The sequence below is a fragment of the Rhizobium sp. B21/90 genome (assembly GCF_019355815.1).
GTDB classification, from domain to species: Bacteria; Pseudomonadota; Alphaproteobacteria; order Rhizobiales; family Rhizobiaceae; genus Rhizobium; species Rhizobium rhododendri.
Map to the genome: position 1 here is coordinate 288,358 of NZ_CP072163.1, position 115,343 is coordinate 403,700.

General features: G+C 58.2%; 106 protein-coding genes and 4 pseudogenes (2 of these 110 only partly in view). 71 read left to right on the forward strand and 39 right to left on the reverse strand.

What is annotated here, in order from left to right; genetic code table 11:
- The 5 genes from J5278_RS19520 to J5278_RS19540 all read right to left on the reverse strand — a co-directional run.
- Positions 1–2,053, reverse strand: the 5' portion of a protein-coding gene (locus J5278_RS19520; RefSeq protein ID WP_209185900.1) for a TonB-dependent siderophore receptor. Its footprint begins 413 nt before the window's first position; 2,053 of the gene's 2,466 nt are visible here — the first part of the coding sequence; it begins with the start codon at positions 2,051–2,053; its stop codon lies off the left edge, out of view.
- A 92-nt stretch (positions 2,054–2,145) separates the two neighbouring features.
- Entirely contained in the window at positions 2,146–3,099 is a 954-nt protein-coding gene (locus tag J5278_RS19525) for a FecR family protein (RefSeq protein WP_209185899.1), read from the reverse strand.
- A 40-nt stretch (positions 3,100–3,139) separates the two neighbouring features.
- Positions 3,140–3,667 carry an RNA polymerase sigma factor gene (locus J5278_RS19530; protein WP_247749300.1) on the reverse strand — a complete coding sequence of 176 codons (528 nt, stop codon included), beginning with the start codon at positions 3,665–3,667 and terminating at the stop codon, positions 3,140–3,142.
- A gap of 385 nt (positions 3,668–4,052) precedes the next feature.
- Positions 4,053–5,531: a DUF1254 domain-containing protein gene (locus tag J5278_RS19535; protein ID WP_209185898.1), complete on the reverse strand. Its 1,479-nt coding sequence runs from the start codon at positions 5,529–5,531 to the stop codon at positions 4,053–4,055.
- Positions 5,528–6,877: a DUF1254 domain-containing protein gene (locus J5278_RS19540; RefSeq protein WP_209185897.1), complete on the reverse strand. Its 1,350-nt coding sequence runs from the start codon at positions 6,875–6,877 to the stop codon at positions 5,528–5,530. The genes J5278_RS19535 and J5278_RS19540 overlap by 4 nt, the downstream gene beginning before the upstream one ends.
- A 264-nt stretch (positions 6,878–7,141) precedes the next feature.
- Between J5278_RS19540 and J5278_RS19545 the strand changes: the two genes are divergently transcribed.
- From J5278_RS19545 to J5278_RS19600, 12 genes are all read left to right on the forward strand, one after another.
- Positions 7,142–8,350: an alpha/beta hydrolase gene (locus J5278_RS19545; protein WP_209185896.1), complete on the forward strand. Its 1,209-nt coding sequence runs from the start codon at positions 7,142–7,144 to the stop codon at positions 8,348–8,350.
- Between the two features lie 11 nt (positions 8,351–8,361).
- Positions 8,362–8,901 carry a hypothetical protein gene (locus tag J5278_RS19550; RefSeq protein WP_209185895.1) on the forward strand — a complete coding sequence of 180 codons (540 nt, stop codon included), beginning with the start codon at positions 8,362–8,364 and terminating at the stop codon, positions 8,899–8,901.
- Positions 8,902–9,072: 171 nt separating this feature from the next.
- A complete protein-coding gene (locus J5278_RS19555) occupies positions 9,073–10,710 on the forward strand; it encodes an arylsulfatase (protein ID WP_209185894.1) in 1,638 nt (545 codons plus the stop codon).
- Between the two features lie 64 nt (positions 10,711–10,774).
- Positions 10,775–11,752, forward strand: coding sequence for a MoxR family ATPase (locus tag J5278_RS19560; RefSeq protein ID WP_209185893.1), 978 nt, complete (start codon positions 10,775–10,777; stop codon positions 11,750–11,752).
- A gap of 10 nt (positions 11,753–11,762) precedes the next feature.
- Positions 11,763–12,710, forward strand: coding sequence for a DUF58 domain-containing protein (locus J5278_RS19565; protein WP_209185892.1), 948 nt, complete (start codon positions 11,763–11,765; stop codon positions 12,708–12,710).
- Entirely contained in the window at positions 12,710–13,234 is a 525-nt protein-coding gene (locus tag J5278_RS19570; protein ID WP_209185891.1) for a DUF4381 domain-containing protein, read from the forward strand. The genes J5278_RS19565 and J5278_RS19570 overlap by 1 nt, the downstream gene beginning before the upstream one ends.
- Positions 13,221–14,210, forward strand: a complete 990-nt coding sequence (locus J5278_RS19575) for a VWA domain-containing protein (RefSeq protein ID WP_209185890.1) — start codon at positions 13,221–13,223, stop codon at positions 14,208–14,210. Before J5278_RS19570 ends, J5278_RS19575 begins: the two co-directional genes overlap by 14 nt.
- Positions 14,207–15,760 carry a VWA domain-containing protein gene (locus tag J5278_RS19580; RefSeq protein ID WP_209185889.1) on the forward strand — a complete coding sequence of 518 codons (1,554 nt, stop codon included), beginning with the start codon at positions 14,207–14,209 and terminating at the stop codon, positions 15,758–15,760. The genes J5278_RS19575 and J5278_RS19580 overlap by 4 nt, the downstream gene beginning before the upstream one ends.
- A complete protein-coding gene (locus J5278_RS19585; RefSeq protein WP_209187825.1) occupies positions 15,757–17,049 on the forward strand; it encodes a BatD family protein in 1,293 nt (430 codons plus the stop codon). Before J5278_RS19580 ends, J5278_RS19585 begins: the two co-directional genes overlap by 4 nt.
- A 143-nt stretch (positions 17,050–17,192) precedes the next feature.
- A complete protein-coding gene (locus J5278_RS19590) occupies positions 17,193–18,158 on the forward strand; it encodes a formylglycine-generating enzyme family protein (protein WP_209185887.1) in 966 nt (321 codons plus the stop codon).
- Between the two features lie 11 nt (positions 18,159–18,169).
- On the forward strand, positions 18,170–19,192 hold the full coding sequence (locus tag J5278_RS19595) for an HAD family phosphatase (protein ID WP_209185886.1): 1,023 nt from the start codon (positions 18,170–18,172) through the stop codon (positions 19,190–19,192).
- A 5-nt stretch (positions 19,193–19,197) separates the two neighbouring features.
- A complete protein-coding gene (locus tag J5278_RS19600; RefSeq protein WP_209185885.1) occupies positions 19,198–20,316 on the forward strand; it encodes a transporter substrate-binding domain-containing protein in 1,119 nt (372 codons plus the stop codon).
- A 16-nt stretch (positions 20,317–20,332) separates the two neighbouring features.
- Here J5278_RS19600 and J5278_RS19605 read toward each other — a convergent pair whose 3' ends face one another.
- Both J5278_RS19605 and J5278_RS19610 read right to left on the reverse strand, forming a co-directional pair.
- The gene (locus J5278_RS19605) at positions 20,333–21,328 is read right to left on the reverse strand and encodes a transporter (protein ID WP_209185884.1); all 996 of its coding nucleotides are present in this window, start codon (positions 21,326–21,328) and stop codon (positions 20,333–20,335) included.
- Between the two features lie 116 nt (positions 21,329–21,444).
- Positions 21,445–23,190: a hypothetical protein gene (locus J5278_RS19610; protein WP_209185883.1), complete on the reverse strand. Its 1,746-nt coding sequence runs from the start codon at positions 23,188–23,190 to the stop codon at positions 21,445–21,447.
- 620 nt (positions 23,191–23,810) lie between these two features.
- Between J5278_RS19610 and J5278_RS19615 the strand changes: the two genes are divergently transcribed.
- From J5278_RS19615 to J5278_RS19660, 11 genes and pseudogenes are all read left to right on the forward strand, one after another.
- On the forward strand, positions 23,811–24,614 hold the full coding sequence (locus J5278_RS19615; RefSeq protein WP_209185882.1) for a hypothetical protein: 804 nt from the start codon (positions 23,811–23,813) through the stop codon (positions 24,612–24,614).
- On the forward strand, positions 24,611–25,540 hold the full coding sequence (locus J5278_RS31495) for a hypothetical protein (RefSeq protein WP_307877479.1): 930 nt from the start codon (positions 24,611–24,613) through the stop codon (positions 25,538–25,540). Before J5278_RS19615 ends, J5278_RS31495 begins: the two co-directional genes overlap by 4 nt.
- A complete protein-coding gene (locus J5278_RS31500) occupies positions 25,425–26,576 on the forward strand; it encodes a mechanosensitive ion channel family protein (protein WP_307877485.1) in 1,152 nt (383 codons plus the stop codon). The genes J5278_RS31495 and J5278_RS31500 overlap by 116 nt, the downstream gene beginning before the upstream one ends.
- Positions 26,576–27,712, forward strand: a complete 1,137-nt coding sequence (locus J5278_RS19625) for a hypothetical protein (RefSeq protein ID WP_247749299.1) — start codon at positions 26,576–26,578, stop codon at positions 27,710–27,712. The genes J5278_RS31500 and J5278_RS19625 overlap by 1 nt, the downstream gene beginning before the upstream one ends.
- A 12-nt stretch (positions 27,713–27,724) precedes the next feature.
- Positions 27,725–27,928 (forward strand): hypothetical protein, encoded by a 204-nt coding sequence (locus J5278_RS19630; protein ID WP_209185881.1) that lies wholly within the window; start codon positions 27,725–27,727, stop codon positions 27,926–27,928.
- A 116-nt stretch (positions 27,929–28,044) separates the two neighbouring features.
- Positions 28,045–28,467: pseudogene (locus tag J5278_RS19635) on the forward strand (hypothetical protein).
- A gap of 16 nt (positions 28,468–28,483) precedes the next feature.
- Positions 28,484–29,068 (forward strand): OmpA family protein, encoded by a 585-nt coding sequence (locus J5278_RS19640; RefSeq protein WP_247749298.1) that lies wholly within the window; start codon positions 28,484–28,486, stop codon positions 29,066–29,068.
- A gap of 174 nt (positions 29,069–29,242) precedes the next feature.
- Positions 29,243–30,010 carry a DUF2092 domain-containing protein gene (locus tag J5278_RS19645; RefSeq protein ID WP_209185879.1) on the forward strand — a complete coding sequence of 256 codons (768 nt, stop codon included), beginning with the start codon at positions 29,243–29,245 and terminating at the stop codon, positions 30,008–30,010.
- Positions 30,007–30,609, forward strand: coding sequence for a hypothetical protein (locus J5278_RS19650; RefSeq protein WP_209185908.1), 603 nt, complete (start codon positions 30,007–30,009; stop codon positions 30,607–30,609). The genes J5278_RS19645 and J5278_RS19650 overlap by 4 nt, the downstream gene beginning before the upstream one ends.
- A 268-nt stretch (positions 30,610–30,877) precedes the next feature.
- Positions 30,878–31,156: a type II toxin-antitoxin system ParD family antitoxin gene (locus J5278_RS19655; protein ID WP_209185878.1), complete on the forward strand. Its 279-nt coding sequence runs from the start codon at positions 30,878–30,880 to the stop codon at positions 31,154–31,156.
- 2 nt (positions 31,157–31,158) lie between these two features.
- Complete coding sequence (locus tag J5278_RS19660) at positions 31,159–31,452, forward strand: type II toxin-antitoxin system RelE/ParE family toxin (RefSeq protein ID WP_209185877.1); 294 nt, start codon at positions 31,159–31,161, stop codon at positions 31,450–31,452.
- A gap of 481 nt (positions 31,453–31,933) precedes the next feature.
- Here J5278_RS19660 and J5278_RS19665 read toward each other — a convergent pair whose 3' ends face one another.
- Both J5278_RS19665 and J5278_RS19670 read right to left on the reverse strand, forming a co-directional pair.
- The gene (locus tag J5278_RS19665) at positions 31,934–32,815 is read right to left on the reverse strand and encodes an NAD(P)-dependent oxidoreductase (RefSeq protein ID WP_209185876.1); all 882 of its coding nucleotides are present in this window, start codon (positions 32,813–32,815) and stop codon (positions 31,934–31,936) included.
- Positions 32,816–33,748: a LysR substrate-binding domain-containing protein gene (locus J5278_RS19670; RefSeq protein WP_209185875.1), complete on the reverse strand. Its 933-nt coding sequence runs from the start codon at positions 33,746–33,748 to the stop codon at positions 32,816–32,818. It lies immediately after the preceding gene.
- 115 nt (positions 33,749–33,863) lie between these two features.
- Here J5278_RS19670 and J5278_RS19675 point away from each other — a divergent pair, with 115 nt between their 5' ends.
- The 22 genes from J5278_RS19675 (at position 33,864) to J5278_RS19780 (ending at position 52,314) form a co-directional block, all read left to right on the forward strand.
- A complete protein-coding gene (locus J5278_RS19675) occupies positions 33,864–34,910 on the forward strand; it encodes a Gfo/Idh/MocA family protein (RefSeq protein ID WP_209185874.1) in 1,047 nt (348 codons plus the stop codon).
- Complete coding sequence (locus J5278_RS19680) at positions 34,895–35,968, forward strand: inositol-3-phosphate synthase (RefSeq protein ID WP_209185873.1); 1,074 nt, start codon at positions 34,895–34,897, stop codon at positions 35,966–35,968. Before J5278_RS19675 ends, J5278_RS19680 begins: the two co-directional genes overlap by 16 nt.
- A 2-nt stretch (positions 35,969–35,970) precedes the next feature.
- Positions 35,971–36,579: a DJ-1/PfpI family protein gene (locus J5278_RS19685; protein WP_209185872.1), complete on the forward strand. Its 609-nt coding sequence runs from the start codon at positions 35,971–35,973 to the stop codon at positions 36,577–36,579.
- An 8-nt stretch (positions 36,580–36,587) separates the two neighbouring features.
- Positions 36,588–37,082: an SDR family oxidoreductase gene (locus J5278_RS19690; RefSeq protein ID WP_209185871.1), complete on the forward strand. Its 495-nt coding sequence runs from the start codon at positions 36,588–36,590 to the stop codon at positions 37,080–37,082.
- Positions 37,083–37,131: 49 nt separating this feature from the next.
- Positions 37,132–38,211 (forward strand): IS630 family transposase, encoded by a 1,080-nt coding sequence (locus J5278_RS19695; protein WP_111223089.1) that lies wholly within the window; start codon positions 37,132–37,134, stop codon positions 38,209–38,211.
- 278 nt (positions 38,212–38,489) lie between these two features.
- Positions 38,490–38,894: a RidA family protein gene (locus J5278_RS19700; RefSeq protein WP_209186989.1), complete on the forward strand. Its 405-nt coding sequence runs from the start codon at positions 38,490–38,492 to the stop codon at positions 38,892–38,894.
- Entirely contained in the window at positions 38,891–39,850 is a 960-nt protein-coding gene (locus tag J5278_RS19705) for a carbohydrate kinase family protein (RefSeq protein ID WP_209186988.1), read from the forward strand. The genes J5278_RS19700 and J5278_RS19705 overlap by 4 nt, the downstream gene beginning before the upstream one ends.
- Positions 39,847–40,395, forward strand: a complete 549-nt coding sequence (locus J5278_RS19710; RefSeq protein WP_209186987.1) for a hypothetical protein — start codon at positions 39,847–39,849, stop codon at positions 40,393–40,395. Before J5278_RS19705 ends, J5278_RS19710 begins: the two co-directional genes overlap by 4 nt.
- A gap of 22 nt (positions 40,396–40,417) precedes the next feature.
- Positions 40,418–41,299: a hypothetical protein gene (locus tag J5278_RS19715; RefSeq protein WP_257623482.1), complete on the forward strand. Its 882-nt coding sequence runs from the start codon at positions 40,418–40,420 to the stop codon at positions 41,297–41,299.
- A 19-nt stretch (positions 41,300–41,318) separates the two neighbouring features.
- Positions 41,319–41,870 (forward strand): MTAP family purine nucleoside phosphorylase, encoded by a 552-nt coding sequence (locus J5278_RS19720; protein WP_219258893.1) that lies wholly within the window; start codon positions 41,319–41,321, stop codon positions 41,868–41,870.
- Between the two features lie 85 nt (positions 41,871–41,955).
- On the forward strand, positions 41,956–42,408 hold the full coding sequence (locus J5278_RS19725) for a transposase (protein ID WP_142832485.1): 453 nt from the start codon (positions 41,956–41,958) through the stop codon (positions 42,406–42,408).
- Complete coding sequence (gene tnpB / locus J5278_RS19730; protein ID WP_209207799.1) at positions 42,405–42,758, forward strand: IS66 family insertion sequence element accessory protein TnpB; 354 nt, start codon at positions 42,405–42,407, stop codon at positions 42,756–42,758. Before J5278_RS19725 ends, tnpB (J5278_RS19730) begins: the two co-directional genes overlap by 4 nt.
- A gap of 61 nt (positions 42,759–42,819) precedes the next feature.
- Positions 42,820–44,490, forward strand: a complete 1,671-nt coding sequence (locus J5278_RS19735) for an IS66 family transposase (RefSeq protein WP_219258326.1) — start codon at positions 42,820–42,822, stop codon at positions 44,488–44,490.
- 102 nt (positions 44,491–44,592) lie between these two features.
- Positions 44,593–44,850, forward strand: a complete 258-nt coding sequence (locus J5278_RS19740; protein WP_374109203.1) for a hypothetical protein — start codon at positions 44,593–44,595, stop codon at positions 44,848–44,850.
- Entirely contained in the window at positions 44,847–46,052 is a 1,206-nt protein-coding gene (locus tag J5278_RS19745) for an adenosylhomocysteinase (RefSeq protein ID WP_209186984.1), read from the forward strand. Before J5278_RS19740 ends, J5278_RS19745 begins: the two co-directional genes overlap by 4 nt.
- A gap of 22 nt (positions 46,053–46,074) precedes the next feature.
- Entirely contained in the window at positions 46,075–47,268 is a 1,194-nt protein-coding gene (locus J5278_RS19750) for an adenosylhomocysteinase (RefSeq protein ID WP_209186983.1), read from the forward strand.
- Positions 47,269–47,279: 11 nt separating this feature from the next.
- Positions 47,280–47,657, forward strand: coding sequence for a histidine phosphatase family protein (locus tag J5278_RS31640; RefSeq protein ID WP_209186982.1), 378 nt, complete (start codon positions 47,280–47,282; stop codon positions 47,655–47,657).
- Positions 47,658–47,730: 73 nt separating this feature from the next.
- Positions 47,731–48,114: a transposase gene (locus J5278_RS19760; protein ID WP_209187039.1), complete on the forward strand. Its 384-nt coding sequence runs from the start codon at positions 47,731–47,733 to the stop codon at positions 48,112–48,114.
- Positions 48,111–48,455, forward strand: a complete 345-nt coding sequence (gene tnpB, locus J5278_RS19765; RefSeq protein ID WP_209187038.1) for an IS66 family insertion sequence element accessory protein TnpB — start codon at positions 48,111–48,113, stop codon at positions 48,453–48,455. The genes J5278_RS19760 and tnpB (J5278_RS19765) overlap by 4 nt, the downstream gene beginning before the upstream one ends.
- 73 nt (positions 48,456–48,528) lie before the next feature.
- Positions 48,529–50,127 carry an IS66 family transposase gene (locus J5278_RS19770; protein WP_209187040.1) on the forward strand — a complete coding sequence of 533 codons (1,599 nt, stop codon included), beginning with the start codon at positions 48,529–48,531 and terminating at the stop codon, positions 50,125–50,127.
- Positions 50,128–50,463: 336 nt separating this feature from the next.
- The gene (locus J5278_RS19775; protein ID WP_209187045.1) at positions 50,464–51,648 is read left to right on the forward strand and encodes a hypothetical protein; all 1,185 of its coding nucleotides are present in this window, start codon (positions 50,464–50,466) and stop codon (positions 51,646–51,648) included.
- A gap of 300 nt (positions 51,649–51,948) precedes the next feature.
- The gene (locus tag J5278_RS19780) at positions 51,949–52,314 is read left to right on the forward strand and encodes a winged helix-turn-helix domain-containing protein (RefSeq protein ID WP_209188303.1); all 366 of its coding nucleotides are present in this window, start codon (positions 51,949–51,951) and stop codon (positions 52,312–52,314) included.
- A gap of 209 nt (positions 52,315–52,523) precedes the next feature.
- Here the strand turns inward: J5278_RS19780 and J5278_RS19785 are convergent, their stop codons facing one another.
- Positions 52,524–53,561 (reverse strand): IS110 family transposase, encoded by a 1,038-nt coding sequence (locus tag J5278_RS19785; protein WP_209188302.1) that lies wholly within the window; start codon positions 53,559–53,561, stop codon positions 52,524–52,526.
- Between the two features lie 69 nt (positions 53,562–53,630).
- On the opposite strand from J5278_RS19785, the pseudogene J5278_RS19790 reads away from it, so the two are divergent.
- Positions 53,631–54,200, forward strand: a pseudogene (locus J5278_RS19790) (IS630 family transposase); the annotation flags it as partial.
- A gap of 15 nt (positions 54,201–54,215) precedes the next feature.
- Entirely contained in the window at positions 54,216–54,656 is a 441-nt protein-coding gene (locus J5278_RS31040) for a hypothetical protein (RefSeq protein ID WP_247749503.1), read from the forward strand.
- A gap of 769 nt (positions 54,657–55,425) precedes the next feature.
- Here J5278_RS31040 and J5278_RS19800 read toward each other — a convergent pair.
- The 4 genes and pseudogenes from J5278_RS19800 to J5278_RS19815 all read right to left on the reverse strand — a co-directional run bounded on the left by J5278_RS19800 (position 55,426) and on the right by J5278_RS19815 (position 59,982).
- Positions 55,426–56,042: pseudogene (locus J5278_RS19800) on the reverse strand (hypothetical protein).
- A 403-nt stretch (positions 56,043–56,445) separates the two neighbouring features.
- Positions 56,446–58,266, reverse strand: coding sequence for a PAS domain-containing protein (locus J5278_RS19805; RefSeq protein ID WP_209186942.1), 1,821 nt, complete (start codon positions 58,264–58,266; stop codon positions 56,446–56,448).
- A 185-nt stretch (positions 58,267–58,451) separates the two neighbouring features.
- The gene (locus tag J5278_RS19810) at positions 58,452–58,859 is read right to left on the reverse strand and encodes a response regulator (protein WP_209188300.1); all 408 of its coding nucleotides are present in this window, start codon (positions 58,857–58,859) and stop codon (positions 58,452–58,454) included.
- Between the two features lie 13 nt (positions 58,860–58,872).
- On the reverse strand, positions 58,873–59,982 hold the full coding sequence (locus tag J5278_RS19815) for a histidine kinase dimerization/phosphoacceptor domain -containing protein (protein WP_209186941.1): 1,110 nt from the start codon (positions 59,980–59,982) through the stop codon (positions 58,873–58,875).
- A gap of 739 nt (positions 59,983–60,721) precedes the next feature.
- On the opposite strand from J5278_RS19815, the gene J5278_RS19820 reads away from it, so the two are divergent.
- Positions 60,722–60,895 (forward strand): diguanylate cyclase domain-containing protein, encoded by a 174-nt coding sequence (locus tag J5278_RS19820; RefSeq protein ID WP_247749502.1) that lies wholly within the window; start codon positions 60,722–60,724, stop codon positions 60,893–60,895.
- Positions 60,896–60,996: 101 nt separating this feature from the next.
- Here the strand turns inward: J5278_RS19820 and J5278_RS19825 are convergent, their stop codons facing one another.
- Positions 60,997–62,985 (reverse strand): AI-2E family transporter, encoded by a 1,989-nt coding sequence (locus tag J5278_RS19825; protein WP_209186939.1) that lies wholly within the window; start codon positions 62,983–62,985, stop codon positions 60,997–60,999.
- Positions 62,986–63,051: 66 nt separating this feature from the next.
- On the opposite strand from J5278_RS19825, the gene J5278_RS19830 reads away from it, so the two are divergent.
- From J5278_RS19830 to J5278_RS19840, 3 genes are all read left to right on the forward strand, one after another.
- Positions 63,052–63,276: a hypothetical protein gene (locus J5278_RS19830; protein ID WP_209186938.1), complete on the forward strand. Its 225-nt coding sequence runs from the start codon at positions 63,052–63,054 to the stop codon at positions 63,274–63,276.
- Positions 63,252–64,382, forward strand: a complete 1,131-nt coding sequence (locus J5278_RS19835) for a putative zinc-binding metallopeptidase (protein ID WP_209186937.1) — start codon at positions 63,252–63,254, stop codon at positions 64,380–64,382. Before J5278_RS19830 ends, J5278_RS19835 begins: the two co-directional genes overlap by 25 nt.
- An 87-nt stretch (positions 64,383–64,469) precedes the next feature.
- Positions 64,470–65,416, forward strand: a protein-coding gene (locus J5278_RS19840; RefSeq protein WP_209186540.1) for an IS630 family transposase whose coding sequence is annotated in 2 segments (ribosomal slippage) — positions 64,470–64,809 and positions 64,809–65,416 — 948 coding nt in all. Because the reading frame shifts where the segments join, the coding sequence is not laid out codon by codon here.
- A gap of 132 nt (positions 65,417–65,548) precedes the next feature.
- Here J5278_RS19840 and J5278_RS19845 read toward each other — a convergent pair.
- From J5278_RS19845 to J5278_RS19865, 5 genes are all read right to left on the reverse strand, one after another.
- Positions 65,549–67,786: a PAS domain S-box protein gene (locus tag J5278_RS19845; RefSeq protein WP_247749320.1), complete on the reverse strand. Its 2,238-nt coding sequence runs from the start codon at positions 67,784–67,786 to the stop codon at positions 65,549–65,551.
- Between the two features lie 345 nt (positions 67,787–68,131).
- A complete protein-coding gene (locus J5278_RS19850; RefSeq protein WP_209186072.1) occupies positions 68,132–68,341 on the reverse strand; it encodes a hypothetical protein in 210 nt (69 codons plus the stop codon).
- Between the two features lie 111 nt (positions 68,342–68,452).
- Positions 68,453–68,779 carry a hypothetical protein gene (locus J5278_RS19855; RefSeq protein ID WP_209186071.1) on the reverse strand — a complete coding sequence of 109 codons (327 nt, stop codon included), beginning with the start codon at positions 68,777–68,779 and terminating at the stop codon, positions 68,453–68,455.
- Between the two features lie 309 nt (positions 68,780–69,088).
- The gene (locus J5278_RS19860; protein WP_209186070.1) at positions 69,089–71,005 is read right to left on the reverse strand and encodes a methyl-accepting chemotaxis protein; all 1,917 of its coding nucleotides are present in this window, start codon (positions 71,003–71,005) and stop codon (positions 69,089–69,091) included.
- Positions 71,006–71,445: 440 nt separating this feature from the next.
- Entirely contained in the window at positions 71,446–72,720 is a 1,275-nt protein-coding gene (locus J5278_RS19865) for a DUF2254 domain-containing protein (RefSeq protein ID WP_209187857.1), read from the reverse strand.
- A gap of 36 nt (positions 72,721–72,756) precedes the next feature.
- On the opposite strand from J5278_RS19865, the gene J5278_RS19870 reads away from it, so the two are divergent.
- A complete protein-coding gene (locus J5278_RS19870; RefSeq protein WP_209186068.1) occupies positions 72,757–73,005 on the forward strand; it encodes a hypothetical protein in 249 nt (82 codons plus the stop codon).
- A 510-nt stretch (positions 73,006–73,515) separates the two neighbouring features.
- Here the strand turns inward: J5278_RS19870 and J5278_RS19875 are convergent.
- The 11 genes from J5278_RS19875 to J5278_RS19925 all read right to left on the reverse strand — a co-directional run bounded on the left by J5278_RS19875 (position 73,516) and on the right by J5278_RS19925 (position 83,381).
- A complete protein-coding gene (locus J5278_RS19875; protein WP_209186067.1) occupies positions 73,516–74,277 on the reverse strand; it encodes a 5-formyltetrahydrofolate cyclo-ligase in 762 nt (253 codons plus the stop codon).
- Positions 74,274–75,137 carry a creatininase family protein gene (locus J5278_RS19880; RefSeq protein ID WP_209186066.1) on the reverse strand — a complete coding sequence of 288 codons (864 nt, stop codon included), beginning with the start codon at positions 75,135–75,137 and terminating at the stop codon, positions 74,274–74,276. The genes J5278_RS19875 and J5278_RS19880 overlap by 4 nt, the downstream gene beginning before the upstream one ends.
- A complete protein-coding gene (locus tag J5278_RS19885) occupies positions 75,130–76,155 on the reverse strand; it encodes an ADP-ribosylglycohydrolase family protein (RefSeq protein WP_209186065.1) in 1,026 nt (341 codons plus the stop codon). The genes J5278_RS19880 and J5278_RS19885 overlap by 8 nt, the downstream gene beginning before the upstream one ends.
- Entirely contained in the window at positions 76,152–77,078 is a 927-nt protein-coding gene (locus J5278_RS19890; RefSeq protein WP_209186064.1) for a carbohydrate kinase family protein, read from the reverse strand. The genes J5278_RS19885 and J5278_RS19890 overlap by 4 nt, the downstream gene beginning before the upstream one ends.
- Positions 77,078–78,184 carry an ABC transporter ATP-binding protein gene (locus J5278_RS19895; RefSeq protein ID WP_209186063.1) on the reverse strand — a complete coding sequence of 369 codons (1,107 nt, stop codon included), beginning with the start codon at positions 78,182–78,184 and terminating at the stop codon, positions 77,078–77,080. The genes J5278_RS19890 and J5278_RS19895 overlap by 1 nt, the downstream gene beginning before the upstream one ends.
- Positions 78,181–79,014: a nucleoside phosphorylase gene (locus J5278_RS19900; protein ID WP_209186062.1), complete on the reverse strand. Its 834-nt coding sequence runs from the start codon at positions 79,012–79,014 to the stop codon at positions 78,181–78,183. Before J5278_RS19900 ends, J5278_RS19895 begins: the two co-directional genes overlap by 4 nt.
- A 2-nt stretch (positions 79,015–79,016) precedes the next feature.
- The gene (locus J5278_RS19905) at positions 79,017–79,811 is read right to left on the reverse strand and encodes an ABC transporter permease (protein WP_209187854.1); all 795 of its coding nucleotides are present in this window, start codon (positions 79,809–79,811) and stop codon (positions 79,017–79,019) included.
- Positions 79,808–80,668, reverse strand: coding sequence for an ABC transporter permease (locus J5278_RS19910; protein WP_209186060.1), 861 nt, complete (start codon positions 80,666–80,668; stop codon positions 79,808–79,810). The genes J5278_RS19905 and J5278_RS19910 overlap by 4 nt, the downstream gene beginning before the upstream one ends.
- Before the next feature lie 61 nt (positions 80,669–80,729).
- Positions 80,730–81,767 (reverse strand): extracellular solute-binding protein, encoded by a 1,038-nt coding sequence (locus tag J5278_RS19915; RefSeq protein WP_209229525.1) that lies wholly within the window; start codon positions 81,765–81,767, stop codon positions 80,730–80,732.
- Positions 81,768–81,807: 40 nt separating this feature from the next.
- Complete coding sequence (locus tag J5278_RS19920) at positions 81,808–82,263, reverse strand: hypothetical protein (RefSeq protein WP_209186058.1); 456 nt, start codon at positions 82,261–82,263, stop codon at positions 81,808–81,810.
- A 125-nt stretch (positions 82,264–82,388) separates the two neighbouring features.
- Positions 82,389–83,381 (reverse strand): LysR family transcriptional regulator, encoded by a 993-nt coding sequence (locus tag J5278_RS19925; protein ID WP_219258895.1) that lies wholly within the window; start codon positions 83,379–83,381, stop codon positions 82,389–82,391.
- A gap of 205 nt (positions 83,382–83,586) precedes the next feature.
- On the opposite strand from J5278_RS19925, the gene J5278_RS19930 reads away from it, so the two are divergent.
- The 9 genes and pseudogenes from J5278_RS19930 to J5278_RS19965 all read left to right on the forward strand — a co-directional run bounded on the left by J5278_RS19930 (position 83,587) and on the right by J5278_RS19965 (position 96,299).
- Positions 83,587–85,110: an amidohydrolase family protein gene (locus J5278_RS19930; RefSeq protein ID WP_209186056.1), complete on the forward strand. Its 1,524-nt coding sequence runs from the start codon at positions 83,587–83,589 to the stop codon at positions 85,108–85,110.
- A gap of 115 nt (positions 85,111–85,225) precedes the next feature.
- Positions 85,226–85,663: pseudogene (locus tag J5278_RS19935) on the forward strand (DNA polymerase IV); the annotation flags it as partial.
- Positions 85,664–86,085: 422 nt separating this feature from the next.
- Positions 86,086–86,205, forward strand: coding sequence for an AraC family transcriptional regulator (locus J5278_RS19940; protein ID WP_247749322.1), 120 nt, complete (start codon positions 86,086–86,088; stop codon positions 86,203–86,205).
- A gap of 284 nt (positions 86,206–86,489) precedes the next feature.
- On the forward strand, positions 86,490–86,885 hold the full coding sequence (locus J5278_RS31645) for a hypothetical protein (protein ID WP_374109215.1): 396 nt from the start codon (positions 86,490–86,492) through the stop codon (positions 86,883–86,885).
- A 420-nt stretch (positions 86,886–87,305) separates the two neighbouring features.
- The gene (locus J5278_RS19945; protein ID WP_247749318.1) at positions 87,306–89,942 is read left to right on the forward strand and encodes a PAS domain-containing protein; all 2,637 of its coding nucleotides are present in this window, start codon (positions 87,306–87,308) and stop codon (positions 89,940–89,942) included.
- Positions 89,943–90,235: 293 nt separating this feature from the next.
- On the forward strand, positions 90,236–91,624 hold the full coding sequence (locus tag J5278_RS31050; RefSeq protein WP_247749851.1) for a hypothetical protein: 1,389 nt from the start codon (positions 90,236–90,238) through the stop codon (positions 91,622–91,624).
- A 24-nt stretch (positions 91,625–91,648) separates the two neighbouring features.
- Positions 91,649–94,384: a UvrD-helicase domain-containing protein gene (locus J5278_RS19955; RefSeq protein ID WP_209186053.1), complete on the forward strand. Its 2,736-nt coding sequence runs from the start codon at positions 91,649–91,651 to the stop codon at positions 94,382–94,384.
- A gap of 156 nt (positions 94,385–94,540) precedes the next feature.
- Positions 94,541–95,386, forward strand: coding sequence for a type IV toxin-antitoxin system AbiEi family antitoxin domain-containing protein (locus J5278_RS19960; RefSeq protein WP_209186052.1), 846 nt, complete (start codon positions 94,541–94,543; stop codon positions 95,384–95,386).
- Positions 95,376–96,299, forward strand: a complete 924-nt coding sequence (locus J5278_RS19965) for a nucleotidyl transferase AbiEii/AbiGii toxin family protein (RefSeq protein ID WP_209186051.1) — start codon at positions 95,376–95,378, stop codon at positions 96,297–96,299. The genes J5278_RS19960 and J5278_RS19965 overlap by 11 nt, the downstream gene beginning before the upstream one ends.
- Before the next feature lie 211 nt (positions 96,300–96,510).
- On the opposite strand, the gene lhgO is transcribed toward J5278_RS19965, so the two are convergent.
- The 3 genes from lhgO to J5278_RS19980 form a co-directional block, all read right to left on the reverse strand.
- The gene (lhgO, locus tag J5278_RS19970) at positions 96,511–97,716 is read right to left on the reverse strand and encodes an L-2-hydroxyglutarate oxidase (RefSeq protein WP_209186050.1); all 1,206 of its coding nucleotides are present in this window, start codon (positions 97,714–97,716) and stop codon (positions 96,511–96,513) included.
- Between the two features lie 245 nt (positions 97,717–97,961).
- Positions 97,962–98,801 (reverse strand): SDR family NAD(P)-dependent oxidoreductase, encoded by an 840-nt coding sequence (locus J5278_RS19975; protein WP_142831145.1) that lies wholly within the window; start codon positions 98,799–98,801, stop codon positions 97,962–97,964.
- Positions 98,802–98,824: 23 nt separating this feature from the next.
- Positions 98,825–99,679, reverse strand: a complete 855-nt coding sequence (locus J5278_RS19980; RefSeq protein WP_209186077.1) for an NAD(P)-dependent oxidoreductase — start codon at positions 99,677–99,679, stop codon at positions 98,825–98,827.
- A gap of 217 nt (positions 99,680–99,896) precedes the next feature.
- Here J5278_RS19980 and J5278_RS19985 point away from each other — a divergent pair, with 217 nt between their 5' ends.
- From J5278_RS19985 to J5278_RS20020, 8 genes are all read left to right on the forward strand, one after another.
- Positions 99,897–100,904: a BMP family protein gene (locus J5278_RS19985; RefSeq protein ID WP_142831234.1), complete on the forward strand. Its 1,008-nt coding sequence runs from the start codon at positions 99,897–99,899 to the stop codon at positions 100,902–100,904.
- Between the two features lie 128 nt (positions 100,905–101,032).
- Positions 101,033–102,562: an ABC transporter ATP-binding protein gene (locus J5278_RS19990; protein WP_209186049.1), complete on the forward strand. Its 1,530-nt coding sequence runs from the start codon at positions 101,033–101,035 to the stop codon at positions 102,560–102,562.
- 50 nt (positions 102,563–102,612) lie between these two features.
- A complete protein-coding gene (locus tag J5278_RS19995) occupies positions 102,613–103,659 on the forward strand; it encodes an ABC transporter permease (protein WP_209186076.1) in 1,047 nt (348 codons plus the stop codon).
- Positions 103,647–104,594, forward strand: a complete 948-nt coding sequence (locus J5278_RS20000) for an ABC transporter permease (protein WP_209186048.1) — start codon at positions 103,647–103,649, stop codon at positions 104,592–104,594. Before J5278_RS19995 ends, J5278_RS20000 begins: the two co-directional genes overlap by 13 nt.
- Positions 104,595–104,609: 15 nt before the next feature.
- Positions 104,610–105,614: a nucleoside hydrolase gene (locus J5278_RS20005; protein ID WP_142831140.1), complete on the forward strand. Its 1,005-nt coding sequence runs from the start codon at positions 104,610–104,612 to the stop codon at positions 105,612–105,614.
- Between the two features lie 7 nt (positions 105,615–105,621).
- Positions 105,622–106,554, forward strand: coding sequence for a nucleoside hydrolase (locus J5278_RS20010; RefSeq protein WP_374108299.1), 933 nt, complete (start codon positions 105,622–105,624; stop codon positions 106,552–106,554).
- Positions 106,555–106,581: 27 nt separating this feature from the next.
- The gene (locus tag J5278_RS20015) at positions 106,582–107,223 is read left to right on the forward strand and encodes a cysteine hydrolase family protein (protein ID WP_142831138.1); all 642 of its coding nucleotides are present in this window, start codon (positions 106,582–106,584) and stop codon (positions 107,221–107,223) included.
- Between the two features lie 3 nt (positions 107,224–107,226).
- The gene (locus J5278_RS20020; RefSeq protein ID WP_142831137.1) at positions 107,227–107,754 is read left to right on the forward strand and encodes a MarR family winged helix-turn-helix transcriptional regulator; all 528 of its coding nucleotides are present in this window, start codon (positions 107,227–107,229) and stop codon (positions 107,752–107,754) included.
- A gap of 76 nt (positions 107,755–107,830) precedes the next feature.
- Here the strand turns inward: J5278_RS20020 and J5278_RS20025 are convergent, their stop codons facing one another.
- Genes J5278_RS20025 through J5278_RS20040 form a run of 4 tightly spaced genes read right to left on the reverse strand, consistent with a single transcriptional unit; the run spans position 107,831 to position 112,852 of the window.
- The gene (locus tag J5278_RS20025; protein ID WP_142831136.1) at positions 107,831–108,415 is read right to left on the reverse strand and encodes an amino acid synthesis family protein; all 585 of its coding nucleotides are present in this window, start codon (positions 108,413–108,415) and stop codon (positions 107,831–107,833) included.
- Positions 108,412–108,996 (reverse strand): amino acid synthesis family protein, encoded by a 585-nt coding sequence (locus J5278_RS20030; RefSeq protein WP_142831135.1) that lies wholly within the window; start codon positions 108,994–108,996, stop codon positions 108,412–108,414. Before J5278_RS20030 ends, J5278_RS20025 begins: the two co-directional genes overlap by 4 nt.
- A gap of 26 nt (positions 108,997–109,022) precedes the next feature.
- Entirely contained in the window at positions 109,023–110,783 is a 1,761-nt protein-coding gene (locus J5278_RS20035; protein WP_142831134.1) for a hydantoinase B/oxoprolinase family protein, read from the reverse strand.
- Entirely contained in the window at positions 110,780–112,852 is a 2,073-nt protein-coding gene (locus J5278_RS20040; protein WP_209186047.1) for a hydantoinase/oxoprolinase family protein, read from the reverse strand. Before J5278_RS20040 ends, J5278_RS20035 begins: the two co-directional genes overlap by 4 nt.
- A gap of 459 nt (positions 112,853–113,311) precedes the next feature.
- Here J5278_RS20040 and J5278_RS20045 point away from each other — a divergent pair, with 459 nt between their 5' ends.
- The gene (locus tag J5278_RS20045) at positions 113,312–113,818 is read left to right on the forward strand and encodes a MarR family winged helix-turn-helix transcriptional regulator (protein WP_142831132.1); all 507 of its coding nucleotides are present in this window, start codon (positions 113,312–113,314) and stop codon (positions 113,816–113,818) included.
- Here J5278_RS20045 and J5278_RS20050 read toward each other — a convergent pair.
- Positions 113,774–114,097, reverse strand: coding sequence for a hypothetical protein (locus J5278_RS20050; protein ID WP_142831131.1), 324 nt, complete (start codon positions 114,095–114,097; stop codon positions 113,774–113,776). The genes J5278_RS20045 and J5278_RS20050 overlap by 45 nt on opposite strands.
- Here J5278_RS20050 and J5278_RS20055 point away from each other — a divergent pair.
- Positions 114,096–115,343, forward strand: the 5' portion of a protein-coding gene (locus J5278_RS20055) for an ABC transporter substrate-binding protein (protein ID WP_224129381.1). It continues 114 nt past the right edge of the window; the window shows 1,248 of its 1,362 coding nt (coding positions 1–1,248); its start codon is at positions 114,096–114,098; its stop codon lies off the right edge, out of view. The genes J5278_RS20050 and J5278_RS20055 overlap by 2 nt on opposite strands.

Consider the following 115,343-nt stretch of genomic DNA (forward strand, 5'->3'; position numbering starts at 1 on the left):
ATGCCAAAACGGATAAGGCATCGGTAAGCTCTGCCTTGCCCTCAAGCTCGACGCCCCGCATCCTGACCTGGCCGGTCTGAACGTTGAAACTGGTGTTTTCCGGGTCCGGCGAAAGAACGTTGTCCTGCGTCAGGTCGAAGGCCGAGAGGGTAACGAAACTGTTGCGGCCGACCGGCTGATATTTGACGCCGACTTCGAACTGTTCGCCTGTTGTCGGATCAAATGCCGTGCCGGCGCGGTCCGTGCCACTCGCAGGATTGAACGACGTCGAATATCCGGCATAGGGCGAAATGCCATTGTCGAAATTGTAGACGAGGCCGGCGCGCCAGGTGAAATGGCCGTCCCTCTGGTTGATACCGTTGTCGGCTACGCTGGTGCGGGTTCTGGTGTCGGTATTCGCCCAATCGTATCGGCCGCCAAGCGAGAACACGAAACGATCCCACTCGACCTGGTCCTGCGCATAAAGTCCAGTCTGACTGCGCTGCTGGTTGATCTTGGTGGCAATCGCCGGACGGGTAACGCTGGTAGCCCCGTAAACGGGATCAAATCCATTGAACAATTTAAAGATCGGCGACAGCGCGGATTCTTCGTACCGGCTGCTTTCATAGGAATAGTCGAGACCGAAAAGGGCCGTATGCGCCAGATCTCCGGTCGAGAAATGTCCCACGGCCTGGTTGTCGACGGTGACGGCTCGAGAGCTTTCCGGAAATGCCCATGCGTAACGGTAGAAGCCCGCAGGGTTGCAAGCCGAAGGGCAGTAGGGCTGGACGCGCTGGGTGTCCGTGCTGACATAGGAATAGCGAAGGTTCTGCCGGACGGTCCAGGTCTCGTCGAGTTCGTGTTCGAACTCGTAGCCCACCGAGGCCTGCTCGCTTTTGTAATGGTCGTATCCCGGCTCCCCGGGGAATGTGCTACGCGGCAGTTCCGGATATTTGCCGGTATAGAGCGTTCCATTGGCCGGAAGTGCCGGCGCGCCGCCACCGCCGGGGGAATCGATCCGCTGGTAGCTGCCGTAGATCGTGAGGGATGTACCCTCGTCCGGCTTGAAGGTGAAGGATGGCGCGATGTAGCCCTTCTTCTCCTTCACGAAGTCATACTGCGTGTCGGTCAGGCGGCCGACGCCGACGAGGCGGTAGAGAAGGCCGTCGTCGTCATTGATGTTGCCGTTCAGATCGAATGCAGTCTGGATGCGATTATCGGTGCCGAACTGTGTTTCCACCTCGTTCTTCGCAGTGGCGCTGGGGCGCTTCGAAACCATGTTGATCAGGCCGCCGGGCTCGCTCTGACCATAGAGAACCGAGGCGGGACCTTTCAGAACTTCGGCGCGCTCGAGGCTGTAGGGCTCGACACGTGGCTGGGCATACCCCCTGGCACCGAACGGCAGCCGCAGGCCATCGAGATAACGGCCGGGGCGAAAACCGCGAATTGTAAACCAGTCGTAACGGCTGTCGTCGCCGAACTGGCTAATGACGCCAGGCGTATACCGGAACGCCTGGGTCAGCGTGGCCGATCCCTGTGCCGTCATCTGGTCGCGTGTGACGACATTGATTGCCTGTGGCGTGTTTTTGAGCGCAGCGTCGGTTTTCGTTCCCGTTGCGCTTTGCGTGGCGACAAACCCCACCACCGGCCCTCGGCCTCGCTCCCCCTTGAGAACGATGGGTTGCAAGGAGGTGGCACCGTCCGCTGCCGTATCCGGAGAGACTGCCTTTGAATTGACAAGCAGTGCCGTCGTCGGCGTCGTGAAACGGTAGGTCAGGCCAGTCCCGGCCAGCAAGCGCGACAGCGCGGCTTCGGCGGGGAGATTGCCACTGATGCCGCTCGTGCGCAGATTGGCGGGCAGATTACCGTCGAACGCGACATCGATGCCCGTTACGGAGGAATAGCGGACCAGTGCGGCGGAAAGCGGCTGGCCGCTGATTGTGAAAGCGTAGCTCTTGCCGCTTTCGGCTACCGCATCTGTCGATATGGAAAGCGGTGCGAAGCCGCCGCAGGCTACCAACAGGACGCTGCAAAGCAGCCGAAGACGACTGCCGCCGATTTGATTTTCCGTCATTCGCATTGCCCCCTGCAAACGCAATTCAGCCCGGGCGTTTCCGGGCTTCTAAAAAGGGGACGCATCAGGTCGCAAAAAACCTCGGTCGTTTTTCAACTTTTTTCTTGCGGATAGATCAATGTCAGCCAGGGAGAGTAGCTGGCGATGCGGATGGGAAGGCCGTTTTCAAGGTTCTCGAGTATTCTACCGGCTCGGCGAACATCGACGATGATGCTGACCGGGCGGCGCGCCAAGGCCCTGTCCATGACGATCATCTTGCCGTGACGCCATCTGGAAAGTGCGGTCACCACATTTTCAAACGGTGTTGAAATGAAGACCAGCTTTCCATCGCGCCACGAAAGCTGTGAACCATCATCCATCCGCACCGGACTGGATATTCTGTTGCGGGCATACAGAACGGACTGTCCCTCCTTGACAAGCTGCTCCTGCGTTGGAGACGATACCCTGACGGAATGCTGGGCCACCGCAACGACAATGCCTTCTTCCCGCATTCCCACGGAAAACTGGGTCCCCAGCGCCACACTTCTTAGCAATCCGCAATCGACGACGAATGATCGCTGCATGTCCGGGGCGACCGTGAAGAACGCCTCCCCCTCCAGCAAATGCACCTGCCGTTGCCCTAACGTGAAGTTCAGCGATATGGCCGTTGCGGTAGACAGTTCCGCGACCGTGCCGTCGGGAAGCGTGATACGCGCAGTTTCTCCGACGCCCGTTCGATAGTCAGCTGCCACCGACCGCAGATAGGCTGTCGCACTCAGCCCAGCCGTGGCGAGCACCAGCAGTGCGCCGCCGGACTTGAGCAGGTTCCGGCGTTTGATCGAGGGCGGTGCCTGGACCTCGGGGAGAGCGGAAGCCCCTTGCCACAAACGCTCGAGTTCGGAATAGGCTTTGACATGCTCGGGGCTGCGCTCTAACCAAGCACGGAACGATGCGCGGTCGTTGGCCGTGGCGCTTTCATCGAGAAGACGCGCAAACCATTCGGCTGCGCACCGCGATACGTTCGCATCTTCGTCGCGACAGTTTTCTTTCCGGGAGATGTCCTGCATTCGCCGCCTAGCTCTGAGAAAAGAAAGCTGCGGGGAGCCTTCAGCCTTGTGCCTTCAGCTCCGCCCGCAACCGATCGAGCGCGACGACCATGTGACCGAAAACCGTCTTCGGTGAAATGCCGAGACGATCGCCGATCTCGACGTAGGTGAGGCCATCGATGCGTGAAAGCAAGAAAACTTGTCTGGCGCGAGGCGGCATGCGTCCGAGTGCCGCCTGCACGCGCCGCAGTTCCTGGCGGCTTATTGCGGTCGCTTCAACGGACTGCCCGGGATCGGATATGGCTTCCAGACCTTCTATGCCATCGACAAATGGCGCGAGTTTCTTGCGGCGCTGATGATCGAGGGCAAGATTGCGGCCTGTCGTGACGAAATAGCCGGCAAGGTCTGCAACCTCGCGCAACAGGTTCGGTTTTTCCCAGAAACGCAGGAATGTGTCCTGCAGAAGATCCGCCGTCGTGGCTGAACATTGCACTCGGCGGTAGATGACGTTTGCCAACCGCGAACGCACGTCTATGAAGGTACCGAGAATGTCTGGGTGATCCGCGCTGTCCATAATTGCTGCTATCATCGCATGGCAATCGGGCGCAAGAGAAAAGATGATTATCTTTATCACCTTTTAAAAAATACTGTGGCGCTTGCGTGTTGACACCCTTAAGCTTCTTCGGAATCAAACGGGCCAACTCCGCAGCCCGATCTAGCAGCTGCTCAAGCTGCTCACGTGCGGCCTGGACACGGCTCGCGAGTACCTAGTGCGCATCGTTCGCCTTGAGCGGAGTCGAACCTACGACCGCGCCGTTGTTTCGCGTCGATCCCGGCCATGGTGTACAGGAGGCATGATTACTTCCCTCACCTCACCGCCAGGAACTCGCTTAGAAGCCAACAATTTTGTAACCAAACTGGCCAAGACATCGCGCTGCTCGTCCAGCAGAGGCCTCGCCCTCTCCAGCTCTCCATCACTTGACCTCCTCGATATCGTTCATTTTCCAGGTCCTGTTGAAATAGGGCTCCAATGGGCCGTAGAAGCGGAAGTAGGCAAACCACGACTTGCCCGGGATTGTCGGTATCCAGTTCTTCTCGTGACCCGCCGGAGCCGTCGGCCCGAAATACAGATCGTAGGAACCGTCTGCGTTCTTGGCGATGTCCGCCCTTGAGGACTTGTCGGCGACCTGCTGCGGGTTGTCGACCAGCACGCGGGTCAGAGCATCGTAGACCGTGACGGACCAGAATAACTTGGCTGGGACATCGGGCGGCACATGCAGGGAGTAGTTCTTGCCGCCGTCCAGCCACTTCCCCGACGCATCGGTGTGCTCGCCGAGATAAGCCTGCCCGATGCCGGGGGTCCTAGTGACCATGCCTTTCGTCGTCGTCACGGCCTCGTAAAAGTACTTCGCCCGCTGGTCGATTTGGGTGTAGGAGGCGGCCTCCTGGAACGGATCGAAGAGGATGACGTAGTCCCATTGCGAATCCGGGCGGTAGCGTGCCCCTTCTTCGCGGGTATCGAAGGAGTTCGCCTGCGCCATCAGCTCGCCCATGACCGCGCCGTCCGTAAGGATTTTCTTCTGGCGATCGTCCGGTGCAAAGGGTTTGCCTTTCTCGATCCCGAGAGGACGCAGCATCCCCATCGTCACGCGGTCGCGTTCAAGCACGGGTTCGCGTTGAATGACATCATTTAGAAGCTGCCAGTACGCAAACCCCCGCGGCGGCACTTGGCTCCAGGCGCGGCCATCCGGTCGGATCAGCTTCGTCGGCTTCGGGTTCTTCCTGTCAGCGAAAGGGTAGAGCCGGACGCTCGCGATGAGAGCCTTAGCTTTCGCGGGGTCTGGATCGAGAACGCGGAAGGCAAAAAAGACGTTGTTGGTCGGCGAACAGATGACGATCGCACCCTTTAGCGCGGGGGCTGTCTGACCCGGTCCGACAATCAGGTATCTCGCGCCTTTCCCCTTGTCAGGCCCAGTCTCGCCCATGTCGGTGATCGGCCGTTGCCAGAAGTCGCCGACTCCACCCGCCGTCGCGCCCTTCGGGTAGTCGATGATCAACGGTCCGGTCTTCGACAGGTCCGGAAAGCCGCCGATGTAGGGCGTCGTGGCGTTCGCCGTGAGAATGCCAAGCTTGTCCTTGATCGTCTCGTAGATGACGAGGTCGGTGTCGCCCGCGCCGAGAGCATCCCTTGTCGATGCCTGCCATCCGGCAAAGCCGATTATTGGAAGAGCCCAGATGTAGGCCTGCGACGCCCGCTGGAAATCCATCTCGTCGAACAGGCGGCCCATCGTCGCCTTGTCCGCAGGAAGCCCGAGCGAAAGCGGCACGTCGCCGATCGGCGTTTTGACAGTGGTGCTGTTCTCCTGTGCAGCGGCCGGACCGATCAGTCCGAACAGGATGGCGGCGACAGCGGCGCTCGCGTTCAACTTTGTGCGCATCGATTTCCGGATCATTTCATCGCCTCCGGTGCGGGGAGTGTCCATTTGCCTTCGATGGCCTCCTTGGACGGCCCATAGATGCGGCCGACCAGGCTGTACTTGCCTTCCGGCGTCGGCAACCAGTTGGCTTCCTTGTCGGCACCCGGCGAGGCATGGGAAAGGTAGATCGTCAGCGACTTGTCCTTGCCGTAGACCAGACCTTTGGTCCGGTCGCCGATCGAGTAGCGCTTCAGATCGTTGGCGTAGAGAAAGCGGTCGGGAAGCGTGTAGAGCGTCAAGGACCAGAAGAATTTCGCAGGCGGCAACTCGCCGGGAAGGAACTGCAGGACCGATGGCTTGGAGCCATCGCCGACGAAACCGCCATACCAGGCCTCTTCGATGGAGTTTCCGAAGAGGCCTTTTTCGGCACCCATGGCGCGCGTCATGTAATTTCCGGCCATGAACTTGCGGCTGCCGAACAGCCCGTTCGAACTCAACGTCTTCGCGGCGGTCACTTTCATGTCCGCCTTCGCGTCCTCAATACCCTGATCGATAGCATTGAGGAGCGTGGGGTCGATCTTGCTGGCATCCCATGGCCTGCCGGGGCCGATACCGATTTCGGCAAACCTCGCCATCAGCTTCTTTTCCGCCGGGACAGTCGGTTGCGCGAACTGCAGCAGGAAGTTGATGTAGCCGATGAAATCATGGTCCGCGGCCTTGGCGGCATCGTAGGGCGGAAAATCTATGGCAGGCGCAGGACGAGGTGGCGGCACCTTCAGAAAGGCGCTGAGCGGCGTCAGCTTGTACTGAGCCTGTATCTTCTTGACGGCGTCGACGTCTTGCGGGCCATCGAGCGAGGTGCGACCGAGAATTCCGACAATATCGGTTTCCGAGCGGATGACCTTGGCGATCCCCCTGACCTTTGTTCCCTTCCAGCCGGGCCCAGCGATCAGGTAGTTCCCAGCCTTGTAACCCGTCGCGCGGACGCCGACGTAGCCGAAATTATATGTGAAGAGATCGATGAGCTGCATGACGTAATAGCGGTCTTTGGGAACCGCGGGCACGCTGAGGACGATCGGCTCCGCCCGCAGATCGAGCCAAGCCCACGAATACGGCGTGTCGTTGTTGGGTGTGACGATATCCCGATTTTCAGGCGTGAACGTCTGGGCGTAGTTCCGGAACACGTTGAAGCCGCCGACATATTCGGGAGCATCGGGCAAGGTCGCCTGCTTCGACCATGTCTGGTAGCTGGCGATCGGCGCATAGGAGTAGATATAGGCCTCCTTGGCGATGGAACGTGCTTCCTCCGGCGTCGCGGTCTGCGCCACCGCGCAAGAGGCCACCATGACCAATGCCGCGGCGATTCTAAGAGTTCGGTACATTTTGCCTCTCCGTTTACCCGAGCTGATGGCAAACGTTCGCAAAAAAGCAGCCGTTCGGTAAGTACGTTACGGTAACGAGCGACGTAACACGTAACATCGGCGGCATTTAACTTCGAAGGATACACAGTCGAGCAGCGTTCGAACGCACGTGGCAGGTCAGCAATGGCCCGCCTTCTCGAGCAAAGATTTCCGTAAATTTACAGTAACGTACTTACGGCTGCGGCTCTCTTCCCTATGGTGGGCAGGAACTTCGCGGGAGCACCCATGCCCAGGAAAATCTTCATCGTCATCCTGCTCCTGCTGACGGGGTGTGGCCATCCAGTCGGCGTCATGACCCCTATTGCCCTACGGGCTGTGGTGCCCGGCGCGTCGCAGGTCAGCATGCTCGTTGCAACCACTCGCCAGCCATCTGGAAATCCTGCGACTCTGTTCAATGGTGAGCGAAGTCCGAAACCATACATGACCGACGTCGCTGTCTCCATCCCGCCTAAGCGGGCCGCCGGAACAGTGCAATGGCCGCAGCGCCTTCCACCGAACCCCTCCACTGACTTCGCTGTCACGCGCGTCAACCGGATCGATACCGTGCCGGAAGGCCGCGCTTGGTTTCGCGCGCATATCGAGGGCGGCCATGCCCTCGTCTTCATTCACGGCTTCAACAACACCTACGAGGACTCGGTCTTCCGTCTGGCCCAGATCGTACATGACAGCGGTATGCAGGCGACGCCGATCCTGTTCACTTGGCCGTCCCGCGCATCGCTATTCGGCTATGAATACGACAAGGAAAGCACGAACTATTCGCGCACGGCGTTGGAGCAGTCGCTACGGGTTCTGGCCGCCGATCCGGAGGTGAAGGACATCACTATCCTCGCCCATTCGATGGGAACCTGGCTTGCGATGGAATCGCTGCGGCAGATGGGCATCCGTGACGGCCATGTGAACTCCAAAATCCACAACGTCATCCTCGCCTCGCCCGATATAGATATCCAGGTCTTCGCAAAGCAGTACGTGGAAATGGGATCGCCGAAGCCGAAGTTCACGATCTTCGTTTCACAGGATGACAGGGCGCTGGCGGCCTCCAGCCTGATCACCGGACGTGTTGCCCGCCTCGGTGGCATCAACCCGACCGTCGAACCCTATCGCACCAAGCTGGAGCAGGGTGGCATCACGGCCATCGACCTGACCAAGGTCAAGAGCAACGACAGCATGAACCACGGCAAGTTCGCAGAAAGCCCGGAGATCGTCCAGCTTATCGGCCAGCGTCTGATGACCGGCCAGCCCCTGACGGATTCCAACGTGTCGCTTGGCGAGGGCGTCGCCGCGGTCGTCGGCGGCACCGTCAGAACGGTCGGAACGGTGGCAGAGACGGCGGCCAGGGCTCCTATCATGATGTTGCAGAAACCATCCGTCCGGAAGGCCCAGGAGGTTGGCGACACCCTTCAGACAGACCCGCAGTCGCAACCCCTGACGCAATAGGAGACGAAGGTATGCCGCGCTTTGACTCGGCCGTCGCGAAACTGAAGACGGACATGCGCCAGTTCCTGATCCTGGCGATCTACCTGTACATCTGCCTGAGCGCGATCATCCTCTACAAGATGACGATCGTCGGTGGCTCCGGCTTCTGGCCGTTTGGCCTGCCCGCGCTCAAAGCGCTGCTGCTCGCCAAGTTCATCATGCTGGGTCACGCGATCAAGCTTGGAGAACGCTACAAGGAGCGTCGGTTGTTCTCGGTCATCGCGGTGAAGGTCATACTCTATTTCGGTTTGCTGGTTCTGCTGTCGGTTATCGAAGAGATGGTCACGGCCGGCATCCATGGCGAATCGGTCTTGTCCGCGTTGCCGGGTATCGCGAATGGTCGACTGCCGCAGGTGCTGGCGACAAGCTTCATCATGGTGCTCGTGCTCATCCCGTACCTCGCCTCCCGCGAGATCGACGCGGCGATGGACGGCGGACTGTGGCGCGCGCTGATGGAGCGGCGGACGGGAAGGAAGACGGCCGTAAAGCCGCGTATCGGCATCGTAAGCTAGGGCGAATTTACCCTAAGTTAAGGTCCGTGTTACCGTAACGTACTTACGCTCACCGCGTTCTTGAGAACAGTTGCGAGGTCGGCTTCCGACAGTCTTTTCCCCGGCGGCTCCATGGCCGCCCAGCACGGAGAGCGCAATGTTGTACGAACACGATCTCGGAGGGTGCTCGTCATGAGCGCGCCCCTGTCCCGAAAACTCCTCGGCGCGGCGGCGGCCATCGCGATGACGCTGACGTCGGCCTATCTGCTGCCAGCCACGTCCTACGCCCAGACCGCCCCGGCAGCAGTACCCGCCGCTGATACCGCAAGACCCAACATCCTTGTCATCTTCGGCGACGACATTGGCCAGACAAACATCAGCGCCTATTCGAATGGCCTGCTCGGGTACAAGACGCCCAACATCGACAGCATTGCCAAGGCGGGCATGATGTTCACCGACTACTACGCCGAGAATAGCTGCACGGCCGGCCGCTCGACGTTCATCACCGGGCAGACGTGCCTGCGCACGGGTCTCTGCAAGGTTGGCGCTCCCGGTGTCACGGTTGGACTACAGCCGGGTGATATGACCATCGCCCAGGCTCTGAAGCCGCTCGGCTACGCAACCGGACAGTTCGGCAAGAACCATCTTGGAGACCTCGACCAATATCTGCCTACCAATCACGGGTTCGACGAATTCTATGGCAATCTCTACCATCTGAACGCCGAGGAAGAGCCGGAAGCGCCCTACTGGCCGAAGGACGACAAGGAGTTCCTCAAGGCCTATAACCCGCGCGGCGTCATCAAGGCATCGGCCGACGGCAAGATCGAGGATACCGGTCCGCTGACGAAAAAGCGGATGGAGACGATCGACGACGAGACGACGTCCGCCGCCATCGATTTCATGGGACGTCAGGTCAAGCAGAACAAGCCGTTCTTCACCTGGATGAACACGACCCGCATGCACGTCTTCACCCACGTGCGCGATTCGATGAAGGGCCAGAGCGGCATGGCGGGCAACGAGTATGCCGACGGCATGATCGAGCACGACATGGACGTCGGCAAGCTCCTGAAGGCCCTCGACGACCTGGGCATCGCGAAGAACACCATCGTCGTCTACACCACCGACAACGGCCCGAACCAGTTCTCCTGGCCGGATGCGGCGACGACGCCTTTCCGCAGCGAGAAGGATACCAACTGGGAAGGTGCGTTCCGCGTACCTGCCATGATCCGCTGGCCGGACCATGTGAAACCAGGCGAAGTCGTCAACGGCATGGTTTCGGGCCTCGACTGGTTCCCCACCTTGCTTGCAGCGGCCGGCGATCCCGACGTGAAGAACCGGCTCCTCGACGGCTGGAAGCCCGATGGCAGCACCACGACCTTCAAGGATCACCTCGACGGTTACAACCAGCTCGACTATCTGACAGGCAAGTCGGACACGAGCGCCCGCCACGACTTCTACTACTTCGATGACGACGGCGGTCTGGTCGCCACGCGCTTCGACGACTGGAAGGTCGTCTTCAAGGAACAGCCGGCAGCAGGTGGCTTCGCTGTCTGGCAGACCCCGTTCATTACCTGGCGTCTTCCGAAGCTGTTCAATCTCCGGATGGACCCCTACGAGCGCGCCGACACGGTTTCCGACCAGTACAACGACTGGCTCGTCCGGAACGACTACCTTCTCGTCAAGGGACAGTTGCAGTCCGCGGCCTTCCTCGAGACCTTCGTCAAGTATCCGCCTAGCCAGCGGGTTGCCAGCTTCAACATCGAAGGCGTTCGGGCCCAGGTAGACAAGGCCATCGACCAGTCCTTTAAGGAACGCGGTATCGAGAAGTAGCCCTCGAAAGCACGACGCGCCGGCACACGTCGGCGCGTCCCATTCAATTTGGTCCGAGGATACCATGACGGCACGCGACGAGATCACGGCATTGGGCGAGCGCATCGGCCAGTCGATCATCGGCCAGGAGAGCATGGTCGAACGCCTGCTGCTGGGACTTCTCGCCAATGGCCATCTACTTGTCGAAGGGCTTCCCGGACTTGCCAAGACGCGCGCTATCAAGAGCCTGGCGAAGAACCTGGATTCCGAACTTTCCCGTGTTCAGTTCACCCCCGACCTTCTACCCGCCGACATCACCGGTTCGGAAATCTACTTCAGCGACGGCGGCAAGGGCGAGTTCAAGTTCCAGCCGGGGCCGATCTTCGCCAACCTGATCCTCGCCGACGAGATCAACCGCGCGCCCGCCAAGGTACAGTCGGCTCTTCTCGAAGCGATGGAGGAGCGACAGGTCACGGTCGGCGGCAAGAGCTACCCGCTGCCCGATCTCTTCATGGTCATGGCGACACAGAACCCGATCGAGCAGGAGGGCACCTATCCGCTGCCCGAGGCCCAGCTCGACCGCTTCCTGATGCACATCAACGTTGGCTATCCCGACGAGGCGTCCGAAGCGGCGATCATGCGGCTGGTTCGCGGCGAAGAGATCGCTGCACACGGCGACGGGAAGAAGGAAGCTCCGCAACGCCTCAACCCGCAGGCCGTGTTCGACGCCCGGAAAGAGATCGGCGCAGTCACCGTTTCCGATCCCGTCGAGAAATACATCGTCGCCCTCGCCTTCGCGACCCGCTACCCGGATCGATATGACAAGGATTTGGCGAAGCTGCTGCAGGTCGGCGTCAGCCCGCGCGGCGTCATCGGTCTCGACAAGGTCTCTCGCTCCTATGCGTGGCTAAGAGGCCGTGCCTATGTAACCCCGGACGATGTGATCGCCATCGTCCACGACGTCTTCCGGCATCGGCTGATCCTGTCCTACGAGGCGCATGCGTCGAACACGACGGCAGATCAGGTTATCGGCCGCATCGTCCAGCTCGTCGCGGTCAGTTGAGGAGCGGACGATGGCCGACGTCGGTTCCGAAGGGGTTTACGTTTCCACGGATCACCTCGTGGCACTCGAAGCGCATGCGCGCGATCTGACCTTCGTCCAGAAGGCCAGGAGCCATCAGCAACTCTCAGGCCGCATGCAGTCTTCGATGCGCGGTCGCGGCCTGACCTTCGAGGAGCTGCGGAACTATCTTCCCGGCGACGACATCCGCTCAATCGACTGGCGCGTCACCGCCCGCACCAATAAGCCCGTGGTCCGGGTCTACAGCGAAGAGAAAGAGCGGCCTGCCCTCATCGTCGTAGACCAGCGCATCAACATGTTTTTCGGCAGCCGACTGGCGATGAAATCGGTCACCGCTGCCGAAGCGGCCATGCTCTGCGCCTGGCGCATCCTCGGCTCTGGCGACCGGATCGGCGGCTTCGTCTTCAACGATGATATCATCGACGAAGTCAATCCGCATCGCAGCCGCAATGCCGTCATTGCCTTTGCCGATCGGATCGCAAGGCAGAACCGGATGCTGAGGGCGGATGCGCCGCAGGCTTCGTCAGCCAACCAGCTCGATGCGGTTCTGGCCGCCGTTTCGAATATCGCCCACCATGACCATCTCATCGTCATCATCTCCGATTTCGACGGCCATACGGCTGCGACGCGGGATCGCCTCCTCCGGCTTTCCGGCAGAAACGACGTGATCTGCATCCTGGTCTATGACCCCTTTCTGCTCGACCTGCCGCGGACAGGCAACATCGTGGTCAGCGGAGGCGCATCGCAGGCAGAGCTTCCGCTGAAGAGCGCCAGCGTTCGCTCGTCGATCAACACGTTCGCCCGTGACCGCGGGCGCGAACTACGAGACTGGCAGCAGCAGCTCGGACTGCCGATGCTGCCCGTCTCGGCGGCGGCGGAGGCCGCACCTCAGCTTCGTCGTCTGCTCGAACAGTCCGCCTGGCGGCAGAGGAGGCGTTGATGGAAGCTGAGGCCCCTCGCCTCGATCCGATGACCGAGGCCGCCCTGAAGTCTCTGAAGGACATCGCTGTCCCGGAACCGATCTCGTGGCTGCCGCAGACCTGGGGATGGGCCATGCTGGCCGGACTGCTGGGCCTGGCCCTGCTCTTCATTGGCCTTCGCCGGCTCCGGAGATACCGTGCCAATGCCTATCGCCGCGAGGCGCTGCTGCATCTCCTCGATGTCGAAGAGAGGATGAGCGATCCGGCACGGCGGCACGAAGGCATCCATGCACTCGCCGAACTGTTGAAGCGCGTGGCGCTCGCAGGCTGGTCACGAAAGGAAGTCGCTTCAATGTCGGGTTCGTCATGGGTGCGGTTTCTGGGCGACCATGATGACACGCCTTCGGAGCCCGCTCTCGCGACGCTCCTCGACGACTTCGAATATCGCGATGACGGAACCCTCGATACGATGCCCTCAAATGTCGAGAGCGATCTGACCACGGCGGCCCGCAGATGGATCGGGGGTCATCGTGTATCAACTTGATCTCCCGTGGCTGCTCGTCCTGTTGCCGCTTCCGATCTTCGTCTGGTGGGTTCTGCCGGCGCGGCGGGAAATATCGGCGTCGGTGCGCCTGCCGTTCTTCGATCAGGTGGCGAAAGCGGCAGGGATCGACCCGACGGCGGGTTGGGCGACCGCGCGTCGTTCATGGCTCCAGCTTTCCTGCGAGACGCTCGCTTGGTGTCTGATGGTTCTGGCGCTGGCCCGCCCGCAGTTCGTCGAGCCGCCCATCGAAAAGGTGGAACCGCAACGCGATCTGATGCTGGCCCTCGATCTGTCGCAGTCGATGGACACGAAGGACTTCGAGGCGCTCGATGGATCGATGGAAACGCGCGTGGAAGCCGTAAGGACGGTCGTCGCCGATTTCGTGAAGAGACGTCCCGGCGACCGTATCGGCCTGGTCGCGTTCGGCGACGCGCCTTATCCGCTTGTTCCCTTCACCATGGATCATGACACCGTCGAGGAGGTCATCGCCGAAAGCCTGCCGGGAATGGCCGGGCCGCGCACGTCGCTGGGCGATGCCATCGGTCTCGCCATCAAGATGTTCGAGAAGACGACCGTGCCTCAGAAAGTCCTGATCGTGCTCACCGACGGAAACGAGACCGCCAGCAAGATGCCGCCTGCGAAGGCGGCCGAGATCGCTAAGCGCAACGGCGTCGTCATCCATACCGTCGGCATCGGCGATCCGGCAGCCACAGGCGAAGACAAGCTCGACACCGCGACCCTGCAGAAGATCGCTTCCGACACTGGCGGCCGCTATTTCTTCGGCGGGGATCAGACGCAGCTTGCCGACATCTACGGCATCCTCGACGCCATCACCCCTGAGGACCAGAAGAACTTGTCCTGGCGTCCCCGCATAGACCTGTTCCACTGGCCGCTCGGCGCTTCCATCGGGGTGCTGGCCTCCTACTATCTTGTCACGGGAGCTGCGGGTCTCGCTCGTCGGAGGACGACGGCATGATCGGGGACTTCCACTTCATCCGGCCCTGGTGGCTGGCGTCGCTGATCCTCCCGGTCGCCATTGTCTGGCTGGCGTCGCGGTCGACGGATGTGAGGAGCCAGTGGAAGACGATGATCGCTCCTCATCTTCTTGACAGTCTCGTGGTGGAGGCCGGACGTGGATCACGCGTCCGGCCATCATGGCTGCTGGCGGTGGTTCTGGCGTTCGCGTCGCTCGGAGTGGCAGGCCCGACATTCCAGCGTGAAGCACCGCCCTTCGTCGAAGACACCGCACCACTCGTCATTGCGGTCGACCTTTCAGCGACAATGGATGCCATCGACATCACGCCCTCCCGCCTCGAGCGCGCCAAGTTGAAAATCAAGGACATCATCGCAGCACGCGGCGGCGCGCGGACCGCCATCATCGCCTACTCGGGTTCGCCGCACGTGGTGCTTCCCCTGACCGACGACAACTCGCTGATCGAAACCTACACCGACGCGCTGGCGACCCGCATTATGCCCGATGATGGCAAGGACACGGCCGAGGCGTTGGCGCTGGCCGAGCGGATGCTGGCGAGAGAGAAGACTAGCGGAACCGTGCTGTTCCTGACCGATGGCGTCGAGGCGAAAGCCTTCGATGCCTTCAAGGGCGAACGCGACAACGGCCTGGTCGTCCTGGGCATCGGCACGGCCGAAGGCGGACCGGTGAAGGCGGGCGGCAGCTTCCTCACCGAGTCGAGCGGAGCCAGGCTCTTTGCCAAGCTTGATATCGAGGCTCTGAAGAATCTTCACAGCGCGACGGGCACGGATGTCGCCACGTTGACCGACGACGATACCGATGTCCGATGGATCGCCCAACGTATCAGAACCAACTTCGCGCAGAAGCTGGCGACCGAGGGCGACCGCTGGCGGGATATGGGCTGGTGGCTGGTCGTGCCGCTTGTCCTGATGTTCGCCTTGTCGTTCCAGAAGGGATGGGTCGTCCGTGTCGCGATAGTGCTTCTTTCGCTTCCCATGCTCATGCCCGTTCATGCCGAAGCGGGAGAACTCGCCGACATGTGGCTGACACCCGACCAGCAGGGTCGGATTGCCTATCAGCGTGATGAGTATCAGGCTGCCTCGAGTCATTTCGCCGATCCCATGTGGAAGGGTGTGGCTTTGTATCGCGCCGGGAAGTTCGCCGAGGCCGTCGACGCGTTTGCCGCTGTCGACAGCGCCGAGAGCTGGTACGATCAGGGCAATGCCCTCATGCACCTGTCGAAGTTTGACGAGGCGGTCGCCGCCTTTAAAAAGGCGCTGGAGCAGAAGAAAGGATGGCCTGAAGCAATCAGCAATCTCGCCATCGCCCAACACCTGCTGAAAATCGAGAAGGACAAGGAGCAGGAGCAGCCGCAGGAACCCAGCGAAAAACCGGATCAGGTGCAATTCGACGACAAGGGCAAGAAGGGCAAGGAAGGCCAGATCGACATCGCCGAACAGACGTCGGAGATGTGGATGAAGAACATCCAGGTCAGCCCCGCCGATCTCATGGCCCGCAAGTTCGCCATCGAAGCGAGGAGCCAGAAGCAATGAAGTGGATGGTTCTCGCTCTACTTCTTCTGACTGCGGGTCGAAGTCTCGCCGCGGAGCCTTTTGCGCGCGTGGAGATCGAGGACAAGGGAAAGATCGTCGCGGGCCAGCAGGTCCGGCTCGACGTCACCATTTTCGCGCCTGATTTCTTCACTTCGCCGCCGCAGTTTCCGCTGTTCGACCTTCCGAACGCGGTCGTCACACTGCCTGACGAACGAGCCCAGAATATCGTCGAAACCGTAGATGGCATCCAGTATTCGGGAATTCGCAGGATTTACGCTGTCGTCCCGGAAGTCGCAGGCTCTTTCTCCTTGCCGGACGTCGTGATCGCGCTCGGATATTCTGTCGAGGGCAAGTCAGTCAAAGGTGAAGCGCGGCTTCCGCCGTTTGGGTTTACCGTGATGGCAGGCGAAGTCACCTCCGGGAACACGCTGACCTTTGCGGCACGAAACCTCGCACTGACGCAGAGTTTCGATCGGGACCCAGCCGCTTTGAAGGTCGGGGACGCGCTCGTGCGAACGATAATGGTTTTCGCCGAGGACACACAGGCGATGATGATCCCCTCCATCGATGTCGGCAACTCCACGGGGATGAAGCAGTACGCTGCGACGTCCAGGGTCGACGACAACGTATCGGTCGGCCGCAAGCCCGGAAGCAGGCGCATCCAGACCATCACCTATACGATGGAAGCCGTGGGAAGCTTCACCATTCCAGGTGTGTCCTACGCCTGGTACGACGTCGATCAGCACCGTCAGTCGACAGCCACCCTTCCATCGACGAAGGTCATCGCAGCAACGGCATCTTTACCAGCCGAGGGGATCGCGCCGGCCCTGCAGGTCGATGCGGACGGGCGGTTCGTCTGGCGAGATCGCACACTGGCAACCGTCGTCGTCATCCTGCTGACCCTGGCATTGGGGTGGGCGACATGGCATCTTCGAAATTGGCTCTCCATGCGATCCACAAGGTGGAGGCTCGCCTATCGAAATTCCGATCGGCAGGCGCTTCGTAGCTTGCAGGAGACCATCCGGAACGGAGAGCCAGGGGACATCGAAGCCGGGCTGCGGCAATGGTCCCGCCAGAAGGGCTTTCGGTCCTTGGCGGACTGGACGGCAGCAAATTCCCAACTGCAAAATCAGGTCGAGAACCTCCAGCGACTTATCTACAGCGACGGCGCAGATGGCGTCGTTATCGACCGCGAAGCTTTAGTGAAGTCGGTGTCGGCGTCAGTCCGGCCGACGGTATCCCCTCGTTCGGGTCGATCTTATCTGCCAGCCCTCAATCCTCGAGGATGAGCAGCGCAAGCGCCGGAAATTCCAAGGGACCGTGACCGAGGCAACGATGTTGTTACGTCCCATTTACCCCCCTGTTACCGTAACGTACTTACCCGTGCACGCTCGTTGAGCAAAACTCCGGCCATCGAAAACCGGAGGCGGCGATGGCATTGGCGTTCGACGACGAACAGGCGCAAGAGCGAGGCCAGAACGGTATGGTCTGGATACGCGGCCGCACCTTCACCATGGGCTCGGACAGTCATTATCCGGAAGAGGCTCCCGCCCACCCCGTCAAGGTCGACGGCTTCTGGATTGAAACCACGCCGGTCACGAACAGGGCGTTCTCGGCTTTCGTGAAGACGACGGGATACGTGACGCTCGCGGAAAAGGCACCCGATCCCAAGGACTATCCAGGTGCCCTGCCAGGCATGCTCCGCGCTGGATCGCTCGTTTTCACCCAGCCCAAGACGGTGAGCGGCTCCGACATCGGCCAATGGTGGACGTTCAAGTTCGGAGCCACATGGCGACGCCCGCTCGGTGGGCTCAGCGATCTCCGCGGCAAGCTCGACCACCCGGTTGTCCATGTCGCCCACTCCGACGCGTTGGCGTACGCCGACTGGGCGGGGTTGGCACTTCCAACAGAAGCCGAATGGGAGCTGGCGGCCCGAGGCGGTCTCGATGACACCGAATTCGCGTGGGGCGACGAACTGATGCCGGAAGGCGTCGCCATGGCCAACACATGGTCGGGGACGTTTCCGACGTCGTCCACCAAACCCAAGGGTCACGAGCGCACCTCTGCGGTCGGCTCGTTTCCGGCGAACGGCTACGGCATGCACGACATGATCGGCAATGTCTGGGAATGGACGTCGGACTTCTGGTCGACAAGGCACCCTGAGCCTGCAAAGCACTCGTGCTGCATTCCCAGCAATCCGCGCGGTGGCGCGATCGACGGCAGCTACGATCCGCGCCAGCCTGCCATCCGCATTCCCCGCCGCGTGCTCAAGGGCGGCTCGCACCTCTGCGCGCCGAATTACTGCCGCCGCTACCGTCCCGCCGCCCGGCATGCCGAACCCGAGGATACGTCGACGAGCCACGTCGGCTTCCGCTGCGTCAAGCGACCGCTCGTATAGGAGAAATACAGATGACGACCCGACCAAAAGTCCTCGATACTCTGCTCGCCTCGACGCTTGTCGCCCTCGGGCTACTTCTATTCGGCATCTTCGGGCCTTCAATCGCCAAGGCGCAGGAGGTGTTGCCGTCCTGGAACGATACCGCGGCAAAGACCAGGATCGTCGATTTCGTCAAGGCGACCACGACCCAAGGGGGTGAAGGATACGTCGCGCCGGAAGCAAGGATCGCCGTCTTCGACAATGACGGGACGCTATGGTCGGAGCAGCCGTTCTACTTCCAGCTAGGGTTCATGCTCGACCGGGTGAAGACCCTTGCGCCACAGCATCCCGAGTGGAAGGAAAAGGAGCCATTCAAGTCGATCCTTGCCGGAGACATGAAGGGCGTCGCCAAAAGCGGAGAGAAAGGCATCGTCGACCTTGGAATGGCGACCCATGCCGGGATGACGACCGACCAGTTTTCGAAGATCGTCACGGACTGGTTTGCCACCGCTAGGCATCCGAAGACCGGAAAGCCCTATGACGAGATGACGTTCCTGCCGATGCGCGAACTGCTGGACTATCTGCGCGCCAACGGCTTCAAGACCTACATCGTCTCAGGCGGCGGCGTCGAGTTCATGCGGCCGATCGCGGAAAAGGCTTACGGTATTCCACCGGAACAGGTGATTGGCAGCACGATCGTCACCGAATACGCCATCGTCGGCGACGTGCCGGTCCTGAAGCGGCTTCCGAAGATAGACTTTGTCGACGACGGCCCCGGCAAGCCTTCCGGCATCAACAAGTTCATCGGCCGCAAACCGATCTTCGTGGCAGGCAATTCCGACGGCGACTACGAGATGCTTCGTTGGGTCACTGCCGCCAAGGGGCCTGGCTTTGCCATGATCGTCCACCACACCGATGCCGACAGGGAATATGCCTACGACCGCCAATCCCCATTCGGCAAACTGGACAAGGCGTTGAACGAAGCGGAACGCCGCAACTGGCTGGTCGTCGACATGAAGGCTGATTGGAAGAAGGTTTACGCCTTCGAAAAGTGAACGATATGGGCCTGTCTCAGAACGTCCGCGGTCTTGCGGCGACAATTGCGATCCTTGTAGCGTTCCTTGTTTCGGTCCATGCGGCCACTGCGCAGCAGGTCACTGAGGCAAATGGATTTCCGAACCGCGAGTTGGCGGTGGGCACCAAGATCGCACCGCCATTTGCCATGAAAGCTTCGGACGGCTCCTGGAGCGGTATTTCGATCGATCTGTGGAAGGAAATCGCGGGCCGGCTGGGCTTGAAATATAATTTTGTCGAGGAGCCTACGATCCAGAGCCTGATCGCCACGACAGCACACGGAGACTATGATCTTTCGGTTGCAGCAATCACCATCACGGCCGAGCGGGAACGTGTCGTCGATTTCTCCCAGCCATTCTACGACACCGGACTTGGCATCGCCGTCTCCACGGGGAATGCTTCGGTCTGGCACGAGATCATTCGCACTATGACCTCGTTCGGGTTCCTACAGGCAGCCGGCGCTCTCATCGGGATTGCGCTCGCGGTCGGGGCTTTGATCTGGGTGTTCGAACACCGCCATAACGAAGACTTCGGCGGCGGCGGGGCAAAGGGCCTCGGTGCCAGCATCTGGTGGTCGGCCGAGGCGATGACGCAGGCCAGCACGGGGCATCGAGGTCCGAAAACATTGGGCGGACGTATTCTTGCTATCATCTGGATGGTCGTGTCGATCATCACCATCGCGGTATTTACCGCCAGCGTTACATCGGCTCTGACGACCCGGCAAATCCGCGGTCTGGTGCACGGCGTTGAGGATTTGCCCGCGGTTCGGGTGGGCACAATCGCAGGGTCGGCCACCGTCAGTGTTCTCGAGGGAGAGCGGATAAAACACCGCGATTTCGACAACCTGAACGGCGGCTTCAAGGCACTGGTCGCCGGATCGGTCGACGCCTTCGTCTATGACAAGCCGTTGCTTGCCTGGACTGCCGAGCAGCAGTTCTCCGGAAGCGTGCAGGTGCTCGATGGCGTCTTCGAGCCCCAAAACTACGGCATTGCCATGCCCGCCGGGAGTGCCCACCGCAAGTCCATCGACGTCGCTGTCCTCGAGACAGTTCACGACGACAAGTGGAAGCAGATACTTTTCAGGTATCTGGGCGAGAAGCGCTGAGGCGACGCCCTGGAGACTATTGGGCGGCCACGTTGATCGGTTTCGTGATCGCCAGAGGCATCGAGATCGTCAGAAAAACCGCATCCCCCTGTGCCCGGTTTTCGACGGAGAATTCGTGGAAATACTTGATGCGCGCCGAGATCGGGACTTCGCCCGCCTTGAAGTTCCAGCCGATCGTTGCGCCGATTGCTGTCGCCCTTCCCTTGAAGTCGCTCCGCGCACCGGAGCCGCTGTCGCCTGTGACCTGGTCGTAGTAGTAGCCAACGAGGCCTGCGTCGAACACCTTGTTGAAGTGCTGGACGGCCGCCCACTCGAAGTGGAACTCGTTCCCCGTGCGGTAGTCCGTTGTCGGATTTTCCGCGTTGAAGGTCATGCCGACCACGCCGGACAGATCAAGCCCGATCGCCGGGTCAAGCCAAGTCAGGCCGCCGGAGATATCCGCGCCCCAGTGGTGGAATGCGATGTTGGAGATTTCACCTTTCTGGTAGTCTCCGATAGGGACGTTGACGAGAAGGGTGGTCTGCCAATGGAAGTTTTCTGCCTCCCATCCTAGCAAACCGCCAAGAACCGGATCGCCGACAGTGAACACCGGATCGGTGACGTTCCCTGACGCAGTGCCGCCCCGAGGTCCCGCAAGTGTGACGTCTGCCGATGTCTCTTTCCACCCGACAGGCACGGTTGCCAGCAGTCCGAGATGGCCGCCCGCGATGTCTTCGGGCAGCACCCACAGGACAGTGGGAACATCGATGACCGCCTTACCTTCAACGCCTACGGCCAGCCGCCCGCCCGCTGGCAGTGCCTTGCCGCCGCCGAGGTCGCCCGAATAGAAATAGACGTCATTGGAAAAGAAGACGCCCGGCGGCGGCGTTATAGCACCGCCGGGGCCCTTTGAGCCAAGTAGGTAAAAACCCACCGCACCTTCAGCAGAAAACGCCACAGCCGGCGAGAAGATGACCATCGCCGCGAGCAGTGGTGTGGCCAGCTTGCTCGTGGATACCAAATGCTTTGTCATTACTTCCCCCAAAGACGCTTTTTAATGGCAGCAGCTTGGCAGAGCCGACGATCAAGACAAGTACGTTACGGTAAATCCGAGCGTAAATCATATGTCACAACCGATGCCCAAGGCCTCTAGTTGGAGGCTGTCGCCGCGAGGGCGGGTCGAATTTCGATCTTGCTCGCTTTCGTCAGTCCGCGCTCCAACGATGCGATCACGGGCGTCGGGTATCGCCTCCATTCCATCTTCTGGCGGAGTGAGGTTTGGTAATCCGGAAGCTCGGTCTTCAGGTATTCGAGGCTTGAGCTTGCCTGCGGGGATGCCATCTCGCCCAAGGATGCAGCCCTGATAGCGCGCACGACAATGTCGCTGCAATTGATCTGTTCGGAGACCAACGACGCGTTCGAATAGTCGCCGCGGGTGTAGGCGTCGAGGGCGAGCACGATACGGGCATCGCGGGGCACCGCGTCGACGTCCTTCCCGGCTTCTTCGGCGAGCGAGACCGCCGCATCGCGGAAGCCTGAGCTATATAGGACGCCCGCGAGCTTTGACAGGACATCCGGGTTATCACGGTTAAACGCCAGCGCCTGATTGCCGGCGGCAATCGCGGCATCCGTTCGACCCGCATAGAACTGCGCCATCATGATCGCGACCTGGGCACGGTCGGATGTCGGGTCGAGTGCGGCCGCCCGGTTGGCGAGCGTCAAAGCCCGGTCGAACGGCGTGGTCGCTGGATCGCCGCCCTCAGCGGCGACGATGATCCGAGAAAGAACCGCCAGAGCGTCAGCGTTACCGGGTTGTAGAGAAACTGTCCGCTCTACGCATGGAAGCGACCCCAGGATACCGTTGCGACCACCCTCATCCAGCTCATATTCGGCTTTCAGCACGCAGGTGTTGCCAACGACGTCCTTCGCGGTGCCAGCACGCGCTTCGAGAATGTTGATGACGCCGCGCGAGCTGGCGAACCTCTTCGCCAGAAGCGACACGAGTTCGTCGCGGACGACGGCCTCGCTACGCCCCCCAACCTCTACGCTATCGACACCCGACTTCAGGACGCCTTGTCCATGGTCTCCGACAACCTGCCACCACACCGTCCGGAGGTCGTCGTCAGAATAATATTTCATATCGATGTCGTAGGCATTGCCAGCCGACCGCAGCGCGGATTGTGTCGTCGATCCTGTGCTCATCCCCTTCTGCGACGAGATGGTAAGTGTGCGGAAACGCGACAGCGCGGTCACGAGATAGTCTCCGGTGACGTCCGCCTCCTTGGCATTGGCTTCATCCGGTGAAGAAATCGCAAGCGTGACGGATGGCCGCGCTGTCAGGGCAGGTGGCTGGCCATAACGCAAGGCTTCCGCGAATATTATCCCGACGAGGACAAGCGCCACCGCGCCGGCAACGTAGACTAATGGAAATCTGTTTCTTCTTGCGGGCGGCAGTCCAACTTCGTGCGAACCGGCGTCGGCGATCACGTCAACTTCAATGTCGGCCACTTCGATTGAAGGCCCAGTAGCCTGGTTGCTGCGGGAGAACTCCGCGAGGTATCGACCGATCGGAAGATGGATCGATATGTCTGACGCATCGCCGAATGCCTCGTAGTACTGATTGAGCACTGATCTTAGACGGCTCATCTCGATACGGACGATCGGGTCGGACGAGGCATCGAAATCAGCCCCGCGTCCGAGGACATCCAGTGCTACGGTGTAAGCCTTGACGGCTTCCCGGCATCCCTGGAAGTGCCTCTCGGCAAGGTAGTTGAGGATACTTTTTGCGCGCTCTGTGCCATGGAAACGTTGATCGGCCAGCAACCTTTCGAGTTCGGTGCGCCCTTCCGCCTCCGATACCTCGCTCGCCCCTTGCGGTTTCCCTTCCGTGTTCATCGCCGCCCCCGCTACGCAATGTCAAAGCTAAGTGAACCAGACAAACTTATCGCGCAGATGACAAATGGTTGCAACGGAGAAAGCTAACAAAACCGCAAGGATGTCTCAGAATGAACAATGCGCGTTCTATTCCGCGACGTCGGACGGACGTGCAAGACAGTATTGTATGATGTCGGATTCGATCTCGGTACAGATCGTCTGGTATTCTTTTATCCTTGGGCAGTTCGCATTGCCGGACTCCCGAAGCATGCGTTCCAGCGTCACGCTTGCATCTTCGTAGGCCTCGCAAAGGTCGCTGAGAGCGTCCGATCTTTCGGCGAGGATTTGCAGCCTTCCCCGAAGTGCGGGCAGTCTTAGCATGAGACGCCAAAGGCCGCGTTTCGCCGAACCTTCAGGTGCCTTTTCGTCAGCGTCTCCTCGTCCCATTGTTCCATCCTGCCCCCCGCTCGAGTTCGACGGCATCACTCTACCCTCCTGGCACTGGCGCGTAAGTACGTTACGGTAACAGGGCCGATCGTTGGCCACCCAACACCTTTGTTACATCTGCATTTACCGTTACGTACTTACGTGCCGCGGAGTTTCATGATCTCAATCCCGTAAAACGAACCGGGAGACTAGACATGAACGGATTGAAGGCTTTCGCGGTTGCCACCGCCATTCTTGGATCGGCCACGGCCGCGGCAGCGCAGGAGCATCAGGACGTCAACGACGCCAACAACCCGCTGACGCCGAAGATCACGTTCAATCTTCAGGACTACTATGTCCCGAGCTTCATCGACGTCCCCGGCCATCCGCACGCCAACCAGTTCCTGCTCCGCGGCCTGGTGCCTTCGGACATGTTCGGCGTGCCGCAACTCCTTCGGTTCACTCTCCCGATCGCGACCTCCCCCGAAGTGCAGCACGGCTACGTCACGGGACTGGGCGACCTGACGCTGATGGACATCTTCATTCTTCCGAAGATGGGCGACGTCACGTTCGGTGCGGGACCGCTGGTCGTTGCTCCGACCGCGACCGACCGGTCTCTCGGCAATGGCAAATGGCAGGCGGGCGGCGCTGGCATTGTCGTCGCTCCCCAGGACTGGGGCCTGCTTGCGGCTCTCGCCACCTACCAGACTTCGTTTGCCGGCCAGCACGACCGCGAGGACGTCAACCTCCTGACCGTTCAGCCGATCGTCAACGTCAACCTCAAGGACGGCTGGTATCTGCGCTCCACGGCGACATGGAACTTCAACCTCGAAAACGGGGCTTCGTACATCCCCGTCGGCCTTGGTGTCGGCAAGGTCTTCCAGCTCGACAAGGGCGTGACCATGAACGCCTTCGTCGAACCGCAGTACACAGTCTGGAACGACGGCGCAGGCGCTCCGCGCTGGCAGATATTCGCAGGCGTGAACTTCCAGTTCCCGATCCACAGGCCCGCCCAATGAAATGGCTGGCGGCGCTTTTGTTCGCCATGTGCGTGAGCATTGCCTCCGCGCAGACGCCACCGCCGCAGCCAAAGATGGACGAACTCCTCCGCCTTCTAAGCGATCCCGAGCTGAAAGCATGGATGGAGAGCCAGAAGGCGGCCACCACGGTGCCTAAGCCCGAGGTAGCGGAACAACCCGGTCTCTCTGCGTGGGAGCTTGTCACCCGATTGCGGATTGATTCCATCGTCTCCGCAATACCCCGAATTCCCACTGAAGTCGCAGCGGCCTCCCGGAAGACGCGCAACGATGCCATATCCCGCGGCTACGCTCCGGTCATGCTTATCTTCGCCGGATTGGTGGCGATCGGGTCTTTTGCCGAGTGGGCTTTCCGTCGCTTGCTCCGAGGAAGGTTGGACATTGAAGACGGCGCTGAGAAATCAGTCATCTCTCAACTTCTTCCGGTTTCCGTCTTCGCCGCAACGATGGGCGTCATATTTTTCGCCGTCGAATGGCCGCCGCTCGCGCGCATCGTTTTGCTCACCTATCTCATCGGCTTTGTCGTCTATCGCTGCCTTTCGGTGCTCGTGAGCCTCTGCACCGAAGGCCACGCTCCGCTACGACGACGCGCTCGGCTATTTTTAGGCGGCGCGGTTATAGCGATCAGTTCCGCCACCCTTGCGGGACCGCTCGGCGTCGATAGCGCCGTCAGCGAAGCGATCTCCTATAGCTTCAGTATCGTCCTACTGGCGATTGCCATCGAAGCCGTGTGGTCGGACATCAACGCAAGCCCGCGCATCGAAAGTGGCGCTCACCCTGTTTCTATTGGCGATCTGGACTCTATGGTGCATCGATCTCAAGGGACTGTTCTGGATCGGCATCTATGCATTGGTCCTGCCCGGACTATTGCGCGGTGTAGGCAAGGCGGCGGCGACCATCTCGGCTGATAACGGCACCTCCTCCAATGGCCTCCGTTCCGTCCTCGTCGTCAGAGGTAGTCGAGCTATCGTCATCGCCCTGGCAGCAGCCTGGATCGCCGTCGTCTGGCATCTGAATCCGGACTCGTTGGCGCATCAGAACCCGAGGCTGATGGCAATCCTCTATGGTCTCGTCAAAAGCGTTGTCGTGCTGCTGATCGCCGATCTTCTCTGGCACCTAGCAAAATCCCATATCGACCACACGCTGGCGATCACAGGGGAAACGAGCGACATTCCGGCCGCCGAGATCGCACGGCGCGGACGCCTGCGCACGCTGCTGCCGATCTTTCGCAATGTTCTCGCCGTCTTCGTCGCGGTGACGGCGGCCCTCGTCGTCCTTTCCGAACTGGGAGTCGCGATCGCACCGCTCATCGCCGGCGCGGGCATCTTCGGCGTCGCCCTTGGCTTTGGTTCGCAGACATTGGTTAAGGATGTCATCAGCGGCGTCTTCTATATGCTCGATGACGCGTTCCGGGTCGGCGAGTACATCCAGGCGAAGAGCTACATGGGCACGGTCGAGGGCTTCAGCCTGCGCTCCGTCCGCCTTCGTCACCACCGCGGTCCTGTCTTCACGGTTCCGTTCGGCGAGTTGGGCGCGGTCGAGAATATGAGCCGTGACTGGGCCATCGACAAGTTCAAGCTGTCCGTCGGCTATGACACCGACATCAACGTCGCCCGGAAGATCGCCAAGTCCATCGGTGCCGAGCTTCTGGCCGATCCGGAACTGGGACCGCAGTTCATCACGCCGCTCAAGATGAAGGGTGTGGAGTCCTTCGGCGACTACGGCATCGTACTGAGCTTCGCTATGACGACGGTGCCCGGCCAGCAGACCTCCATACGCCGCAAGGCATACGCGATGCTACGGGATGCTTTCCGGGCCAACGGCATCGAGTTTGCCACCCCGTCCGTGCAGGTCGGAGGCGAAGAAAAGGGCGACGCGGCCGCCGCTGCGAATATCGTCAGGGCGGCGGAGATCAAGGCACAGGCCGCAACGGGAGAAAGCTGATGGCTGCGGCCGCCGACGAACAAGATACCCTCATAAGGCTGATGCATGGCGGCCCGTTCTACGCCGCGATGTCTACGCTTGGCCTGCATCACCGGTTCCCGCGGGCCATCTTCTTCGCCGCGCTATGTTGGATTGTACCGCTGCTTCTCGCGGTCGTCTCGGCCGACGCCGCCGCCTTCGCCAATGACTGGGGCGTCTGGGCGAAGTTCCTGGTCGCGCCGATCCTGTTCACGCTGACGGAACATCCGATCGGATTTGCGGTCGACGAATGCGTGTCGGTGCTCTTCAGAACTCCGTTGATCGCGGCTCGGTCGAAGGATGACGCCTACCAGGCCCGCATCGACGCGAAGGCCGATACTGTTGCCACTTTACCGGAGGCGATATGCCTGCTTCTGGCAATAGCCGCCTCGGTGTTCAACTACGAGCGATTTCATTCCGGCTTCGCGCCGGAGTGGGCGGTCTCGCAAGGAACCTTCACGCTCGCGGGCACATGGTGCGTGGTTGTCAGCAATACCGTTTACTGGTTTCTCCTCGCGCGGCTCGTCTGGAAGCACATCGTCTGGTCGCGGTTCTTGTCCCGGATCGCCCGCTGCAGATTACGGCTAGCGGTGACCCACCCGGACGGCCACGGAGGTCTGGGGCTGCTGGGTCGCTATCCCGCAGGCTACGCGCTGTTCACGTTGGCCGTCAGTTCCGTGGCGGCCGCAGGAATCGGCCATGTGATGCAGCGCGAGACCGTGACGCCGACGCTGTTCACCGCCGTCTGTGCCGGCTGGCTTCTGGTCGCCCTGCTGTACTACGCGTTGCCGCTGGTAGCCCTTGGTATCGATATCGCCCGATTGAAACGGCGGGCGGCCATGCTCTCGATCGTGAAAGCCACGGACTTCGAGCGGTCGATGGAGCGGTCGCTTCTCGGAGAAAATATCGAGGCGGACGAGGTCGAGATGGAAACACCGGAGTTCCGGGATCTCAAACCTCTCTACCTGGCATCTTTGAAGACGTCGGCGCTCCTTATCAACAAAGGAAACGTCCTGCCAATTCTCGTCCCCGCGCTTCTGCCTCTGCTCGTCGTCGGAGCGTCGTATCTTTCCTACGCCCAACTCGGCCCGATCGTGAAGCGGTTGCTGTTCCTATAAAGGAGATGTCAAATGTGGTTTCCATTGCTCGCCCGCCTGCCCTTCGCCGTTGCCGGGATCATCACCGGATGGTTCTTCGTTGATGGGTCGTTTCGCTACGACATCGTTCAGATGGGCGTCTCGCTAATTCTTCTTGCAGGCTTCTGCGCATGCCTGGTTTATGCGCCGACGATCTGGAAGGCTCTCGGCGGAAAGGATCGTAAGGGCGGTTCCTGATCGGGTATTTACGTCGACATTTACCGTAACGTACTTCCGCAGCCTGCCGATCTCGGCAAGTCTCCCACCCGTTCCATAGGCGTCGCCCCGACGCCATGATCGAGAGGGGTTCGACCATGATGAAGACCTGGAAAGCCGCGGCGGCGACGGCACTGATGTGTGTCGCTTCCGTCTCGGGGACTAAGGCCGAGACAATCAGCTACGCCGACGCGGTGACTACACTCGCCAATGACTGCGGAACCGACATCCAGAAGCTTTGCAAGGGACTGAACCTCGGCAACGGCCGGATTGCCGTCTGCCTCCAGCAGAATGCCGCTAAAGTTTCTCCGATCTGCAGATCGACATTGGCCGGGGTGGCCGCTTCGCTTTCCAAGCGGGAGGAGGCCCAGGCTTCCTAATCCAAGATTTGCGCCCACGACATGGCGCAGCATTGCCCAGGGGTGAAGGGAGACGGCAACATACTTGCCTGCCTCGTGAAGACGTATCGGATCGTCGGAGCGAAATGTAACGCGGCGATCACCGATGCGGGCTGGCGCTGACATGAGGAGAGGTCAGATGAATAAGTTCACCCTTCCCTTGCTGGCCGTGCTTGCCGTAGCTGTGTCGATGGTGCCCGCCACGGGCTCTGCGCAGCAGGTCACCGAACAGCGGATCACCTCCAGCCTCGGCAAGCTCGCGGGCGCGGCTCCGATCGTAGATGTCGAGCTTCTTCGCCAGGAAGCCATGAGCGGCGCTGGAAAGCAGATGTCCGGGCTGCCAAACTGGAGCAAGCTCGCCAAGCTGCCGCAGATGGTGGTCGAGATCGACTTCGTAAACGACAGCGTCGCCATCGAACCGAAGTCCTACCGCACCCTCGGTTTGATCGCCGACGCGCTACATCACCCGAACTTGTGGGCCTACAGGTTCCTGATCGTAGGCCATGCGAGCGCAACGGGCGGGGACAAGCACAACTTCGACCTAAGCCAGCATCGTGCGGATGCAATCAAGGAAGTCCTGTCGACCACCTTCGCCGTCCAGCCGGAACGCCTCTACTCCGTGGGCGTCGGCGAGTACTTCCCGATCGATGCGGCCAAAGCCGACTCCGCCGACAACCGCCGCGTCCAGCTCTTCAATCTCGGTCTGTTCACGCAGACGCCGTAGGGCTAGACTGCTGCGGGCGGAGGGCTGTCGGGAAACGGCCCTCCCTCCTTACGGCAATCACGGCTCATGACGGCAAATTTACGCCGAGATTTACCGTAACGTACTTCCGCAAGCGCCCAGTCCCTGCCTTCCTGACGACGTCCCGCACCGAAGCGGGTGAAAGGAAGGGAACCGATGAAGGCAAGATTTGGCTCGCGCCTCGCAATCCCAACAGCGGTCATGCTGCTCGTTACGGGAGGCGTTCTGGCGAAGGAGAGACCGCCCAAGGAACCGGAGGTGGAGCCCGCGTCCATCGAGGCTCTCAAGAAGATGGGAGACCATCTTCAGTCGCTTCAGAATTTCACGATCAAGGCCGACACCACGAGCGAGGTTGTTCTCGACGACGGACAGAAGCTGGAGATCGGCGGCGAAGCGACCTACGAGGTCAAGCGGCCTGACCATCTGCGGATCGATCTCGTCACCGACGTCGTGCACGGCGAACTCGTCTATGACGGCAAGACGCTGATCTACGCCTCTCCCGACCAGAAGACATACGCGCAGGTTCCCGCACCGCCGACTATCAAGGAAACCTTGGAAAGGGCTGCGCAGCGCTATAACCTGCAGTTCCCCCTTGCCGACCTGTTCTCCTGGGGAACCAAGGACGCTCCCATCGACATCATCCGCGAAGGCTTCTTCGTCGGCCATGCCACGGTCGATGGCAATCAAACCGACCACTGGGCATTCCGCGGCCCCGACCAGGACGCCGAAATCTGGATCGCGACCGAGGGCAGCCCGCTGCCTCTGAAGATATCGCTTGTAGACCGGCAGGAAGACACCCGACCGCGGATCACGACGGTCCTGCATTGGACCGAGAATGCCGACATCCCCGCGGACGCGTTCGAATACAAGCCGCCAGAAGGTTCGGCCAAGATCGGCTTCGTCGGAGAGGAGACCAAGAAATGAAAAAGCCCTCTTTCTTCATCAGTGCCCTTCTGGCGACGGCGCTTGTCGTTCCGCAGATCGCCGAGGCCCGTGGCGGCTTCGGCGGCCGCGTGCCCCGCATGAACTTCGGCGGCGGCGGCTTCCATGGTGGTGGTTTCCACGGCGGCGGGTTCAACGGACCGGCGCACTTCCAGCCGCGGTATCACCCGCCGGGCGGCGGAATGCATCCGCCCCATGGGCCAGAGCGGCATGCCGGCCATCAACCGCCCCCAGGCGGCAATCATCCCCATGGCCCCGGACCTGGGCCGCATCCTCCAGGGCCGGGACCGCATCCTCCGGGTCCGGGCCCACACCCGCCGGGACCGCCTCCCGGGCCGCATGGCTGGGGGCCACCTCCACCTCCGGGGCCATACTACCCGGGCTATTGGGGGCCAGCGGCAGCTTGGGGCGTAGCGACAGCGACGGCCATAGCCATTGGTACTGTGGTTGCCACCGTGCCGGCCGAATGCACGAACGTTGTTGTTAGCGGCATAACCTACAAGGATTGCAGCGGCAGATGGTTTGCGCCGCGTTATGACGGGCACTCTGTCGTCTATGTGGCGGTGGCCGACCCTCGGTGAGTTTGCGCGATGATTTGACGGGCGGTCGATGCGCCGCCCGCTTGACCAGCGATTTTTTTCGAAGGAGGGTTTCCCGAGAAACTGAAATCCGGCACAGATAGGATCGCCTTGATAGGGTATGAACCCACGGCCACTGGGTTCACCGGCTGGGGCGGGATGGAAAATCAATCGGTTCAGGAGGTTGCTTCGGTTGAATGTCATAATCGCCCCTTGCATGCGGTACGCTAATCGCATACCGTTTCTTGGGTAACTCGGAGACTAACGAAGTATGGCGACAGTCGAGAAGATTACGATTGCTTTGACGTCCGAAATGGCGGGGTTTGTGCGGAACGCAGTCGATGCTGGAGAATATGCATCAACGAGTGAAGCTATCCGTGACGCCGTCCGCGAGTGGAAGGAGCGCCGGGATTTGCTTGGGTATACAGTCGAAGACCTCCGAATGCTTGTGCAGGAAGGTATTGAAAGTGGGCCAAGTTCGCGCTCGACAATGGCAGAGGTAAAAGCTGCAGCGCGCGAACGATTAGAATCTTCACGAGACGAACGCTAACCGTGCATTCAATTGTCAGAACAGACCGCGCGGACGAGGACCTGATTGAAATATGGTCCTATATCGCCGCTGACAACACAATTGCAGCTGACCGTGTTCTTGACGCGATTGAAGCACGCTGGGACAATCTCGCCCGACACCCCTACTCTGGAGTTGCGCGCGACGATATCGCGCCTGGCATTCGGCATCTCGTCTCAGGTGAGTATCTAACCCTTTATCGACTCAGTGGCAGTGCTATTGAAATAGTCCGTGTCCTGCATGGGCGCCGAAAGATATCCTCCAAAATCATTATATAACCGGCAGGGTCACGTAGCCCGCGTATGTACCCTCCATCGATAAAAAAATGCGTAATGCCTATTTATGGAACTCTGGGAAGTTTCTGGGGGGCATAGTTCAGGCTGAGCAGTCGCAGAACATCGAACATCGTCGGTTTGTAAAGACGAGGAAAACTCCTATTTCTCAGAAGAACCCCTTACATCAATTACCAGCGCGCGACCTCCGTCTCAACAACGCCGACCCAAGGCTTGGCTCGCTTATGTGTCGCCCGCATCCCTGATCGGATTCCAATAAAGCTCTTCTTGTGAAGCGGATCCGACTGTGGCCAGCGAGACCCTTCCAGGCACAACAGCCGTTATGCAGCGTCACCCCAACGTCGCCAAAAGGGCGTCGTCGATCTTGTCTTCATCGATCTCCATGGACCGACTATCACGCACGGCGCCCCAAAGCCTGTGGCTCTGGTTGAATGAATACTTACGACCAACCGTTTTCGGGATCTCTTCAACCTCGTGGGAGCCCATCCGTAATTTCATCGTCAAGCATCGAGAGTACGGCCTCGTAGCCAAATTGCGGTTTCCATTTGAGTGACAGGCGAGCGTCAGAATTGTCATAGACTCGATCTATGGTCCTTGGAAGTGTCCAACCTCGTTCTCGGAAAGCTTGCACGATGCCCGGACACCGCTTTTGAATTACGGATAACGCATTGTTTCCGAGCGTTTCGCAATCTTTAAGCAAGAATGGGGTTGTCGCGCTAACAATGTGCGTCGAAAGCTGTGCCCCTTCGATTTGGAGAGCACGCAAATGTGCCGAGGCGACATCTCGGATATCGATACCGCGATGTAACCTATAAAGCGCCATTAATTGCGGACTTTCAGGAAAGCATCGGGCAATACGTAAAATTGTCACGTGCAGAGATCTACAAGCCACCTCCGCAAGACATTCCTCAGCTTTAATTTTGGTGAAATGATATATTGTTCGCGGCTTCGGTTTCGCGCTGGCATTGATCCACTCAGCGGCACCGTTTGCTTCAGTTTTTGCTCCATATAGGGCCGTTGTGCTCGTAAAGATAATCCGAGCCGTTCCGGCAGCTATAGCAGCTTTAGCAACGGTAAGTGTCCCAACCACATTCACCTTCTGAAATTCGCAATCGGGAACCGTGTTAACATGGGGGGCATGAAGCCCTGCACTATGTATAACCGCTTGTGCGCCAGCGAAAGCCCGGGCAAGATCGTCATAATTTGTAACATCACCGATAACGGATGTTGTAGGCCCGGGAAGCCGGTCGATACCGATTACATCAAACGTGCTCGCCGCAGCCGCACATATCGCTTGGCCAACACGGCCGCTGCTTCCAGTCACAATAAGGCGGGATTTTTTTACCATCTAAACTTCGCTATGCAAGTTTGTGGGGGGTGGAATAATGTCAAATAAGCCACGGCAAATCACCATCTCATCTTCCAGCCACTCCTTAAATGCCTGCACCGAAGCAGAGAGCCGGGTGCCCGACGGGGTCAACAGCCAATAAGAAAATCCTGTGGGCACACTGGAAGCAAATGGGACGACAAGTTGCCCGGACCGGAGCGAATCGATTGCCTGTGTCTGCCAGGACAGTGCTACACCAAGCCCATTTACTGCAGCGCTTAAGCATAGGTCTTCATCGGAAAAAGAAAGTTTTCTCTGTAACTGTAGTCCCTCTGCGCCGTTAGCCTCCAACCATATTTGCCAATTCATCCCAATGCTCTCACTTGTGATTATGTTCACGTTTAGCAGGTCCTCTAGTGACCTGAGAAGTGGGACAAAGTGAGGGTTGCAAACCGGAAATAATAGCTGGTCCATGATCCTGGTCCGCTCAGTTCCCCGCCAATTCCCTTTCCCAAAACGGATGGCGCAGTCATAGCCGTGATGAGAAATATCGATGATGTCCCGGGAGGCATCAAGGCTAATGACAATTTCTGGATGGCGACGATAGAAGTTTGTTAACCGAGGTATCAACCAGCTTTTCGCAAACGCAGGAGCAACTGAAAGACGAATTTGCTTGGGGGCGTGTTCCTTAAGTTGCTCAAGCGAATTGGATAAAAATCTAAACCCTCGCGTGAGCTCGATGAGGAACTCTTCTACATTCTCTACTGCCTTAAATCCTGAAGCCGTTCGACTGAAGAGCTTCTTACCGATTTTTTGCTCTACACCAAGAACGTGCTTACTGATCGCTCCGGGTGAAATGCAAAGTTCGTTGGCTGCTGCTGCGAGCGTGCCGTGGCGCGCTAGGGCGTCGACGGCTCTCAAGCCATTCAAATGATATTTTGATAAATTTTCCATGACTCGCCTATTAGTAGAACCGCATGTAAAAAACTTCGATTGTCGCTCGAATTAAAATCAACGATGCTTCTCGACATTGGCACAACTAAGGCGGCGGTAGGCAGCAATGAAGTGCATGTTAATAGGCACGGGATTTGGCGCACAGCATGCGCTCTGGTTGTCACAGTTTCAAGGCATCGAACTTTGCGGACTAGCCTATTTTAGTGATCGGGATCAGGCGTTGGCCGTGCAGAGTAGGTACGGCATCGTCGAATTGAGCGATGACGCCGGCTCGATGATATTGAGTGGGCGGTACGATCTAATCGTAATTACCTCGCCGCCCAGCACTCATCTACACCTGATGCGCGTCGCCGCCAAAGCAAGCGTTGCGGTGGTATTGGAGAAGCCTGTCGCTGAGAGCGTGGAAGTAGCCGAAGAGATCGGTATGATTGCACGCGCTACCGGGAAGCCTGCATATATTTTTTTCCAATGGCGCTTACATCCCGCAGTTCAAAAGTTGCGAGAGTTTGTTATCTCAGGAGAATTCGGAGTGGTCACGCATTTTGACGCGGACTTCTGCCACGACTTTCTCGGTGGAAATCACACACTTTGGCCTTGGCGACATACCGCAGGCAGCGCTGGGGCTGGAGCACTTGCAGATATGGGAGTCCACTTATTTGATCTCTTGCGTTTCATAAGCGCCGAAGAATGGTCAATCAAAAGCGCCGACCTCGGTGTCGCTCATCCCATGAGATCGGCCGAAGGCAAAGATATAGAATGCGATGCCGACGATTTTGCCAACGTCTATCTAGTTAACGCAGCGGAAGCTAGGACGGCGCGAGTTTCAGTATCGAGGGTCGCCGTTGGCACCACTCAATTGTCATTCCGAATGTATGGCCCGAACGGAACTGCGGCGCTCCTTATAAATGTTGCAAACGGTAACGGATGCCTCCAGTTCGAAATACGGGGAAGCAGCAAAATCGAAGAGACTTATACCGGCGGACTCAACCCTTACGATTATATTATTCCCGCAATTCAGGCAAACCAAAAGGTTGGATCAGTCGTGCCAGCTTCGATAGCAGATGGAATTGCGGCACAGAAACTTATGTGTGCGTCAGTTCATGCAGGAAAGAAAATCAGTACTTCCTTGTCAACGGAGATTCTATCATGTCAAGTGCAGTAAAGCTTGCGGTCGCAGGAGTAGGGAACAATATTTCTGCCTTATACCAAGGCGTGTCCTATTATAGACAGATGTGCGCCAGTGGTCGGACAGAGGAAGCCTCTTACGGCATTCGGAAAACTGTTATTGGCGATATCAATGTGTTTGATGTTGAGTTTGTTGCAGCTTACGACGTGAGCCAAACGAAAGTCGATAAGCCATTTACCGAAGCAGTTCTCGCGGCCCCCAATAACTATCCCATCCTTGACGTCGATCTGGCTCAATATAGCTTTAAGGTGGAGCATGGCTTCACTTCGCATACTGCCGATTCAGATTTGGCGATGGCCCATGTAGTCAAAAGCTTGAGGGATTCTGGGGCTGAAGTTCTTCTTTACTCTCTCCCAACGGGCCTTCAATGGGCCGCAGAGCTTTATGCCAAGGCTGCGCTTATGGCCGGCGTCGCGTTCGTAAATTGTACCCCCGAAAGTATCGCGAGAATGCCCGAACTCTTAGCGCAGTTCGAGGGTGCCGGAATTCCATGTGTAGGCGACGATCTTGCGAGCCATCTTGGAGCCTCCATCGTCCACCGTTCTCTGCTGCAGCTGTTTGGTGAGCGAGGCATTACACTAGACAGTTCCTATCAATTGAACTTCGGCGGCAATGAAGACTTCCGAAATCTGCGCGACCACGGTGCAAGCAAAGGAGAATCGAAAATAAATGCACTTCGGCAGGAGGGACTTGACACTTCGAAGGTCCATATCATTCCATCCGCCGGATATGTTAGTCACCTGAACGATAACAAGATTGCGATGATTAATGTCGAAGGTCTCGGCTGGGCTGGTCGCCCCGTCTCTATCGACTTGAAACTGAAAGTTCAAGATTCAAGCAACGCTGCGGGTGTGATTATTGATCTAATTCGGATCGCTGCGTTAGCAAAGCGGCAGAAACTTGGTGGCTTTCCACTTGCCGCTGCAAGCTGCTTAAAGTCCCCGGCCGTAGGGCACGAGCGCTATTCGAAAGCTCAGCTCGAAGAGTCATTCGACCGGCTTTGCTACGGCGCCAATGTTGCGGCGGCCCAGTAACAATGGAACCGGCGACTATTAAGAAACATACGTTTAGTGGTCCGCCGCACATCGTTATTTTGGCTTATGACGGCGTGGACGAACTTGATCTGTTCGGGCTGTATTCCATCCTCGCTAAGGCGCAGGATTCGATCGCGTCTTTGCAAATGATGGCGCTTAAAGAAGTGGTAACCAGCTCGGGAGGTGTGCAGTTCGCTGCCCAGCTCCTGAGCTCGGACATAACCGGGTTCGAAATCCTTGTTGTACCCGGTGGTAAAGGCGCAAGCGCTGTGGCGCACTCGAGCGAACTGGCGTCCACTATACGTTCAGCCCGAGATCGCGGCGTTTGGATTTGTTGCTGCTGTTCTGGTGCATTGATAGTGGCTGCCGCACTGAGACTATCGCATGGACGGCTTGCAATCCACCAGGGAAAGCGGAACGCACTCAGAGCTATATTCGATGGTGAAATCGCGGCTGAGCTTGTCGACTGCGACGGCATCGCTTCGATCGGTGGAACGACCTCGCCTTTGGTGAAGTCGGTCAACCTCGGATTTTACATATTGTCTCAGCTGAATCCTACCCTTCCATCCGAGGTGTCGCAGCGCACCGAAATAGAGTGGAGGCGCCGGTGATGCGTCGCATGGCAACACAGGATGAAAAACTACGTTGGGTCGTTGTTACTGGTGCAAGTCGAGGCATCGGAGAAGCAATAGCCCGAAGCCTCTGGTGCGCAGGTTTTGGGGTCATTCTTTGGGCCCGGGACGCTACACGCCTCGAGGCCATTGCGAATGACATTTCGCCGGACGGATCCAGGCTTCACTGGGCTAGTGCGGATGTTGGGGATCCTCAGCAAGTCGGGCTTGCTGTCGATCGTAGTATTCCGGAGGGTATTAGATTAGCGGGGCTCGTGTTGAATGCAGGGCACGGACGATGGCAATCTCTATCGCAGCTTGGTCACGAGGAATGGGTAAATACCCTTGAAGGAAATCTTACAGGTGCCTTCGTGACTATCAAAGCGCTATTGCCGCTTTTCGATTTTCCTCGCTTCCCAATTGTTATGGGCATCCTTTCCGACTCTGTATTGAGCGCATTTCCAGACCGTGCTGCCTATGCTAGTGGTTACCGCCTGACATAAGAGTCCTGTATGGGATTCCATTTGCTGGGTTGGCATGCGAGTCTGGCGCATGCGCACAGGAATATCGTTCACCGTTTCGCCAACAGATCACCAACGCCTGATGGCCTTGACCAGGGATCGCAATGCGCCCCAAAAGCACGTCTGGCGGGCCGAGATCATCCTGCTGAGTGCCGATGGCGTCGGAACTGTCGAGATTATGCGCCAGACCGGCAAATCGAAGACCTGCGTATGGCGCTGGCAAGAGCGCTTCGCCACAGAAGGCGTCGAGGGTCTCCTGCGCGACAAGACGCGGCCGTCGCGTATTGTGCGGCTCGGACCCGATGTCGCCGAGCGTGTGGTGGCCCTGACGCTGGCTGATCCGCCGGGCGAGACGACGCACTGGACGGCCGACATGATGGCGACGGCCGCCGGCATCAGCGCCAGCGCAGTCAGGCGTATCTGGAAAGCGCATGGCCTCGCACCTCATCGGTGGCGGCAGTTCAAATTGTCCAACGACCCGAAATTCGTCGACAAGCTGCGAGACGTTGTCGGCCTCTATGTTGATCCGCCAGCCCACGCCGTCGTGTTGTCGGTCGATGAGAAAAGCCAAATCCAGGCGCTCGACCGCACCCAGCCGGGCCTGCCGATGAAGAAGGGTCGGCTCGGCACCATGACCCACGACTACAAGCGGCACGGCACAACCACGCTGTTTGCCGCCCTCAACGTGCTCGACGGCACCGTCATCGGCCGCAACATGCAGCGTCATCGTCATCAGGAGTTCATCCGCTTCCTCAACGCCATTAACGCCCAGGTGCCGGACGACAAGGCCGTCCACGTCATCCTCGACAACTATGCTGCCCACAAGCATCCCAAGGTGAGAGCCTGGCTCGACCGTCACGAGCGTTTCACCTTCCACTTCACTCCGACTTCAAGCTCATGGCTCAACGCGGTGGAGGGTTTCTTCGCCAGGCTGTCGAAGCGGCGTCTGAAACGCGGCGTTTTCCATTCCGTCGTCGATCTCCAGGCCGCCATCAACCGTTTCCTCGTTGAGCACAACAAAAAGCCAAAGCCCTTCACTTGGACCGCCGATCCCGACAAAATCATCGCCGCCGTTAAACGCGGGCACCAAGCGTTAGATTCCATCCACTAGCGCCAAATCTGGTCTTGAAATGCTGCTTAGCACGTTTCGTCGCGAATATAGGACGCGGGGAGCAAGGGTCTGCCAAGTCTATCCAAGTAGGGTTGATACATATTTTTCTGGCGGCCACCAGGCAGCACGACCGGGAACGCGGCCGAACGGGTTGTCTGCGACACAGATCGCGGAGGCTGCGAAATGGGTATTTGAGGCTCCGGATATGGTGGAGATCCGAGCACTATATCTCTCATCGATTAAGGCAACGTTTGGGTTGGACGAGGAGTGCTTTACTGATGGCCACTGAACGGGCTACTCTTTTACCAGCGGGTCATTCCAAGCCAATTGGGCGCTACTCCCCTGGTATGGCGGTAACGTTTTCAGCCGGATCGCGGCTTATATTTGTGACAGGTCAAATCGCAACTGACGGTGCCGGAAATGTGGTATGTGAGGGTGATCCCGCCGGACAAACGCGCGTTGTCTTTGAGAGAATTGAGGCAATCCTTTCAGAAGCCGGGGCCGACCTGTCTGATCTGGTTTCATTGACGATATATCTTTCAGACCTTGCAAACTTCGATGCAGTCTCACGTATCAGGAACGAAATTGTAGGTAGTCCCGCCCCGTCGAGTACATTGCTTGAGGTTTCCGCCCTCGCAGAAAAAGGTTGCCTCGTTGAAATCAGCGGGGTTGCCGCCAAATGACATTCGTTAATCAGCGCATTGATCGGCAATTGAATTTCAGCCGTCTTCTGGAAGTTGCTCCTAAGACAAAAGTACTTGTTATAGGTGCCCTTAACGTCGACGAAATTTTCTTTTTGCCCAGCGATTTTCGTGATGATAGTGCTACATACGTGGCTGGTAAGCAGGTTGTAGCCGGGGGGCATGCCGGTAACGCTGCGAGCGCATTTGCTCAACTCGGTATGCAGACAAGCATTCTTGGCGCTATAGGTGTCGATTCAGCAGGGTCATGGCTGTTGGACGATCTTTCCCAACGTGGGATAGAAACCAGCCTAGTCCGTGTGGTCAATGAACCTACTGGACGCGCAATTATCCCGGTATTCTCAAATTGTCATTTCATGATTCTGGAACGGGGTGCCAACGAACATCTGGGTGATATTCCAAATGAGGCCTTAGCGGACTTCGACGCCATTGCACTTTTCGACCCGCCCTTGAGCTTCCTCAAGCAACTGGTTTCGCTACTCGAAGCTAACGTTGAACTCCCCGATGTTTATTGGACACCCGGTGGACATTATGCCTCCCACGAAATTACCTCTCGGCTTCTTCCTTTAGTACACTGCATCTTTCTAAACAGCGCGGAAACGGAAATCGTCAAAAAGCTGAAGCCCAATCCCCTCTCCTCCGCTCATCGAACAACTGTCGTTGAGACCCGGGGAGCGAAGGGAGCGGCAGGTTTTCTTAACGGCGAGTCGTATCTAATTCCAGGATTTGCAACCGAATGCGTTGATCCCACTGGGGCCGGGGACTTGTTCGCATCTTGCTTCATTTTAGCGGATAAAGCGGGGCTTACAATCAGTGACTGTTTAACGGTTGGGAACGCCGGCGGGATGATTGCAGTCGAGACCATAGGCGCTCGCTCCAGCAAGTTCGATTTGGACTACCTTCTTGACCGCCTTTATACGAGAAAGTCCTCGCCATGAGCAAAAACACCGAAGCCACAACGATCCAATCAAATCCGAAAAGTAGTGCAGATGGCTGGCGGGGCGTGATTGGAAAGGACTTCACCCGGGCCAGTGCTTTGAGGGTTGTGCAATCTATTTTGGACGCTTCGCCATCGGGTCCGGCTCGCCAGAAAATCCTTATCGCCTTCGACAGTTGTACGCTGAGCAGGGAGGTGGCCGAAGACGCGGCCATCGCTGTGCTGCGGTTGCGAAAGATTGTCCCGGTTTTGGTCCGGTTTTTGCCAACGGCCACAGCATCATTTCTCACTGCGAATGGGTTTGATCTCGCTATCCTAGTGACAGCAAGTCACAATCCTCCCAACTGGAATGGAATAAAGTTAAAGGTTGCCAACGGCTTGCCAGCCTCTCAAGAATTAGTGGCAGCAATTGACAAATGTTTGTCGTCCACCTGTAGAGGAGACTCGGAAGCTCCAGAGTCTGCGCGAGGCCATTCAATAAATATCGAAGAGGCTGACGAATATATTGATTTGCATCAAAAATATTCTGACGCGAACGCGTGTTAAGCACCGACCCTTCAGGGTGGTGGTGGATGGACTGGGTGGTATTGGCGAATTTGCAATGGTGCGGCTAGGGGCCGAATTGGGCTGGTACGTAATACCTTGCGGTGGGAAGCCCTCCTTCACCTTCGGAGGCGCTTCGCCAGATCCGTCTAAACCCGAAGCGCGTCAAAGAACGCGCTTGCGCATTTTGCAAGAGGGTGCGGACTTCGGCATAGTACTGGATGGAGATGGCGACCGCATCTACACCTTGGATGAAGCAGGAAACACCATTCTGCCGCACGACTTAATGGCATTGATTCTTCGCCATGAAATCGACGCGGGATCCAGAATCTCAAGGGTCGCGATCACACAGTCGACAGGAATGTCTATTCGGCTCGCCGCCGCACACTTTGGGGTGGCTTTGTCCGAAACACAAATCGGGTTTAAATACCTGGCGCCGATGCTACTAAGCGGTGACGCCGATATCGCAGGTGGTGCAGTCGGCGATCTTGCCGTTCGCGGTTGGTCGACTGACCGTGATCCATTCGCAATCGCAACACTTGTTTCTGAAATGCTGTCCTCTGGATCGACTCCATTGTCTTGCCAAGTCAAGGAAATGCACGATCACTTTGGCACAGCTAGACTGGTTTGGTTAGAAAACTTCTTCGAAGTACCGGTTCTACCGACGCCCGCTCAATATGCGGGCATCCTCTCCAGACTTGGGACTGCGCTCGAGTTCACGGAATCAAGATTAACTGAACTTGTGGGAGGTACCGTTCGACTGACGAGTAACGACAAACAGTGGCTGATGTTTCGCTCATCAACCACAGAACATGGTGTTCGACTTTATGGCGAAGTCACTAATCTTGCAAAAATGTCGGTTCCGGCGATCGCCGTGAAAATCTTATCTGAACTGCAACCCCATTAGAACCATTGAGGAAATAGTCATGCCTCCAGTCTTGGGAATCATAGGCGGAACAGGTTTCTACAAGCTTTTCGACGACGTCGTTGAGGTAGAAGTAGAGACGCCATTTGGACAACCTAGCTCGCCAGTTAGTATAGGAACGATCAATGGACGCGAGGTCGCATTCCTACCGCGCCATGGAAAGAACCACGACTTTCTGCCATCTGAGGTCCCTTATAAGGCAAACCTCGCGGCGTTAAAGCAACTCGGTGTTAGCCAAATATTAGGCTTTAACACGGTCGGCAGTCTCCAAAAAAGCTATAGAAAAGGGGACTTTGTTGTCACAAGCCAGTTCGTGGACAGAACAAGAAGGCGCGAAGATACAATCTTTAGTGGCAAGCAAGGTGCGCATATCAGCTCCGCGTTTCCATATTGCGAACGTATGAGGGCTGCAGCAATTTCGGCGCTGAAAGACGCTGATGTACCCGCCCATCCTGAGGGTACGGTTGTCGTCATTGAAGGGCCGCGATTTTCGACCGCCGCGGAAAGCAAATGGTTTCATGACCAAGGCTGGCATACCATTAATATGACGTAAGCGCCGTCTCCGCCCCATTGGATTGGGTGTATTTTGAGGCTTGCTGCATATGCGAGAAGGTTTCCAGTTGTATCTGGAGATTTTCATGGCAGATGATGGATTTGTTGGTCGCTACGAAGTTGTCGAGCCGCGCCGCGGAAACCGGCGTTGGCCGGATGATGTGAAGGCGCGGATCGTGGCGGAAAGCTTTGAGCCTGGTGTTCGCGTTGTGGATGTCGCGCGCCGTCACGGCGTTATAGCAAACCAGCTTTCCGATTGGCGACGTCAGGTGCGCGACGGCATTCTGGTGCTGCCGTTTGCGGCGGCAACGACGCCGTCGGAGCACGATGGTATCGAGCCGGCATTCGTGCCTCTGGCAATCGCTGCGGATGCGCCTGAGCCTGTCAATCGGTTGCCGCTGCCGAAGCTGGCCTCCGACGGGCCGAAGGTGCAGGTTTTGACGTTGGAGATTGGCTCAGACGTTGTGATGCGGGTTCCGAACGATGTGCCCGTTGAACGGGTCGCCGCTCTGGTTCGCGCTGTGCGAGGAGCGCCATGATTGTCGCGGGCCAACGACTGCCGATCCTGATCGCAACGCGTCCGGTGGACTTCCGCTGTGGGCATCAGGCGCTGGCTCTGATGGTGCAGACCGAGTTGAAGCTCGATCCACATTCCGGGATTACGGTCATCTTCCGGTCGAAGCGCGGAGATCGTCTGAAGATCCTGGTGTGGGATGGCAGCGGAATGGTGTTAATATATAAAATTCTGGAACAAGGCAGCTTTGCTTGGCCCAAGGTTCAGGATGGAACGATGCGTCTTTCCAGGGGTCAGTATGAGGCCATGTTCGAAGGTCTGGACTGGCGACGGGTGATGGCGCAACGGGTGAGTGCGCCGTCTGCAGCGGGGTAAATTCTGGCGGCTCTCGCATTGTTTTATTTGGATTTTTGATGCCATTTTGCTATAAAGTGGCATGTCGCAATCCTTTGATCTCAGCTTGTATCCGGACCTTCCACCAGAGGTCGCCAAAGCCTTCGCGGAGATGCAGTTCGAGCTGTCGGTCGAGCGTGCAGCACGTCAGCACGAGCAGGCAGTTGTGGCCGAAAAGGATGTGTTCATCGCCGAGTTGAAGGAGCTGATCGAGACACTCGAGGGTCAGGTTCATGAATATCGGCGCGCGAAGTTCGGGCCGAAATCGGAAAAGCTTGATCCGGGGCAGATGGAACTGGCACTGGAAGACCTTGAAACGGCGATTGCCGAAACACAGGCGCGGATCGCCGCCGTCGAGAAGAAGATCGAAGCCAGCGCAATCAATCCTGGAGAGGTTGGCGATCCGGACAAGGCCGTTTCTCGCAAGGAGCGTAAGGCCCGTGCACTGCCTGAACACCTGCCTCGGGTCGAGCGCGTGATCGAGCCCGAGAGCATCGTTTGCCCCTGCGGTTGCGGCAACATGGTGCGGATCGGCGAGGATCGGACGGAACGGCTCGACCGGGTCCCGGCACGCTACGAGGTGATCGTCACGATCCGCCCGAAATACGCATGTCCCAAGGGGCGAACTGGCGTTGTCCAGGCCAAAGCGCCTGCACATTTGCTGGAAGGGAGCTGGCCGACCGAAGCCCTTCTGGCGGAGATTGCCGTCTCCAAGCATTCCGAACATATGCCGCTCAACCGGCAGGCCGAGGTCATGGCACGACACGGGGTGCCGATAGACCGCACGGTCCTGGCCGATTGGATGGGGCGCACGGGCAGCGAAATCCGGCCGGTGGTCGACCATATGGCTAAACAGCTCCTGTGGGACAGCACGCGGCTCTATGTCGATGAGACGACCGCCCCGGTTCTTGATCCGGGGCGAGGCAAGACGAAGACGGGTTATCTCTGGGCCGTGCTGCGTGACGACCGCGGCTGGAATGGCTCTGCGCCATCAGGCGTGGTGTTCCATTATCGGCCTGGGCGTAAAGGCGAATATGCCGCTGAAATCCTCGACGGGTTCAACGGCACGATCCAGGTCGATGCCTACGGTGGTTACTCTCACCTTGCCACGTCGGAGCGTGTGGGCGGCGATCCCTTGAAACTGGCTTTCTGTTGGGCACACGGGCGCAGAAAGCTGATCAAGGCCACGCCGAGGAGCGGATCACCCATCGTTGATGAGGCGCTCATTCGCATCGCCGCGCTCTACAAGATCGAAGACAGTATTCGAGGCAATGAGCCCGAACATCGTCGGGCAGTCCGACAGGAGTTGTCGCTCCCGCTGGTGGACAAGTTCTTCACATGGATCGCGGCTCAGGCTGCACGTGTCTCACGCAAGTCAGATCTTGGAAAAGCCTTGGCATACATGCTGACGCGGCAAGACGGCTTCAGATTGTTCTTAGACGACGGCCATGTCGATATTGACTCCAACCTGGTGGAAAACGCGATCCGTCGCCCGGCCATGAACCGCCGCAATGCGCTCTTCGCCGGCCACGATGAAGGGGGCCGAAATTGGGCCCGGTTTGCCAGCTTGATCGGCACATGTAAAATGAATGGAATTGAGCCTTACGCCTATCTGTGCGACCTCTTCACCCGCCTCGCAAACGGCCACCTCGCCAAAGACATCGATGCCCTAATGCCTTGGGCCTATGCCGCCCGCATCAAGTCCTCACAATGAGCTCGTCAGATACTCGTCGGTGAGCTCACATCCGGCCCCAAAGGCAATACTATCAAGCCGCTGCAACTGAAAAATCAATGGGGCGTGGACGCCGCATACAATATGACGCAATATCCGGAGGTGGTGCTGGCCAGAGAGATGGAGCTTTGTTATGCGAACATCTCCTACATTACCGATTACGACGTCGCCGCGAAGGAAGTTATCGCCGATGAAATCGCGAAACCTGTTTCGCATCGCGGCGTCCTGCAGGCATTTGCCGCTGATAGTCCCGCGATCTTGAAGGTGGTTCGCGCCATGGTCGATCATGTAACGGGCCATCCGAATTGTGGCTGCTCTTCTCTTGAAGAGGCACGCACATGAATTCGCTGGACAAAGAGCTTCTGGAAGCCGGTAGGCGTGCACTGAGTAACGCGGCAAAAGAAATGCCGGTTCTGAACGGTTTACTGGAATACGCGACTAGCTCAAGGCCGCTCGAAGGAGCACGCATTGCCGGATGTGTTCACCTCACTAAAGAAACGGGAGTCCTGATCAATCTTCTCCAGGTTGCCGGAGCAGAAATCGTGTGGACTGGAGGTGACGAGGTCTCTACCCAGAACGAAATTGCGGCTGTATTGCGTCAAAGAGGCGTCACGATTTTCGGTTGGCGTAACATGCTGACAGCCGAAGTCCAAGCTGCCCTGAGAAGCACCTTGGATCACTTTGTAGATGGCCCCACTATCATCATCGACAACGGAGCCAGATTGGTGAAAGCTGCGATTGATGCGCCGGAACGCTTTCCTAATTTGAAATTTCTGACCGAGAAAACGACAGAAGGGTGTGCAGAGCTTAGGGAGATCGCGAAGCGCCAAGTACTCCCATTTCCGATTCTATTAGTCAATGATGTCGTCACGAAATGGGAAGTGGACAATACTTTCGGCACTGGACAGTCGACAGTAGATGGAATTCTGCGAGCGACCGGAAAACTTCTTGCTGGTAAAGTTTTTGTAGTTTGCGGCTTCGGTCACGTCGGTCGTGGGATTGCCCTACGAGCAGCAGGACAAGGCGCACGGGTCGTAATATGTTGCCGTTCGGCCGAAACAGCAATTAAGGCGACGTTAGCAGGATATGAAGTGCTGCCCTTGGAAAAGGCTGTCTCAAAAGCCGATATTCTCTGCACAGCGACGGGAGTTCCAAACGTAGTACGCAGTGAGCACCTAGCTCTTGCTAAACATAACATCACGCTCTGCAATACCGGACATTCGGTTACTGAAATTGATGTCAGTGCCCTTGAGGCTATGGCCACGGCAAGAACGATCCGTACTGACCTCGTTACATCCTACACTTTGGCAAACGGAAATGAGCTAAATCTGATCGCGCGTGGCGGACTTGTTAACCTAGCTGCTGCTGCCGGTAACCCAAGTGAGGTGATGGACGTAACGTTTTGCAATCAGGCACTTTCCGTATTTGGAGCACAATTCGCACAAGGCGCGCTCGAGCCCAGATTGCATGAAATATCAGATGAACAAGATGAAGATGTGGCCGCTCGGAAGCTCCATGCGATGGGCCTGCGTTGCGACGAGTGAAGCGAACTGCAGAGGAGGTTACATGACCATACATGACGAAACTGGGCAAATAGATATGGCAAACGTGCGGCGAGCTCGCGCGACCACCGAAATGCCGGTGCTCGCTGCCATTAGCAAAAATTACCGAACAGAGATACCTTTCACCGGCGAAAGGATCGCTCTATGTGGTCACATCACGGAAGCAACGGCCGTACAGGTGGATACGCTACGAAGATTAGGTGCAGAGGTCGCGTGGTGCGCATCTAGCACGTCGACGACCGACGAAGGAATTAGGTTGGCCGTGATAGCCGACGGTGTTTTTGTTACAGGACGAAAGGGGATGTCAACCCAGGAATTAGATGCTGGCGTTAGGATGGTCCGAGATTACTGGCCGAGCGGACCAACTTTGATACTTGATGAAGGCGCACGCCTGATTCGAGACTTTCATTTGCCTGGATGTCAAACACCATTGCCACGGCTTGCGGCCGAAAAGACACCCGAAGGAATTTCGGCAATTGCCGGGACCCCCCTTAGTTTCCCAGTGCTAAAAAGTGATGATTCACTGGGGAAACGGCTTGTCGACAATCCACATGGAACTAGTCAGTCTCTTATCGCAACAATCCTGGACGTAACTCAGAAACTATTGGCGGGGAAAGTATTTCTTGTCTTTGGTTTTGGTCGAGTCGGCGCGGGATTGGCAGAAAAAGCACGAGGACTGGGCGCTCGCGTAATCGTTGCAGAAACTCGTCCCACGCGAGCGCTAATTGCTGCGCTAAGTGGGTTTGAGGTCAGCCCCTGTATGGAGTCGCTGCCTCTCGCCGACATAGTTTGTACCGTGACTGGGAGACGCGGGGTATTAGGTAGGCCGCATTTCGACCTTCTCAAAAACGGTGTCGTTCTCGTTAATGGTGGTCATTTACCTTTTGAGATCGACGTGGCAGCACTTAAGGAACAGGGGGCGGAACGGCCTTTCTCTCACGGCATGAGTGCGCATGCCCTGTCCGAAAATAGAACAATCTATTTGGTCGCGGATGGACACATCGCCAACCTCACCGTCGGAAAAGGAAATCCCAATGAAGTCATGGACGTGACGTTCGCTAGTCAAGTCATGGCTTTGGTTCACGCGAAAGGTCGAGAGTTCGAAGCGCGTCTCCACGACCTTCCAAAGGACAGTGAATCAGAAGTTGCGCACTATGTGGCGGAAACCTTGGGGCTTGACGTTTCTCGGCTTGCGTAGGGGCATAGAAAATGCGTGAGAGAGGCTCGACTGGAATTAGCTATTGCCCTTTGCCTGTGACATTCAGGCTTGCGATCGTGCGTCACGGCCAAACCAGAGCGAATCTTGAGGGTCGATTTTCTGGAAAAACCGAAGTTAATCTCACGCCTCTAGGACATAAAATGGCGGAGGCTGTGGCCGAGAGCCCATTAATGGCACATGCAAAACGCATTTTTTGTAGCCCGCAGCGTCGGGCGGTCACTACTGCGGGAACGGTTGCCAGGAAGCTCGCATTGCCAACTCCAACAGCACACGACGGGCTTCGGGAACTGGAGTTTGGCGATTGGGAGGGTTGCCGTCCTGCGGAGGTACAAAACACTGTTGCATACGAAAGGTGGAAAGAAAGGTAAGCGCTAAGGCTACCCCACGTAGCATTGAGCAGGAAAATCGCTCATTTTCAGTGTGAATCATGCTGGGAAACCTATGAGTGAAGATATGAATCAGGGTCGTACGTTCGAAATTCTGACGGCTGATCCTGTGCGAACGCGGCGGAAGCCGAAGTTGTGGTCAGACGAGGAGAAATCTCAGATCTTGGAGGAAGCGCTTGCTCCTGGCGCGAATGTGTCTGCGGTTGCGCGTGCTCATGGAATGGACCCGTCGCAGCTTTTTGGTTGGCGGCGAATAGCGCTTGCGTCTGGTTCGGTTCAGCGCCTGAGCGCAGCCGGAGATGGCGAGGCCTTTACCCGTTTCGAAGCAGTCCGAACGGACACCGTCGAGATAAAGGTTGGCGACGCGACACTTCGCGTCAGCGCCTCGATCGATCCGGCGCTGCTGAGCGGCATTGTCAGAGCGGTACGGCAGGCATGATCGCTTCGGGTGTCGTGGTCTACGTGTCGTGCCAACCGGTCGACTTCCGCAAAGGAGCCGCGTCGCTGATGGTCCTGGTGCGGGATGGCGGCCTTGACCCCTTTAGTGGCGCACTTTTTGTCTTCCGGTCGAAGCGAGCAGACCGGATCCGGATTGTTTGGTGGGATGGGACAGGTGTCTGCCTTTACGCAAAAATTCTTGAGGAAAATGGCTTCTGCTGGCCAGGGCAGTCCAGCGCCCGTATCCGTCTCGACCATGCGCAGTTGATGGCACTTCTAGCCGGAATGGATTGGAAAAAGATCCATCCCGTCCAAGTGCGCCGACCACTGTCAACGGGCTGAATTGCCTGCGACAAGATGAATCATGTCGCTGTAAGTGTTGGGAAATCGGCCGCTTTTGTGCTTTACTGGCATCATGATTTTACCCGGTCCCGCCCTTCCCGACGACGTCGATGCGCTGAAAGCGATGATCATCGCTTTGAACGCGGAGAAGGCTGCGACTGATGCTGAAATCGCTCGAATGAAGGTTGCCCAACAGAAGGCCGACGAGCGGATCACCAATTTGACGGCAATCTTAAAGGTTTTGCAGCGTGCTCAAAAAGGAACGCGCTCCGAGCGTCTGCGGCTGGCGATCAACGACGACCAGATCGACTTCGCCTTCGAGGAGGTCGAGACTGACCTTGCCGCGATTGATCGTGAACTCAGCCAGGTCGGCAGAGAACGACCAAAGAGGCAAGCCCGTCCTCGCAAAGGTTTTGCAGCCCATCTGGAGCGCATAGAGGAAGTCATCGAGCCGGAGATCCCAGAAGAATACCAGGGCTTGGAGAGGGTTCTGATCGGCGAAGATCGATCAGAGCGGCTCGATGTCATCCCGCCGAAGTTCAGGGTCATCATCACACGCCGCCCCAAATACGCGTTCCGGGAGCGTGACGGTGTGCTACAGGCTTTGGCACCCGCGCATATCATCGAAGCTGGCCTGCCGAGCGAACGGTTGCTGGCCTATATCGCTGTCTCCAAATACGGCGACGGTCTTCCGCTTTATCGCCAGGAGGCGATCTATCTGCGCGACAGCGTGGTTCTCAGCCGCTCCTTGATGGCCCAATGGATGGGGCATCTGGGCTTCGAGCTGCGGATCCTTTCGGATTACATCTTGGAGCGTATCAAAGCCAGCGAGCGGATATTTGCGGACGAGACGACCTTGCCGACGCTGGTTCCAGGCTTTGGCAAGACAATGACGGCCTGGTTATGGGCCTACGCTTGCGATGACCGACCTTTTGGCGGGTCTGGCCCGCCTATGGTTGCCTATCGCTTCGAAGTCAGCAGGGGTGGGAAGTGTGTCGCGCGTCATCTCGAAGGCTTCAGCGGCATCCTGCAGGTTGACGGCTACTCGGCCTATACCAGCATGCTCAAAGAACGCGCCAAGTCCGGCAGCAATGAAACGATCAAGCTGGCCGGATGTTGGGCGCACGTCCGCCGCAAGTTTTATGAACTGCACGTCGGTGGCATCAATGACGCCGCGACAGCGTCGATCACCGCGATGACGGGACTTTGGCAGGTTGAGGACGAGATCCGCGGCAGCGACGCCGAGACCCGCGCAAGGCGTCGTCAGGAGACGTCCGCTGGCATCGTCGCCGATCTCTTCCAGGTGTGGGAAAAGGAGCTATCCAAAGTCTCCGGGAAGTCCAAGACAGCCGAGGCAATCCGCTACGCTCTGACACGCCGAGAGGCGCTGGAGCACTTCCTGAATGATGGCCGTGTCGAGATAGACTCCAACATCGTCGAACGCGCGATCCGGCCACAGACAATTACCAGAAAAAATAGCTTGTTTGCGGGAAGCGAAGGCGGTGGAGAGACTTGGGCAACGATCGCCACACTCTTGCAAACAGCGAAAATGAACAACGTCGATCCGCTTGCCTGGCTTTCCCAGACGCTGACGCGCATCGCAAACGGTTGGCCCGCCGCCGATATCGAGCTGCTAATGCCCTGGAATTATAAGGCAGACGCTGTCGGCTAAGCGCTTACAAAGAAAGTCCTTTCTTATTTGGTCCACCAAATGGTGAGGCCGGGCTGGTACTGCTTAGCCGAGCATTTAACGCACTCTGCCTCGCGTTAAATTCGGATCCGGACTGCGCAATCGTCACCCACAAATCGCCGGCCCGCCTATTATCAGCTGTGCTGACAAACAGTAATCTACACCGGTTTCGAGACCTTCCGGGCTACTTCGTTTCATCCGTCACTTACATTGAGATGGTTGACGGAAGGCTCTGTCGTTTCGTTCCGCCAAATGTAGATCATTTGCCAACCGCATGGCGGTCCGACCCCGATCGTCTCTCCCCAGAAGGAAAAACAAATGCAGATTGAACGCCCAATTTCGGCTCCAGTCCTTTTGTTGGGATTCAGCCTAGCACTTCTCCACATGCCAAGCGGCATCCCGGCTCCGTTTTACCCGCTCTACGAAGCTAGATTCGCCATTGGATCGATGACAATCAGCATGTTCTTTGCGACCTATATCTTGGGAGTGGTGCTCGCCCTGCTGCTTGCACCGAAGCTAACGTTCTTTCGCTATATTCTAGTTTTCTCTTGCCTCTTATCTGTCCTTGGAGATCTCGTATTCTTACGGGCTGGGAGCGTTTTCGAGATTTACATGGGCCATTTAATACACGGTCTGGTGCTTGGCGTGTTTACATTAGTGATCCCGGTGGTGCTCGGCCGTATCGATTTTTCTGGAAGTTCAAAAATTGCGGGGAGGATTACCACGTCTGCTAATGCTATTGGATTAACTGCCGGTCCTCTTTGGAGTGGTTTGATGCTTGCGTATGTGCCTTCCGGAGATAGCTTGATTTGGTGGCTCCAAATCGGAATGACAGTCCTGGTAACGCCATTTATGCGGCTTAACCTAAGCAGAGGCGATCAAATCGCGTCAAAACTGAATGCTTCTCTCAAGTATCGTTGGCGAATTTTTTTTGAAGACCGACTAACTATCGCTGCTGTAATAGTGGGATTTGCATCATTCGCTTCTGGCGGCCTTCTGGCGGCACTTGGTTCTGTTCTCGCAAGCAGTGTGATGTTAGAGTCAAACTCCGCAATTCAGGGTTTCGCCGTCTCAATCGGCTTTGCCATGTCTGCTATTGCAGGCGGTCTTCACTTGCGCCGGTCGGACGCATCAACAATTTTTGTTGGTGTTGTTTTCATAGCGCTGGGAGTTGTCGGCTTGGCAATTGCGATCACGTGGGCTCACCTCCCCGTTTTCTTGCTCTCCGCTGGCATCTGCGGCGTTGGCCAAGGTTTGGGACTGCAAGGCGCGACTCAAGCTGTTGCACACCGGAGTTCGGCAGATCAAGCTAGTAAGTCAATCTCGTCCTTCTTTCTAATCTGCTATTCTGGTACCGTCTGCGCTAGTTTCGGTGTGGGTCTGATTATAGCCGCCAGTGACCTTGAAACCGCGAGTGTTCTATTTTGTGCTTTTCTCCTATTAGTATGCATTGTTGGTATAGCAATTATACCAAAAAACAAAGCAGCAACCTTCGGCCGATAGTAGAGCAACACCGCAGATGAAGGGCTTTGGGCGACTTGGCGACTGATACCAGTCGTCGGTAAGGCTGACTCTCTTGGGGGTTCCCGACGGCGGGCGAATCTGAATCTGTGGTGCAAACTGGAGGTTTGCGATGGGTTCAGCGCTTTCGTTGCGGTCGGATTTCGACGGGGTCAGGTTGCGGCGGCTGGCTCGTCAGACACGCGATGCCGATCAGGCGCGGCGGCTTCTTTCGCTCGCATCGATCTATGACGGCGGTTCACGCGCCGATGCCGCTCGGCTCGGCAGCGTGACAGTCAGATCGTGCGCGACTGGGTGGTGCGCTTCAATGCTCGCGGTCCCGACGGACTGATCAACGGCAAAGCTCCGGGAAAGCCCTCTCTCCTGAACGACGAACAGCGATCGGCCTTGGCGACAGCCATCGAGCGCGGACCTACACCCTATCTGGATGGCGTCGTTCGGTGGCGTCTATGTGATCTGGCCCAATGGATTTGGGAAGAGTTCCGCATTTCGGTGAGCGAGGAGACCTTGGGTCGCGAAGTGCGGGCCATGGGCTATCGCAAGCTCTCGGCTCGCCCAAGACATCATGCGCAGGATCCGGAGGCGGCCGAGGCATTTAAAAAACGTATGGCTCGCCCCGTCTGCAAGCGCTTTATGATCGATGTTTGAACAAGTCTGCGCCAACGTATCCGGTCTCAGGGAAAACCCTGGCCAAGATGGAGCTCCGCGCATTTCGATCCTCATAACTTCCTCGGCGGCTTGCGCCATTTTTTTAACCAGGATTTCGAAATGCCGTTCGACAGTCAGGCCATCTTTCACAACCACATGCAGATATCTTCAGCAGCGTCCGCCAGCGGCGATCGTTGCTGATTATTTGGTTATGCTTGGATTATCGAACCCAAGCCGTTTTCTTTGTAGGGACGGCCGCTTTGCAACACAGCCCACACGATACGCGCTAACTTTGCTGCGAGTGCAACGATCACTTTGTTCTTGTGAGCGCGACCAAGTAGACCCCGTAACCAGTCGCCAAGAGGCGTCGCAGATTTGGAAAGCATTGGAAGAGCTGCGCGCGCGCCGTGGATGATCATCTTTCTTAGATATCCATTTCCTCGTTTGGTGATACCAAGCAATTTCGGTTTCCCCCCGGTTGTTATCTGTCGTGGCACAAGGCCTAGCCAAGCCGCCAGGTCTCTGCCGCGTCCAAAGGTTTGCGCATCCCCAACTGACGCAACCAACGCAGTTGCGTTCAGAGGTCCAATGCCGGGGATAGTGGCTAGAAGCCGGCATGGCTGATCAGACCGGGCATGGGCTTTGAATTCATCGTCAAATGCTGCGATGCGGCGGTCCATCTCACTCCACTGTGCACGCATATCCGCTATGAGGGTTATTGTCCGGCGACTGAGGGTGGGCTTTCCTTCATCAGTTTTCATGTCAAGCCAGATCTCGAGCTTACGACGACCTTGCGGAACGGTAAGGCCGCGCTCCAAGAGGATCGCTCGCAGTTGGTTGATCAAAGCAGTCCGTTCCGCGACGAGACGGTCACGCGCACGGTGGAGGGTCTGCATATCCAACTGGTTTTCGTCCTTGATTTCCACGAAACGCATCGTCGGACGCGTAGCCGCTTCCGCTATTCCCTCTGCGTCGCGGTCATCATTCTTTTGAGCCTTTATGTAAGGACGCACATATTCGGGTGACATCAGACGAACATCATGACCTTGAGACTGAAGTTGCCGACCAACATGGTGGGCGCCACAGCACGCTTCCATCGCCATTATGCACGTCGGCAGAGTTGAGCCGAGTTTGATGACACCCTCTCGACGCAACCGTCGCCGAAGTACGACTTGGCCACGCTCGTCAAGTCCAACCACACTGCAGCTATTCTTTCCAAGATCAATTCCTAACACAGCTATCTGCATTGCTCTGCTCCTTGTTAAGTCTCTTCATGCAAAATGCACGATGTGGGAGGGAGGGGCGAGCCATTCCATAACTTCCCCGCCGCAGTGGCAGAAATTGCCGCCGGATCGGCCCAAGGAAAGCGCCTAGAGATTTGGTTTCAGGATGAAGCCCGGATAGGCCAGAAGAACAAGATCACCCGCCGCTGGGCCAAGCGGGGAACAAGGCCGTCCGCACCGCACGACCAGCGAACCCGATCGGCCTATATCTTCGGTGCCATCTGTCCCAAACAGGGCAAGGCTGCCGCTCTCGTCATGCCGTGGTGCGACACCCATGCCATGAACCAGCACCTCATCGAGATATCCCGCAATGTCGCCGATAACGCACACGCCGTGCTCATCATGGACCAAGCCGGATGGCATATGTCCAACAATCTCGTCGTCCCAGGAAACATCACCATCCTGCCACTGCCGCCCAAATCACCTGAATTGAACCCCGTTGAAAACATTTGGCAATTCATGAGGGACAACTGGCTCTCAAACCGCGTCTTCAAGTCCTACGAGGATATCGTCGATCACTGCTGTTACGCTTGGAGAACGCTCCAGCAACGTCCATGGAAGATCATGTCAATTGGCCGACGCCATTGGGCGCAAGGGTTCTGATCAATGACAGTTGGTATGAGCGACATCGAAGTTACGACTTCACCGGCCACAATAGAGGTTGTGACCCATCCTTTCCTTTTTCTACAGAGTAAGCGGATGCATCAAATTCGGCCGGCAGCAGCAAAACGGTCGGCACCAGGGCATGCATCTTACCCTCAGAAAGAAAGAACCGTGACCGCCAGGCAGAAAGCATCCTTCAGCCGCAGGCGCGCTCGATGCTTTCATTCACGAATTCAACAACCAGCGACCACAGAAGCGCTCGACATGAAAGCCCTTGCCGACATCTACAAGGTATCGACAAGAGCATATAGCGGCTTGCTGGACATCAAATATCCCTTCCATGATCGCGATATCCTGGTGACCAACTGCGGCCGTATCTGCATGCATCGCAAGAAGATAAACATCTCAACCGTCGAAGGAAGTCGGCATCTGGCTCGTCAGCTTCATGCAACATGATCTGGGATATGTTGATCTGCAACAGAGAATTTAGCAAACCATCGACACCCGGTTCCGCAGCACGAGGTTGTCACCTGTGTCTCCGGGTCGAACAGCTCGTGGGATCTGTCGCCTTGAACGGATAAGAACTTACGACCTGCAAATCTCCACTGAGCTCATCACGCTTAGTATCCATCATAGTGTTCTCTATGATGGATAGGAAAGCAAAGAATGAGAAGTGATTGCGAGCTATTGCTGCAGTCCAATAATGTGAACCTGGCGATCCGTTGATCAAGGCGCCGAGTTCATCGATACAGAATTAGACCGAAAGAGCGGCGGGTTGGCCTTGAGCAGTTAAACATATGCCGCCCGGATCAAATCGGCGGCCCTCTCTCCAATAGGCTTGCTCGCAAACCGCAGTGGCGTCGCCTGATCCCTGTAACCCTTTTCGCCGAGGCCGAAGGCGAGAAAGGCAAGATGACGAGGACGTGGTTCTCGCACCGCGACGATCCGATATTCACATGGGCGGGCCTCTGGCGCGTCAGCGATGAGTGGGGCCTGTATACAGCGGCGTGATGACCGACGCGAACGAGGCGATCAAGCCTGTCCACAACCGAATGTAAGTCCTTCTCCAGCAGCTCTAATACGAACAATGGCTTCAAGGTAGCTTCGAAGAGGCACTCGCATTCCAGAAGCGGGTGTTCCCGCCGAATTGATCGTGTTGGATCGCACGAGCGAACTATGGTCCCGAAGGAAGGCGTCCGATACGCCAACCCTGTGGTAAGCAGCGCTACCGCAGCAGCCCGTCGAGGTCGAACTCGGCCCAGTCGTAGAGAGATACGGAGACGTCCTCCGATTTCGTGCTCGCCGACGAATTTTCGGACTGCTTTTACAAAGAGCGCATCAACTTCGCCTTGAACTCCGCCCGACGGCGGTTCTCGCCGCCGTAGCGATGGCGTCCTCTCTCCATTCGTCGACCGCGCCGCTGTCCAAGAGTTCTTCGACGACCTTGGCGTCAAAGACATGGAAGGCAATCTGGCGCGCACGGCCCGCCAGTCTCACAGTCCTTGTTCCCGCGCTGGGTAGGCGCCCGTCCGCTTGCCAGCGGTGCCTCTCGGCGGGCCTGATTGTCCTGAATCTCGCGGGAGATCATGGGGAGGGTTTCGATGTCCTTCATCGCCGATGAGACAATGCCGACTGCGGCCTTGAATTCGGACTTCGCATCTGGGGGCATCGAGAAAACGCGCTCCCCCGCTTCGAGAACCATCAACTTCTTCGACGACACCGGGAGCCACGCCCGCATGTCCGGGAATATACCGCGCGAGCGGACGGACAAACGAACGTTGCCCTTGATGGAATGGCCCACGTTCTCAAGAGTTCGACGTCGTTCTCCGGCCTTTTTGGCATGGATTGCAAATGGGTTCAGCATCTGTTTAAGTAAACGGGGGTCGGCATCGGCTGGCGCGAGGATAGAGGGCCTCGAAACAGTCCGCATACGGCATATTCTTCGCGAGACGCCTGTTGTAGTCCAACGCTCCGTCATCCCACCAGACCTCACCTCGCTCGCTGAAAGCTGATTTTGCATCGTTTACTCGGCTCCGCGCTTCTACAGTGGCATCATTTTGGTACTTGACGTGCGGACTGCCCTGCGCGCTGACATGAGGTCGCCGACAAATCGCGCCCGGTCCTCCGCCGATAGGCCCGAGTTGCTCTTTCGCCAGAGGCAACCTCGGACAACGAAGTATCTGCCGTCAGGTAGCTGGGTAGCCGTCCGCCTTCGCCTCTATCGCCCTTACATCCGCGGCATCCGTCACCGCAACATCGACGTTCCATGGCGGTCGGACGCGGCTTCGATCTGGGCCATCGACGCGCTCATCCGCAGTTCCAGGCCTGCGGGATGGTAGAGGACATCGACCGATCCCATCGAACCAAGGCTCGACTTGATCAGTCTCGAGCCGAAACCCTTGTGTTCCGGAACCGCCACCACTGGACCGCCTGTCTCCGACCATTTTAGGTGAAATGCTTCCCCGTTGTCTTCAAGGGCGACCGACCATTCGATGTCTACGTACCCGTGGTCATTCGACAGGGCTCCGTATTTCACGGCGTTGGTCATCAACTCGTGCAGCACGAGGCCGAACGACATTGCGGCTTGTGGTCCAAGTACGACCCTCTTTCCACGAACCCGTATGCGGTCGCTGTCTTGCATGCCGATGTTGCATACGGTGTTGGCAACGACATCGTTGAGCGCTGCGCCTCGCCAGTCGTCCTGCGTCAGGACATCGTGCGCCTTGGCGAGCGCTGCCAGGCGGGCATGGAGCTTCTGACCCGCATCTTCGATCGACGACGCGTGGCGCAAAGACTGCGTCGTGATCGCCTGCACCACGGCAAGGGTGTTTTTGACGCGATGCGCCAGTTCGTGCATCAGCAACTTCTGTGTCTCTTCGGCCCGCTTCCGATCGGTGATCTCGACCGCCGCACCCGAGAACCGAATGGGTGCTCCCGCACCGTTCCTGATCAAACGTCCACGAGCATGGACCCAGCGAACACCGCCGTCTGGCTGAACAATCCTGTATTCGGCCTCGAAGGTCGGTTGACCGCAAAACACCCTTGCAAGTTCGGCTTCGAACTCCGGCATGTCGTCGGGGTGGAAGTTCCGGGTGTATTCCTGGAGTGGTGCTCCAGCTACCGCCCGCTCTGGTTCGACCGTATAAATTTCGGCGAAATTCGGGTCGGCGTAAATCAGGTCCGTTTTCAGGTCCCAGTCCCAGATGCCTACCATCGTTGAGGCACCGAGAGCGAGTTGGAGGCGCTCCTCGCTTCTCGCAAGCCTGTCCTGCATCGCCTTGAGTTCCGTGATATCCAGGGATACCCCACACATCGCCACTGCCTGTCCGTGCTCGTCGCGAACAAGCTGACCGCGCGCAAGCACCCACGAGATGGTATCGTCGGGACGGACGACGCGGTACTGGACATCATAGTCAGCGCCGTTCTCCATCGTTTTGTTAACAGCCGACAGCATCGTCGGCAGGTCATCTGGATGGATGGCGCTCAGGAGATCGTCGTAACTGAACGAATGGCCCCCGTCGCGGCCGAAGTTTTCGCGGCACACGTCAGAGGTGTCGAGGACCATGGTCTTGAGATCGAGTTCCCAGTAACCGAGACTTCCGGCCTTGAGCGTGTCTTTCATACGCCGTTGTGATCGAAGGGCGGCTTCTTCCGCTTTCTTCGTGCCGGTGATGTCGCGAGATATGGACAGGATGCGGTCCGGCTTTCCGTCTTCTCCCAAGATCGGGGATACCTTGACCTCCCACCATCTTGGATTGCCCTTGACGGTGTCCGCCGTGCCGATGAAACCCTGACTTTTGCCAGCCCGTGCGGAAGCCAGAGCGTCCAGAGCCGCCTTGTTGCCTTCGTCCTTCCAAAAATCCGGCCAAGGACAGTTTCGGACGGTTTCGAAATCGTCGACCTCCATCACCCTCATGCCGCCGGCGCTCATGAATGTGATGTTGCCGTCGAGATCGATAACCTTGATGCAGTCGTCACATGCGGAGAGTATTTCCGCCACGAGCGCTACGTCCAGTGTTTCCGACCCGTCGATCACGAGCGAAGTGCGCTGGGATACCCCTGTCATTTCGTCGCCAATCGGTTGGACTCAGGAACAATGGTTTTCAGGGACATCGGCAACCGTTTCATCATGGAGTGCGGGGGTAGCCGGGCAACGGCGGTATATGTTTTTTCACGTAAGATTGCCAAGCCGCTAACGCAATAAACGAGCGGTGCTGCAAACTCGTCTTTTCCGGTCGGAAGCGGCCAGTGTCAGGCCACCGACGGAGCAACAATCAGGCTTGGCGGAGCGGCCAATCCGACGTCGCCGCGCAGGTGGCGTGCGATGTAGTCAAGAGCATTCTGGAGGCCGTTCATGGTGTAGGGCTTCTCGATAACACCGAGCGCCCCGACAAAGTCTTCGGGAATGCGCTTCAGGTTGCCCGTAACGAACACGTACGGAATGCCGCACTCCGCGAGATGCTTTCCAACGTCCAGCCCCGTGGGTCCGTCCGTGAGATGCACGTCTACGAAGGCGAACTCGGGCTTCTGGTCTTCGAGGATGGCGAGTGCCTTTGTCCTGTTCATAGCCTGGCCGATGACCAAATGGCCCGCCGCTTCGACTTCCTCTTCGAGTTCGAGTGCCAGTAAGGCCTCATCTTCGACGATCATGATTTTCAAACTATGCTCCATGTCAGTTGTCCACCATCAAGGTGACGCTGACCGTTGTCTGCCGACCCTTCACCTCTCGTTCGATCGCAGCCTCGACCTGACGGCAGCAGGTTTCCAGCATAAGTCGCCCGAATTCGTCGTCTTCCTCGTTGACTGCAACCGGATCGGCCGTGTCGGTCACCGCTATGAGGAAATGGCCGTTTGGACGATTGACCGTCAGGTGGATTTCCCCGCCGCCGTCCCGCAACCCGCGCCTAACCGCATCGCCGACGAGTTCGTTGACGATCAGCGCCAGCGGAGAGGCCTTAGCGGCAGGTACCAAGACGGGCGATAGGTCCATCGTGATCCTGATGTCGTCACGTCGGAGCGATCCCACAAGATCGACCACCATATCGCGGGCGAAGTCGGCGACGTCGAAGCGTCCGACATCATTGGAGGTGAAGAGTTTGCGCTGAACCGTGCTGAGGGCCTCTACGCGGTTGAGCACAGACAGAAGGGTATGGCGGACGGTTTCGTCCTTGGTCTTCCTGGCCTGAAGCTTCACAATCGACGAGATGGTCAACAAGTTGTTCTTAACCCTGTGGTCCACTTCGTGAACCAATGTTGTCTTCGCGTTGAGCGCCTGAGTGAGTTCGCTGGTGCGAGCCGCAACTGCAGCTTCGGCCTCCCTGCGCGCCGATGCAGACTGCATCTGCTTCATCTTGTCGTCGGTGAAATCAAGCTGGGAGGCAAAGTAGTAGATTGCCTCGCCGTGTTCCTTAAATACCGGGCTGATGAACAGCGCGTTCCAGAAGGTTGATCCGTCCTTCCGATGATTGACGACATCGATGGCTATTGAACGCTGCTCCTTGATAGCGTCCCTTATCATCTGGACTGCCGCTGGATCGGTCTCTGGGCCCTGAAGAAAGCGACAGTTCCTTCCGACAAGTTCGTCCGCTTCGTAGCCCGTCAGATCGCTGAAAGCCTTGTTGGAGAAGATGATCGGATTGTCGTACTGGCGGGGATCGGTGATGATCATAGGCATGCGAGTGGCTTTGAACGCCGCCGCGAAGGGGTCCTCGGATGGGTGCTCGGCGAGGAGCTTGTCCCCGGCGCTTTGTGCGCCCCTTTTCGCCGAGATTGTATCGTTCATTGGGATCCCTACTTTATCAATCAGCTGACAACGCATACGCCACCCAAATGTTCCTGGTTGCCGGCCGGGTTCTTCAGAAGCGGATGGCGCGCCCCTCGTGTTTCAGGTTTAGACGACGAAGCTAGCCCGTCAACGCCATGTCCCGCGCCTTGATAGGAATGGAACCATTGCTCCTTACTCACAGAGCGCCTTTTCCAACGAAAACAACGGATCGAGGCATTTGTGAGCAGATGTTCCCCCTATTTCGTTCATATCCTATGTTCGCCGGAGCATGCATTATTCTTCGACATCGTATAGCCGGTGCCATTTCGAGAATGTAATTATACCGAGTATGTTTGCCGTAGCTTGTCCCCGCAAAATTGTAATATATTCGAATGAGTGTCCGTCAGGATCATTGAAGTAAACGCTGGAGGCTGGCATCCAGGGAAACACGGTGGGCTCCTGGATTTGGTCTCCTGCGCCATTTCGAGGAACAGTGCCCTTTGAGCGCAAGTAGGCAGGAGCCTCGGTGACTTCATCGATCGTCGTCCGAAAAGCAATGTGCAGCTTCATTCGTAAGGGAGAGCTCTGGATGGACCAGAGACCCAGAATGGATCGTTCACGCCCGCCGGTCCACAGGAATGCCACGTTTCGCTCCGGGATAGTGTGCGCCAACTCCAGACCTGCAATGTTTTGGTCGAAATCAACTAAGCTAGCACAGCCTTCTTCTCGGTTGCAGGCAGGGCTTATGGAAAGCGATATGCTGGCACGTCTCGGTGGAGACACGTTCGCTATTTTCATTGACAGCATTAATGACCGGTCCAAGGCCGAAGAGGTCGCGGAACGCCTGCTTGTTTGCCTTTGCACACCCCTGACCATGCTCGGCGGCGAGTTGCTCGTGTCCGCCAGTATTGGTATCGCGATTTTTTCCTGACGATGGCGATAGTATCGACGTTCGTCTTTTAGGCACTGCACTCGTTGGCCCAACTCGACGTCCGGCCCCTCGCCGATGGCGTATCAATGGAAGCGCTACCACTAAGCCACTATCGTCGAGAGCTTCGGTTCGCGAGGTCTTCTAATGCGCTTCATGGCACTTGCTGTAACTGTTTCGGTGTCGCTGAGCGCGCCACGGATCGCATCCGATATGCCTGTGACCACGAAATCAGCGTCGATTTCAGCCGCTGCGACCGGACTTTCCAGCTGGCCTTCGATGCCGGTCATGACGATCCCCACCCGCAGCGACGGCTTCTGTCGTTTCAGGCGACGCACGGCCTGTCTGGCATGGGCCTTGGAGCCAGAATTGAGGAACGCGATGAGGACGGTATTGACATCTGCGAGACGCAGGAGGTTGACGGTTCTGCCACTAACAGCCGAATGCTCCGCCTGAGACACGGTCGCGCCCTGAATGGCCAGGACCTGCGATATCATCGACGCGGCTGCGTCGTCGATCGGGCCCCTGCCACCGATGCAGAGCACGGACTTGCCGTCGCCAAGCGGCAGATGTGGTCCTCCAAGACTTCGTTCCGGCGTGGCTGGTTCGTTTTCAGCCAGCCCGTCTTCGCCTCCCTCTTCGATGGCAATGTCAGCCAGATTGCCAATCAGCGTCTGCGTCGTCGAAGCAAACAATGTGACCTGCGCTTCTGTCATTACCCCCCTTTGCCGATCCAATTCGCCAAGCCGAAGTGCAGGAAGCCCAACCTTCTCGTAGTAGTCGATCAGATACTCGTTCTCGAGGAAATCTTCGGCGTTGTCCGTTGCCTCGTTCGGGTCGCCGGCAAGCAGTCTTTGGTAGAGCTTCTCCTGCGGTTGGAGGACGGGCTCGTTTCCAAGGAGAACATCGAGGAAGCTGAATTGTGGAACATACCGGCCGAGAACGACAAGGCAGACTGTCAGTGGGGTCGACAGCATAAGGCCGACGGGCCCCCAGAGCCATGACCAGAAAATGGCAGATACGATAATGGCGAGCGGCGACAGACCCGTATGGCTTCCATAGAGCCATGGTTCGACAACATTGTTGCTTATCAGTTCCGTGACGATGAACAGCGCGGCGACCCAGGCGACCAGCGACCATCCCGGGGCAATTGCGAGCGCCAGGAAAAGCGGTAGGGTCATGCCGATAACGGGTCCGATGTAGGGAACGAAACGCAGAACGAGCGTCAGCAGCCCCCAGAGGATGGCGTTCGGTATGCCGAGCAACCAAAGCCCGATCGCAATGGGAAGCGCGTAAAGCGTGTTCACAACCAATTGCATCAACAGGTATTTGCCGACACGCTTGCCTGCATCCTGAAGGGCCGCCGTCGTCCGATGCAGATCTCCCAGTCCGACGAGACGAATGAATCTGTCACGAAGCTCCTCCCGTTCCAACAACATGAAAATCACGAGGACGATGACAAGGCCTGCCGTCGCAAACGGGCTAATCAGCGGCAGGATGAAGTTGCCCAGGGTTGCGACCGGATTGGAGCGCGTGACAATCTCCACCGGCATCGGGTCGCGGCGGCTGGTGGAAGGTGGGGCGTCTTCCTTGCTCTCTTCGGCGGTGTCCTTCATTTCCGAGCCTATGCGCTCAACGACCTTGCTGAGATGTTCAACGACGCCGTTGCTAGACCCCGCCTGGCTGAGGGCGTGGACCTTGCCGACGATGTTGCGCTGATAGGTCGGAATGTTGTCGGCGAGGTTGGCAACCTGTCCGGCGACTATGAAACCGAAGGCTGCGATGACGAGAAAAGCCGTCGCGACCGCTAGAAGGACTGCAGCAATCCTTGGCACGTATCGCTTGCGCAGGAAGCTGACAATTGGAGCGAGCGTAAAAGTCAGCAGAAGGGCGAGCGCCAGCGGAACGAACACCTCCTGCCCAACGTAAAGTATAGCCGCAACGCCGATGAGAGTAAGGATCGTCCTACCCGAAAGCGTCGGGGCTGTCAGGGAACCTGATGCAGTCGCAATCGCCGTTGCTCCGCTGGTTTTAATATCCGTGTCGCCCAATGCCGCCTCCTGCTCGAAGTCTTGTCGCCGACGATCCGGCATCGACGCTTAAATGCGTCAAGGCGGAGACTTATCGAGGCATAGAGCAAAATTTATTCTGAGCAGCCGATGCCGACCGAGGAACCGTCTGAAAGGCAGATCGAAGCAAATCGTTTGAGGGCGAACCACGGCTCCTGGCAGTCGAAAAGAGTGGCCTCCGCCATCGTCGTATCGGGCGCTCTTGAAATTTTTCAGATCTCCGATTTTGCCGCGCATACTTTTTGCAGTCTCGTGCGTTTACGAGCGATTTCCAACGAGCGAGGGTATTCATGCGGCTTTACCAATGTGATGTGAGCGGCTTGCCTCTGTATTTTGACAACCACTTCAGCGTCGGGGCTAACAATGCGCCCGTCGGCTTTGCAGCCGACACGCTAACCCTTCACACCCTGACCAATGCGGGAGACAGGACCTACACAATAGCCTGCCGGCCCGGCGAAGTGTTCCGGCTGTGCTCGAACGCGGCAATCGATGGCAGTAACTGGCTGGTTGCCGCCGACGACACGAACTTTCTCGGCATTCCCGCACGGTACAACCGCGTCATTCCGAACACAAACACGCCTCAGGGCCTCGAGCGCTTCCATAAGATCGGTGCTGCCCAGCGCCATCTTTTCTATTCGATACTCCGTTTCGGCATTCCATGCCCTGACAGGAAAGCTGATCCAAAGCGCGGCCTGGTCTTCGATTTTCTTGACGACGCCGTCGACTCGGTCGGTAACCTCGTTCCCGCGATGACCGGCCACGAGGACGGGTTGATCAATCTGCGGGCCGCCGAGGCCGATGACGTGGTTCGCGAGACTGTTCGGGTGTCCATGGGCGAGCCGTACCGTACGCTGCTTGAGCACTTCCGCCACGAGATAGGCCACTTCTTCTTCGACCAGCTTCTGCTTGAGAGCGACATGCTCGAAGAAGCACGTCACCTGTTCGGAGACGAGCGAGAGGACTACGATGCCGCGCTTAGGAAGAACTATGAGGAAGGCGCACCTGCCGACTGGCAGCAACGGTTCATCTCGACCTATGCAAGCTGTCACCCTGCCGAAGACTTTGCCGAGTGCTGGGCACACTTCTTCCATATCATCGATACGTTGGAATCTGCACGCTCGTTCGGTCTGTCAATCGAGCCTTTCCGCCACCGCGATCTCGATGCCGAGGTCTCTTTCGACCCGTATCGTGCCGATAGCGCTCAAAAGCTTGTCGACGCGTGGATTCCGATCAGCCTGGCGCTAAACACTTTCCAGCGCTCAATGGGGCAGAATGACATCTACCCCTTCGTCATGCCGCCGGCTGTCGTCGAAAAATTGGATTTTATCAATCGCGTAATCAAGGCTGCGCGAGAAGGTACGCTGGGGAAGTCGGTCGCATCACTCGGACAGCCTGCGAATATCCAGTCCGCCGCTGTTTAGAGCGGTTCCCTGACTGATTGAATCTTTGGGGCTTTGCAAATCGGTCCGGGTCTGATTCAAGCTATCTGCCGATGGAGGTCGGCGGATATGTCAAAATTCCTTTCTGTCGATCTGCGCGTTCGTGTTGTTGCTGCGGTTTCTGCTGGTGCAACGCATCGAGAAGCCGCCGAACGTTTCGGTGTGAGTGCCGCAAGCGTCAGTCGCTGGCGAAATTTGCAACTGCGGCAGGGTGATGTGCGGCCTGGCCCGCTTGGCGGGGATCGCAATTCCCGCAAAACCGAGGCGCATGGGGAACAGATCATGACCTGGCTCGCCGAACATCGGGACGGAACCCTGTTTGAACTCCGCGACGCGTTGGCGGAGCAAGGCATCACGATCAGCAAGTCGGCCTTGCACCGCTTCCTTGTCCGGCACGGCCAGACGCGTAAAAAAAGACTGGCCACGCGATAGAGCAGAGCCGGCCCGATGTCTTGGAGCAGCGCCAGCGCTGGTTCGACGACCAATTGGATCTCGATCCCGCCAAGCTCGTCTTTATCGACGAAACCTGGACTGCGACGAACATGGCTCGCAGCCATGGACGCTGCAGGAAGGGAGAGCGCCTGCGAATGGGCTTTCCTCACGGCCACCGCAAGACGACGACGCTGGTGGCGGGTTTGCGCAGCACAGGCATGGTTGCACCGCTCGTGATCGACGGGCCGATAAACGGAGACTGGTTCGAGGCCTATGTCGCACAGGTGCTGGTTCCGACATTGAAGCCTGGCGATGTTGTCATCCTCGACAATCTTTCCAGCCACAAAAGGCCCGCTGCCCGCGCGTTGATCGAGACTGCCGGTGCACGCATGCTTTTCTTGCCGCCCTACAGCCCCGACTTCAACCCTATAGAAAAGGCATTCTCAAAGCTGAAAGCACTCCTGCGCAAGGCGGCAGAACGCACTGTGGCAGGCCTTTGGGACAGGATTGGAAAACTGATCGACCTCATTGAACCTCAAGAAGCCCGAAACTTCTTCACCTCCTGCGGATATGATCCAGAATGAAAGGGAAACGCTCTAGCGCATTTCTTGCAAGCAATTCTTATCCCCGCCGGCGGGGCGTGGTCTAGGTTCGGGATGCCGCAGGTCAGGCAGGGTCGAAGATCGGCGGCAAATTGGTGCTATTTCCGCTGACTGCTAGGTCAGAGACGAGGCAGGTGCGGTGAACACAGCATAGAGTCCTGCTACGCAAAAATCCAAATGCACGTTCCTCGCACCATTAATTCCTAGGCTGATCAGCCGAGACCCAAAACCACGACGTGCCGGGGGTGTAGCTGGCGGTCCACCAACTTCCCGCCACGTCAACTTGAAGACATCGGTCTCGATCGACCAATGGACTTCGACCTTTCCTCCATCGACCGACAAAGCTCCATACTTGACCGCATTGGTTGCCATCTCGTGCAGCAGCAGTGAAAGCGACAGGGCCGTCCTCGATCCAAGAGTAATGTCAGGTCCGCTCAGCTCAAATCGTTCCGATCCCGTCTGCGGAAGAAGTATGCGTTCGACAAGATAGTGGATATCTGTCGCTTCCCAATTGGTCTGCAGAAGAACATTATGAGCGTTTCCGAGCGCTGCTAGTCTTTGAAAGAAACTTGTGGATGCCGCTGGATCCACCTGCCGGAGGCTCTGCGAGGCAATGGCTTGCACGACTGAGAACGTGTTTTTCACTCGGTGTGCCATCTCCTCCATCAGCAACTGCTTCTGCTGCTCGGCATATTTGATTGCAGTGATGTCGACGGCCGTGCCAGAGAACCGCGGAGGTTTTCCGTCGACCTGCACGAGCTTGCCCTTACATTCGACCCAGCGGACATCCTTCCCGGGAACTGCAATTCGATAGTCGCTGACGAAGTCGGCTCCGAGTTCGAACACATCGCGTATCTTTTCGTTGAGCTGCTGCAGGTCATCCGAATTGACAAACTTCTGGTATTCCTCGACCGTCACTCCGGAGGCCGTTTTTTCCGGGTTCAGACCATACATGGCTGCAAAATTGGCATCACCGTGGATAAGCTCGCTCTCGAGCATCCAGTTCCAGATGCCGACGCCCCCGGAAGCGCCGAGGGATACTTTAAGCCGCTCCTCGCTTTCTACCAGCAGAGCCTCAGCTTCCTTACGGCCTGTGATGTCGAAAAACAGCGCTGAGAAGCTCTCACCCGTCTCTTTTTTGCTTCGCACCTCCAGCCAAAGGTCAAGTTCGGTAACAAAAAACTCAAACGACTGAGACACCCCGGTATCAACCGTGAGCGCGAACCTCTCGATAAGCCACTGAGGGATGTGCGTGGAAAGATCGCGGATAGTCTTTCCGACACAAGTAGCCGAAAGCCCCAAAAGCTCCATGAAAGCCGGGTTGATCTCCATGAAGCGGTAGTCGACAGCCCTCCCGTGGCCATCTCTTATCAATTCGCCGAGAAAGAACCCTTCTCCCATGTTTTCGAAAAGTTCCCGCCAGCGCTTTTCGCTCGCCTTTACCTGATCTTCGGCCACGCGCTGCGCAGTGCGATCACGCAAGATCTTGATGAAGCCGACGGTCGAGCCATCGGCCGCCTGCAATGGCATCATCTCGCCATTTGCCCAAAACCGCTCGCCGCCCTTGCGTAAATACCACCGTTCGTCCGCCCCTCGACCGCGTGCCAAAGCGTTGCTCATCTCGACGTCTGCGACATGTTCAGCCCGATCTTCGGGAGTGAAAAATAGTGAGACATGTTGGCCAAAAGCTTCCTCTCGGCTCCAACCGAGAATTCTATTCGCGCCTTCGTTCCAGTCGGTAACTAAACCTCCGAGATCGAGTACAACGATCGCGTAGTCAACGGCGCTCTCGAACACCGCCCGATATCGCGCTTCGCCGCTTTGGGCCAGTCGACGCGAGTTCGCTTCTGACTGCAACGCCTGCCGTAGATCGAGCTGGGCCATGACCTGCTTGGCCAACACGCGTAGAGTCCTCTGCTGCATCTCGTTCAAAACACGAGGCTCATAATCCAGAACGCAGACTGTCCCAATCGGCAGGTTGTCGGGGGTCTTCAAAACGGCCCCTGCATAGAAGCGAAGATGCGGATCACCAGTCACGAGCGGGTTGCAGTCGAAACGGTGATCCTTCGTGGCATCCGGCACCATCAAGAATTCGTCCTCGAGAATGGCCTTGGCGCAGAAAGAACTGCCGAACGGCGTCTCCCGGACGCCCAGTCCGACCTCCGCTTTGAAGAACTGTCGGCTTTCCCCGATCAGGTTGACGACAGCGATCGGCGTCCCGCATATTTCGGACGCAAGCTGAGCAATGTCGTCGAAGTCCTTCTCGCGGGGACTGTCCATTATACCATAGCGTGCAAGCGCCTCGAGACGAGCTCGTTCTGTAGCTTCGACGTTGACTGCGACTGTGGACAATGGTGGCCCCTGGGATACCAAGACCAACATGGCTTAGCTTTCCGATACACTCATAAGCGGATCTTAGGCGTTGGCAAGCCGGTCGACGCCTCCGTCATACTCACTGAGCAAGACCAGTATCATGGGCGCGTCTGCAAGTTTTGATGGGCTCGCACACATTTTGAGATTAATTCGTCTCTAACAAGTTGAGTAAAAGCTTTGCGCTTGAAAAGATACGAACTGCCGACCTCGCAAAAGAACTTAAAACGTGCGCAAAATCAAAGGTCCGAGGCGGAAAGCATATCTATGGAACTCATTTGCATGGTGGATGTGAATGTATTCAGATCTATGCCTGATGCGCTTGCCTCAACGGTTGTCAAAAAGAGACTTGAGCTCCGTAAAATCGATCTTCGACCGTAACGCCATTGGCTTGGCATTGGCCATCATACCAACCACATGAATCCAACATCCGTTGCGACTGTTTCGAATGCCGCAAATTTGATGGATTGGAATAAAATACGTCTCGACAAGATCGCCTTTGAAGCCAAACGATTCAACTTCTACGAGGATGCTCATTAAAAATCTCTACCCATGCCAATTCCAGGAAATTTAGCCAATCTTATACCCGCCCGCTTCAGCATGACATGCTGTTGACAGCCGTGTCGCTCCAATTCGACACCTCATTGTCTATTGCACCAGCTTCGGTTTGGTACCCTTCGGTGGCTGTGGAGCGCTTGGGGTTTCTGCGGGTGCGAACTTTGCTATGCGATCCGCAAATATCGAAACGTCTTTGCCAAGTCCATCGGTATTTGCAGTGAGAATTTCGGTGATCATCTCGCGCATTCGATCCGCAGCCAGTGCTGCGTCAATAAGACTGGACCCCGCGAGTTGTTCGATAACAGACAACACGGCAATCTGCGTGGTGGCGATCATGGCGAACTGCTTTCGCGAAGCCTCGATGACTGATCGGAGCGCTTTATGAATGTCATCTAAAGTCTCTTTGACGTCGCTCACCGGTCATCCTTTCCTGGAGCACGAGGAAAACAGCTTGTGCACTTTGAATCTGAGAGTGCTGCTTCTGGCACGCTGAGGTATCAAACCATGTAGCATCCGAGGAAGAATGGGCTGAGTGGCCGGCGGCTGTATATCAGAGAGTTGTTCAAACACCCGTCTCATGAATACCAAACCCTCTGAAATAGGTCCGTTAGATGCGTTGCGACAACCCATCCGCGGATCTCGCGGATGGCGAATATGCAGCCACAAAGTTTTTGCTCTCGAGTTTAAGCCCAACATTCTCCTGCACATAAAAGTCTGTCGCGAACGTCAGAATTCTGTCCACTCCTCCTGTTTCAAAGCTGTGTTTCCACGGGAAGTGACCCGTGGCAAGGGCGTCGCCCGTTGCGACTTCATTGCGGATGCTGTTTGGCGAAGTCCAGCTGTTTGCGATCTTGCGCTCCCGCCCAGTTGAAACTGGCTGATTAGCTCACGCAGGTGCCCGGCTTCTGAGGCAAGGGTGGCGCTGGCAGCGTTGCTTTCCTCGACCATGGCTGCGTTCTGTTGCGTAACCTGGTCCATTTGGTTCACCGCCGTGTTGACTTCCGCCAACCCCACAGATTGTTCACGGGCTGATGTCGCAATAGCATCCATGTGTTGGTTGACGGTTACGATGTAACCCTCGATGGTCTTCAGCGCATCTCCGGTCTCGCTCACCAGTTTGACACCGCTTTGCACTTCGAGCGAGGAATTGCGGATGAGTTCCTTGATTTCCTTGGCGGCTTTTGCGGAGCGCTGGGCAAGTTCCCGGACCTCCTGTGCCACGACTGCAAATCCCTTTCCAGCTTCGCCTGCACGAGCGGCCTCAACGCCTGCGTTCAGGGCCAGGAGATTTGTCTGGAAAGCGATTTCGTCGATCACGCCAATGATGTTGGAAACCTGGCTGGAGGATTCCTCAATTTTCTGCATGGCATCGACGGCGTTCGCGACGACCTTGCCAGACTGGGCAGCACTCGAATTTGCTTGGATAGCAACAGATCTAGCTTCTTCGGCACGCTTTGATGAATTAGACACGTTGGCTGTGATCTGATCGAGTGCAGCGGCCGTTTCCTCGAGGGACGCGGCCTGTTGCTCGGTCCGCTTTGACAGATCCTCGGTGCCTTGGCTGATCTCGCTTGTCCCATTTTCGATTTGCCCTGCGACCTGCGCAACGGACCGCAGTGTATCTGCAAGCTGTCCTACCGCACCGTTCAAGTCATGACGAAGGGCGTCGAAATCAGGAGCGAATGCTTCATCTATTTGAAAGCTAAGGTCGCCGGAAGCGAGACGACGAAGACCGCCGGCGAGACCTGTCGTCGCTTCCTGCAAACGGATCTGTGCCGCACTTTCAGCCTCGGCTGTCAAACGAACTCGATCTGCCTCGCCTTGAATCCGCGCGGCTTCAGCCTCATCTTCAAGACGTTTGTTGGAAATTGCCGCCAAGCGGAACACTTCGACAGCACTTGCCATCTCGCCGATTTCATCGGCGCGGCCGACGAAGGGAACGGAGCTCGTTCTATCCCCACCAGCCAGTTTGGTCATAGCCGCCGTGATCTTGGAAATTGGCCGGCTAATGCCTGAAATCGCAAACCACACTGCGCCAAAGATAATCGTAAGAATGCCGCCAATCGCTGCATAGGTGATTTCGATTGTGGATGAGAACTCGACCGCACTGTCACCGGCCGCTTTTGTTGCGCCGTTTTTGTTCACAGCGACGAGCTGGTCAACAAGATCAGCCATCTTGTCGGCAATTGGGGACATTTCTTTATTCATGACCGCCTTGGCGTCATCATCCTGCGAAGCCGCAGAAAATTTGACGAAACGCAGTCCTACCGCGCTGAGGCGTGAAAGATTATTGCGAAGGTCTCCGAGCAGGCCTCGATCATTGTCATCCAGACCAAGAGCTTCGTAGTTCTTGAACTCGTTGGCGATCCGCGCCGTCCCCGTATCGATAGAGGTCTGCGCCTCACTCTGTGTCTTCTCGTCGGATGCTGCGAGATGCTCCAGATATGCCACACGCAAGTCGGATAAGGCTGTATCGATTTCCTTCGCGGTGGCGACGCTTGGCAGCCAGTTGGTCGATATTGCGATGACGTTGTCATTGGTCGCCGTCAGCGAGCGAACTGCAAAATAAGAGAAAGCGACAATTGCAAATGCTACGACGGATAGAACGCCAATCAAGGCGGTTTTGATTTTAGGGCGTGTCACGGGGAAGCTCCTTAACGGCATGGGTGTGCATATCGGCGAAATATGCTGGCCAGAAGCAAACCATCTGCTTAGGTTCAGCTCAAAACACACAGCCATCGTGTGCTATCGAGTTGGAAACATAAGGGGAATATTTCAGACGATAGTTAAATTATACGTAAGATGCAGCTCTGTATCGAACGTCCGCGCAAGTCAGACGCAAACCAAGCCTATGCTGGGTGGTACAAACATGACCTGGTTCGTTTCGTTACGGATGAGATATAGGATTTATGTGATCAATTGGGCCATCACATGGTCAAGCACCTCATAATGAGCAAGTCCCTGACTCCCCGACGTGCTCATTGGGGCAGCTGCAAGGCTGCTGCAAGCCCGCAAATGAGCGGCGCAACTGCACAATCAGTGGGGCGGAGCCGCCGCAAACGGTTTGTCCGGGGCCACAGACTTCATTGCTGGACGTCCATGACTGCATTCGCCGCGAGTCTGAGCCTCTGCCGGTCGGCTTCTAGGTCGAGGGCCAGCTCGGCGCGCGCAAGCGCCTCCTTCGAGTGGCGCAAGGCATTGTCGCGATAACGAGGCTGGGGGAACCTTGCCAGGATAGCGAACACCTTCTGCAGCCTCAGGCCGATCTCGACGAGGGCAGCGCCGTCGCGCGCGATCAGTGTGAAGAGATCGTCGAAGAGGTCGTCCAGATCGATCGCCGGAACATAGATGTCTGGAAAAAGAACATCGCCCTGGACCTTTTCATCGAGAGGCTCTGTCCAAACAGCCAGGACGCGCAGCGCCCGTGAAATGACGTCGATCGCTGTGCCTGGGTCGTTAACCGCGGGAGAGAGGGCGCGCGAGGCGATTTCCGCCAGAACAGATGCCCCGAAACGAGGGTCCTGATCGTAGGATCGGGTATCCTCAATGGAAAAGCACTTCACACAGGCGGCTGTGACATGCTCCTTCTCTTGGTTCAGGCCATCAATCCAGGCAATCGGACTTGTCGGATCGACAAGCTTGCCGGGAATCATCCTCACGTAGATACGCACCTTCGATTCCGTGGCGATCGATGACAGCGCATTCGTGTCGAGATGCTGCACATAGCCGATGCGATTGATAAAAATTGGCTTCGCTGATGAAGGGATCTCGTTGGCGTTCGGCAAACGGTTTCCGCCCAGATAAGGCCGTTGGCGCCGAGCCCGCATCGCTTCGATAGCGACCTTTTCGACCCGTTCCGTCGTCTCTGTCACGCGTCCCAGCCTCGAAAGATGGTCTATCCAGCGTAGCAGCGTGACAACGATCAGAATGATCACGCCGATCGTTACGACGAACAGCACAACCCGGCCGCTATCTCCATAAGCCCCAGTGCTGAGCGCGATGATGCCCACCAGACTGAACAGGAACGAGCCCATGAATGTCGCAAGGACATTTTGAGTGGTGCTGTCCTCCATGACCAATCTGGTGGCGCGTGGCGTCACATTGCTGGTCGCTGCGGAATATGCCGAGACCATGGTGCTGAGCGAAAATGTCGTCACCGTCAGCATACTGGACGCGATGATTTCCAGAATGTTGTCGACAGCGTCAGCACCGATCTGCGTGGAAAGATGATCTGGGATAAATGGGCCAACGACAATGGCAAGGAGAGCGGTGGCGATCGCAAGAATGGAAAATAGCGTTGCTCTAAACCAGATGCGGCGGGCAATTTGGGAAAGAAGCCAAACCCAGCGAGAATTCATGTAGTTGGATCCAGTTTGAGTGAATAGAAATACATAGTGCACGACGACCAGAAGTCACTGCAGCGGACGATGCCCGGCATACAGTGTCCAAATGTGGAAGTTTCACAAGAAATTACATCTGGGGCGTTGCAGCCTACTCAAGCAGATCCTTTCTGCGGATCGAGTGATGACTATTGGGTCGACCCTAGCCGGATCGGCATTGGTGGCCGCCGCGATCTCGCCATTAAAAAGACCTTCGTCGTGGCTTTGGTTGCCACGCAGATTGCCGCTAATTCCGCTCAATAAGGGGCTGCCTTCGCCCTTCTCCTCCAGCTCGGCCCCAATGTCGCCCATCCAAAAGCTTCAGGCGCGATTAGCTGCCCTATCAAGCAACATGAACTTCTCACCGGGAACAGCTGGTCGGTCCTCGGTGGCGTCCTTAAGGTTGGTCAAAAGCAACCCGACCCTACCGGAGTGCTGATCGTGATCCAGCTCTTATGGCGCAACAAAGGCGGAGGTAGCACCCGGCCTTGACCGTTGGTCCCCGAAGGTCTCAATAATCGGGCCGAAAACAGCCATCTTCCATCTCGAAAACGAGAACGAACCATGCTAGACTTCCGGTTACCGGGAGTGCTTCAACAGTTCGTCGCCATGCACTCGGTTACCCGCAATTGTTTTTCAGTTCCATCCCGCCGCCGTACTGCACAAATAATTCGCTACCTTCGCCTCTAAGCTTTCGACGCATGGAAAATTGCGGCCTGCATCGCCTGAAAAACTTGACGTGACAGCAACCCCGAAGGCCCCCCAATCCGCAGGTCAATTTTTCTCGAGCCGCCGGCGCAGCATCTCCAGGAAGGGGATGTTCTCATATTGATCAGGCTGGACCATGTCCCAGGCAACTCCGGAGGGGCGCGGCATATCGTTGTGGGTTGCAATCAATTCGTGCTCGGTGGCGATGTAGTCGAGAGGGCTGTCATGGGCGAGCATGGTCATCTGCTCCTCGGGCACCAGCTGGGATGAATGAATGCTGGTCGCCATCGGCGTCTCCGGTCCGATGATGCCCAATTCTCGGAAGATGCCGGTTTCAAGATCGGCGAAGCCCGCGCCCTTGCCGGTTCGGCCGCCCGAGCGGCTGACGGCCACCGAGCCGACGATGCAGAAATCAAGCTTCGGCACATCGTCGAAATCGATGCGCTCCCCATGGGCCATATAGCCCTCGGCGGTTGACGCCAATTCGAAGGTCACGCCCTTTTCGATCAGCTTTGCGGGGTCGATGCGCAGATAGGGAAAGGATTTTGTCAGCTCGGGAACCGGGCAGAACAGGGTCTTGCCGTCGTAAAGCGCCCGCATCCGCAATGGGATCTGCGGCGGATCCGGATTGCATTTCACCATGCGTGCCGATTTCCAAGCATCCGTCTGAGCCAGCCTCCAGGCGGCCAGGTCGGCGCCCACAAAGTTCGGGATGTGGCTGACTGCAGGGCCGATGGCGACGCCTGTTTCTTCGAGGAGATGCCAGATAGCGTTGCGCACTTCGTCCTTTTTCATGCTGCGCCCAGCCCAGCGTCCATGATCGTTCATTCCTGAATTCCTTTTCCGTTTCCAAGGGGTTCGTTTATGTCAGCGGCGACACCTGTCATGGCCGACAAGCGCGTCTCGTCGAAGGCGGCGATGTCGCCGATCACCTGGATCAGACGCTCCGCGGCACGTTCGACCAGCGCATTTCCTTTTTCCACTGTTGCCTGCCGCGCATCGCCGGAAGCACCCGATGGGTGCAGATCCTGCATCATCCAGCCGAAGCCTGCCATGCGGCCATTGCCCGGATCGGTCTGCAGCAGCGAAAACGCTGTTTCCAGGTCTTTGGCGCGGGAGGGAAAGTCGGCGATATGGTCGGTTGCGACGAGATGCGGATAGAGATGCAGCATCATCGAGGTTTCGATGGCGCCGCCATGGATGCCGAAGGCGATTTCATCGTCGCTGAATAGTCCTTCCGGATAGCCGGCATCGAACCAGCTGGCGTAAAAGGCCATGGCGCCGAACCGCTGGCGCAGCATCAGCGCCGTCGGCTGCAACTGCTTGACCTGGCCACCATGGCTGTTGAACAGCAATACTTTGGTGATGCCGGCCCGCAGGGCGCCTTCCAGCACCGTTCCCCAAATCTCCATGGTCGCAGCCGCCGTATGCGACAGCGTGCCGGGAAAGCTCAGATGCTCCATCGAATTGCCGATCATTTGTTCCGGCAGGATGACGACGGGCATATCGGGCGCCATGCGCTCGATTGCGTGGGCAAGAATGCCGCGATTGATCAGCGCATCGGTGCCGACAGGCAGATGCGGTCCATGCTGCTCGACCGCCGCAACCGGAAGGATGGCGATCGTGCCGGGCGGCAGCGCCGCGATCTGGCGCGTCGACAGTTCGATCCAGTAACGGGAATCAGACATGGGCGACCTCCGCCAGTTGGGCTGCAAGATCGCCAAGCGTCAGCCCGTTGACACGCTGTACCTCGGCTGTGACATCAAAGTCGAGATCGTCCGTACCGAAGGCCGCCGCGACGGCGCCGGCGAACATGGCGATAGTGTCGCTGTCATTGCCGCCATTGACGGCCGCAAGAATGGCCTGCCAGGGCGAAAACTCGGCCGCGATGACGAGACCGAAAGCCACGGGAACGGCTTCCACCATGGCGACGCCGTTGCCGATCACCGCTTCGAGCTCCGTCATTGCCGCCCGCGGGCGCCCGATGAAGCACCGGCCGATATCGACGGCCATCTCCAGCCGCCGGACCATATCGGCGCCGCCGGTCACGCGGCCGCTGCGTTTAGCTTCGGCCTCGCCGATCCGTGCTGCTTTTATGGCTGCGTCCAGCAAATTGTCGCGACTGCCGCCGCCAAGGCCGTGGGCAATCGAACCGGCAATGGCGGCGGCACCTGCGTAGGCGATCTGCGTGTTGTGGGTCGGTGCGGAAAACGTCACGGCGATTGCGGCCGCGCCTTCGATGTCGCCGGGTCGGATGCATCCCGCCACCGGCGCCCGCATGGCAGCACCGTTCGAGGTGCCGAAGACGCAGGAATAGACTCCGGGATCGGCCACATCCTGCGGCCCGGTGCCGAATTGCAGCTTTTCCAGCGCGATCCGTGTGGTCGGGCCCGCAAATCGTGTAAACATTTCCGTGTCCGTGGTCCACAGAAGCAGTCCGTCTATGGCATCGTTCAGTGTCGGATTGCCCTTGGCGCGGATGGCCATTTTCGCCATGCACAGCATCTGGGTTGCGTCGTCGGTCAGGCGGCCGGGCTCCAGACCCCGTGCAAATGGTGCAAGCGGCGGCGGCGGCGTCAGGCTGGTGACGGGGCCGCCGAAGACCGCGCCAATTTCGTCGCGATGCATGCCCTCGGTGGCTGCGCCCAGCGCGTCGCCGACGCAGGCGGCCAGCAGAACGGTGTGAATGTTGGAAACCAGTGTCAATTGATCCTCGTCGTCGTCGGTGTCATGTCGGATGCCGCGGCGGAAAGTGCGGCAAGATCGAAGGTGCGTCCGGCCAGGAACCAGCCGGAGGCGCAGTTGGCCATGGCGGCGGCATGGAAGGGCGCGTGGCTTTCGGCGAGCGCCAGTGCAAAGGTGGCAATGAAAGTGTCCCCGGCTCCTGTCGTGTTGTCCGCTTTGACGCGCCATGCTGGCAGATGCGCCAACTTGCCGTCGGCGGCGACTACCACGCCTTCGGCGCCCAACGTCACGCAGGCAGCGCGCCGTCCCACCGAAAGCTTTGCGGCAAAAGCATAGGCAGCATCGACGTCGCGGCTGCCCATGCGGGCCGCCAGTAGCTGCCCGTTCGTGCAGATAACGTCGATGTCGCGGGCCGCCTCCATCGCGGTATCGAAACCCCAACGGTCGACTTCCGGCCATTCCAGGTCGAGCAGTGACAGGCCGCCGACAGCGCGCACCCGCTCGGCGGCGAGCCGGACCGGCTGCGGATGGAACATATGAGTGACGAGAATGGCGCTCTTGTCGAAATGCGACTGGGCGCCGTAGCGCATCAGCCATTCCTCGGGGATCGGCACGAGAATGATCGCCTTTTCTCCGGTATCGTCGATGATCAGCACGGCGACGGGCGTGCGCTCGCCGGAAAGGCGCAGCACCGAATCCGTGCGGATGCCGGCTGCCTCGTACGCTGCGATCAGCTGGTCGCCGGCCGCATCTGCGCCAACGGCAGTCTCCAGCACCACTTCGGCGCCAAGCCTTGCGGCCGTCCTCGCAACGAAGGAAGCCGGGCCGCCGGGAAGGAATTCAGTCTTGCGCGTGAACACCTTCTCGTCGTGGCGAGGAAGGTGCGGCACGAAATACAGGCTGTCGAGCACGACGACGCCAAGCACGTGGAGGGAAGCAGGCATCAGGAGATCTCACTCATTGGGTTTGTGTGGAGGCGAAACCCGGTTTCCGGGTCGAAGACCGGCGGCATGGCATCCGGCATCAGAACGCCGATGTCCGGTCCGGTGAACGTCATGGTCCCGGTCGTGCGCACAAGAACCGTCTGGTCGCCGATGGCGACATGCGCCAGCCTGTCGCTGCCCATATATTCGACTGTGCGGAGAGTGCCCGGCAGACTGTGCCGCGTATCGCGCGGCACCAGCGTCAGGGACTCCGGCCGAAGCGCCAGATGAAGGGCACGGCGATTGAAGGTGCCGAGTGCTGCTCCGACCCCTGACGGCGGCGACCAGACGATGTCGCCGTCGAGCAGGATCTCCCCGGTTAGGGACTTCCTGACGAGAAAGAGACTGGCCGGAGGACTGCCGACGAAAGCGGCGACGAAGGCCGTCTGCGGCTGCTCGTAGATCACTTCCGCTGTATCGTGCTGGAGCACACTGCCCTGTGAGAGAACCGCGATCCGGTCGGCCAACGTCAGCGCTTCCGCCTGATCGTGGGTGACCATGATCGTGGTAAGGCCGGTGCGCTCGTGCAGTTCACGCAGTTCGACGCGCACCGAGTTGCGGAGCACCGCATCCAGGTTGGAGAGCGGCTCGTCAAGCAGGAGCAGTCGCGGCTTGATGGCGATGGCGCGGGCGATCGCGACGCGCTGCTGCTGCCCGCCTGAAAGCTCGGAGGGTCGGCGCTCGGCATAATCGCGCAGCCGCACCACGTCGAGCGCCTCGTCGACCAGCGGTACGATCGCACGCGCATCGATCTTGCGCATCTGTAGGCCGAAGCCGACATTCTCACGCACGCTCATATGCGGAAACAGGGCATAATTCTGGAACACCAGGCCGATATCGCGCTTCCACGGTGGCAGGTCGGTGATATCTAGGCCGTCAAGCACGATCTTTCCGCCATCGGCGTTCAAGAGGCCGGCGATGATCCGCAGCAACGTGGTCTTGCCGCAGCCGCTCGGGCCGAGCAGCGCCAGAAACTCGCCGCGCGACACGCCGATGTCGATCGCCTCCAGCGCCGTGGCCATGCCATAGCGTTTGCCAATTCCTTCGATCGAAAGATAGTCGCTCATGGTTTCCCTCCGCGGACACGATCGGCTCTGGCAAGCCGCGCAAGGCCCGACAGGCCGACCCTGATCGCCTCCTGATGCCCGGCGCCAGAGCGGTGCGCCTCGCCGGTCACGACATTGTCGCCGACCGAGCAGACGGATCCGCCGCGGTGGCCATAAAGCCGGGCGAGAGTCAGGATGGCGGAGGTTTCCCGATCGGTGTTCAGAATGCCGGCGCGGCGCCAGTAGTCGATGATGCCCGCATGCTCGTCCTGCAGATAGCCGCCCGGTCCAGGGCGCCCCCATCCGGTATATTCGCTGTCGCCCGAGCGGGTGATGCCAATATGGTGGGGGCTCGCGATGTCGCGGGCGGCATCCGCCAGAAATCCCACCAGTTCATGGTCGGCGACCGCCGGATATTCGGCCCGCACATGCGCCTTGCTCATGCCCTCGTCGCGCACGGCACCGGCGCTGATCACCAGATCGCCGACCTTAACCCTGTCGCTCCAGCCGCCGCAGCCGCCGATACGCAAAACGGCGCTGGCGTCTGTATAGTTGAACAGGTCCATCAGCGCCAATTCCGCCTCCGGCGCGCCGCTTCCGCCGGACACGACGCTGATCGGCACGCCCTCATAGGTGCCGGTGACGGTGGAAAACAGCCCGGTCAGCGCCACGGTTCGCGCATCGTCGAGAAACGAGGCGATGTCGCCGTCGCGGCCGTCGGACGATACCGTCAGCGGATCGCGGACGGCGAGCACCACGTAAGGGGCGACGTCGGCGCGCTGAAAGCCCGTCAGGGTCGGAATGCCGTCGCGGGCGAACTGGGGCATGGTGGCTTTGTAAGGATAACCCATGTCTAAACTCTCCTGGACCATTTGAAGATGAATTCGCCGAAAACGACGACGAGGAGGATGACGCCGATGATCATGGCGCCGATAGCCAGTGTGATCGGGTCGATGCCCTGGCCGCGCAGCTGCGAATAGAGCCGTACGGGGAAAGTGATCCAGGCAGCACCAGCGATGAAGGTGGAGACGATGACATCGTTGAACGACACTAGGAACGAAAAAGCGGAACTGACGAGAAGCCCCGGCAGCACCAGCGGCAGCGTTACGCGCCTAAAAGCCGTCAAAGGCGGCGCGCCGAGGCTCTTTGCGGCCAGTTCAAGATTGGGATCGACTTGGCCAAGCGTGGCGATCATGATGCGGACCGTAAACGGCAGCGTGATCGTCGCATGCGCCAGCACCAGCCCACTGAGCGACCCGCTGATACCAAGGCGCGAATAGATCTGCAGGAGCGCGATGGCCCAGACGATCAGCGGAAGCGTCAGCGGCGCCAGCAGGATCACCTCGAAGACCAGTTTGCCCTTGAGGTTGCCCCGCACCAGCGCGATGGCCGAAAGCGTGCCAAGAACCAGCGAGACGATGGTGGCGAGCGTGCCGATGAGCGCGCTGTTTAGGAGCGCCCGCTGGTATTCTGCACTGGCAAAGGCCGCCTGAAACCAGCGGGTGGACAGAACCTGCGGGGGAAAGCGGAAGAACTTGCCATCGTCGAACGCCGAGAAGATCAGTACAATGATCGGCGACATCAGGAACACGAAGACGAGTGCCGTTAGGATCGTCCAGAGGACATGGATGCTTCGCGACTGTCTCATGCGACCGCCCTTCGATGCGCCATCCGCTTTTGCGCAAGCGATGCAGCAAGCGCGATCAGCGCCAAGATCGCCAGCATCACAACGGCAAGCGCCGAGGCGAACGGCCAGTCTAGCACCAGCGAGGCCTGCTGGAAGGCCATGGTGGCGAAGGTTGCGACCTTGCCCTGCCCGAGGATCTGCGGCGTGACGAAGGAGGTCAGTGCCGCGCAGAACACCAGCAGTCCGCCGGCCAGCAGACCCGGCATCGACAGCGGCAGGAGAACGCGCCGCCAGACGTTGCGGCGCGATGCGCCAAGGGACATCGCGGCATCCTCGTAGTCGGCAGGAAGCCGGTCGAGCACGGTGACGAGCGGCAGCACGGCGAGCGGCAGGAAGGACTGCACCAGTCCAATCAGAATGCCCGTGCTGTTGCCAAGAAAGGAAATCGACTTATCAATCAGCCCCAGCGCCTTCAGCGCGCCGTTGACAACGCCGAGCGTGCTCAAAAGATTGACGAGGCCGAGTGTCGGCAACAGGGCGCCGCTGACAAGCGGAATGAGCATCAGCGCCATCAGCAGTCCGCGGGCACGGCCGGCTTTCTTTACCATGAAATAGGCGACTGGCAGCGCGATGGCGAGACAGATCAGGGTGGTTGCGGCGCTCAGCCACAGGGTTGTCAGAAGCCCGCGCAGATAGAGATTGTCCCCGAAGATGCGCTGGTAGTTAATCAGCGTGAACTGCGTGTCCAGCAAGAGAGAACCCGGCTTCTGCGTCCAGAAACCCATGACCAGCAAGAGGATGAAGGGAACTAGAAACACGCAGCCGATCAGAAGCGTCGCCGGCGCAAGGAGGAGATAGGCAAGGGGACGGCTGGACATGGTTTGCGTGCTTTCGGTTGAGCCCTGCGCGCAAGGAGCGCGCAGGGAGGGGACGGGTCCGTTATTGGCGGAGGATTTCCTTGTTCCAGCGTTCGGTCCAGGCGCCACGCTGGCTGATGATGTAGGGCCAGTCGAGCTGTACGAGGCTCTTGACCTCTTCCGGCGTGTTGATCGTATCAGCGGCGGCCTTTTCCGACAGCACGACCTTGGAATTGGTCGGGCCGAAAAAGATTTCCTCGGCATAGGCGGTCTGGTTGGGAACGCCGAGCGCCAGATCGATGAACATTTTTGCAAGCTCTGGATTTGGGCTATGGGCCACTTGGCAGATCATATCGCGAACCAGAACCGGGCCAGGATTCTTCGGGAAGGCGAAGCCGATGTTCTTAAATTGCTTCAGACCTGCAAGCACATAGCCACTGATCATCGGTGCCATCGCTACTTCTCCGGAATCCATCAGCCCGAACACTTCATCGAGACTTGTGTAGGTGAGCTTGGGAGGTCCAAGTTCGGCAAGCTTGGCAAAGGCGGCGTCTGGATCGTGTTCGTCCTTACCGGCGAGCTTTGCTGCAATCCCGAGGATTCCATCGCTTTCCGAGCCAGGATACGCGGCCTGTGCAATCATGCCTTTATATTCCGGCTTCCACATATCGACCCATTCGGGCGGTGTCTTGACCAGGTTCTTGTTGTAGGCGATGCCGAGGCCGACCAGCGACATGGCGTAGCAGCCCTGGTTCATGCCCGGCCAGATGTCGGCATAAACAGGGTCCTTCTCGTCAGGGGCGACGACGAGACCATCCTTAAGGGCCTGCGGCGCCTCGTAGATGTTCTGGAAGGTCACGTCCATGGTTGGATTGCCCTTTTCGGCCACCATTTTAGACATGCGGTCGCCGCTACCGCCGAGTAGGAATTCGACCTTCGCGCCGGTCGCCTTTTCTAGCGGCTCGGCAGCATTTTTACGCAGTAGGCGCTCGATATCGCCACCCCAGGTGCCGACCACCAGAGTCTTGCCCGTGAAGTCCTGAGCTCCCGCAGGCAGAATGCTCATGGTCAGAAATGTGCCGGCCATCACGCAGGCTATGGAACGCAGTCGAGTATACATCGTGAAGTTCCCTTTTATGATTGTGTTCTGGTTTCAAGTTTCAGTTTTGGACGTCGGTGCCGCTGCCAAGCATCTGTGTCAGCTCAGCTTTGGCGATCTTGCCGGTGGGAGTCATCGGCATCTCCTTGACGACAACGATCTTCAGACAATCGATATCGTAACTGGTCGTGTTCGAAAGATGCGTCTTGCAGGCGGCAGCATCCAGCGGCCCCACGCCCGAGAGCATGACGGCTGCAACCGGGCGCAGGCCGTTGTCTCCAGGCACGCCGACTAGTGCCGCGTCCCGGATGGTCGCGATCGCGCAGAGCGCTTCCTCGATATCGCGCGGGTACCAGGACCGATCCCCAACGCCCAGCTCATGCAGCAGGCCGGCGAAATCGCCCATGAGTTCGGCGGCTTCGCCATAGGTCAGGCCGCGGTTACGGTCGACCCAGTGGAAACAGTCGCGGTCGGGATGACGTGTGGCGCCGTCCAGAAGAAGTCCATGCATCAGCATTGTGAAGAACCTCGCATGATTCAATTTGTGCACGGAAAATGTGCAGAAACTGTCGATGCTTTAATTAGAGGCGCTTTTGGGCCGGCTTGGAACCGTGCTGGCAGGAATAGAGGTTATCAGGATTTTCATATGACCGGGCGGGATGGCGGATCGGTCCGAAGGGGCGCGATCGGCTCCTGCGCCGCCGTCTGCGTGACGACGATCGGCGGCTGCGGCAGGAAAAGATCGGAGCTCTTAGCCACGCGGCGCACGAGCGTGCGCAACCAATGGTGATATTTGCTGAACTGGCTGCGCTCGTGCCACAGAAGATAGAACGTCATGCTGCCCAGCTCCGGGGGCGCATCGACGGTGCCGAAATTGCCCTGCCGCGCCATGTATTCGGCATAGGGCCGGCCGGTGGTGAAGACCAGGTCGGAGCCCGGTAAAACCTGTTTCACGAGCCCGTATTCCGGCACCGAAACCACCACGCGTCGGGATAGCTGCATGGCTGCCAGATTGGCGTCGATCGGGCTGATCGAAAATTGCCGTCGCGCTGTCGGCGATACGTGGTTGAGCGTCAGATATTGATCGAGGGTGATCGCCTTCTGCCGGGCCGCCGGGTGGCTTGCGCACATGATGCAGGCGATGTCCGATTTGATCAGCGCCATATGCCGCAGGTTCTGCGGGGGCACCGGCCAGTTGCCGATTACCGCATCCAGTTGGCCGGTTTCAAGATCATGGGCGAAATCGCTCTGCATTGAATGCGGGGTGAATTCGATCGTCGCGTGCGGTGCTTCCATGCGGATGGCCTGTATCAGCCGTGGCACCAAGAAGACCTCGAAACAGTTAGCCGCCGCGATCCGGATCTGCCGCCGCGCCCGCCCGGGATCGAAAATCTCGTCGGCATCCAGCAGTTGATGCATGTCGTCCAGTAGCTGGTCGACCATCAGACGGATCTGCTCCGCGCGTTCGGTCAGCACCATGATCTGGCCGCTACGCACCAGAAGCGGATCTTTGAAAATCTCGCGCAGGCGCTTGAGCTGGGCGCTGACGGTCGGCTGGCTCTGGCGCAAAATCCCGGCAACGCGCGAGACGCTGCGCTCAGCCAGAAGCATTTGCAGCACTTTCAGCTGCCGCACATCCAGATTATCGGCGTTGATATTCTCTGACATGACGCGTCCCGGTTTGGCCCTCCTTCGACACTTCACCCCATAAGGCGGCATCGCGCAAGTGTGCGGAAAACATTCCTAGCTTGTTGGAAGGTGCTGACAGAGATGCTTGACGGGTTCGGCTCCCATGGCCCACGCTTGGGGTCAATCAACATCGAAACCCCGGAGACCTGACATGCCCATCCTGATCCGAAACGGCCGGGTTCTGACCAATGACGCGGCACGCACCGTTCACGACCGTGCCGACATTCTGGTCGAAGGCGAAAAGATTACGGCGATCGGACAGGACATCGACGTCAGCCGTTTTGCCGACATCGAGATCGTCGATGCCTCGAAATCGCTGGTCATGCCCGGCTTCGTCGATGCGCATATGCATTCCAACGAAGGTTTCGAGATGGGGCGATACGACAATCTGCCGCTGGAGATCTGGCTGTCGGAAGTCTATCCGCCGTTCAACGCCCGCCAGTTGAGCTGGGAGGAACACTATCTGCGCGCCATGCTGGTGGCCATCGTCTCTGTCAGATCGGGCGTGACGACACTACAGGACGATTGCATCAACATGTTCTTCGACGAGAACGCGCTCGATGCCACCGCTGCCGCCTACCGGGATCTCGGCCTACGCGCCTCCATCACGTCGTCCATGTGGGACCATTCGTTTTTAGGCGGGTTACCATTTCTCCACGAGATCATGCCGGACGATCTGAAAGGGCGCCTCAACGCCTTGCCACAAGTGCCCTGGCAGGACCAGATTGCCTTGTTCAAGCACCACTCGGAAAAATGGCACGAGAAGGACGGCATCCGCATCATTCTGGGTCCCTGCGGGCCGCAACGCTGCTCGGACGTACTAATGCACGAAGTAGCGATAATCTCCGCAGAGCGGAACCTGCCGATCCATTGCCATGTGCTGGAAACCAAGACCCAAGCCGTCACCGGCCAGGAATTCTATGGCACGACGCTGGTCCAGCATCTCAAGGACGTCGGCGTAATGACACATCGCCTGACGATGAATCATGCGATCTGGCTGACGGAAAAAGACATCGAGATCATGGGTGCCGCCGGCTGCTCGACAACCCACAATCCGCTGGCAAACCTCAAGCTCGGTTCCGGCGTGTCGCCAATCCGCGCTCTGAAGTCGGCCGGCGTCAACGTGGCACTCGGCTGCGACGGCGTCGCCTCTGCCGATACAGCAGATATTTTCCATGCGGTCAAAGCGGCCGCCATGCTGCACAAGATCGGCTCGCACGACTACACGACTTGGGTCTCCGCTCATGAAGCCTACGAGATGGCCACTCATGGCGGCGCACGCTCGGCGATGATTTCCGACCGTGTCGGCGCGCTGAAGGTCGGCATGGATGCCGACATAATTCTCCTTGACCGCTACGATTGGGGCTTCCTGCCGCTTCATGATCCGATCCAGCAGATCGCCTTCAGCGTCAATTCCGATGCCGTGAAAACCTCGCTCATCCGCGGCCGCATCGTCATGCGCGACAGGGAGCTGGTACTGGTCGATGCAGAAAATCTGCGCGAACGCATCTCGCAGGCCGCCGAACACTTCCGCCGCGAGGATTGCCCGCGCATGAGCGAAGCCGCCGCTATTGTACGTCCCTACATCGACACCATGTACAACCGGGCGATTTCGCGCGACATCGAAACTCTTGACCGGGTTCAGCGCTCGCCGCCGCTTATCAAGGCTGGCTAGGTGACCTGTCAACGACGTCGCTCGCTAATCCAAACCCACCGTCTTGTAAACGGCCTTCAGAAAAGGCGGACAGCTGGGTAGCTCCTGCAAGCTGCCTGCCATGAGAGATAGGTGAATGAAACGGCATGGCATAGAGACGGGGCTCGATCTCAAGTCGAAGTCTCTCGCCTTCCTTCGGCAGCATTTTGGCAAGTCCGGTCCGCTTCTACGGCATTGCCCGTGGGATCGACGAACGGCAGGTTAGACCTGATCGCACGCGGGAATCCGTCGGCGCGGAGACACCTTCGTAGAAGACATCGACAATTTCGATCTCGCCAAAGCCGAGTTGCGGCCACTAGCCGAGAAAGTCCGGCGCTACTGCGAGGCGCACGACATCGCGGGAAAAACCGTAACAGTCAAAATCAAATATTCGGATTTCAGCCAGGCGACACGCAGCCAGACAGTGTCGGGAGCCATCTCGGACGTCGACCAGATGCTGGAGATTGCGGAGTTCCTGCTTGCCTCGGTGTTCCTGATAAAACGTCCAGTGCGGCTCCCGGGGATCACCCTGTAGTCCCTTAACACGGAAGAAAGCGGACAAGAACCTCAGCTAGCTCTCGGGCTTTGATCAGCCAGTCCGCAAAACGAAAAAGCCTGCCGCGGGAGGAGGGGCGGCAGGCTTTCCGAAAAGAACCGAACAGCGACTGGGAGGAGGAGTGCCGCCGTTCCTACAGACGTCCCTGGGAGGAGGAGTGGGCCGTCTGAAACTCGAAGCTCTGCGGGAGGAGGTGCATCGCTTCGGTGAAAATCTAGATAGCCGTTCGCACCTCACATTAAATAGACTTTTCTGCAGTGAAGCCATGCGCAAAATGCATGGCATCGTTCTGAGGCGAGAAGTCCCCAGCACAGCGTTTCGCGGCGGGTCAGACAAAGATACGCCCGCGTCTGACCCGCTGGCGGATGATGCTTGCGGCAAACCGCTTAGCCAATGAGGGCATGACTATTTCTCTTGTCGCGCCAACGGTTGGGTACGAATCGAAAAGTGCATTTGGCGCAGCTTTTAAGCGGGCTTTTGGCTATTCTCCGAAGCAGTATGCAAAGGGCGCCGGGCGATAGCGCTAGCGGCATCTCTGTAGTCGAAACGGTCCTGCATCTCGTCGCAGCTCAAATAGTCCTATGGGATGTCTCGGCAGTATAGGTCTCAAGAGCACAATTGTAGACGCCGGCAAGAGGCGGCACGACCGATCCCATGAAGCAGAAGGCCCAAGTTGATGCGTAATTGCTTCGCGGCGTGCGACCCTCTCAATGCGTGATGCGTGATCCGCCTTGGATGTTGCTGGGCCTTGGCTGACAACGCAGCGGCTCACGCCCTTGCCGGAATGCCGCCGTTGACGATCGAGATGGACCATCATCGGCGCCAGAAAGACCGGCTACCTGCCGGCCGCCTCGCGGCAGAACGAATTTTCGGCGGGGACGCTTGGTCGCTAGAGATGGGCGATTTCGTCATCTACTACAGTAATGGACGCGTTCCTCAGCTGGGTATCGCTATCCTTGGTGAAATCGAAGGCGATGTCTCGATGTTTGACCGTTCCGGCAAAGTCACCGTTAAAGTCGAAAAGGCAAACTTAATTCACCCTGCGTGGCAATCGTCCGCGTTTCGATACAGGCCGCGAGTAACCGAGCACTCCAGGTCGGTCAATTATGGGCGTATGGGTCGATTTGGGTACGCGGATACGGCTCGCATGGCAAGCTATAGCGGGCTGTCGATAGTGACGAACTGCCCTATAATCCCGTAGTATCGAGTGATCGTATTGCGGAGGGTGGACGTGGCTGGCGAGAATGGATTGAATTCCGGTGAGGAGGCAGCATCAGACGCTGCTGGGTTGTTTGCTGGTCCTGGCGAGGTTCGTTCGCTTGCGAGAGGTCTTGATTGGTCACGGACCCTCCTCGGACCGACTACGGTTTGGTCGCCAGCGCTCCGGATGATGGCGCGGTCCATTTTCGATTCACCATTTCCCATATGCTTATGGGCGGGTCCGCACTTCGCTCTCATCTACAATGATCCCTACCGACGCATCCTTGCCGCAAAACATCCTGCTGCCCTTGGGCAGCCTGGGGCAAAGGTTTGGGCGGAGATATGGGACGAGCTGAAGCCACAGTTCGAGGGCATTCGTGCGGGCGGAGACCCGCTTTATTTCGAGGATGCTCCGTTCGTCATGGCGCGGCTCGAAGGCGGGGGAAAAGAGACCGCCTGGTTCAACTACTCGCTTTCAGCCCTGCGAGACGAAGACGGAAGTGTGGCCGCTGTGCTCAATATCACGCCTGAGACGACGACCCGCGTCGTTCTCGAGCGCCGTCTGACCGAAGAACAGGCTGCACTGGCCATGAGCGAGGAGCGCTTGCGCCTTGCCGTCTCCAATGCAGATGTCGGCCTCTGGGATGTCGATTTGGTCAATGACACGCTGGTATGGCCTGCGCGCACCAAGGCGATGTTCGGTATCTCCGCCGATGTCCCGGTGACCATGGACGACTTTTACAACGGACTCCATCCCGACGATCGCGAACCGACCACGGCAGCTTTCCTCGCTGCTGCCGATCCGCAAGGGCGAGCCTTGTATGATGTCGAATACCGTACGATCGGAAAGGAAGACGGTATCGTGCGGTGGGTTGCCGCGAAGGGGCGTGGCGTGTTCGACGCGTCGGGCGGCTGCTTGCGTGTCACCGGGACTGCGCTTGACATTACAGCCCGCAAGGCCGCGGAAATCCGCCGCGATGCACTTGTGGACCTGACGCAGGCTATCCGCGAACTGGAAGAGCCAGCGGATATCGCCTACGCCGCCGCCGAGGTCCTCGGTCGAACGATGGGCAGCACCCGGGTGGGGTACGCCGCCATCGATCATGATGCCGAAACATTGCACACAGGCCGCGATTGGACCGCGCCGGGGGTAGACACCCTCGCGGGCACTTTATCCTTACGGGATTATGGGTCGTTCATTGACAGTCTGAAGCGTGGCGAGTTTACAGTGATCGACGACGTGCGCACCGATGCCAGGACAGCTGGTCTAGCCGCGGTAACCCTGGAAGAAAAAAACACTCGGGCCTTCGTGAACGCCCCTGTCCTCGAACAGGGAAAACTCGTCGCCGTGTTCTTCGTCAACCACGGCGAAAAGCGCAACTGGAGCGAAGGTGATCTCGCGTTGATCAAGGAGTTTGCGGAGCGCACGCGGATCGCCGTAGAGCGCGCACGCGGCGGGCATGCATTGCGCGAGAGCGAAGCGCGTCTGCGCGAACTGAACGAGACGCTCGAGGCCCAGGTCGAGGCTCGCTCAGCGGAACGCGATCGGTTGTGGAACCTCTCCCAGGACATGCTGGCGCGGGCCGACTATAGCGGCATGATGTCGGCGGTCAGTCCTGCGTGGACGCAAGTGCTTGGCTGGAGCGAGCGCGAGTTGCTCACGCGAGGCTACGCCAGCTTCATGCATCCCGATGACGAGCCACCGACGATCGAGGCAATCGGCCGTATGGCGGAAACCCGGCAGCCAGCTCGCTTCGAAAACCGGATCGCCACCAGCGATGGCGGCTGGAAGCATATCGAATGGACCGTTGCTCCTGAGCTCGATGGCGTCAACTTTATCGCCGTCGGGCGCGACCTGAGCCATGTGAAGGCACGCGAGGCGGAACTGGAGCAGGCCCAGGAAGCATTGCGGCAAAGTCAAAAGATGGAAGCTGTCGGGCAACTTACGGGCGGTCTTGCTCATGATTTCAACAACCTGCTCGCGGGCATCTCCGGTTCGCTTGATCTGATGCAGACCCGTCTTGAGCAAAGACGGTTCGACGAACTCGATCGCTACATGACAGGCGCTCAAGGTGCGGCAAAAAGGGCGGCGGCCTTGACGCACCGACTGTTGGCCTTCTCGCGCCGACAGACACTGGAGCCGAAGCCGACGGATGTCGATCGCTTGGTGGCTGGCATGGAGGATTTGATCCGCAGGACAGTGGGTCCGCAAACCGCAGTCGAATTCCATGGCACCGAGGGACTTTGGTCGACACTCGTCGATCCGAACCAGTTAGAAAATGTCCTCCTTAACCTCGCCATCAACGCTCGCGACGCACTTCCCGATGGGGGGAATATTTCTATCGAAACCGCCAATCGGACAATCGACAAGCAGGGGTCGAGGATGCGGGACATGCCGGTCGGAGACTATGTGTCACTGGCGGTGTCCGACAATGGTGTCGGTATGACACCTGATGTCGTAGCGCGTGCATTCGAGCCTTTCTTCACGACCAAACCGATTGGTCTCGGTACCGGTCTCGGTCTGTCGATGATCCACGGTTTCGTAAACCAGTCAGGCGGGCGTGTAAGGATTCATTCCGAAGTCGGGAAAGGCACCACCGTGACGATCTTCCTGCCTCGTCATGCGACGGTGGAAGATGCCTCCGCCGATGCCGACACCAAAACTGTCCTACCTCATGCGGTAGGTGGCGGAACTGTTCTTGTAATCGATGACGAGGCGTTGATCCGCATGCTTGTTGTCGATTCGCTTGCGGATCTTGGCTACCGTACCTTGGAGGCGGGCGATGGACCCGAAGCGCTGAAAGTCCTTCGTTCGGACGCGAGGATCGATCTTCTGATTACCGACGTCGGCTTGCCGAACGGCATGAACGGGCGCCAGGTCGCCGACGCAGCCCGCGCACTACGCCCTGGGCTCAAGGTCCTGTTCGTGACGGGCTATGCTGAATCGGCTGTCCTCAGTCATGGCCATCTCGATCCCGGCATGCAGGTCGTCACGAAACCGTTCGAAATGAGCGCCTTCGCCCAACGCGTACAGGAGTTCATCAAATCCTCAGTTTGAGGGGAATTGCAGAGCGAGTATCTACAGCCGAAAGAATAGTCTGACGCCTTGAAGGGGTACGAACCATCGACGATCTGTTACATTCTCCAAATGACTGAAAACACTTGATTTACTGATCGCAAAGCGCGGCGGTCGCGTTCAGCGGCGACCAGCATTCTCCCGATCGGCAATCGCCTTGACGACGTAAGACTACAAATTCGCGAACAATCCCTATTTGAAGTTTGGAATTACTTTTGTGTTGGGTCTCGAAATCGTAGGATGCCGGCATTGATTTGATGATTTCGAGAGAAGCCATGAGCGATGAGACACAACAGCCAAACCGGGAACATCATTTCTACGTTTCGATCGCCAAATTACTATTTCACCATCCTCAACACGGCATTGTGGCTGTTCGCGATCCCATAAGACTGGCGGATGCAAAACAACGCGGGCTGGATCCTATTATACTATATGGCGTCACGGTCGCCGGGTTGCCGATCCGTTGGTTGACGTTCTCTGCGATCGACAAGCCTAAATCGTTGAGAGAGGTGCTGTTGACAGCGTGGAGAGTTGCTGAGGGTTTGCGCGGCATACCCGATGTCCTGCGCGTAAACCGCTACGTAGCACATGCAGATCCGGGGTTGGCGACTGATCTGGCCAGAATCGGCACCCGCCTTGAGATTGCTGACGCCAAGGATAAAACAGTTCCTGCATCTCTGCGATCAGCCCAAGATGCTTCTGTGTGGCTTTTGAAGAAACACGCCCCGGCAGACATGTCGCTGGCCGCATCAGTTGAATCCCTTTGTCGCGACGCACATGAGGATCACGACTGGAGAGCGGACCGCGGTCCTCTCAGGCCCAGCAATCGAAAGTTGGAGGGCAGCATTCAGCAATGGCTGGACTTGCCTATGCGCGATCCATCGTCTGTTCTCCCCGCATACTGCGGCTGGGAAGCAGGCCCATGGCTCTCTTCCTGGGAAACAGCGCTCCCACCCGATCAGCCCCGCCATTTTCATTACGACGGTATGAGCCGAAGGACTTGGCTGATTTCGGGAGAAGACCCGTCAGACGATGACAACGATGATGACGACGAATTCCCGGCCTACGAAGAGCACGACAATACGGTTGAAATCGCCCGGAACCTGGTAGCCTGCTGGCCCAACCCACCGAAAGAAATCGCAGCCGCAGCCGGGATCACCCTGCGCCAACTGCAATGGTTTACCTCAGAACGTGCGTCCCTCGACCAGTCGACCCACTACGACGTGAGGCGTCTATTGGGTATCGATTACGACGAACGGATGGGCGGCTATATGCCCGCGGGACCTTACGTTCTGATCGCCAGAAAAGCCAAGGCGATCGAGGCGATCTATCAGGAGATTTCCGGAGGCGGTGATGCCTGCCCCTGCGAGCTCGTTCCGGCTCATGGACAGGCCGATCCGAGCTGGAGGTACGTCTTGATAAACGCACACAGTACGCCGCCGACCATTGTCATGGCTCCTCGCGGCGAGGCGGTCACGGAACGGCTTCCCGACCTACTTCTAAACTATGAGGGTATCCGGCCAGTTTCTCAGACTTTTTACCGCGATGTGGTCATCACTTGCGCCCGAGCCTGCCAGACACCTCAGGCCAATGTCCGTGAGATGACGGAATTCGCGAAGCGGCATGAACAGCAATGGATCGATTGCGCATGGCTTCCGGACTAGACGTTCTGGTAGATCTTAGCCCTGATGTCTGATCGTGTTCAAACATACCGGCCTGGTTTCGTTGCGCGCTTCCTTCCGCAAGGGAAATGGAAGGTGATGCTGCGCCTGTCCTTCCCTGCGACCATACAAATTACCCAGAACGGCGCCAACAATCTCGCTTGCCTCGATATTGCAGCCATTTTCGTTGGCAAGGCGTTGCTCTGGCATTCGGTCGAAGTCAGGACTGGCAACCATGTCTATAGCCTACCCTGCCTTGGAGAAGAGGCCGCAACCCAGCTGGCGACTGATCTCCACAGTTTTGTCAACAACCACCTTTTCGATCTGATCGGGTCCAATACCCAGCATCTGAACGCGGTGCATGCGAAGCTGATGGTTATCGTGGAGGGTCAACGGCAATATCTAGCCCATGCTGACCTTGCGCGGGCCATTGCCAGTGTGGAGGGTGATGCCGCCGCGGCGCTTTCGCACCCTCTGTTCGATCCGGAATTGATGCCAGCGACTATGAAGGCGACACTTCCCCGATCGCTCGCCTTCATCACCGATCCGGATGTGCGCCATAGATATAACGATGCGTTTGTTTCGGCCGAGCTGGCGAGATACCGATCGTTCTTCGGCGATCTGGACGGCCGCTCGTTGTCCGATCAGCAGCGCGAAGCTTGCATTCGACTAGAAGACAACAATCTTCTTGTCGCCTCCGCCGGATCGGGCAAGTCCGCCACGATGGTCGGCAAGGTTGCATATGTGCTCGACAAACAGCTTTATCGCCCGGAAGTGATCCTGGTGCTCGCCTTCAACAAGAGCGCGGCCGACGAGCTGAAGGAGCGAATAGCGCGTCAGTTGGCAGTCGAGCCGGACGATCTGGAAAGCAAGGTTACGACGTTTCATGCGCTCGGTCGCGGCATTATCGAAGAGGTCGATGGCCGCCCGCCTCAGCTAGCCGATTGGGTGGAGCATCCCGCTGGCGAGGCGAAGGTCATTGAACAGATCATTGACGAGTTACTGCGGTCGGATCCGGAATTCGCCCGGCTCTGGGTCAATCTCCTCGTCCTTCATCTCAAGGCGGATATTCCGGCAGAAGTGTTCGATTCCAAGGCGGACTACGAGCGGTACCTCTCCGCACGTCGAAGAAAAGGCAATGCGACCATTGGCACGATGGCTGGCATCTATGTAAAATCACTTCAGGAACAGACGATCGTCAATTGGCTCTGGTTGCAGTCCGTCGAATTCGAATACGAGCGTCAGATCCCCATTGAAGAGGATAATGGCGAGATCCGGCATGTGCATCCAGACTTCCACTACCCTGCCATCAACACCATCCATGAGCACCTCGCCATCAATGGGGACGGTTCCTCCCCGTTCGACAACGACATCACCAATGCCGAACATAAGATGACAGCCTACCGCAATGCCGGCATCGACGTATTCCAGACGACATCGGCGCAAGCGCGCGACGGATCGCTGCTCACAGCCCTACAGGCAGAAATCACGAAACGAGGCATTCCGCTCCAACAAAAAAGCTACACGGCAATCGTCAAACGTCTCGAGCCAGTGGTCATCAAGCACTATCACAAGCTGATAGCGGTCTGTATCAAGCACATCCGGGCTAGCCACCTCACCCTGGACATGCTGTTTGAGCGGGCCAAATCGCTCCATGACCGGACCCGCGCACGAGAATTCGCTCAGGTGATCTGGAAGATCACGGAATCCTATTCACGGAAGCTGGACCAGGCCAAACGCATCGACTTCGACCCGATGATCGCCAACGCCACACGTCTCGTGGAGACGGGGCAATTCCGGAGCCCCTACTCGCTGATCCTTGTCGATGAGTTCCAGGATATATCGGAGCCGCGCGCGAATCTGATCAAGGCGCTGAAACACCAGAAGCCGTTCACCAAAATCTTTGCCGTTGGTGACGACTGGCAGTCGATATATCGTTTTGCCGGTTCTGACATTACCATTTTCACGCAGTTCGAGGCGAACTTCGGATCGAGCTGGCAAGGTCGTCTGGGGCAAACGTACCGATGCAATCAGCTCATATCTGAGACGGCCGCCAGCTTCGTGCAGCGAAACTCGGCTCAACTGAAGAAGTCGGTACGCTCGACGCGACCGACCATCCCACGATCGATCCTGGTCATTCCGATCAGTGGTGAAGGGAGCAAGCCGGAATTCGGCAAGGCGTGTCACCAGCTCTTGCAACGGCTAAATTCGTTCCTGGGTGGGATTTCGGGGCAATGGCGGACAGAGGGGCGCGAAAAGCTCAACGTCATGGTCCTATGGCGCTATAACCAGCTCGATCCGTTCAGGGGTACACCGCCAAAATTCGAAAGTATCGAGGTTTCGGGACTGTCGTTCCATCGCGCCAAGGGGCTCGAGGCCGACTACACAATCCTGCTCGACATCAGCGAAGGCGATTACGGTGTGCCGAGCCGGATCGAGGACGACGAACTTCTCAATCTGGTCATGCCACGACCAGAAACCTTCGAGTTTGCCGAAGAGCGTCGCCTTTTCTATGTCGCATTGACTCGGGCAAGCCGCGGCGTTTTTTTGCTTACGAATAGCCGCGAGCCTTCGCGATATGTCCGCGAACTCTCCGACATTGCCGGCGACAATCTGCGATTTGAATCGATCGATGGCGATCCCCTGCATCGATGTCCCAAATGCCGGGTCGGCCAGTTGGTCGAAAGGAATGGTCGCGGTAGCCGCCGGTTTCTCGGATGCAATCAGTATCCAGAATGCGAGCACACCGCACAGTCGCACTGAACCGTCTAAGGCGATCCGAGTCCGTTACGCCCAAGGAACATCGAACCTCTCACGTCACTTTTCCGTTGCCGCAAATAGTCAATTTAGAGTTGACAAATTGGTTTACTTATAAAGTTTCATTCGCACCTGCTTTAATTTTGTGGCATAACGTCAAACATGAATGGACAATCAGAGACGAAGTTAAAGCAGCTTCTCCAGCAAGTCCCTCCCGGCTTCCTAGTGGACTCGAGGTGGATGGCCCGCCATACCATCTCGCGACAATCCGTGTCAGGCTATCTCAAGCAGGGCTGGCTTGAGCCGGTCATGTCTGGCGTGTACCGCCGCCCATTCTCCTCAGATACCAATCCAGAAGCTGTCGGGGGCTGGAAGATACCCCTGCTGTCAGCCGTCTGGCTCATGCGGCATGAGTTCCATGTCGGCGGTTCGAGCTCCCTCTCCCTGCGGGGACATGCTCATTACCTCTCGTTCGGCAGCGAATTTGCCCTCTATCTCTACGGATCCGATATCCCGACATGGCTATCGAAGCTGCGGACGGACGCTGATGTGAAGACCAGGAGTAACGCCCTGTTCGGCGAAGGGGCGACCGCTGTCGAAAACGCGGATTTCGACCTTTCCAACGACGAGGATCCAGAGCTGGCACAAAGCCCATGGCGCTGGCCAATGCCGATGTCCTCACCCGAGCGCGCGATCCTTGAAATGCTAGACGAGGTCCCGAAGGGCGAAAGCTTCCACAAGGTGGACGTAGCGTTCGAGAGCCTTGCAAATCTGCGCCCGAGACTATTGACGACGCTCCTTACCCTATGCCGAAGCGTCAAAACCAAGCGCCTCTTCTTCGTGTTTGCTGACAAGCACAATCATGCCTGGCGCCGGCACATCGACGTCTCCTCCGTCGATCTAGGCAAGGGCGACCGGGCGATGACACCGGGCGGGCGGCTGCACCCCATCTATCGCATCACAGTCCCGAATGACTTGATGCCAAAGGAGGCCCCTTATGGCCCGTGACCAATACATGCGCCAGGTCGACCTCCTAGTGCGGACCCTTCCATTCATCGCCCGCCACGAGGCCTTCGCCCTGAAGGGTGGAACGGCGATCAACCTCTTCTATCGCGACATGCCGCGGCTCTCGGTCGATATCGATCTGACCTATCTGCCGATCGAAGACCGTGAAACGACGCTGAAAAACATTGACACGATTCTTGATCACATCCGCGAGGACCTTCTGCGCAATCTGCGGAATACGAGCGTTCAGAGGATCGCAGGCGGCGGCAACAATGATACCCGCCTCCTTGTCCGGCAGGGCAACGCCGAAATCAAAGTTGAGACCTCTCCTGTTGCGAGGGGCACCGTTCATCCGCCAGAACGACGGCGGGTGAGCGAGAAAGTCGAGGAAGCGTTCGGGTTCGCCGAGATGCAAGTCGTCTCGTTCGAGGATCTGTTCGGCGGGAAGCTGCATGCAGCAGTTGACCGTCAGCATCCGCGTGATCTGTTCGACGTGAAGCTGCTCTATGAAAACGAGGGGCTGACAGACGCGTTGTTTCGGACATTCCTGATTTATGTCGCAAGTTCCGGGCGGCCACCGCACGAGTTGGTCAGGCCCTCCCTAGCAATGCTAGAAGAGGCATTCGTGAAGGAGTTTGAGGGAATGACGACACAGCCCGTCAGCCTCGATGAGTTGAAAACCGCGAGAGAGCAAATGACGGCGGATCTTCTTGCAAGGCTCGACGACAACGCACTGCGCTTCTTGTTGTCGCTCCATGATGGCGAACCAGATTTTGAAGCCATCGGGTTGCCACAAGCGGCCGATCTGCCGGCCGTTCGTTGGAAGGTTCTCAACCTCGAGAAGCTGAAGGCGCAGAACCCCGAAAAACATGCTGAGCAACGGCGAGAGATCGAGGGGCTTCGGTCAAAAGATTAGGCTCAGTGCCAGCACGAAAGTCTGACGATCATCGCCTTGATCCGATCTGAACCCTTGACCACTCACGATGTGAGACGTTTTCTAAGCAATATCATGGAGTTGGCGCGTAAAGGTGATTTATGGAACCTCATGAGTTCGAGAATTGAGTTGAGATTCGGTCATCGGGACATCGACTGGCTCAACGCTAGTTGCCAGACCAAATTTATGGACCCTATTGGAATGCCCCGATCTCTTTCGCGATGTGCTCGGCAATTGCTAAGGATGATGTGGCGCCGGGCGACGGCGCGTTGCGAATATGGGTCACATATCGCGTCTTGCGGATAACGAAATCATCTACCAACCGGCCGTCGTTCTTCATAGCTTGGGCGCGGATACCTCGGGTAGCGGGCACTACCTTTACGTCTGCAAGGGACGGAACATATTTCGCCGCTTCAGCCACGAAGGTGTTCTGGCTGAGAACGGTCTTCAGTTCTCGGATGGCCACCGCCTTGTTGCGGGCCGCAAATTTCCAGAAGCCGGGAAAGGTGACGAAATCGGCGATGTCGCGCAGGTCGAAGCGGCGGCCGGAATAGTTTTCGCGGCCGAGCGAGATGAAGGCATTCGGGCCGATAGTAATCTCGCCGTCGATGCGCTTAGTGAAGTGCACCCCGAGAAAGGGAAAGCGCGGATCCGGAACCGGATAGATCAGCCCCTTTACGTGCTTTCTGAAGGCGGCGTCGACGACGTAGTAGAGGCCGAAGAACGGCACGATGCGCGGTTCGTCCCCGTCACCCGAGGCGCACGCCAGGCGATCCGACTGCAAGCCTGAGCAGGCGATGACATGGTCGTAGGGCTTGTCGTCGAGCCGCCCTTCGGCACCCTCGACATAGGCGCCGTCGCTGCTTTCGGTGATCTTGGCGACCTTCGTCCCGAGCCTGAGGCTGGCGCCCCACTCCTTGATTTCGGCGGCGATGCGCCTGGCTACCACCTCGTAGCTGACTATGGTTGTGCGCGGCGAGTGTAGCGCCCGGATGCCGACGCCGTTCGGCTCGATTTCGCGCATCCGCTCAGGCCCGATCAGGCTGACCCCAGGCACGCCATTGGCGATCGACCGCCTGTGGATCGCCTCCAGCCGCGGCAGTTCTTCGTCCTTGAGCGCCACCACAAGCTTGCCGCATTCGTCATAGGGCAGCGCGTGGGCGACACAGTAGTCGCGAATTAGTTCGGCGCCGCGGGTGCAAAGCCGCGCCTTCAGGCTGCCCGGCTCGTAATAGAGGCCAGCATGCACGACGCCAGAATTGTGGCTCGACTGGTGCTGGGCAACATTCGCCTCCTTTTCGAAGACGGTGACGGCAATGCCCGAATGATCCAGCATAACCTGTCGGGCCACGGCAAGGCCGTTGATGCCCGCTCCGATCACTGCAATTCGCCTGGACATGGTCTTCTCCGGTACCTCTTCTGGTGGTGGTTCGAAAAACATGCGTTGCCTGCCCATCGAAAAGATGCAGCCAAGCCCAGAGTTACGTGTTCGATGAACAGCTCATCCGCCTTATCTATGGAACAGCGCAGGCGCGGCTAACCCTCTGTTTCACCGCAATTCATAGCGGAATTCAGAGTTAAATTCTCCGAGCTCTTTTCACCACCTACTTTGAGCTAATGGCCCCAGCAGCGTTATCGATCAATCTACTCATCCATCGACCTGATCCGCTTTGGATACACGCCCTTTGTCGGCGCATTTGAGAAGCTTTGCAGCGTCTGTCCACCATCCACCAGCCACGCCGCGCCACTGACGTGGCGCGCCCCATCCGAGGCCAAGAACAGAACGATTTCTGCCACGTCTTCCGGCTGACCGATCCGCCGGAGCGGAATCCGCTCAGCGAAATGCTCGACCGCCGATTTAATGTCTTCATCCCCTCGCATGCCGGGCACACCGAGCGTCGTCTCAATCACACCGGGGCATACCGCGTTCACTCGTATACCATAGCGCGCCAGATCCAGGGCGGCGACTTTGGTCAGGCCGACGACGGCGCTCTTGGTGGCGGCATAGCCAGCGCCTCCAGAAAGGACGTCCCATCCGGCCATTGATGATCCCATGTTCACGATCTTGCCGGCAATCTGCAGTTTTACCATCGCCGCTGCCGCAAACTTCAACACAAGAAACATGCTACGAAGATTGGCGTTGACAATGGCGTCCCAGTCCGACGCCTCGAGCAGATGTACCGGCGCGACGATGCCCGAAATGCCCGCATTGTTGAAGACGACGTCGATACGACCGAATGTCCTGAGAGCGAGATCGACCGCTCCCTTCGCCGCGGTCTCGTCGGACAAGTTGCCAGCAACAATTGCCAGTCGGTCCCCGACCCCGAACATTGACGCCTTACTTTCCAATGTCTGCCCGTCGATATCTGCCAGCACGACGTTCGCGCCGCGCTCGAGAAACATCCTGGCGGCCGTACTGCCTATGACCCCGCCACCGCCGGTGACAAGCACTGTCTTGCCTGCAAAATCCTGTACGAATGTCATTTCGATGCACGCCTCTTCTTGATTCAGATCTCGTGTGCAACCAGCGGGTCAGGGTAAGAACGCCAGGAATAACGTGGCTGAAACCCCAGAAGATCCTTCGCCAACGCATTCGACAGGAGGCTACCGTGATCATCTAGATATTCCCGCAGTTCCAAATCCGGATAGTGCGTCTCGAGCAGTTGATGTGACGGCGTTTCACTATAGGTATCGTCGGCCGAAATGAAGATGCGTTCATGACCTGTCGCCTCTGCTCTGGCAGCCCGGACGAAAGCCTCTGCGGCATCCCTTGCGTCGATATAGGCCCAAAGATCCAGAGGCGCATCAGAGCTCTGGCGGCGCGGCCCGACATCCCGGAAGAAACTCTCCGGTGTTTGTATCCAGGGCATCCGGATGCTCATTGCCGTCCCGCCGGTGCGTCTGACCCAGGCTTCAACCATCTCCTCACCCAGCCATTTTGTTACGGCATAGATGTCCTGCGGCTGGGCTCTGTGGGACTGGTCGATCGGCAGAAAATCGAGCTGCACCGGAGCCGGCGCAAACGGCAGGCCGATGATGCTAAAGGATGAGGCAAACAACAGTTTCTTTATGCCGGCCGTTTCCATGGCGGTCAGCACGTTGAACATCAGGGCCATGTTCGTTCTGAAGACATCATCTGTCGCGTAGCCTACGGGGCGCGGTATCGATGCGATATGCGCCACGCAATCAACGTCCCTGATCAGTGCCGTCGCTGTAGGAAGGTCGCAAAGGTTGGCACCAACTATATCGTTGCTTTCGTTGCCGACGATGTCCATGGCCGTAACGGCAAAGCCGGCGGCACGATAAGCCTCCACCACATGGCGGCCAAGCAGTCCAGCAGCACCCGTCACCAAGATATGCATCCCTGCATTTACCTCCGCCGACCCCGCGTCGCAGAGCAAGTTAAGCGGAAAAGCCGTCCGTAGTCCAACAATATTTCTGATTGCACCCTGCTTGACAAACGTTGAATTTGCGGCGCAGTTTAGTTCGTCCACGAACTATATAGATCGACTTGCGCTGACTGGGATGCGCTTGAAACGGTGGTTCGGGCTAACAAACAACAACAGAGTGGGAACGATCATGATTTCGATTTTCAGGAAAGTGCTTGCCAGTTCGGCGATGATCGCCACTCTGGCCTTCGGAGCAACGGCTGCGGATGCCGCTCAGCTCAAGGTCGCGGCGATTTCGGGATATTTCTCGCAGGGCTTCGGCATTTCGATCGTCAATGGCTTAGACAAGGCCAAGAAGGATCTCGGCATCGAGCTGAAGATCGTTGACACCGGTAATCGCGCGCTCGACTATGAGGAGCAATTCAACAACCTGGCCAAGGATGGCAATTACGATGTCATCTTCGTCATGGGCTGGGAATTGGTCGACGCGCTCCAGAAGTCGCATGCCGCCTACCCAAAGCAACGCTTTGTCTTCATTGATGGCGTGCTCGATAGCCCGACGATGACCTATGTCAAATTTTCAGAGGAAGAGGGTTCATACCTCGCGGGCGGCCTTGCGGGCATGTTGACAGCGGAAAAAGTTGACGGCTTCGCCGACTCTTCGCAAGTCGGCTTCATCGGCGGCCGCGACATCCCCGTCATTCATAACTTTCTTATGGGTATGGAGCAGGGCGTCGCCAAAGCTTCCAAGGACGTGAAGGTCAACAGTGTGTTTGCTGGCACCTTCGACGATCCGGCCAAGGGCAGCGAAGTGGCGATGGCTATGTACGGTCAGGACATCGATATAATCTACCAGGCAGCGGGGCCGACTGGTGAGGGTGTTCTTCAAGCCGCCAAGGCCGCCAACAAATACGCGATCGGCGTTGACATCGACCAATGCGCCACCGCACCGGGCAACATCTTGGCATCCATGATGAAACGTGGCGACATCGCAGTCTACAACATGATCAAAGGCCAGGTCAGTGGCGACGATCCTATTAAGGACGGCTCCGTACTCTACGGCATCAAGTCAGGCGGCGTCGAGCTGAAGGTTTGTGATCAGGTCAAGGACAAGATCCCGACCGATGTCATGACCAAGCTTGAAGCTATGCGCAAGGGCGTCGCCGACGGCACGATCTCCGTGGCTCTAAACAAGTAGAGCAAAGCCCAGGGTCTGATCGGGTCTCCAGTTCGGAATCTTGGTCCAACTTGGCGCGGCGATTCTATTCGCGCCAAGTCCCTCCTTTTTGATTTAGGTCAATGGCCGTTGAAAACGATGAGAGCTTGATGGCTTACGCGATCGAAATGTCCGGCGTCACAAAACGCTTCGGCCCGCAGACGGCCAACAGCGACGTCAATCTCGCGGTTCGCAAGGGCGAGATCCATGCGCTGGTCGGGGAGAACGGTGCTGGAAAGACGACGTTGATGAATGTCCTCTTCGGCCTCTACCAGCCAGACGCAGGGGTTCTGAGCATTGATGGTGAACCGGTGGTGATGGATTCGCCGCGCAAGGCGATCGCGCTCGGTCTCGGCATGGTGCACCAGCACTTCAAGCTGGTGCCGTCGCTGACCGTTGCCGAAAACATTTTTCTCGGCATGGAAATCACCAAAGGCGGTCTCATCGATCGCAAAGCGCAGAGCGCACGGGTCCGCGAACTGTCGACAGCCTTCGGCCTTCAGGTCGATCCGGATCGTCGCGTTGCAGAGCTCTCGGTTGGTATCGAGCAAAGGGTCGAGATACTCAAAGTGCTCGCCCGCGGTGCGAAGATTGTCATTTTGGACGAACCCACAGCCGTACTGACGCCGCAGGAAAGCCGGGACCTATTCCAAATCCTGCGATCCTTTACGGAAAAAGGCATGACGGTGATCTTCATCTCGCATCACCTGTCGGAAGTGATGGAGGTCTCCGACACGATCACGGTGCTTCGCGACGGCCGCGTGGTCGGCACCAGGCCGACCAGCGAAGTCTCGGAAGACGAGCTCGTCCGGATGATGGTCGGCCGGGCCGTCAATTTCGATCGCCGGCCGCGAGGCGCGGTGACGGGAGAGCCGGTGCTTGATCTGCGCGAGGTCTGTGCCCGCGACGATCGCGGCCTGCCGACGCTGAGCGACATCAATTTCAAGGTCAGGGCCGGCGAGATCATCGGCATCGTTGGCGTCGATGGCAATGGCCAGACCGAACTGGCGGAAGTGATTTCAGGCCTACGCCAACCGAGCCACGGCGTCATCCAACTATGCCAGACGCCCGTGCAGGGGCAGGATCCGCTAACCGTTCGCATCGCCGGGCTCTCGCATGTGCCAGGTAACAGATTGGTGCGCGGCGTTGATGCCTCGGCTTCCATCGCGTCGAACATCCTGATGGGACGGCAGCACTCAGCGCCGTTTGCCAAGTGCGGCTTCATTCGCTGGACGCATGTCAAGCAGCAAGCCGAACGGCTGATCAAGCAGTTTGACATCCGTGCGACCGGCCATCGAGCCGCGGTCAGGACGCTATCCGGCGGCAATATGCAAAAGGTCGTGTTGGCCCGTGAATTCTCCCGTGGAGCACCCTTCCTGCTCATTGATCAGCCGACACGCGGCGTGGACATCGGTGCCATGGAAGGAATCCACGACGAGATCATCCGGCAACGGCAAATCGGCGCCGCAATACTGCTGATCTCCGTGCAGCTGGACGAAGTTCTCAAGCTGGCCGATCGTATCCTGGTGATGTTTGCCGGGCGTATCGTCGGAGAAGTCGATCCGGACAACACGACCGAGGACGAGATCGGATTCCTGATGGCCGGACGCCAGGCCGGTGAAATGAAGGTGGCCTCATGACCGCGAGCCGCGACGACGCACAAACGGTCCTGGTCGCACCAAAGCGCCGTATGAAATTCCCCGACTGGGCCGAGGGCATGTTCGGCCAGATGCTGGCTATCGGCATCTCGCTAATCGGCGGTGCGATCATCATCATTGCCGTTGGCGAAAATCCCACGCATGTGTTCGCGACGTTATTGCGCGGCGCGTTCGGCAATAGCGAACGCATCGCTGGCTCGCTGCTTCAGGCGACCCCCATCATCATCTGCGGTGTGGCAGCCTGCATTGCCTTGCGTGGCGGACTGTTCAATATCGGCGTCGAAGGCCAGCTCTATGTCGGTGGTTTTGCCGCCGCCTGGGTCGGTTTTGGCTTTACTCTGCCGCCGGTCATTCATTTGCTGGTTGCGCTGGCGGCAGCCGTCCTTGCGGGTGCACTCTGGGTCGCGATACCGGCCTTCTTCCGGGCCCGCTACGGCACCAACGAGGTCGTCTCGACCATCCTGGCCAATTACGTTGCCGTGCTGTTGACGTCCTATCTGACGATCAGCATCTTCAAGCGCCCGGGCGGCTGGTCGGAAACGGCGCCCATTGCAGCCACCGCCGAGCTGCCGCATCTGATGAACGATTCCCGTGTCAATCTCGGGCTGTTGATTGGCATCGCGCTTGCCTTTGGCCTGCAGCTGTTCCTGAAGCGGACCAGCGCCGGCTACTCGATGAGCGCCATGGGGGCCAATTTGAAGTTCGCCGAATATGGCGGCGTTAAAGTCAAGCGCAACATCCTCGTCATCCTTTTGGTGTCAGGCGCAGTCGGCGGGCTGGCCGGCGGTGTCGAGACGCTCGGCGTGCACCATCGCTTCATGGAAGGCTTTGCGCCGGGCTTCGGTTTCGATGGCGTGATCGCCGCCCTTCTTGCCAATGGCAGCCCGATCGGCATGGTCGGCGTGGCGCTATTCTTCGGCGCGCTCAGGGCAGGATCGCTGCTGATGGAGGTGGAGACGACGGCGTCGCGCGAAATCATCACGGTGATCCAGGCCTTGATCATTCTCTGCGTTTCGGCGCAGATTCTAGTGCGCCGCCGCCGCGACAGCCGTCAGGGAGAGCGTCGATGGAAATTCTAGAAAAGATCTTCAATCTGGCGCTGATTGCCGCAACCTTGCGCACGACCGCGCCCATCCTGTTGGTCGCGCTCGGCGGCACCTTCACCACCAAGGCCGGCATCTTCAACATCGGCCTTGAGGGACAGATGCTGATGGGTGCCTTCTGCGCCGTACTCGGTTCAATCTGGACCGGCTCGGCGCTGGGCGGCGTGCTATGCGGCGTGCTAGCGGCCGTGACCATGGCCGGACTGTTCTCGCTGCTGGTCGTCACATTACGGGCCAACGAGGTTGTCGTCGGCCTGGCGCTCAACATCCTCGCCGGCGGCCTGACGATCTCGCTCACCAAGGCGATCTTCGGCGTGCGTGGATCAATTGTCCGCGGCGACATTGTCGGGCTGCCGCGGATCGACATTCCTGGCATCGCCATGCTGGGCCAAGTTGGCCGCGTGCTGTCCGGTTACACGCCACTCGTCTATTTCGCCTTCATCGCCGTCTTCCTTGTCTGGCTGATCCTCTATCGCACGCGTCTCGGCCTCTATATCCGCGTCGTCGGCGAGAAGCCGGAGGCAGCCGAGGCGATCGGCATCCCATCAGCGCGGATGCAGCACATTGCTTCGCTGCTCTGCGGCGTGCTCGCGGGCCTGGCCGGTGCGCATCTGTCGCTCGGCTATATCACCATGTTTGCCGAGAACATGTCGTCGGGCCGCGGTTTCATGGCCGTCGCCGTGCTGATCTTTTCAAATGGCGACCCGCTGAAGGTGCTGTTCGGCTGCCTGCTGTTCGGCTTTTCCGACGCCGCCTCGCTGCGGCTACAGACCTTCGGCGTCTCTTCCTACCTCGTGCTGATGGTGCCCTATCTGGTGTCGCTGTTGGCACTGTTCGGGCTGACCTACCGCCAGCGGCCAAAGGTCGTCCGGGAAACGCTTGAAAGCTTCTCTCTTCTCAAACGGGCGTAAGGCCAAGGAGCCATGATGGAACGAATAATTTTGGATGTGGACTCGGCCGGTGACGACATCCTTGCCATCCTCTTTGCGCTCGGATGCGAAGGTATCTCACTGGAGGGCGTCACTGCCTGCACCGGGGCGGCCGGCGACATCGAGCAGGTTACCAACGTCGTCCTCAACACGCTATCGCTGGCAGGCCGCGACGATATCCCGGTCGCCGCTGGCGCCTTCCGTCCAATCGTCGGCAATTCGGCCGCTGACATGCTGGCGCCCGTGAATTTCGAAAAGCAGTTGCAGGCGCGCTTTGGCGACCGGCTGAGGGACTTCAATCCGAAGGCCCCTCCCCCGAAACGCCAGGCGATGCAAAAGCACGCCACGGACTTCATCATCGATACCGTGCGGGCCAATCCCGGCGAGATCTCGATCGTCGCAACCGGACCACAAACGAATGTTGCCCTGGCGCTGCGCATGGCCCCCGATATCGCCGGTTTGGTCAAGCAGATCGTCGTCCTCGGCGGCTGCTTCCAGACGCCCGGCAACATGACACCGGTCTCCGAATACAACATCTGGGCCGACCCGGAAGCGGCACGCGTGGTGCTTGCCAGCGGCGCGCCAGTCATCCTCGTCCCGCTCGACGTCTGCGAGGACAACCGCGTCGCTGCCTCCATGCTGACGCGCGACGACCTGAACGATCTCGGATCGCTCTATCCCGACAGCACCGTGGTGTCCTACGTCCAGAGGACGTTTCCGATCTACATCGACATCTGGCGGGAGTTCTTCAAGCTCGTCGGCTTTCCGCTCGATGACGCGATCGCGGTGAGTGCAGTGCTGCATCCAGAATTCTTCTCCATGACAGAGCCGCTGTTCGTAGATGTTGCCCTCAGCGAACGCTTGGTGCGCGGCCAAACGGTGGCATTCCGCGGCCGACAGATACTGCCGTTTTCCGGACCTGCGACGACCCGCATCTGCCAGGACCTCGACGGCAAGAAATTCCTGAAATTGTTTAAGAGCGCCATTGGCGCATTGGCATAGGAAAATGATGATGAAGAAAATCCCTGTGCTCATAGACTGCGATCCAGGTCATGACGACGCCATCGCCCTGGTCATGGCGCATCGCTCTCCAGCCATCGACCTTCTCGGGGTAACGACGGTCTGCGGCAATGCCACCCTTGACCGCACCACCACCAATGCGCGGAGGATTCTCGAGTTCATCGGCGCGACCGATGTGCCGATCGCAGCCGGCTGTGTTTCGCCGCTGGCGCGCTCCCTCGTGCTCGGCACAGCTGACGGGCCGAGTGGCCTCGATGGCACGACCTATCTGCCCGAGGCGTCGATGCCGCTCGTCGACATGCATGGCGTCGACTTCATCGCCAAGGTGCTGTCCGAGGCGGAAGAACCGGTGGTTCTGGTGCCGACGGGACCCTTGACCAATATCGGTATGTTTCTGCTGAAATATCCGCAGCTGAAGCACAAGATCGCCAGGATCGTGCTGATGGGCGGCGCCTTCTACCGGCGGACGGAATACATCACTCCGACCGAGTTCAATATCTTCTGCGACCCCGAGGCCGCTAGAATCGTGCTGGAAAGCGGGCTCGACATCACCATGGTCGGTCTCGACGTCACTATGCACGTGCTGGTCGAAGAGGAGCAGTTCGCCGAGTTGCGGAAAATCGACACCAAGCTCGGTGAGGTCGTTCTGGACTGGCTGAAATTTTATGAGAAGCTGCATCGCGGCCAGATGGGCGTCGGCGGCGCGCTACACGACCCGCTGGCGCTGGCGGTGGTCATCGATCCGACCTTGATTGAAACGCGCGACGCTCATGTCGAGATCGACCTGACCGGGACGCATACTTTCGGCGCCACGGTTGCCGACTACTGGAACCTGCGCGGACTGGGGACCAACTGCAAGGTGGCCAGCCGTGTCGATTCAGACCGCTTCTTCGAACTGATGTACACGCTGCTGCGCGACTGACCCGCCACGAACCACGGAGTTTTTCGGATGACCGACGTATTTTCCGCCCACCGCCACGATGACGCAGCGATACTCGACCCGACCAAGACGGCAGTCATCGTCATCGACATGATCAACGAGTTCTGCAAGCCCGGCGGACGGATGGTGTTGCCCGGCTATGAAACACTGATGCCGCAGCAGAAGGCACTGATCACTGCTGCCCGAGCCAATGGCGTGCCGGTGATCTTCGTCGTCGATTCCCATCGCAAGAACATGCGGCGAGATCGCGAATGGGTGAAGCGCACGCCGCATGGCGTCGAGAATACCTGGGCGACGCAGGTCATAGACGATCTCGAAGTGCAGGACGAAGACATCGTCGTCGTCAAGCACCGCTATTCGGCCTTCTTCCAGACCGACCTCGATCTCGTGCTGAAAGACATGCTGATCTCGCAGCTCGTCGTCTTTGGTGTCGTCACCAACATCTGCGTGCGATCGACAGTGCATGACGGCTTTTTCCAGGGCTACGATATCGTCGTGCCGCACGACGCCTGTGCCGCGACCGGACCACGCGAACATGTTTCGACGCTTTACGATATTGCCACCCATTTCGGCACGGTCTCCGACACCGAGACGGTAACCGCGGCCTTGGCCGGTAAAATCGCGATTTCCAACCAGATTTTCGAAGCATAAGCGATGGGAACCCTCGAGACCCAGGATCGAACTCCGAAGGGTGGCAAGTGTTCGCGCGAGCAACCCGCGGATAACGCGCCGAGATCGCGGGAGGCGATAGACCTGCGGCTCGCCGAAATCGGCTACAAGCTCGAGGAGCACAATGCCCATATCATCCGGCTCGCGCATCAGAGAGCCACGGCGATCTTCCAGAAAGCATTCGAAGGTTATGCGCTGACTCCACCGCAATCGGCGATCCTCGCGACCCTTTTGCGCTATGGACCGATGTCGCAGATCAATCTCGGCCGCCTGACGGCGATCGACACTGCGACATTGAGCCCTATGCTGCAGCGACTGCAGGATCCGGGCCTCCTGCAACGCGTCCCATCGGATGAGGACCAGCGTGTCAATTTGGTTGCCCTCACCGAAAAGGGTATCGATTTCGCATTGGAAACCTTGCCGATCGCAAAGCGGGTTAGCGACGAGGTGCTGGCACCGCTGAAACCCAGGGACCAGCGACGATTCCTCGCAATGCTGGCACTCCTAAAGTGATCCTGGGTTATTTCCTTAAGGATTGACGACCGTTCGATAAAAAACCGGCGCTCAACAGGTCGACCAAAGACTTGCGTTACCGCAGTCCATCCTTTCCTATTACGTCCGCGCGCTGCAGCCCACCGACACGTGGCAGGGGCCGCCCACCGGTCGTCAAGGCGATGGCGATGACGATCTCATTGGCCTTCGGTGCACCGGGTATACGGACCTCGACGCCGTCGAAGTGACTGCGGACATAGACCGCATCTTTGTAGCCAAGCGGAATGTCGAAGATGGCGCCCGGACCTGCCCGCTTCTTGGAGGACGGAATGATAGACGCGCCGCCAGCCAGTGCAGCGCGGATCGGTGCCCCAAGCTTCGGGTGCAGGAAGGCCGCCGCATGCTCCAGCTCGCCATCCTCGCCAACGGCAGCCGCTTTGCCAAAACTGTGGATGGCTGAGGCAGGTACACCGAGCAGAGCAATTGTCCTTTGCACCAGCATCTCACTAAGCGGCGTCGCCAGGTCATAGAGCGGAGATAGGTCGGCGACGAAGGCGCCGGCATAGGGATTTTTGACAACCGCGGCAGCAACCGCGCGCCGGACGGGCGGCTGTACCACTTGCCCCTGCTCGCTCAGCGTCTCCTCGACGAAGGTGACGATCCGCCTGATCTCAAGGTTCATCGCAGCCCATCCTCGCCCTTGATGTCGGCAACTGCCAAGCCGCCAAGCCGCGAATGAACCCGGGGACCCGTCGTCATGGCAAGGACGAAGACGATCTCATTGCGCTTCGGGGCGTCCGGGATGCCTACTTCGATTGCGTCAAAGTGGCTCCGGACATAGGAGGCATTGATGTGAGTGATCGGCACGTCGAGCCTTGCTCCCAGCCCGCCGACCTTCTTGGCCGAAGGGACGATTGCCTTCGCGTTGCCCAGAACCTCACGCATCGAATAACCGCCAGGCACATGCCAAAGGGCGCCGTGCTCCAGCTCACCGGCCTCACCGACGATCGAGCCTTTGCCGTAACCCTCGATAACCGCGACATCACCGCCAAGCGCTGCCAGCAGGCGCTGTGCCATATCGAGGCCAAGAGGCTTCAGCGTGTCCATGTAGCCGGTAATATCCTCGACATATCCGCCGGCGAACGGATTTGCGACGACCGCCATGATGACGCCGCGCCGCGGCGGCGTGTCGGCCACCGGGCCACCGTCATGGAAGATCTCCTCGATCTGAAGGTAGAATTTGCGAACTTCGACGGGCAGCATTCAATTTTCTCCTGTTTCTGATCCTGTCAGGCGACGTGGCGGGTCGGGTTGCGAAGTGCCTCTGTCTCGTCGGCAACGACTTTTCCGGTCGAGGGGTCGATGACCACCCGAAACAGCTTCCGCACGTCTTCTATGCTGTAGTAGCCAAGTCCGACATCAGTCAGCACATCGGCGACATCACGCTCGAATGGCGATCCGTAGCCACCGCCGCCGGGTGTCTCCACACGCACGCGGTCTCCCTTGCGCAGCGCAATGTCCTGCTCCTTGGTGATGTGCGGCGGTCGATATTCGACGCCGTTCCGGATGACGACGATGCTGCCTGGTTCGCCATCGCGACCGCCGAGGACGCCCTGCGGTCCGACGCGTCCGTGATCCATCACGAAGGAGGCGCTAGCCTCGCCGCGCAGCAATTCTACCTCGTAGGTCAGGCCAAAGCCGCCGCGGGTCTTGCCGGCACCGCCGGAGGCCTCGCGCAGAGAATATTCAGTAAACAGCACCGGGAAGACCTGTTCGGTGATTTCAACGGGCGGCGACTTGGAAATCCCGATCGTCGAGCAGCCATTCGTCAGCCCGTCGCCGGCGATGTTGCCGCCATAGCCACCGCCCGAAATCTGGTACATGACATAGTCGCGACCGACCTCCGGATCGTGGCCGCCGAGGGCGAAATTGCCGCTCGAGCCGGCAGGCGCTGCTGTCACCAGCTCGGGCAGCGCGTGCACTAGCGCCGAGAACACGGCTTCAGCAATGCGTTGGGAAACTTCTGCCGCACAGCCCGAGACCGGCCGCGGGTATTTCGCGTGCAGAAAGGTTCCGGCCGGATCCTTGATGATCAGCGGCTCGAAGGCGCCCGCACTCAAGGGAATGTCCGGAAAGATGTGACGGATCGCCAGATACACCGAGGAATGCGTCGTCGCCAGAACGCAATTCATCGGGCCCTTGCAAGGTGGGCTTGATCCTTCGAAGTCAAAAATCAGCGTGTCGTCGTCGGTCTTGGTGACCAGCAGCGAAATCTTCAGCGGCTCGTTGACGATACCATCGGAATCGATAAAGGCGGCGCCGCGATAGGTGCCGGTGGCGATCCTGCGGATAGAGGCGCGCATCTGCGCGGCAGAGCGAACGCGCAATTCGGCTATCGCATCGATCACCGTTTGATCGCCATAGCGATCGAGCAGTGCATGCAGGCGCTCGGAACCGACCCGCAAGGCTGCGGCCTGCGCCCGGATGTCACCTATCCTTTGATCGGCGATGCGGATGTTGGAGCAGATGATCGCATAAATCTCCGAATCGAGCATACCCTTCTTGAAGAGTTTCACGGGAGGCAGACGCAGACCTTCCTGCTCGACGGATGTCGCCGACGCGGAAAACCCCCCAGGCACAGCACCGCCGATGTCCGGCCAGTGGCCGATGTTGGAGAGCCAGCAGAAGATCTTGCCGTTGCGGTAGAAGGGCATCGCGAAGCGGACGTCCATGAGGTGCGTGCCGCCAAGGTAGGGATCGTTGACCACATAGATGTCGTGCTCCTCCGGCGGCAGACAACGGCCGTCGCGGATGAACTCGATGATCGTCTTTGTCGATGCCTGCATGGTACCGACGAAGACCGGAAGGCCGCCGATGCCCTGGGCGATCAACGAGCCGTCGTCGGCGGCATAGATGCCATCGGAACGGTCATCAGCTTCGGAAATGATCGGCGAGAAGGCCGCGCGCGAAAAGGTATGATCCATCTCGTCACAAACCTGCTGCAGCCCGGCCTGGATGACAGTCAGGGTGATGGCGTTGATACCGCTCATGCTCGTTGCCCCACGGTGATGATTATATTGCCTTGCGCGTCGCCTTCAGCGACATCGCCGGGATTGATGACGGTTGTGGCATCGAGCTGCTCAAGGATGGCCGGACCCTCGATCCGAGCGTCAATCGGCAACTTCTCACGCCCGTAAACCGGCGTCTGGCGCCATGCGCCGCCAAAACGGACCGGCCGCGTTTCCACCAGTGCCTCTTCCACTGTCGCCGCTCTTCCTGCCATGGGGATTAGGTTCTCTAGGCTGACCTCACGGCGGATGCCGATGACCGAGGTGTTGATGCTGACGATTCTTGCCCGGACTTCCGGAAGGCGCACGCGGAAGCGATCGTAATAGGCTTCCTCGAACAGCAGCTGCATTGTCTGCATGTCTGCGGCGCCCTCCGGCAGCTTGACGCGGATCAGATGCGTCTGACCGGAGAACTGCATGTCGGCGCTGTGCTCGACGACGATCTGAACCGGCTTGACGGCTTCCCTGCCAATCGCCTGCAGTCCCATGGCCGTCCGGCTTTCGACCAGCTCGTCGATCAGTGCCGGATCGGTCTCGACAACCAAGCGGTTGACCGTCGTCACGTAGTCGTGGCGAAGATCTGCGACGACACAGCCGATGGCATTGGTCAGGCCCGGCCTTGCCGGCACGAATACTTTCGGGATGGAAAGCTCGCGGGCAATCGCCGAGGCGTGTAGCGGACCGGCACCACCGAAGGCAAACAGTACGAAATCGCGCGGATCGTTACCCCTGTCGACAGACACCATCCTGATGGCGCCGGCCATCTTGAGATTGGCGATCTCGACCACTGCTTCAGCGGCCTCTATGGCATCAAGCTCGAGTTTGCCGCCCACCTCGGCTGCAAAAGCACTAGCGATCCGCTCCACCGAGACAGGCTGATCCACCGCGAGAAGCTTCTTCACGCTCAAGCGGCCAAGCAGTAGATTGGCATCGGAAATGGTCGGCCGCGTACCGCCGCGACCGTAGCACATCGGCCCCGGCCAGGAGCCCGCACTCTGTGGCCCGACCTGCAGCAGCCCTGCGTCATTGACGGCGGCAATCGAACCGCCACCGGCGCCGACCGTATGGACATCGACCATCGGCACATGGATCGGCATCGCATATTCGATATCGATCTCGTTGGACACTAGTGGCTTGTTGTCGCGGATCAGCGCCACGTCTGTCGACGTGCCACCCATGTCATAGGTGATCAACCGGTCATAGCCGGCGCGCTTGGCGGTGTAGGCGGCGGCGATGACGCCGGACGCTGGACCCGACATGACAGTCTTGGCGGCTTCCCGGGTCACGAGACGTGACGAGATCGTCCCGCCATTGCCGTTCATGACTAGCAGATCCCTGTCATATCCGCTGTCCTGCAGCGCCGTGCGCAGACCTTGCAGGTAGCGTTCCAGCACCGGCTGGACTGCGGCGTTCACCGAGGCCGTCACCCCGCGCTCGAACTCACGGGCTTCGGACAGCAGGGCGTGGCCGCTCGTCACATAGACATTCGGCCACAGGGAGTTGGCGATTTCCGCTGCACGCTGTTCGTGGACCGGGTTCTTGTAGGAATGCAGGAAATGGATGACCAGAGACTCGCAGCCGGCGTCAATCAGGGTGACGATGGCATCGCGCAGTTGCTCCTCGTCGAGCTGTACGCGGATCTTGCCGCTGGCCTCCATCCGCTCATCAACTTCGAGACGCAGGTCGCGGGGAATGAGCGGCACGAAGGTCCCGAACAGGCCATAGGGCGTCGGACGGGTGCGGCGGCCGAGCTCGATGACGTCGCGAAATCCACGGGTGGTGATCATTCCGACCTTCGCGATGCGGCGCTGCAGCAGCGCGTTGGTCGTCACCGTTGTACCATGCACGATCATGTCGATTTTCGCGATGGGATAGCCCGCCTGCGCCAACGCATTCAACACGCCCTTAGACTGGTCCCCCGGCGTTGACGGGGTTTTCGCCAAGACGACCTTGCCCGCCTTCTCATCTATGATGATCAGGTCGGTAAAGGTGCCGCCAACATCGATCCCGGCGACAATCCGGTCATTCAAGGTATTCGCTCCCGGTGCCATAGGCCCCCCTGACTGGTCGTATTGGAATGAGAATGGAAATCGGCGACGGCAGTCTACGCGCCGTTGCAGGTAGGGCCTTGCACTTCCAGGCCCGCGATCTGGCAGTGGCTCACCACAGCGGTCGCAAGAACGCACCCCAGTAAGATGTTCGATCCGACATCAATGACTTCCATGCACGACTTCCTTCCGGCGCGGCGACGACAATCTCCGCTCCGGCCACAGAAATTGAATGGCCAACTCGAGAAGTTTGCGCCCATCCGGCTGCAAAACTCGTTGATACTCATACAATCCAATCTAATTGCTGGCCTTTGTCAATAAGCCATTTTCATATTTCGATAGATCGCAATTCTCGATTTCAATTGCCGGGTTCTTGCTGTAGCGCTCTTCACAGAAACGGCTTTTGATGGCTATTCCATCGACAGAGTTGGTCGTGATGTGCATGACGGAGGAGGATCGCGGATGGCATCGGTAAGGAATGACAAGACGAGCGCAAATGCGCCGCAGCCCCATTCACCGCAGGAGATCGCGGCGCTTTACGATGCGTCGGGCTACGATCTCGATACCCATCCGGCCCATATGATCCGTCGCGCCCATCAGCGCGCGACGACCTGCTTCCAGAATGCCATGACAGGCTACGATCTGACGCCGACCCAGCACGCAGCCCTTGCAACGCTGCTTAAACACGGCGAATTGTCGCAAAACCATCTCGGTCGCATCACCGCGATGGATCGCTCGACCATCAGCATTGTCGTACGCAAGCTGATGGAGAGCGGCCTCGTGCAAAGCTCGCCGTCCAGCACCGACCAAAGGCTGTCCGTGCTAAGCCTGACGCCTGTCGGCATCGAATACACCCTGCCGCTGCTTAAGCTCAGCATCGACTCCGTGGAGCAATTTTTGGCGCCGCTGTCGTCGCGAGAGCGATCAACTTTTGTCAAGCTGCTTGGAAAACTGACGGACGCAGAGTGAAATCAAGCAGCGCATGCCAGCATGGCAGCAGCACGATTGATCCTGGCAACGCCTTGAAATATCGTTGACAATCGAACGAGTCTGAAGAGCAGCGGCGGTAGCGGCGCGCGTGGATTCTTGCAAGCTGACATGCGAATCGCCAAAGGCTTGCACATCGATAAAAATCTTAGCTTCGAAGTGCTTGACAAGTGCAAACGCTTGATCCTTATTTGTATGACCATCAACGATATGGTCGAGATGCAAAGGCATCGAAATAAAGCAAAAAAGGGGTTCTATCATGCTGACTTCTTTGCATTCCTCCTATTTTATGACGCACCGAAATCGGAAGTTGACGGCGCGTATCCTTAGCGTCACCCTCAGCCTTTCCGCTATTGCTCTTCCGATATCCGCCGAGGCGGCGGGCGTCACGCTGAAAGTATTCGGCGGCTCCTCCCTTGACGTTTTGGCGCCTCGAGAAAAACCTGAGGTCCAGACCAAGATCCGCGACGAAATCATCTCCGGATTCCTCAAGGCGCATCCGGAAGTAGCCAGCATCGAATGGGATGCGCAGGGGCCGCAAGCCGGTTCGCTGCAGCGTATGATGACTGCCAAGCTGTCGGGCCAGGAAATGGATCTGGTTGCCTGCTCGGCCTTCTGGGTCAATGGAGCCTATGTACGCCGCGGTCTGCTGAAGCCGATAACCGACGATGTGAAGCCGTTCGCCGCCAATGTCGACGCCACCAGCTTTGGAGCATTTACGGTCAACGGCAAGATCTACGGCGTGCCGATCAGTTCGCTGTCAACATCGACGATCTTCTACAATGTCGGTCTGTTCAAGAAGCTCGGCATTCCGACGCCTCCGACCTATGAAGACCTCAAGGCGGCGGTGCCGAAGCTCAAGGCAGCCGGCGTCATCCCGCTTCTGCACCAGGGCGCCAATTCGGTCATGTGGCCGATGTGGTATTTCGAGACCCTGTCTCAATCGAGCGGCGACGCGGTGAGCCTCACCCAACAGCAACTCGAAGGCAATGAACCGTTCGATGATGCCAAGAGCATCGAAGCCTTTCAGTTGATCAAGCAATGGACAGACGACGGCATTCTGTCCAAGGATTCGCTTTCCGTCGACATGGAGGGCATGAGGGCCGCTTTCGCCAGCGGCAAGAGCGCGATGTATTATGGCGGCACTTGGGAAGTTCCGTCCCTAAAAGATAGCGTCAAGAACTTTACCTGGGGCGTCTTCCCCTTCCCGAAGATGCCTGGAACGCCCGGGGCGCCTAAGCATGGCGGCGGCGCCGACAACGGCATGTGCCTTAGCGCCTCCATTCCGGACGAAAAGGTCAAGCCTGCACTCGACTTCATTGCCTATCTGACAAAGCCTGATATCGCAAAAATCTATCTGGACGCAGACCAGCCGATCGCCACATCGATCAAGGGTGTCGATGGCGTTGACGAACCCTATGCCAAGGAACTGCGCGCGAACACGTTCCCCGATACTGTCAAATTCCTCGACTGGGTCTGGCCGAGCGAAGTCACGAGCGCCGTGGCA

What these genes read in the sequence shown, in the direction of transcription:
- J5278_RS19815 (WP_209186941.1), bottom strand. Translation starts at nt 59,982, where the DNA reads ATGAACGATACAATCTCGGCGAAAAGGGGCGCACAAAGCGCCGGGGAC.
- J5278_RS19645 (WP_209185879.1), top strand. Translation starts at nt 29,243, where the DNA reads ATGAAGGCAAGATTTGGCTCGCGCCTCGCAATCCCAACAGCGGTCATG.
- J5278_RS19895 (WP_209186063.1), bottom strand. Translation starts at nt 78,184, where the DNA reads ATGAGCGACTATCTTTCGATCGAAGGAATTGGCAAACGCTATGGCATG.
- J5278_RS19690 (WP_209185871.1), top strand. Translation starts at nt 36,588, where the DNA reads ATGGCAACACAGGATGAAAAACTACGTTGGGTCGTTGTTACTGGTGCA.
- J5278_RS19975 (WP_142831145.1), bottom strand. Translation starts at nt 98,801, where the DNA reads ATGACATTCGTACAGGATTTTGCAGGCAAGACAGTGCTTGTCACCGGC.
- J5278_RS19650 (WP_209185908.1), top strand. Translation starts at nt 30,007, where the DNA reads ATGAAAAAGCCCTCTTTCTTCATCAGTGCCCTTCTGGCGACGGCGCTT.
- J5278_RS19580 (WP_209185889.1), top strand. Translation starts at nt 14,207, where the DNA reads ATGATCGGGGACTTCCACTTCATCCGGCCCTGGTGGCTGGCGTCGCTG.
- J5278_RS19880 (WP_209186066.1), bottom strand. Translation starts at nt 75,137, where the DNA reads ATGTCTGATTCCCGTTACTGGATCGAACTGTCGACGCGCCAGATCGCG.
- J5278_RS20015 (WP_142831138.1), top strand. Translation starts at nt 106,582, where the DNA reads ATGACCGACGTATTTTCCGCCCACCGCCACGATGACGCAGCGATACTC.
- J5278_RS19915 (WP_209229525.1), bottom strand. Translation starts at nt 81,767, where the DNA reads ATGTATACTCGACTGCGTTCCATAGCCTGCGTGATGGCCGGCACATTT.
- J5278_RS19830 (WP_209186938.1), top strand. Translation starts at nt 63,052, where the DNA reads ATGCCGACCGAGGAACCGTCTGAAAGGCAGATCGAAGCAAATCGTTTG.
- J5278_RS20000 (WP_209186048.1), top strand. Translation starts at nt 103,647, where the DNA reads ATGGAAATTCTAGAAAAGATCTTCAATCTGGCGCTGATTGCCGCAACC.
- J5278_RS19750 (WP_209186983.1), top strand. Translation starts at nt 46,075, where the DNA reads ATGACCATACATGACGAAACTGGGCAAATAGATATGGCAAACGTGCGG.
- tnpB (WP_209207799.1), top strand. Translation starts at nt 42,405, where the DNA reads ATGATTGTCGCGGGCCAACGACTGCCGATCCTGATCGCAACGCGTCCG.
- J5278_RS19735 (WP_219258326.1), top strand. Translation starts at nt 42,820, where the DNA reads ATGTCGCAATCCTTTGATCTCAGCTTGTATCCGGACCTTCCACCAGAG.
- J5278_RS19560 (WP_209185893.1), top strand. Translation starts at nt 10,775, where the DNA reads ATGACGGCACGCGACGAGATCACGGCATTGGGCGAGCGCATCGGCCAG.
- J5278_RS19725 (WP_142832485.1), top strand. Translation starts at nt 41,956, where the DNA reads ATGGCAGATGATGGATTTGTTGGTCGCTACGAAGTTGTCGAGCCGCGC.
- J5278_RS20025 (WP_142831136.1), bottom strand. Translation starts at nt 108,415, where the DNA reads ATGAACCTTGAGATCAGGCGGATCGTCACCTTCGTCGAGGAGACGCTG.
- J5278_RS19695 (WP_111223089.1), top strand. Translation starts at nt 37,132, where the DNA reads ATGCGCACAGGAATATCGTTCACCGTTTCGCCAACAGATCACCAACGC.
- J5278_RS19680 (WP_209185873.1), top strand. Translation starts at nt 34,895, where the DNA reads ATGTCAAGTGCAGTAAAGCTTGCGGTCGCAGGAGTAGGGAACAATATT.
- J5278_RS19825 (WP_209186939.1), bottom strand. Translation starts at nt 62,985, where the DNA reads ATGCCGGATCGTCGGCGACAAGACTTCGAGCAGGAGGCGGCATTGGGC.
- J5278_RS19525 (WP_209185899.1), bottom strand. Translation starts at nt 3,099, where the DNA reads ATGCAGGACATCTCCCGGAAAGAAAACTGTCGCGACGAAGATGCGAAC.
- J5278_RS19615 (WP_209185882.1), top strand. Translation starts at nt 23,811, where the DNA reads ATGAACGGATTGAAGGCTTTCGCGGTTGCCACCGCCATTCTTGGATCG.
- J5278_RS20035 (WP_142831134.1), bottom strand. Translation starts at nt 110,783, where the DNA reads ATGAGCGGTATCAACGCCATCACCCTGACTGTCATCCAGGCCGGGCTG.
- J5278_RS19955 (WP_209186053.1), top strand. Translation starts at nt 91,649, where the DNA reads ATGTCTGATCGTGTTCAAACATACCGGCCTGGTTTCGTTGCGCGCTTC.
- J5278_RS19555 (WP_209185894.1), top strand. Translation starts at nt 9,073, where the DNA reads ATGAGCGCGCCCCTGTCCCGAAAACTCCTCGGCGCGGCGGCGGCCATC.
- J5278_RS20045 (WP_142831132.1), top strand. Translation starts at nt 113,312, where the DNA reads ATGGCATCGGTAAGGAATGACAAGACGAGCGCAAATGCGCCGCAGCCC.
- J5278_RS19940 (WP_247749322.1), top strand. Translation starts at nt 86,086, where the DNA reads ATGACTATTTCTCTTGTCGCGCCAACGGTTGGGTACGAATCGAAAAGT.
- J5278_RS19535 (WP_209185898.1), bottom strand. Translation starts at nt 5,531, where the DNA reads ATGATCCGGAAATCGATGCGCACAAAGTTGAACGCGAGCGCCGCTGTC.
- J5278_RS19930 (WP_209186056.1), top strand. Translation starts at nt 83,587, where the DNA reads ATGCCCATCCTGATCCGAAACGGCCGGGTTCTGACCAATGACGCGGCA.
- J5278_RS31640 (WP_209186982.1), top strand. Translation starts at nt 47,280, where the DNA reads ATGCGTGAGAGAGGCTCGACTGGAATTAGCTATTGCCCTTTGCCTGTG.
- J5278_RS31050 (WP_247749851.1), top strand. Translation starts at nt 90,236, where the DNA reads ATGAGCGATGAGACACAACAGCCAAACCGGGAACATCATTTCTACGTT.
- J5278_RS19805 (WP_209186942.1), bottom strand. Translation starts at nt 58,266, where the DNA reads ATGACAGGGGTATCCCAGCGCACTTCGCTCGTGATCGACGGGTCGGAA.
- J5278_RS19600 (WP_209185885.1), top strand. Translation starts at nt 19,198, where the DNA reads ATGGGCCTGTCTCAGAACGTCCGCGGTCTTGCGGCGACAATTGCGATC.
- J5278_RS19745 (WP_209186984.1), top strand. Translation starts at nt 44,847, where the DNA reads ATGAATTCGCTGGACAAAGAGCTTCTGGAAGCCGGTAGGCGTGCACTG.
- lhgO (WP_209186050.1), bottom strand. Translation starts at nt 97,716, where the DNA reads ATGTCCAGGCGAATTGCAGTGATCGGAGCGGGCATCAACGGCCTTGCC.
- J5278_RS19835 (WP_209186937.1), top strand. Translation starts at nt 63,252, where the DNA reads ATGCGGCTTTACCAATGTGATGTGAGCGGCTTGCCTCTGTATTTTGAC.
- J5278_RS19665 (WP_209185876.1), bottom strand. Translation starts at nt 32,815, where the DNA reads ATGGTAAAAAAATCCCGCCTTATTGTGACTGGAAGCAGCGGCCGTGTT.
- J5278_RS31495 (WP_307877479.1), top strand. Translation starts at nt 24,611, where the DNA reads ATGAAATGGCTGGCGGCGCTTTTGTTCGCCATGTGCGTGAGCATTGCC.
- J5278_RS20040 (WP_209186047.1), bottom strand. Translation starts at nt 112,852, where the DNA reads ATGGCACCGGGAGCGAATACCTTGAATGACCGGATTGTCGCCGGGATC.
- J5278_RS19965 (WP_209186051.1), top strand. Translation starts at nt 95,376, where the DNA reads ATGGCCCGTGACCAATACATGCGCCAGGTCGACCTCCTAGTGCGGACC.
- J5278_RS19985 (WP_142831234.1), top strand. Translation starts at nt 99,897, where the DNA reads ATGATTTCGATTTTCAGGAAAGTGCTTGCCAGTTCGGCGATGATCGCC.
- J5278_RS19595 (WP_209185886.1), top strand. Translation starts at nt 18,170, where the DNA reads ATGACGACCCGACCAAAAGTCCTCGATACTCTGCTCGCCTCGACGCTT.
- J5278_RS19920 (WP_209186058.1), bottom strand. Translation starts at nt 82,263, where the DNA reads ATGCTGATGCATGGACTTCTTCTGGACGGCGCCACACGTCATCCCGAC.
- J5278_RS19990 (WP_209186049.1), top strand. Translation starts at nt 101,033, where the DNA reads ATGGCTTACGCGATCGAAATGTCCGGCGTCACAAAACGCTTCGGCCCG.
- J5278_RS19770 (WP_209187040.1), top strand. Translation starts at nt 48,529, where the DNA reads ATGATTTTACCCGGTCCCGCCCTTCCCGACGACGTCGATGCGCTGAAA.
- J5278_RS19760 (WP_209187039.1), top strand. Translation starts at nt 47,731, where the DNA reads ATGAGTGAAGATATGAATCAGGGTCGTACGTTCGAAATTCTGACGGCT.
- J5278_RS19605 (WP_209185884.1), bottom strand. Translation starts at nt 21,328, where the DNA reads ATGACAAAGCATTTGGTATCCACGAGCAAGCTGGCCACACCACTGCTC.
- J5278_RS19890 (WP_209186064.1), bottom strand. Translation starts at nt 77,078, where the DNA reads ATGCCTGCTTCCCTCCACGTGCTTGGCGTCGTCGTGCTCGACAGCCTG.
- J5278_RS19530 (WP_247749300.1), bottom strand. Translation starts at nt 3,667, where the DNA reads ATGATAGCAGCAATTATGGACAGCGCGGATCACCCAGACATTCTCGGT.
- J5278_RS31040 (WP_247749503.1), top strand. Translation starts at nt 54,216, where the DNA reads ATGAGCGACATCGAAGTTACGACTTCACCGGCCACAATAGAGGTTGTG.
- J5278_RS19655 (WP_209185878.1), top strand. Translation starts at nt 30,878, where the DNA reads ATGGCGACAGTCGAGAAGATTACGATTGCTTTGACGTCCGAAATGGCG.
- J5278_RS20020 (WP_142831137.1), top strand. Translation starts at nt 107,227, where the DNA reads ATGGGAACCCTCGAGACCCAGGATCGAACTCCGAAGGGTGGCAAGTGT.
- tnpB (WP_209187038.1), top strand. Translation starts at nt 48,111, where the DNA reads ATGATCGCTTCGGGTGTCGTGGTCTACGTGTCGTGCCAACCGGTCGAC.
- J5278_RS19570 (WP_209185891.1), top strand. Translation starts at nt 12,710, where the DNA reads ATGGAAGCTGAGGCCCCTCGCCTCGATCCGATGACCGAGGCCGCCCTG.
- J5278_RS19710 (WP_209186987.1), top strand. Translation starts at nt 39,847, where the DNA reads ATGAGCAAAAACACCGAAGCCACAACGATCCAATCAAATCCGAAAAGT.
- J5278_RS19785 (WP_209188302.1), bottom strand. Translation starts at nt 53,561, where the DNA reads ATGCAGATAGCTGTGTTAGGAATTGATCTTGGAAAGAATAGCTGCAGT.
- J5278_RS20030 (WP_142831135.1), bottom strand. Translation starts at nt 108,996, where the DNA reads ATGCTGCCCGTCGAAGTTCGCAAATTCTACCTTCAGATCGAGGAGATC.
- J5278_RS19630 (WP_209185881.1), top strand. Translation starts at nt 27,725, where the DNA reads ATGTGGTTTCCATTGCTCGCCCGCCTGCCCTTCGCCGTTGCCGGGATC.
- J5278_RS19720 (WP_219258893.1), top strand. Translation starts at nt 41,319, where the DNA reads ATGCCTCCAGTCTTGGGAATCATAGGCGGAACAGGTTTCTACAAGCTT.
- J5278_RS19670 (WP_209185875.1), bottom strand. Translation starts at nt 33,748, where the DNA reads ATGGAAAATTTATCAAAATATCATTTGAATGGCTTGAGAGCCGTCGAC.
- J5278_RS19960 (WP_209186052.1), top strand. Translation starts at nt 94,541, where the DNA reads ATGAATGGACAATCAGAGACGAAGTTAAAGCAGCTTCTCCAGCAAGTC.
- J5278_RS19995 (WP_209186076.1), top strand. Translation starts at nt 102,613, where the DNA reads ATGAAATTCCCCGACTGGGCCGAGGGCATGTTCGGCCAGATGCTGGCT.
- J5278_RS19875 (WP_209186067.1), bottom strand. Translation starts at nt 74,277, where the DNA reads ATGAACGATCATGGACGCTGGGCTGGGCGCAGCATGAAAAAGGACGAA.
- J5278_RS19675 (WP_209185874.1), top strand. Translation starts at nt 33,864, where the DNA reads ATGTTAATAGGCACGGGATTTGGCGCACAGCATGCGCTCTGGTTGTCA.
- J5278_RS31645 (WP_374109215.1), top strand. Translation starts at nt 86,490, where the DNA reads ATGGACCATCATCGGCGCCAGAAAGACCGGCTACCTGCCGGCCGCCTC.
- J5278_RS20010 (WP_374108299.1), top strand. Translation starts at nt 105,622, where the DNA reads ATGATGAAGAAAATCCCTGTGCTCATAGACTGCGATCCAGGTCATGAC.
- J5278_RS19740 (WP_374109203.1), top strand. Translation starts at nt 44,593, where the DNA reads ATGACGCAATATCCGGAGGTGGTGCTGGCCAGAGAGATGGAGCTTTGT.
- J5278_RS19590 (WP_209185887.1), top strand. Translation starts at nt 17,193, where the DNA reads ATGGCATTGGCGTTCGACGACGAACAGGCGCAAGAGCGAGGCCAGAAC.
- J5278_RS19945 (WP_247749318.1), top strand. Translation starts at nt 87,306, where the DNA reads ATGGCGCGGCTCGAAGGCGGGGGAAAAGAGACCGCCTGGTTCAACTAC.
- J5278_RS19910 (WP_209186060.1), bottom strand. Translation starts at nt 80,668, where the DNA reads ATGTCCAGCCGTCCCCTTGCCTATCTCCTCCTTGCGCCGGCGACGCTT.
- J5278_RS19625 (WP_247749299.1), top strand. Translation starts at nt 26,576, where the DNA reads ATGGCTGCGGCCGCCGACGAACAAGATACCCTCATAAGGCTGATGCAT.
- J5278_RS19700 (WP_209186989.1), top strand. Translation starts at nt 38,490, where the DNA reads ATGGCCACTGAACGGGCTACTCTTTTACCAGCGGGTCATTCCAAGCCA.
- J5278_RS20005 (WP_142831140.1), top strand. Translation starts at nt 104,610, where the DNA reads ATGGAACGAATAATTTTGGATGTGGACTCGGCCGGTGACGACATCCTT.
- J5278_RS19610 (WP_209185883.1), bottom strand. Translation starts at nt 23,190, where the DNA reads ATGAACACGGAAGGGAAACCGCAAGGGGCGAGCGAGGTATCGGAGGCG.
- J5278_RS19640 (WP_247749298.1), top strand. Translation starts at nt 28,484, where the DNA reads ATGAATAAGTTCACCCTTCCCTTGCTGGCCGTGCTTGCCGTAGCTGTG.
- J5278_RS19550 (WP_209185895.1), top strand. Translation starts at nt 8,362, where the DNA reads ATGCCGCGCTTTGACTCGGCCGTCGCGAAACTGAAGACGGACATGCGC.
- J5278_RS19705 (WP_209186988.1), top strand. Translation starts at nt 38,891, where the DNA reads ATGACATTCGTTAATCAGCGCATTGATCGGCAATTGAATTTCAGCCGT.
- J5278_RS19685 (WP_209185872.1), top strand. Translation starts at nt 35,971, where the DNA reads ATGGAACCGGCGACTATTAAGAAACATACGTTTAGTGGTCCGCCGCAC.
- J5278_RS20050 (WP_142831131.1), bottom strand. Translation starts at nt 114,097, where the DNA reads ATGATAGAACCCCTTTTTTGCTTTATTTCGATGCCTTTGCATCTCGAC.
- J5278_RS19565 (WP_209185892.1), top strand. Translation starts at nt 11,763, where the DNA reads ATGGCCGACGTCGGTTCCGAAGGGGTTTACGTTTCCACGGATCACCTC.
- J5278_RS19865 (WP_209187857.1), bottom strand. Translation starts at nt 72,720, where the DNA reads ATGAATTCTCGCTGGGTTTGGCTTCTTTCCCAAATTGCCCGCCGCATC.
- J5278_RS19775 (WP_209187045.1), top strand. Translation starts at nt 50,464, where the DNA reads ATGCAGATTGAACGCCCAATTTCGGCTCCAGTCCTTTTGTTGGGATTC.
- J5278_RS19905 (WP_209187854.1), bottom strand. Translation starts at nt 79,811, where the DNA reads ATGAGACAGTCGCGAAGCATCCATGTCCTCTGGACGATCCTAACGGCA.
- J5278_RS19585 (WP_209187825.1), top strand. Translation starts at nt 15,757, where the DNA reads ATGAAGTGGATGGTTCTCGCTCTACTTCTTCTGACTGCGGGTCGAAGT.
- J5278_RS19545 (WP_209185896.1), top strand. Translation starts at nt 7,142, where the DNA reads ATGCCCAGGAAAATCTTCATCGTCATCCTGCTCCTGCTGACGGGGTGT.
- J5278_RS19540 (WP_209185897.1), bottom strand. Translation starts at nt 6,877, where the DNA reads ATGTACCGAACTCTTAGAATCGCCGCGGCATTGGTCATGGTGGCCTCT.
- J5278_RS19900 (WP_209186062.1), bottom strand. Translation starts at nt 79,014, where the DNA reads ATGGGTTATCCTTACAAAGCCACCATGCCCCAGTTCGCCCGCGACGGC.
- J5278_RS19820 (WP_247749502.1), top strand. Translation starts at nt 60,722, where the DNA reads ATGCTGGCACGTCTCGGTGGAGACACGTTCGCTATTTTCATTGACAGC.
- J5278_RS19980 (WP_209186077.1), bottom strand. Translation starts at nt 99,679, where the DNA reads ATGCATATCTTGGTGACGGGTGCTGCTGGACTGCTTGGCCGCCATGTG.
- J5278_RS19850 (WP_209186072.1), bottom strand. Translation starts at nt 68,341, where the DNA reads ATGAGCATCCTCGTAGAAGTTGAATCGTTTGGCTTCAAAGGCGATCTT.